The organism is Lachnospiraceae bacterium KGMB03038, from assembly GCA_007361935.1.
Classification (GTDB): domain Bacteria; phylum Bacillota; class Clostridia; order Lachnospirales; family Lachnospiraceae; genus Massilistercora.
The window spans coordinates 2,869,137-2,984,479 of sequence record CP041667.1; the positions used below are offsets into that span (position 1 = coordinate 2,869,137).

Annotated in this window: 110 protein-coding genes and 4 pseudogenes (2 of these 114 cut by a window edge); 16 read left to right on the plus strand and 98 right to left on the minus strand. The window is 46.3% G+C overall.

Translation table 11 applies throughout. The annotated features are described in order from the left end of the window. The 16 genes from FND36_14155 to FND36_14230 all read right to left on the minus strand — a co-directional run. Positions 1-840, minus strand: the 5' portion of a protein-coding gene (locus FND36_14155) for an IS30 family transposase (GenBank protein ID QDW75079.1). It extends 450 nt beyond the left edge of the window; only the first 840 of its 1,290 coding nucleotides appear in the window; its start codon is at positions 838-840; its stop codon lies beyond the left edge, outside the window. Between the two features lie 202 nt (positions 841-1,042). After that, positions 1,043-1,396 (minus strand): molecular chaperone Hsp90, encoded by a 354-nt coding sequence (locus FND36_14160; GenBank protein ID QDW75080.1) that lies wholly within the window; start codon positions 1,394-1,396, stop codon positions 1,043-1,045. A gap of 57 nt (positions 1,397-1,453) precedes the next feature. Further along, positions 1,454-2,134: a flavodoxin gene (locus tag FND36_14165; GenBank protein QDW75081.1), complete on the minus strand. Its 681-nt coding sequence runs from the start codon at positions 2,132-2,134 to the stop codon at positions 1,454-1,456. 6 nt (positions 2,135-2,140) lie between these two features. Further along, positions 2,141-2,767 carry a DUF4405 domain-containing protein gene (locus FND36_14170; GenBank protein QDW75082.1) on the minus strand — a complete coding sequence of 209 codons (627 nt, stop codon included), beginning with the start codon at positions 2,765-2,767 and terminating at the stop codon, positions 2,141-2,143. A gap of 1 nt (position 2,768) precedes the next feature. Then, positions 2,769-3,701, minus strand: a complete 933-nt coding sequence (locus FND36_14175) for a hypothetical protein (protein QDW75083.1) — start codon at positions 3,699-3,701, stop codon at positions 2,769-2,771. A gap of 1 nt (position 3,702) precedes the next feature. Further along, positions 3,703-4,476 (minus strand): lysophospholipase, encoded by a 774-nt coding sequence (locus tag FND36_14180; protein QDW75084.1) that lies wholly within the window; start codon positions 4,474-4,476, stop codon positions 3,703-3,705. Positions 4,477-4,485: 9 nt separating this feature from the next. Continuing rightward, a complete protein-coding gene (locus FND36_14185; GenBank protein QDW75085.1) occupies positions 4,486-5,064 on the minus strand; it encodes a hypothetical protein in 579 nt (192 codons plus the stop codon). A 31-nt stretch (positions 5,065-5,095) separates the two neighbouring features. Continuing rightward, complete coding sequence (locus tag FND36_14190) at positions 5,096-6,241, minus strand: iron-containing alcohol dehydrogenase (protein ID QDW75086.1); 1,146 nt, start codon at positions 6,239-6,241, stop codon at positions 5,096-5,098. A gap of 195 nt (positions 6,242-6,436) precedes the next feature. Continuing rightward, positions 6,437-7,468 carry an FAD:protein FMN transferase gene (locus FND36_14195; GenBank protein QDW75087.1) on the minus strand — a complete coding sequence of 344 codons (1,032 nt, stop codon included), beginning with the start codon at positions 7,466-7,468 and terminating at the stop codon, positions 6,437-6,439. A gap of 20 nt (positions 7,469-7,488) precedes the next feature. Next, positions 7,489-8,193, minus strand: a complete 705-nt coding sequence (locus FND36_14200; protein ID QDW75088.1) for a DUF4405 domain-containing protein — start codon at positions 8,191-8,193, stop codon at positions 7,489-7,491. 19 nt (positions 8,194-8,212) lie between these two features. Further along, positions 8,213-8,935 (minus strand): flavodoxin, encoded by a 723-nt coding sequence (locus FND36_14205; GenBank protein ID QDW75089.1) that lies wholly within the window; start codon positions 8,933-8,935, stop codon positions 8,213-8,215. A 164-nt stretch (positions 8,936-9,099) separates the two neighbouring features. Continuing rightward, positions 9,100-10,200 (minus strand): (4Fe-4S)-binding protein, encoded by a 1,101-nt coding sequence (locus FND36_14210; protein ID QDW75090.1) that lies wholly within the window; start codon positions 10,198-10,200, stop codon positions 9,100-9,102. Between the two features lie 19 nt (positions 10,201-10,219). Continuing rightward, entirely contained in the window at positions 10,220-11,401 is a 1,182-nt protein-coding gene (locus FND36_14215) for an iron-containing alcohol dehydrogenase (GenBank protein QDW75091.1), read from the minus strand. A gap of 444 nt (positions 11,402-11,845) precedes the next feature. Continuing rightward, positions 11,846-13,135 (minus strand): IS30 family transposase, encoded by a 1,290-nt coding sequence (locus FND36_14220; GenBank protein ID QDW75092.1) that lies wholly within the window; start codon positions 13,133-13,135, stop codon positions 11,846-11,848. A 139-nt stretch (positions 13,136-13,274) separates the two neighbouring features. After that, positions 13,275-13,379, minus strand: a complete 105-nt coding sequence (locus FND36_14225) for a LysR family transcriptional regulator (GenBank protein QDW75093.1) — start codon at positions 13,377-13,379, stop codon at positions 13,275-13,277. Positions 13,380-13,398: 19 nt separating this feature from the next. Beyond that, positions 13,399-14,772, minus strand: a complete 1,374-nt coding sequence (locus FND36_14230; GenBank protein QDW75644.1) for an MATE family efflux transporter — start codon at positions 14,770-14,772, stop codon at positions 13,399-13,401. 266 nt (positions 14,773-15,038) lie between these two features. Between FND36_14230 and FND36_14235 the strand changes: the two genes are divergently transcribed. After that, positions 15,039-15,437 carry a MerR family transcriptional regulator gene (locus tag FND36_14235; protein QDW75094.1) on the plus strand — a complete coding sequence of 133 codons (399 nt, stop codon included), beginning with the start codon at positions 15,039-15,041 and terminating at the stop codon, positions 15,435-15,437. On the opposite strand, the gene FND36_14240 is transcribed toward FND36_14235, so the two are convergent. From FND36_14240 to FND36_14270, 7 genes and pseudogenes are all read right to left on the minus strand, one after another. After that, positions 15,429-16,295, minus strand: coding sequence for an EamA family transporter (locus FND36_14240; protein ID QDW75095.1), 867 nt, complete (start codon positions 16,293-16,295; stop codon positions 15,429-15,431). The genes FND36_14235 and FND36_14240 overlap by 9 nt on opposite strands. 34 nt (positions 16,296-16,329) lie before the next feature. Continuing rightward, entirely contained in the window at positions 16,330-17,037 is a 708-nt protein-coding gene (locus FND36_14245; GenBank protein ID QDW75096.1) for a response regulator transcription factor, read from the minus strand. A gap of 2 nt (positions 17,038-17,039) precedes the next feature. Continuing rightward, positions 17,040-18,455: a HAMP domain-containing histidine kinase gene (locus FND36_14250; protein QDW75097.1), complete on the minus strand. Its 1,416-nt coding sequence runs from the start codon at positions 18,453-18,455 to the stop codon at positions 17,040-17,042. Further along, positions 18,446-19,468 carry a glycosyltransferase family 4 protein gene (locus FND36_14255; GenBank protein QDW75098.1) on the minus strand — a complete coding sequence of 341 codons (1,023 nt, stop codon included), beginning with the start codon at positions 19,466-19,468 and terminating at the stop codon, positions 18,446-18,448. Before FND36_14255 ends, FND36_14250 begins: the two co-directional genes overlap by 10 nt. Positions 19,469-19,529: 61 nt before the next feature. Continuing rightward, on the minus strand, positions 19,530-20,600 hold the full coding sequence (locus FND36_14260; GenBank protein ID QDW75099.1) for a glycosyltransferase: 1,071 nt from the start codon (positions 20,598-20,600) through the stop codon (positions 19,530-19,532). 202 nt (positions 20,601-20,802) lie between these two features. Further along, complete coding sequence (locus FND36_14265; GenBank protein ID QDW75645.1) at positions 20,803-20,991, minus strand: hypothetical protein; 189 nt, start codon at positions 20,989-20,991, stop codon at positions 20,803-20,805. A gap of 99 nt (positions 20,992-21,090) precedes the next feature. Next, positions 21,091-22,122: pseudogene (locus FND36_14270) on the minus strand (helix-turn-helix transcriptional regulator). A 575-nt stretch (positions 22,123-22,697) separates the two neighbouring features. Between FND36_14270 and FND36_14275 the strand changes: the two are divergent. Beyond that, complete coding sequence (locus FND36_14275; GenBank protein ID QDW75100.1) at positions 22,698-23,843, plus strand: AI-2E family transporter; 1,146 nt, start codon at positions 22,698-22,700, stop codon at positions 23,841-23,843. Here the strand turns inward: FND36_14275 and FND36_14280 are convergent. The 12 genes from FND36_14280 to FND36_14335 form a co-directional block, all read right to left on the minus strand. Continuing rightward, complete coding sequence (locus tag FND36_14280) at positions 23,840-24,511, minus strand: GPP34 family phosphoprotein (GenBank protein QDW75101.1); 672 nt, start codon at positions 24,509-24,511, stop codon at positions 23,840-23,842. The genes FND36_14275 and FND36_14280 overlap by 4 nt on opposite strands. Before the next feature lie 82 nt (positions 24,512-24,593). Further along, entirely contained in the window at positions 24,594-25,541 is a 948-nt protein-coding gene (locus tag FND36_14285) for a HAMP domain-containing histidine kinase (protein QDW75102.1), read from the minus strand. Between the two features lie 34 nt (positions 25,542-25,575). Further along, positions 25,576-26,340: an ABC transporter permease gene (locus FND36_14290; protein ID QDW75103.1), complete on the minus strand. Its 765-nt coding sequence runs from the start codon at positions 26,338-26,340 to the stop codon at positions 25,576-25,578. A gap of 1 nt (position 26,341) precedes the next feature. Then, positions 26,342-27,256 carry an ABC transporter ATP-binding protein gene (locus tag FND36_14295; GenBank protein QDW75104.1) on the minus strand — a complete coding sequence of 305 codons (915 nt, stop codon included), beginning with the start codon at positions 27,254-27,256 and terminating at the stop codon, positions 26,342-26,344. Between the two features lie 171 nt (positions 27,257-27,427). Further along, positions 27,428-28,111, minus strand: coding sequence for a response regulator transcription factor (locus FND36_14300; protein QDW75105.1), 684 nt, complete (start codon positions 28,109-28,111; stop codon positions 27,428-27,430). A 74-nt stretch (positions 28,112-28,185) separates the two neighbouring features. Then, entirely contained in the window at positions 28,186-28,572 is a 387-nt protein-coding gene (locus tag FND36_14305; protein QDW75106.1) for a (deoxy)nucleoside triphosphate pyrophosphohydrolase, read from the minus strand. 16 nt (positions 28,573-28,588) lie between these two features. After that, positions 28,589-31,525 carry a DUF3427 domain-containing protein gene (locus FND36_14310; protein QDW75107.1) on the minus strand — a complete coding sequence of 979 codons (2,937 nt, stop codon included), beginning with the start codon at positions 31,523-31,525 and terminating at the stop codon, positions 28,589-28,591. A 93-nt stretch (positions 31,526-31,618) separates the two neighbouring features. Continuing rightward, a complete protein-coding gene (locus FND36_14315; protein ID QDW75108.1) occupies positions 31,619-33,022 on the minus strand; it encodes an ATP-binding protein in 1,404 nt (467 codons plus the stop codon). A gap of 157 nt (positions 33,023-33,179) precedes the next feature. Continuing rightward, positions 33,180-33,557, minus strand: a complete 378-nt coding sequence (locus FND36_14320; protein ID QDW75646.1) for an SdpI family protein — start codon at positions 33,555-33,557, stop codon at positions 33,180-33,182. Positions 33,558-33,625: 68 nt separating this feature from the next. After that, positions 33,626-34,111 (minus strand): GNAT family N-acetyltransferase, encoded by a 486-nt coding sequence (locus tag FND36_14325; protein ID QDW75109.1) that lies wholly within the window; start codon positions 34,109-34,111, stop codon positions 33,626-33,628. Beyond that, on the minus strand, positions 34,080-34,763 hold the full coding sequence (locus FND36_14330) for a hypothetical protein (protein QDW75110.1): 684 nt from the start codon (positions 34,761-34,763) through the stop codon (positions 34,080-34,082). Before FND36_14330 ends, FND36_14325 begins: the two co-directional genes overlap by 32 nt. A gap of 16 nt (positions 34,764-34,779) precedes the next feature. After that, the gene (locus FND36_14335) at positions 34,780-35,328 is read right to left on the minus strand and encodes a GNAT family N-acetyltransferase (protein ID QDW75111.1); all 549 of its coding nucleotides are present in this window, start codon (positions 35,326-35,328) and stop codon (positions 34,780-34,782) included. Positions 35,329-35,482: 154 nt separating this feature from the next. Here FND36_14335 and FND36_14340 point away from each other — a divergent pair, with 154 nt between their 5' ends. Both FND36_14340 and FND36_14345 read left to right on the plus strand, forming a co-directional pair. Beyond that, a complete protein-coding gene (locus tag FND36_14340) occupies positions 35,483-36,877 on the plus strand; it encodes an MATE family efflux transporter (GenBank protein QDW75112.1) in 1,395 nt (464 codons plus the stop codon). A 167-nt stretch (positions 36,878-37,044) separates the two neighbouring features. Further along, a complete protein-coding gene (locus tag FND36_14345) occupies positions 37,045-37,902 on the plus strand; it encodes an epoxyqueuosine reductase (GenBank protein ID QDW75113.1) in 858 nt (285 codons plus the stop codon). Here FND36_14345 and FND36_14350 read toward each other — a convergent pair. Both FND36_14350 and FND36_14355 read right to left on the minus strand, forming a co-directional pair. Further along, positions 37,889-38,095: pseudogene (locus tag FND36_14350) on the minus strand (hypothetical protein). The gene FND36_14345 and the pseudogene FND36_14350 overlap by 14 nt on opposite strands. A gap of 47 nt (positions 38,096-38,142) precedes the next feature. After that, positions 38,143-38,559 carry a DUF2992 family protein gene (locus FND36_14355; protein ID QDW75114.1) on the minus strand — a complete coding sequence of 139 codons (417 nt, stop codon included), beginning with the start codon at positions 38,557-38,559 and terminating at the stop codon, positions 38,143-38,145. Positions 38,560-38,808: 249 nt separating this feature from the next. Here FND36_14355 and FND36_14360 point away from each other — a divergent pair, with 249 nt between their 5' ends. The 4 genes and pseudogenes from FND36_14360 to FND36_14375 all read left to right on the plus strand — a co-directional run bounded on the left by FND36_14360 (position 38,809) and on the right by FND36_14375 (position 42,140). Continuing rightward, on the plus strand, positions 38,809-39,573 hold the full coding sequence (locus FND36_14360; GenBank protein QDW75115.1) for a nucleoside phosphorylase: 765 nt from the start codon (positions 38,809-38,811) through the stop codon (positions 39,571-39,573). Between the two features lie 484 nt (positions 39,574-40,057). Next, a pseudogene (locus tag FND36_14365) lies at positions 40,058-40,224 on the plus strand (hypothetical protein). A 156-nt stretch (positions 40,225-40,380) separates the two neighbouring features. Continuing rightward, a complete protein-coding gene (locus tag FND36_14370; GenBank protein QDW75116.1) occupies positions 40,381-41,100 on the plus strand; it encodes a caspase family protein in 720 nt (239 codons plus the stop codon). Positions 41,101-41,489: 389 nt separating this feature from the next. Next, a complete protein-coding gene (locus FND36_14375; GenBank protein ID QDW75117.1) occupies positions 41,490-42,140 on the plus strand; it encodes a hypothetical protein in 651 nt (216 codons plus the stop codon). 78 nt (positions 42,141-42,218) lie between these two features. Here FND36_14375 and guaA read toward each other — a convergent pair whose 3' ends face one another. The 5 genes from guaA to FND36_14400 form a co-directional block, all read right to left on the minus strand. Next, the gene (gene guaA, locus FND36_14380; GenBank protein ID QDW75118.1) at positions 42,219-43,766 is read right to left on the minus strand and encodes a glutamine-hydrolyzing GMP synthase; all 1,548 of its coding nucleotides are present in this window, start codon (positions 43,764-43,766) and stop codon (positions 42,219-42,221) included. 202 nt (positions 43,767-43,968) lie between these two features. Further along, the gene (locus FND36_14385) at positions 43,969-45,333 is read right to left on the minus strand and encodes an MATE family efflux transporter (protein ID QDW75119.1); all 1,365 of its coding nucleotides are present in this window, start codon (positions 45,331-45,333) and stop codon (positions 43,969-43,971) included. Between the two features lie 212 nt (positions 45,334-45,545). Further along, positions 45,546-45,800: a sporulation transcriptional regulator SpoIIID gene (spoIIID, locus tag FND36_14390; protein ID QDW75120.1), complete on the minus strand. Its 255-nt coding sequence runs from the start codon at positions 45,798-45,800 to the stop codon at positions 45,546-45,548. Positions 45,801-45,894: 94 nt separating this feature from the next. Beyond that, positions 45,895-46,596, minus strand: coding sequence for an RloB domain-containing protein (locus FND36_14395; protein QDW75121.1), 702 nt, complete (start codon positions 46,594-46,596; stop codon positions 45,895-45,897). Beyond that, a complete protein-coding gene (locus FND36_14400) occupies positions 46,589-47,815 on the minus strand; it encodes an AAA family ATPase (GenBank protein QDW75122.1) in 1,227 nt (408 codons plus the stop codon). Before FND36_14400 ends, FND36_14395 begins: the two co-directional genes overlap by 8 nt. 284 nt (positions 47,816-48,099) lie before the next feature. Here FND36_14400 and FND36_14405 point away from each other — a divergent pair. The 3 genes and pseudogenes from FND36_14405 (at position 48,100) to FND36_14415 (ending at position 51,209) form a co-directional block, all read left to right on the plus strand. After that, a pseudogene (locus FND36_14405) lies at positions 48,100-48,222 on the plus strand (restriction endonuclease subunit S). 386 nt (positions 48,223-48,608) lie between these two features. Then, on the plus strand, positions 48,609-49,856 hold the full coding sequence (locus tag FND36_14410) for an IS256 family transposase (GenBank protein QDW75123.1): 1,248 nt from the start codon (positions 48,609-48,611) through the stop codon (positions 49,854-49,856). 156 nt (positions 49,857-50,012) lie between these two features. Continuing rightward, complete coding sequence (locus FND36_14415) at positions 50,013-51,209, plus strand: IS256 family transposase (GenBank protein ID QDW75124.1); 1,197 nt, start codon at positions 50,013-50,015, stop codon at positions 51,207-51,209. 210 nt (positions 51,210-51,419) lie between these two features. Here FND36_14415 and FND36_14420 read toward each other — a convergent pair whose 3' ends face one another. Genes FND36_14420 through hsdR form a run of 3 tightly spaced genes read right to left on the minus strand, consistent with a single transcriptional unit; the run spans position 51,420 to position 57,711 of the window. Then, positions 51,420-53,027 carry a restriction endonuclease subunit S gene (locus FND36_14420; GenBank protein QDW75125.1) on the minus strand — a complete coding sequence of 536 codons (1,608 nt, stop codon included), beginning with the start codon at positions 53,025-53,027 and terminating at the stop codon, positions 51,420-51,422. Further along, entirely contained in the window at positions 53,027-54,454 is a 1,428-nt protein-coding gene (locus tag FND36_14425) for an N-6 DNA methylase (GenBank protein ID QDW75126.1), read from the minus strand. The genes FND36_14420 and FND36_14425 overlap by 1 nt, the downstream gene beginning before the upstream one ends. Beyond that, a complete protein-coding gene (gene hsdR / locus FND36_14430) occupies positions 54,451-57,711 on the minus strand; it encodes a type I restriction-modification system endonuclease (protein QDW75127.1) in 3,261 nt (1,086 codons plus the stop codon). The genes FND36_14425 and hsdR overlap by 4 nt, the downstream gene beginning before the upstream one ends. Before the next feature lie 255 nt (positions 57,712-57,966). Here hsdR and FND36_14435 point away from each other — a divergent pair, with 255 nt between their 5' ends. Beyond that, positions 57,967-58,521, plus strand: a complete 555-nt coding sequence (locus FND36_14435) for a TetR/AcrR family transcriptional regulator (GenBank protein QDW75128.1) — start codon at positions 57,967-57,969, stop codon at positions 58,519-58,521. Positions 58,522-58,537: 16 nt separating this feature from the next. Further along, positions 58,538-59,335 carry a class I SAM-dependent methyltransferase gene (locus FND36_14440; protein ID QDW75129.1) on the plus strand — a complete coding sequence of 266 codons (798 nt, stop codon included), beginning with the start codon at positions 58,538-58,540 and terminating at the stop codon, positions 59,333-59,335. A 23-nt stretch (positions 59,336-59,358) separates the two neighbouring features. Here FND36_14440 and FND36_14445 read toward each other — a convergent pair whose 3' ends face one another. The 30 genes from FND36_14445 to malQ form a co-directional block, all read right to left on the minus strand. Further along, positions 59,359-60,576 (minus strand): hypothetical protein, encoded by a 1,218-nt coding sequence (locus FND36_14445; protein QDW75130.1) that lies wholly within the window; start codon positions 60,574-60,576, stop codon positions 59,359-59,361. A gap of 13 nt (positions 60,577-60,589) precedes the next feature. Further along, a complete protein-coding gene (locus FND36_14450; GenBank protein ID QDW75131.1) occupies positions 60,590-61,171 on the minus strand; it encodes an ATP-dependent Clp protease proteolytic subunit in 582 nt (193 codons plus the stop codon). A gap of 31 nt (positions 61,172-61,202) precedes the next feature. Then, a complete protein-coding gene (locus FND36_14455; GenBank protein ID QDW75132.1) occupies positions 61,203-61,619 on the minus strand; it encodes a hypothetical protein in 417 nt (138 codons plus the stop codon). 1 nt (position 61,620) lies between these two features. Beyond that, positions 61,621-61,962, minus strand: coding sequence for a hypothetical protein (locus tag FND36_14460; protein ID QDW75133.1), 342 nt, complete (start codon positions 61,960-61,962; stop codon positions 61,621-61,623). 401 nt (positions 61,963-62,363) lie between these two features. After that, on the minus strand, positions 62,364-62,912 hold the full coding sequence (locus FND36_14465) for a putative ABC transporter permease (protein QDW75134.1): 549 nt from the start codon (positions 62,910-62,912) through the stop codon (positions 62,364-62,366). A gap of 81 nt (positions 62,913-62,993) precedes the next feature. Next, complete coding sequence (gene proC, locus FND36_14470) at positions 62,994-63,866, minus strand: pyrroline-5-carboxylate reductase (GenBank protein QDW75135.1); 873 nt, start codon at positions 63,864-63,866, stop codon at positions 62,994-62,996. Continuing rightward, positions 63,841-64,377: a prolyl-tRNA synthetase associated domain-containing protein gene (locus tag FND36_14475; protein QDW75647.1), complete on the minus strand. Its 537-nt coding sequence runs from the start codon at positions 64,375-64,377 to the stop codon at positions 63,841-63,843. Before FND36_14475 ends, proC begins: the two co-directional genes overlap by 26 nt. Before the next feature lie 155 nt (positions 64,378-64,532). After that, positions 64,533-64,802, minus strand: coding sequence for a 4-oxalocrotonate tautomerase family enzyme (locus FND36_14480; protein ID QDW75136.1), 270 nt, complete (start codon positions 64,800-64,802; stop codon positions 64,533-64,535). A 15-nt stretch (positions 64,803-64,817) separates the two neighbouring features. Then, positions 64,818-65,438 carry a hypothetical protein gene (locus FND36_14485; GenBank protein QDW75137.1) on the minus strand — a complete coding sequence of 207 codons (621 nt, stop codon included), beginning with the start codon at positions 65,436-65,438 and terminating at the stop codon, positions 64,818-64,820. Between the two features lie 34 nt (positions 65,439-65,472). After that, the gene (locus FND36_14490; protein QDW75138.1) at positions 65,473-66,456 is read right to left on the minus strand and encodes a choloylglycine hydrolase family protein; all 984 of its coding nucleotides are present in this window, start codon (positions 66,454-66,456) and stop codon (positions 65,473-65,475) included. A gap of 136 nt (positions 66,457-66,592) precedes the next feature. Continuing rightward, complete coding sequence (locus FND36_14495; GenBank protein QDW75139.1) at positions 66,593-68,692, minus strand: sodium-translocating pyrophosphatase; 2,100 nt, start codon at positions 68,690-68,692, stop codon at positions 66,593-66,595. A 124-nt stretch (positions 68,693-68,816) separates the two neighbouring features. Continuing rightward, a complete protein-coding gene (locus FND36_14500) occupies positions 68,817-69,506 on the minus strand; it encodes a D-lyxose/D-mannose family sugar isomerase (protein ID QDW75140.1) in 690 nt (229 codons plus the stop codon). Between the two features lie 21 nt (positions 69,507-69,527). Further along, a complete protein-coding gene (locus tag FND36_14505; GenBank protein QDW75141.1) occupies positions 69,528-70,181 on the minus strand; it encodes a GntR family transcriptional regulator in 654 nt (217 codons plus the stop codon). Positions 70,182-70,263: 82 nt separating this feature from the next. Continuing rightward, positions 70,264-71,538 carry a transcriptional regulator gene (locus FND36_14510; protein ID QDW75142.1) on the minus strand — a complete coding sequence of 425 codons (1,275 nt, stop codon included), beginning with the start codon at positions 71,536-71,538 and terminating at the stop codon, positions 70,264-70,266. Next, positions 71,519-72,145, minus strand: coding sequence for a class II aldolase/adducin family protein (locus tag FND36_14515; GenBank protein QDW75143.1), 627 nt, complete (start codon positions 72,143-72,145; stop codon positions 71,519-71,521). Before FND36_14515 ends, FND36_14510 begins: the two co-directional genes overlap by 20 nt. Beyond that, positions 72,132-73,358: a hypothetical protein gene (locus FND36_14520; GenBank protein ID QDW75144.1), complete on the minus strand. Its 1,227-nt coding sequence runs from the start codon at positions 73,356-73,358 to the stop codon at positions 72,132-72,134. Before FND36_14520 ends, FND36_14515 begins: the two co-directional genes overlap by 14 nt. 30 nt (positions 73,359-73,388) lie before the next feature. Then, entirely contained in the window at positions 73,389-74,390 is a 1,002-nt protein-coding gene (locus FND36_14525; GenBank protein ID QDW75145.1) for a zinc-binding dehydrogenase, read from the minus strand. Beyond that, a complete protein-coding gene (locus FND36_14530) occupies positions 74,391-77,501 on the minus strand; it encodes an alpha-mannosidase (protein QDW75146.1) in 3,111 nt (1,036 codons plus the stop codon). It abuts the gene before it with no gap. A gap of 24 nt (positions 77,502-77,525) precedes the next feature. Continuing rightward, a complete protein-coding gene (locus tag FND36_14535; GenBank protein QDW75147.1) occupies positions 77,526-78,368 on the minus strand; it encodes a carbohydrate ABC transporter permease in 843 nt (280 codons plus the stop codon). Between the two features lie 9 nt (positions 78,369-78,377). Beyond that, on the minus strand, positions 78,378-79,289 hold the full coding sequence (locus FND36_14540) for a sugar ABC transporter permease (GenBank protein QDW75148.1): 912 nt from the start codon (positions 79,287-79,289) through the stop codon (positions 78,378-78,380). A 44-nt stretch (positions 79,290-79,333) separates the two neighbouring features. Then, the gene (locus FND36_14545; protein ID QDW75149.1) at positions 79,334-80,629 is read right to left on the minus strand and encodes a carbohydrate ABC transporter substrate-binding protein; all 1,296 of its coding nucleotides are present in this window, start codon (positions 80,627-80,629) and stop codon (positions 79,334-79,336) included. A 24-nt stretch (positions 80,630-80,653) separates the two neighbouring features. Then, positions 80,654-81,412, minus strand: coding sequence for an N-acyl homoserine lactonase family protein (locus FND36_14550; protein QDW75150.1), 759 nt, complete (start codon positions 81,410-81,412; stop codon positions 80,654-80,656). A 12-nt stretch (positions 81,413-81,424) separates the two neighbouring features. Then, positions 81,425-82,357, minus strand: coding sequence for a sugar phosphate isomerase/epimerase (locus tag FND36_14555; protein QDW75151.1), 933 nt, complete (start codon positions 82,355-82,357; stop codon positions 81,425-81,427). Between the two features lie 12 nt (positions 82,358-82,369). Beyond that, positions 82,370-83,182, minus strand: coding sequence for a sugar phosphate isomerase/epimerase (locus FND36_14560; protein QDW75152.1), 813 nt, complete (start codon positions 83,180-83,182; stop codon positions 82,370-82,372). Positions 83,183-83,360: 178 nt separating this feature from the next. Beyond that, positions 83,361-85,097 (minus strand): DNA/RNA nuclease SfsA, encoded by a 1,737-nt coding sequence (gene sfsA / locus FND36_14565; GenBank protein QDW75153.1) that lies wholly within the window; start codon positions 85,095-85,097, stop codon positions 83,361-83,363. A gap of 116 nt (positions 85,098-85,213) precedes the next feature. Further along, on the minus strand, positions 85,214-85,897 hold the full coding sequence (locus tag FND36_14570) for a GTP pyrophosphokinase family protein (protein ID QDW75154.1): 684 nt from the start codon (positions 85,895-85,897) through the stop codon (positions 85,214-85,216). Positions 85,898-86,174: 277 nt separating this feature from the next. After that, positions 86,175-86,699: a cob(I)yrinic acid a,c-diamide adenosyltransferase gene (locus FND36_14575; GenBank protein ID QDW75155.1), complete on the minus strand. Its 525-nt coding sequence runs from the start codon at positions 86,697-86,699 to the stop codon at positions 86,175-86,177. Positions 86,700-86,847: 148 nt separating this feature from the next. Beyond that, positions 86,848-87,912 carry a PTS sugar transporter subunit IIC gene (locus FND36_14580; GenBank protein ID QDW75156.1) on the minus strand — a complete coding sequence of 355 codons (1,065 nt, stop codon included), beginning with the start codon at positions 87,910-87,912 and terminating at the stop codon, positions 86,848-86,850. A gap of 123 nt (positions 87,913-88,035) precedes the next feature. Next, positions 88,036-89,664: an alpha-glucosidase gene (locus tag FND36_14585; protein ID QDW75648.1), complete on the minus strand. Its 1,629-nt coding sequence runs from the start codon at positions 89,662-89,664 to the stop codon at positions 88,036-88,038. 106 nt (positions 89,665-89,770) lie between these two features. Further along, positions 89,771-91,246: a 4-alpha-glucanotransferase gene (gene malQ, locus FND36_14590; protein ID QDW75157.1), complete on the minus strand. Its 1,476-nt coding sequence runs from the start codon at positions 91,244-91,246 to the stop codon at positions 89,771-89,773. A 381-nt stretch (positions 91,247-91,627) separates the two neighbouring features. On the opposite strand from malQ, the gene FND36_14595 reads away from it, so the two are divergent. Then, entirely contained in the window at positions 91,628-91,891 is a 264-nt protein-coding gene (locus tag FND36_14595; GenBank protein ID QDW75158.1) for a hypothetical protein, read from the plus strand. A gap of 33 nt (positions 91,892-91,924) precedes the next feature. Continuing rightward, the gene (locus tag FND36_14600; protein QDW75159.1) at positions 91,925-92,212 is read left to right on the plus strand and encodes a GNAT family acetyltransferase; all 288 of its coding nucleotides are present in this window, start codon (positions 91,925-91,927) and stop codon (positions 92,210-92,212) included. Between the two features lie 18 nt (positions 92,213-92,230). Here FND36_14600 and spoVAE read toward each other — a convergent pair whose 3' ends face one another. From spoVAE to FND36_14660, 12 genes are all read right to left on the minus strand, one after another. Next, the gene (spoVAE, locus tag FND36_14605; protein ID QDW75160.1) at positions 92,231-92,587 is read right to left on the minus strand and encodes a stage V sporulation protein AE; all 357 of its coding nucleotides are present in this window, start codon (positions 92,585-92,587) and stop codon (positions 92,231-92,233) included. 84 nt (positions 92,588-92,671) lie between these two features. Beyond that, positions 92,672-93,703, minus strand: a complete 1,032-nt coding sequence (locus tag FND36_14610; protein ID QDW75161.1) for a stage V sporulation protein AD — start codon at positions 93,701-93,703, stop codon at positions 92,672-92,674. A gap of 22 nt (positions 93,704-93,725) precedes the next feature. Next, positions 93,726-94,106 carry a SpoVA/SpoVAEb family sporulation membrane protein gene (locus FND36_14615; GenBank protein QDW75649.1) on the minus strand — a complete coding sequence of 127 codons (381 nt, stop codon included), beginning with the start codon at positions 94,104-94,106 and terminating at the stop codon, positions 93,726-93,728. 177 nt (positions 94,107-94,283) lie between these two features. Beyond that, on the minus strand, positions 94,284-94,706 hold the full coding sequence (locus FND36_14620) for a stage V sporulation protein AB (GenBank protein QDW75650.1): 423 nt from the start codon (positions 94,704-94,706) through the stop codon (positions 94,284-94,286). After that, the gene (locus tag FND36_14625; protein QDW75162.1) at positions 94,660-95,346 is read right to left on the minus strand and encodes a stage V sporulation protein AA; all 687 of its coding nucleotides are present in this window, start codon (positions 95,344-95,346) and stop codon (positions 94,660-94,662) included. The genes FND36_14620 and FND36_14625 overlap by 47 nt, the downstream gene beginning before the upstream one ends. A 237-nt stretch (positions 95,347-95,583) precedes the next feature. Continuing rightward, complete coding sequence (locus tag FND36_14630; protein QDW75163.1) at positions 95,584-96,297, minus strand: SigB/SigF/SigG family RNA polymerase sigma factor; 714 nt, start codon at positions 96,295-96,297, stop codon at positions 95,584-95,586. Then, the gene (locus FND36_14635; GenBank protein ID QDW75164.1) at positions 96,276-96,731 is read right to left on the minus strand and encodes an anti-sigma F factor; all 456 of its coding nucleotides are present in this window, start codon (positions 96,729-96,731) and stop codon (positions 96,276-96,278) included. The genes FND36_14630 and FND36_14635 overlap by 22 nt, the downstream gene beginning before the upstream one ends. Next, on the minus strand, positions 96,732-97,043 hold the full coding sequence (gene spoIIAA / locus FND36_14640) for an anti-sigma F factor antagonist (protein ID QDW75651.1): 312 nt from the start codon (positions 97,041-97,043) through the stop codon (positions 96,732-96,734). 104 nt (positions 97,044-97,147) lie between these two features. Beyond that, positions 97,148-98,566 (minus strand): tetratricopeptide repeat protein, encoded by a 1,419-nt coding sequence (locus FND36_14645; protein ID QDW75165.1) that lies wholly within the window; start codon positions 98,564-98,566, stop codon positions 97,148-97,150. A gap of 144 nt (positions 98,567-98,710) precedes the next feature. Beyond that, complete coding sequence (locus FND36_14650; protein ID QDW75166.1) at positions 98,711-100,036, minus strand: bifunctional folylpolyglutamate synthase/dihydrofolate synthase; 1,326 nt, start codon at positions 100,034-100,036, stop codon at positions 98,711-98,713. After that, the gene (locus FND36_14655) at positions 100,033-102,240 is read right to left on the minus strand and encodes an LTA synthase family protein (GenBank protein ID QDW75167.1); all 2,208 of its coding nucleotides are present in this window, start codon (positions 102,238-102,240) and stop codon (positions 100,033-100,035) included. The genes FND36_14650 and FND36_14655 overlap by 4 nt, the downstream gene beginning before the upstream one ends. Positions 102,241-102,255: 15 nt before the next feature. Next, a complete protein-coding gene (locus FND36_14660; protein QDW75168.1) occupies positions 102,256-104,913 on the minus strand; it encodes a valine--tRNA ligase in 2,658 nt (885 codons plus the stop codon). A gap of 494 nt (positions 104,914-105,407) precedes the next feature. On the opposite strand from FND36_14660, the gene FND36_14665 reads away from it, so the two are divergent. After that, positions 105,408-105,878 (plus strand): MazG family protein, encoded by a 471-nt coding sequence (locus FND36_14665; protein QDW75169.1) that lies wholly within the window; start codon positions 105,408-105,410, stop codon positions 105,876-105,878. A gap of 11 nt (positions 105,879-105,889) precedes the next feature. Here FND36_14665 and FND36_14670 read toward each other — a convergent pair whose 3' ends face one another. The 11 genes from FND36_14670 to FND36_14720 all read right to left on the minus strand — a co-directional run. Then, the gene (locus tag FND36_14670) at positions 105,890-106,252 is read right to left on the minus strand and encodes a hypothetical protein (GenBank protein QDW75170.1); all 363 of its coding nucleotides are present in this window, start codon (positions 106,250-106,252) and stop codon (positions 105,890-105,892) included. Positions 106,253-106,398: 146 nt separating this feature from the next. Beyond that, positions 106,399-107,295 carry a ribokinase gene (locus tag FND36_14675; GenBank protein QDW75171.1) on the minus strand — a complete coding sequence of 299 codons (897 nt, stop codon included), beginning with the start codon at positions 107,293-107,295 and terminating at the stop codon, positions 106,399-106,401. Positions 107,296-107,310: 15 nt separating this feature from the next. Next, entirely contained in the window at positions 107,311-108,372 is a 1,062-nt protein-coding gene (locus tag FND36_14680; protein QDW75172.1) for a LacI family transcriptional regulator, read from the minus strand. Positions 108,373-108,480: 108 nt separating this feature from the next. After that, positions 108,481-109,611: a M20 family metallopeptidase gene (locus FND36_14685; protein ID QDW75173.1), complete on the minus strand. Its 1,131-nt coding sequence runs from the start codon at positions 109,609-109,611 to the stop codon at positions 108,481-108,483. A gap of 24 nt (positions 109,612-109,635) precedes the next feature. Beyond that, a complete protein-coding gene (locus FND36_14690) occupies positions 109,636-110,379 on the minus strand; it encodes a cytoplasmic protein (protein QDW75174.1) in 744 nt (247 codons plus the stop codon). A 33-nt stretch (positions 110,380-110,412) separates the two neighbouring features. Next, positions 110,413-111,711, minus strand: coding sequence for an amidohydrolase family protein (locus FND36_14695; protein ID QDW75175.1), 1,299 nt, complete (start codon positions 111,709-111,711; stop codon positions 110,413-110,415). After that, positions 111,696-112,982, minus strand: coding sequence for an ArgE/DapE family deacylase (locus FND36_14700; protein ID QDW75176.1), 1,287 nt, complete (start codon positions 112,980-112,982; stop codon positions 111,696-111,698). Before FND36_14700 ends, FND36_14695 begins: the two co-directional genes overlap by 16 nt. A gap of 11 nt (positions 112,983-112,993) precedes the next feature. Continuing rightward, positions 112,994-113,626 carry a hypothetical protein gene (locus FND36_14705; GenBank protein QDW75177.1) on the minus strand — a complete coding sequence of 211 codons (633 nt, stop codon included), beginning with the start codon at positions 113,624-113,626 and terminating at the stop codon, positions 112,994-112,996. Then, the gene (locus FND36_14710) at positions 113,623-114,429 is read right to left on the minus strand and encodes an energy-coupling factor ABC transporter ATP-binding protein (protein ID QDW75652.1); all 807 of its coding nucleotides are present in this window, start codon (positions 114,427-114,429) and stop codon (positions 113,623-113,625) included. Before FND36_14710 ends, FND36_14705 begins: the two co-directional genes overlap by 4 nt. After that, positions 114,426-115,277 (minus strand): ABC transporter ATP-binding protein, encoded by an 852-nt coding sequence (locus tag FND36_14715; GenBank protein ID QDW75178.1) that lies wholly within the window; start codon positions 115,275-115,277, stop codon positions 114,426-114,428. Before FND36_14715 ends, FND36_14710 begins: the two co-directional genes overlap by 4 nt. Beyond that, positions 115,265-115,343, minus strand: partial view of an energy-coupling factor transporter transmembrane protein EcfT gene (locus FND36_14720; GenBank protein ID QDW75179.1) — the final stretch only. The gene runs 716 nt beyond the window's last position; 79 of the gene's 795 nt are visible here — the last part of the coding sequence; its start codon lies off the right edge, out of view; its stop codon occupies positions 115,265-115,267. Before FND36_14720 ends, FND36_14715 begins: the two co-directional genes overlap by 13 nt.

Below are 115,343 nucleotides of genomic sequence, written 5' to 3' on the forward strand. Positions count from 1 at the left end.
GTTGCGCTCTCTCAGGAACATGAGCTGTACGTCACAGTTGGTAAACAAGATTGTCAGCAGTGTCTGGCCGCCTTTGTGTATGACCACACTGTCCATCTGGCTGACTATGGCATCTGGATTCTGGCGCATATATTCCTCGTATTCCTCATAACTGCGTCCGATATGGCATTTCCGGTCTACCCGGAGAACCGGACCGCTCTTTTTCCGTTCCGGTCTGCGCAGTTTCCTTCTCAGGTCTATATTTCTGGCATCCAAAAGGCCTGCATCAATATAGGAATAGATCGTCCGTTCCGATACGGGCAGTTCATCTCTGTGACGTTCACAGATAACCGGGAGTGACTGCCCCTTTTTTAACAGCGGTGTGATCGTATCATTGATCCGGTTTAACTCCTGCTCTGTAAGAGAGATTCCTTTACGGGATTCAGAGAGCATCTGTTCATACTGCTGCTGAGCATGCTTGGCGTCATAGAGCATCCTGCGCAGACGGCAGCGAAGCCGGTGGTCACAGGCATTACAGACAAACGGCGACTTTTCGTAATCTGTACAGAACTCTTCCTGATAATCAGGGCATCCTTCCTGACATCGTCCACATGCTGTCTGGCACTGTTTCTTCCCACGAAAGCATCCCTGACGGCAGTTTGGGATTCTGGTACAGGTACAATGGTGGATACAGTTATTGCCCCCTGACGTTTTGACCAGCCTGCGGTGTGCTTTGATCTCTCTGCCGACAGTAGACCGATCCTTTCCAATGTTTTTGGCGATCTGTGCGACCTTCAATCCCTGCTGCAGACCTGACTGGATGGCGAGCCTGTCGTCATATGTAAGGTGTTTATTACTCATGGTTACCTCCAATCCGAAGACAGGACAAGGATAGTATACTGGAAAAAAGGCAAAAAGAAACCATGAAGTTACAACTGCAACTCCATGGCTCATATGCCTTGTAATTCTAACCGCAACAACCTATGTTGCAATTAATTTTTCAATTAACCTACAGGTTTCCCCATACAGCGGTCTTGGATTCATTTTGGGAACTGCCTTTTTCTTACAGCAGTTCTTCCTTCTTCGCAAGGATTGCTTCTACTGCGGCGCAGGCTGGGCAGTCACAATATTTTGCCCCTTCTGTCTTGATCTGTCTGGCATGTTCCGCCACGCCCGGCGCCTTATCGCCAAACACTTTCGCTCCCGCCTCAGATTCCGCAAAAGCGATCAGACCGTCTACCGTTACAATATCTTCTTCCAGCTCCGCAAAATACTTCTTGGTCTCTTCCTCTTCCCGGTCGGTTCCCACCGCGTCAAGCCAGGCCTTTGCCGCGTCTTTGGCTTCCTGGGAACAACTGGGCGCCTGGATCAGTTCTTTGCTCTTCTCTGCAACGTACTCTACTGCTTCTCTGCTCATGGCAAACACCCCACTTTTTGTAAATCTGCCATTATTCTAGCACAACCCCGCCTATTTTTACAACTCCAATCCATCCACCCAGTCTGCCACTTCTCCCGCCGCATCCGGTACGGCGTTGCGGGAGATGGACAGCCCGTCTTCGATCACTGCGGCATCTGGCTGCATCTGCCCAATGGTCTCTATAGTTCCTGAGAATCCGCTTCCTCCGTGAGTGGTAAAGGGAATGATCGTCTTGCCGCTAAGGTTATATTCTTCCAGGAAGGTGTAGAGCGGCATCGGCAGATCTGCGTTCCAGTTTGGGTATCCCAGGAAAATGGTGTCATAGCTGTCCAGATTCTCGATCTGAGAGGCCAGCGCCGGCCGGACCTCTTCTGTCATCTCATTGTACGCAAAGTCCAGAAGCTCATCATGGGTTCCGGGATATTCCTGTTCAGTCTCAATGGCAAATAGATCTCCTCCTGTCTGCTGTTGGATCAGATGGGCCACATACTCATTATTTCCCATTACCTGACCATCCACAGACACCCGGCTTGCGCCAGCCACCGTGTCCGTGCCGTCTGTCTCCGGCACAGAAAAGTAGGCGATCAAAATATTGTCTCCTCCCGCAGGCGTGCCGGCCGTATCCTCAGTGTCTTCCAGGGACACAGACGGGCCGGATTCCTCCTGGCCCGCGCAGGCGGTGAGTGTAAAAATTACTGCCGCACACAGAAGCAGCGCGGTTATTTTTCTTTTTTTCATTCTCTTTCATCTCCTTTTTATTGAAATTTGTTTCTTGAGGAAATCTCCCGCTGCCGCCCCAATTCCCATAAAAAGGGTCATCACTGCGACATTGGCGGCAAACAGCAAAACTCCCGGATAGGACCAGTACATGCCCGTATCCCGCAGGACCAGCCGGGAAGGCATATCCAGCGCGATAAATGCCAAGATTCCAAGGATTGCCGTCACGATCCCTTCCACGAGCATAAGAGGCTTCCTTTTCTCTGGCAGAGAAATGTGCAGCCCTCCATGGATGGAGATCAGGATCGTTCCCCAGCTTCCCGCGGCCACATGCAGGGGACGAATCAGATAAGCTTCCCTCATTCCCCACAGGGGCGCAAACAAACGCTGGGATATATAGATTCCTGTCCCCATAGCCGCCAGCATACAAAAAAGCGTCAGTATATTTACGGTAAGCAGGACTTTCCGGCAGCCGGAATATCTTCCTTTGAAAAGGCTGGCGTACCATTTCCGGTTTATCACATTGTGAACAAGAAACAGCAATAGCAGCAGGACTCCCGCCAGCTCATGAAATAGATTTCCAGTGGCCTGATAGGACATGGTCAGGATCATCAGGACTGCCATTATCATGTCGATCTTCTTTCGTGTATTCATCTTACAACTCCGCGATCCAGCGCTGGATCTCCTTCTTAGGCGTTACCAATTTCCCAAATTCCTGTGCACTGAACTGTATCATCTTTCCTTTTTCTACTACAGCTCCCGGAAGCTCCTCTTCTATATCTTTTAGTCCATGTCCCGGCCATCCCGCATGAGTCTGGAAGGGGATCACCCTTTTCCCTGACAGATCATTTTCCCGCAGGAACGAAAGGACTGCCGGGGCCATGGTATACCACCAAGTAGGGGTTCCCAGGATGATGGTGCCATAGGCGTCCAGGGATACCCCCAGAGGCTTGAGCTTGGGCGTATATCCTTCGTTTACTTCCGCCTTCCCCTGTTCCACACGGATAGATCCGGAAGGACAGACCTGTTCACAAAGTCCGCAGCCTACGCAGCCTTTCCCCACGGTGATCAGATGCTGCCACAGATCTGCCGGAAGTTTTGACTGGTTTTCCAAGAACTGCTGGTGAGCCGCCCGGTCGGTATCGGTCACCTCTGAGATCTTATGGACTCTTCCTTCGATTTCTTTCTTGATCACTTCCAGATGGTCATCCACCTTCTTATCGATGGCCCTCTGCTCATTCATATCAAAACTAGGTAGCCAGTTGTCCACCATCATTAAAACATTGATATAATCTGGCTGGATCCCGCATTTCCGGCACAGCTTCCAGGCCAGTTCCGCCGCCCCGCCATGCCGGTTTCCATAGGTCAGCACCATATAGAAATAATCGGTCTCAAAAGAAGCCTTTGCCAAGAAGTCCTGTACCATCTGGGGAACCTCATGGCCATATACCGGACAGACTATCCCAATCCTGTCCGCCTGGAACTCTAAGTGCTCCTTGTCAATAATCTGGGGGATACTGATTCTCTCTTCCTCCAGATATTTTGCCGCATACAGGCTGTTGCCCGTAGCGGTGAAATAAAAAATCATTTTAATTTCCTCCTTTTTTATGTTCTTCTAAATATGTCAGGATCGATTCCACCGCCTGCTCTTCTTCCTCGCCGTAGAATCCATGCCCAGCCCCGGATATGACTTCTAATTCCGCGCTTTGGTATGCCTTCAGCGCCTGTTCTGAAGAAGAAAGAGGAACTATGCTGTCTTGGTCGCCGTGGAGCAGCAGCACATCTTTTTCATAACGGCTGATCTCTCCATAAATATCATAGCCGATCAAGGGTTCGAAATAGGCCCGCCCCACTTCCATCCAGAGAAAATACATTATGTCCGGGATCTCTCTTTTGCTGGAGAACATCTCACCTGCCTGGTCAGCCAGGATAAACGCCGGATACAGGAGGATCATCCCACGGATCTCTTCTTCATGATCCGCGCCGGTAATGGCAGATACGGCTCCCCCCTGACTGGTCCCCATCAGAAATAACTGCTCCCGATCCACATAATCCAGTCCCTGGATCATGCGTATCACTGCTTCCAGGTCTTCCCGCTCCGTAAATAAGGACATTTCCAGCGTAGAGCCATCGCTCCGGCTTCCCGGTGAACCTCCGCAGAAATCAAAACAGTAAACCACATAGCCTCTCTGGGCCAGGGCCTGGGCGTAAGGAATTCCCACCTGATAGTTTCCTCCAAAGCCATGGGAGAAGATCACCGCCGGCAACGGTCCGTCGGCGCCTTCTGGGATATAGATGACCCCGTAGATCCGGTGATCTCCCCGCCTGGCATACAGCTCCTGGCTTTTGTATTCATAGGTCATCTCATCTCTTCACTCGCCAAATCCATTTTCCGTCAGATAGGCGCTGATCGCCTCTGTATCTTCCTCATCCACAAACAGACCATCATGGACCGTTCCATTTCCCGCGCATCCTCTGACAAATTCCATGGAATTATCAAACTGTTCCGTGTCCATAGAAGCAGACTGGGTAAACGGATATACATCGATGCCTGTCAGATCATAATTCTCAAGGAATGTCCCTATGATCATCGGCGCGGTATGCCACCAGATCGGATAGCCGATAAAAAGGGTATCATAACCCTCCAGGGACTCTGGCAGGTTCTGGATCTCTGGCCTTGCGTTGCTGTCCCGCTCTTCCAGGGCCACATCTCCACATTCGCTGTAATCTTCCGGATAAGGAGTCACCGGCTGGATCTCAAACAGATCCCCTCCTGTCTGCTCCTGGATAGAGGAAGCCATCTGGGCGGTATTCCCTGACCAGGAAAAATAAGCGATCAGTACATTCCCGCTTTCCGTCTGCGTTTCCGCGCTGTTCTGGGTCTGGCCGCAGGCAGTCAGCGCGGCGGCCAGCGCAATCGTTAAAAGGATACTGATGATCTTTCTTTTCATAGCATTTGTCTCCTTTCTAACCTTTTCCCTCCTACTTACATTCCATCAGGATCTCATAGATCTCATCCCGGCTCAATTCACGAGGGCCACATTTGATGATATTGCAGGTATCCGCCACTTTGCGCAGGATATCCGGCGTGATTTCTGCCTTGGATCTCAACTGGCCAAGACGGGTTGGAAGGCCGCATTCTTGGATAAATGAGGCCAAAGCCTCAATTCCTTCTTCCGCTGTTTCTTCCTGAAATACTTCCCTGGCAAAACGGGTGAATTTCTCCCTCGCGTCTTCCAGAATGTGCCGGTAGTATACCGGGTGGATCACAGCCAGTCCCTGTCCATGGTTGCAGTCCGTATACGCTCCAAGCTGATGCTCGATCTGATGCGCCTGGAAGTCTGTCAGGCGCCCCGCTTTTAAGATGCCGTTTTCCGCCATTGCGGAATCCCACATCAGATTGCTCCTTGCCTGCATATCATTGACATCCGCCAGCAGACGGCGCATGTTGACTACCGTATTGCGCATAACCGCCAGGGCCACTTCATCCGATACATTGTCCTGGTCTGACTGTCCAAGATAGGTTTCCATAGCGTGGCTCAGCGTATCAAAGGCTCCGGAAAGCACCTGGTTTCTTGGAACAGAAGCCGTGTAAGCGGGATCCAGGATGGCAAATTCCGCGCCCTTTCCAACAATCAGTCCTTTCCAATTTAAGTCTTCGCAGGTGATGACCGCGCCGGCGTTCATCTCCGCCCCGGTTCCGGAAGCAGTCACCACAGCTCCCATAGGAATCCCGTCTGTAGGGAACTGATAGGAGGTATATTCCATTTCCCGGATATCCTGATCCAGTTTTGCCTGGGCGGAAATGACTTTACAGCAGTCGATCACGCTTCCGCCGCCTGCGGCCAGGATAAAATCTACCTTCTTCTCCTTGGCCAGCGCCGCTCCCTCCTGGACTTTCGCGTAAGTTGGATTGGGCATGATGCCTGGGAAATCGACCACTTCTTTTCCCGCTTCTTCCAGGATTCCTCTTAACTCGTCATAGATGCCGTTGGCTTTCAGAGAGTTCCCTCCATAGGCCAGCATGACTGTCTTCCCAGCCTTGGCCAGTTCCGCTCCCAGCGCTTTCTTTGCGGCTCCTTCTCCAAAATAAACTTTTGTGGGGTAAGTAAATGTAAATGCATCCATAGTAAAATCCTCCTGTCTGGTTGATGTTTGTTCTTCTTTCTCTTTACGCTGTGATTGTATCAACCGGTTGTAACAACCGGTCAAGAGGATTTTGAAAAATTTTTATTTTTTGTAACTGATTCAGTCCGGCGTATCGCGCAAAAAAACTGCAGGCGCCTGCCTGCAGTCTGCTGTCACGATCGTCATCAGCTCTCCCTATGCCTCCACGATATGAAGCTCCATATTCTCAAAAGAACTGCCCAGTGTAAACCGGTCTTCCAGCCCTTCCGTCACATACACTTCTCCTTCCTTGGTAATGGCGATCATCTCAAAATCCTGGTGCTCCCGCCAGTATTCTTCCGCTTCTTCCAATCCTTTCACAAACATGGACGTAGAAAGGGCATCGGCCACCTTTCCCTCCTCTGTCACGATCGTCATGGAAACCAATCCATTGTCCACCGGATATCCGGTCGCCGGATCAATGATATGGCAGTACTCCCTGCCATCTTCCCCTACGAAATACCGTTCGTAGCTTCCTGATGTGACCACCGCGCAGTCGGAGACCGTCAGCATTCCCACTTGTCCATCGCCAAAGGGATTGCGGATGCCAAGACGCCAATCTCCGCCGCCAGGTCTGGACCCGATCGCCTGGATATTGCCGCCCAAGTCTAAGAGCGCGGATGTGATCCCCTGCTCTTCCAGCATTTCTGCCGCCACGTCTCCCGCATAGCCTTTGCCTACGGCTCCCAGATCCAGTTCCATCCCTTCTGGAAGCAGGATCTCCTGTCCATTCAGCTCTACGTTTTCATAGCCCACATGCTCCAGCAGTGCCTGAAGTTCTTCCGGCTCTGGAATCCGATTTTCATCTGTGGTAAATCCCCAGGCTTCCAGCACCGGATAGATGGTCGGGTCCAAAGCCCCTTCCGTCTTCTTAGCCATATCCAGGGCAAACTCTACAACCTTCGCGGTATCGCCGCTTAATTCCACCGGATTTCCGCCGCTGTGGTTGACCTGATAAATCTCGCTTTCCGTATCTGTCACAGACCATTCGCTCTCCAGTGTTTGGATCTCTTCCCGCACATCTCCTAAGGCCTTTTCTCCGCCTTCTCCGTAGGCCGTCAGCGTCATATAGGTATCCATGGCAAAGAAACTCACCTGGGACTGCTCCGCCTCCTGCCCCGCTGACGCGCACGCCGTCAGAGAACCAAGTGTCAGTATTATGATAAGGCTTCTGATCATCCTCTTCATCTGCTGCTCCTTTGATCTTGTTATTTCTTTCCGGCGCCAGTCCTTCCTCCGAGGCTTTGGATCTTCTGGAGACCCCGCGCCAGATAGCAGGCGATCTGCGCCCACAGGCACATTATAGCAAGATATTCTATCAGGAACAACCATAGAGGCTGTGATCCATCAAAAAACACGAACAAACTGCGCAGAAACAGATAGGAAACAATATCGTGCTTCAGGAATCCATAGAGTCCATAGATCCCTGCCGCGGCTCCGATCGCTCGAAGCCCCCATCTTTTGGCCGGAGAAGTTCCCTTTTGCCCCGCCCTGTTTCTTATCACTCCCAGAACCATACCCCAGTGCAGGCCGATATGGACGCTCATCAAAAGGAAGCCCCAGTAAGCCGACAGCATATGGAGGATCCTGGCAGTCCCTGAATGTCCCTGCACGTTAAGGAATACAAAAACATCTCTGGACAGAAGAACCCCGCTTACCATCAATCCCAGCATACACAGCAATACCAGGAAATTCACCGCCGTCTGCAAGATTCGGGCCGGCATATATTTGCCTCGGAACAAGTTCCGGTACCACCTCCAATTCAGCCCATGATGGATCAGGAATAGAAGGAACATCCCGGCTCCCATCCACTCATGGACCGTATTCCCCACCAGCATATATGCCATCTGGAAGAGAAGGCATACCGTCATGACTAGATCGATCAGCATTTTCCATTTCAACACTGGTTTCATCTAAATTCCTCCCTGCTTTTTAATACCCAAGGCTGTCCAGCCAGTCTTCCACTTCTCCCTGGGCCTCTGCCGCTTCTGAGGCTCCAAGGGCAATCCCTTCCTCTACCTGGGCATCCGGCTGTAAGCTCTCAATCTCTTCCACGGTTCCTGAGAAGCCGCTGCCGCCGGAGGTCACGAAGGGAATCACCGTCTTTCCGGACAGATCATAGGTCTCCAGGAAGGTATAGACCGCCATCGGCATATCTCCCCACCAGTTAGGATATCCCAGGAAAATGGTGTCATAACCGTCCAAACCTTCCAGCTGAGACGCAAGCTGAGGTCTTTCATCCGAACGTTGCTCTTCCTGTCCCTGGTCTACCGTATCGTCATAGTTGTCCGGGTAGGGTTCCGTGGTCTGGATAGAAAAAAGATCCGCGCCCAGCGCATCGCTGATCATGTGGGCGACCAGACCTGTATTTCCTGTTGTCTCGCCATTGTAGCTCTGGATGCTGGCGCTGGAAGATGCGTCCACGTCCTCCGGCAGATCCGCATTCTCTCCATAGGTAAAGTAAGCTACCAGGACAGAAGCGTCCGTGTTTCCTTCTGCTTGGGAGGCAGTTTCATCCTCTCCCTCTGTATCTTCCGGCGCCGCCTCTTCCTGCTGGGAGTTCTCTGCCGGGGCTTCCTCTTCTGCGCTTCCGCAGCCATTGATCGAAAATATCAGAATTCCTACAAGTAATATACTGACAAGTCTTCGCTTCATGTTTGTGTTCCTCCTTTTTGGTCCGCTTTCTCACAAAACAATATATAAAGTAAGTGCAGTCACAGGACCTTCCTGCTCTGCACCTACATTATAAGCGAGCCTTTGCTCCCGCGTCTAATACTTGGTTTTCATACAGAACCATGCCCAAAGAGTATGGTTTTCCATCATTCCTGCCCGGCAAAATAATCGCTGATCTCCCGCATCCGCTCTCCCTGGGCCACGTGGAAGGGACAGCGGCGGTCACAGTGTCCGCACTGGATACACTGATCCGCTTTCTTCTCCAGCTTCCGGTAATGATCCCGTGCCAGAGCGTCCCCTGCCTTCGCCAGATCGTAATATTTATTGATCAGGCCTACATTCAGGCCTTTTGGACAGGGCGCGCAGTGGTTGCAGTAGACACAGACTCCTTCCGCATCCTGGGGCGCGAAACTTCCGATCACAGAATAGTCTTTTTCCTCCTGGGAAGCCTGGCAGAAGCCCGGGATCCTCTTCAGATCTTTCTTGCCCCGGATTCCTGGAAGCACCGTCAGCACTCCCGGCTTATCCAGAGCGTATTGGATGCACTGGTACTCTGTCAGCGCTTTTCCGAAAGGGGATGTCCGCCCGTCTAAAAGCTGTCCGCCGCCGAAGGCTTTCATGACGGAGATGCCCACGCCTTCTCTCTCGCACCGGCGGTACAGTTCCATCCGGCCGTCAATGCTCCCGATGCCGTAAGTCCCTTTCTGATAGTCATAGGCCGGGTTCACGGAGAACATCATCATATCCAGGATTCCCATATCCAGTACCTGCTGCGCGATCTTAGGCGTATGGGTAGACAGTCCCACATGGCGGACCGCTCCCTCCTCTTTCAGTCTGAGGATCGTGTCGATGACACCGCTTTTCTCCACCTGTTTCAAATCCGATGTTTCATCGATACAGTGGAGGAATCCAAAATCAATATAATCTGTCTGCAAGGCTTTAAGCTGCCAGTCGATGGACCGCCGGATCTTCTCCGGGCTGGTGGTCCACCCATAGGTACCAGAAGCGTAATCCGCTCCAAAATGGATCTGAAAATACACCTGGTCCCGAACATTTGCAAGCGCTCTTCCGTAGGCAGGGAATGGTTTGGCTTCCGCGGAGGCCATGTCAAAATAGTTGATCCCTTCTTCCACTGCCAGCGCGATCGTCTCTTCAATCTCTTTCTCACTGGCCTCCTGGATGGAACTGGTCCCCAGTCCCAGGATGCTGATCTTCTCCCCGCCATGGGGAAGTGTCCGATACTGCATGTCTCTCTTCCTCCTGTAATTAACGATAAGATTTCTGATAGATCAGGGCTGTGTCTTCCACACTCAGTTCTACCCGGTCTGCCGCGTACAGGCCTCCCATGGTATCTTTGGCTTTCTGGGCCATTTCCTGGAACTCTTCCGGTTTCAGTCCGTAATCAGACATCTTCAGATCGTCTACGCCGCAGGCTTTCTGAAGATCCGCAAGGGCATGGACGAAATCCATGGGTTCTTCCGCATCCTCTTTCCCAAGGGCTTTCGCCATCTGGATAAACCGGTCGTCACAGGCGTGCTTCTCAATAAAGTATTTATAATATTCCAGGCTGATCATGATCAGTCCCGCCCCATGGGGCAGTTCCGGGTGCATGGCGGACATAGCGTGTTCCATGGAATGTTCGCTGCTGCACGCGCCGAGCTCCATCACATGGCCGGACAAGGTATTGGCAAATGCCACGTGCTCTCTTGCCTCCAGGTCCTGGCCATCTTTCACAGCCCTGGCCAGATATTTTCCAATATTCTCAATGGTTGTCAGGGCAAACATATCGCTCATCAGATTGGCCGGACTGGTGATGTAGGCCTCTGTACTGTGGAATAAGGCGTCAAATCCCTGATAGGCTGTGAATTTAGGCGGAACGGTGGTCATCAGCTCCGGATCCACCACTGCCAGTACCGGATGGCTGGCATCCGCGCCGCCAAGGCCGATCTTCTCATCATATTTTTCATTGTTGACCACGCCCCAGGCGTCCACTTCTGATCCCGTGCCTGCCGTTGTAGTGACAGCCACTACCGGAAGCGGCGTCTCTGTATACGGCTTGCAGCCGCCGTGGCCTCCAAACGCGTAGTCCCACACATCTCCTGGATTTGTGGCCATGATGGCGATGATCTTAGAGGCGTCCATGACACTTCCGCCGCCTAACGCGACGATAAAGTCGCATCGACTTTCCTTTACAAAAGCCGCGCCTTCCATCACCGTACTGGCCAGAGGATTGGCCTGGATCTTATCGAAGAGCACCGTCTCAATACCGGCGCTATGAAGCTGTTCTTCCGTCCGTTCAAGAGATCCGTTGGCGCGGGTGGATTTCCCATTGGAGATCACCACCGCCGCTTTTTTGCCAAGGTTCAAAGTCTTTATATTTTCTCCCAATTCATTCAAACGGCCTGGGCCAAATAATACTCTTGTGGGCTGATAAAAATTGTAACTCATAAAAGTGCCTCCTTCTTGAATCTGTTTCTTCTATAAACCATGATGCCTGCGGATTGTGACCTGCTGCCCCTGGCATCATTTATTATAATTTTGCTCAGATTTCCTGTCCAATACTTCCTTTTCACGTCTGACCATACCTAAAAAGCATGGTTCATGCCAGCTGCTCTTTCACATGGTTAATTGAAATCCTTACTGCAACATTGAAGTTGTAACTGCACATTGAAAACTTTATGAAGTTGTAACTGCATAATATCATGAGTAACTGCAACAGTTTTAAGCTGTTTTTCTGGCTTTGGATTGCCTTTTTCCGATTTTCCTTGTAAAATTTCTTAAAGGAAGGCATGACAAAACACAGACTGCATTTTTTACTTTTCGCAGAAGTTGTAAATGCACCCTGTTTGTGTTTCCTTTTTTATCGTGTCCTGTCTTCTCTTAAATTCCGGTTTACTTCTTAAATAAAGCCGGTGTAAGGGTTATGGAATCGGATGGGATCTTTTCAAGGCCCAGGAGGTTCGCAGTCTCCTGGCCGTAGATCTTGATAAAAAGATCTATAGGAGCCTGTCCGTTCCACTTTTTTCGGGGATAGGAATTGATGTGGTTCATCATTTCCCTGATTTCTTCTTCCGTATATTCATCCTTTGCATGATTTTTAGGTATGATATAACGGATCAATTCATGGTTCCGTTCACAGTTGCTCTTCTGATTTGTATTCATCGGGTTACAATAGAATACGCGGCACTGGATCTCTCCGGTCTCCATATCTGCTTCGATTTTTTCGGGATCGCTGAATTCGCTTCCCCGATCGGTAATAATAACCTGAAAAAGCATCCGGAATTTCTCATCTCCAAGTGCTTTCCGCAGCCGGCAGAATATTTCTGTTACTGATCCCGCTGTGTTGCGCTCTCTCAGGAACATGAGCTGTACGTCACAGTTGGTAAACAAGATTGTCAGCAGTGTCTGGCCGCCTTTGTGTATGACCACACTGTCCATCTGGCTGACTATGGCATCTGGATTCTGGCGCATATATTCCTCGTATTCCTCATAACTGCGTCCGATATGGCATTTCCGGTCTACCCGGAGAACCGGACCGCTCTTTTTCCGTTCCGGTCTGCGCAGTTTCCTTCTCAGGTCTATATTTCTGGCATCCAAAAGGCCTGCATCAATATAGGAATAGATCGTCCGTTCCGATACGGGCAGTTCATCTCTGTGACGTTCACAGATAACCGGGAGTGACTGCCCCTTTTTTAACAGCGGTGTGATCGTATCATTGATCCGGTTTAACTCCTGCTCTGTAAGAGAGATTCCTTTACGGGATTCAGAGAGCATCTGTTCATACTGCTGCTGAGCATGCTTGGCGTCATAGAGCATCCTGCGCAGACGGCAGCGAAGCCGGTGGTCACAGGCATTACAGACAAACGGCGACTTTTCGTAATCTGTACAGAACTCTTCCTGATAATCAGGGCATCCTTCCTGACATCGTCCACATGCTGTCTGGCACTGTTTCTTCCCACGAAAGCATCCCTGACGGCAGTTTGGGATTCTGGTACAGGTACAATGGTGGATACAGTTATTGCCCCCTGACGTTTTGACCAGCCTGCGGTGTGCTTTGATCTCTCTGCCGACAGTAGACCGATCCTTTCCAATGTTTTTGGCGATCTGTGCGACCTTCAATCCCTGCTGCAGACCTGACTGGATGGCGAGCCTGTCGTCATATGTAAGGTGTTTATTACTCATGGTTACCTCCAATCCGAAGACAGGACAAGGATAGTATACTGGAAAAAAGGCAAAAAGAAACCATGAAGTTACAACTGCAACTCCATGGCTCATATGCCTTGTAATTCTAACCGCAACAACCTATGTTGCAATTAATTTTTCAATTAACCTGCTCTTTCACATAAGCGATGAACTTCTCCGCCGCCTTTGTAATACTTTCCTCCCTGACCACCGTTAAAAAATAACGCAGCACCCGTATTTCCATGATAACCTCCTTTTTTCTTCTATATCACTTGGAACCGTTTCCACTTCCCTGTTCGGAACCGCAGCCAGAAGCAGGATGCCCGCAGCATCCAATCCATGCACATGGTCAGCGCCACTCCGATCACTCCAAGATCCAGCCATATTCCTAAGACGATGGAGAACAGTACCCGGCATCCCATGGTGGAACCGATGCTGACATACATGGTAAACTTCACATCCCCTGCCGCCCGCAGCCCGTTTGAGAGGGCGCCGGACAGCGGATAGAACAAGGCGTTGAACAGATTGTGCAGCAGCACCAGTTCCACCACCAGGCGCGCCGCCTCCGCTGACAGCGCATACCCCTTAAGCACCAGAGGCGTGACCGCCAGAATCAAAGCGTTCCACAAGATGGAGGCCAGGAACGTGATCCGCAGCAGCTTCTTCATATAGTATTCCGCCGCGCTGGTATCACCCGCTCCCATACACTGGCCAATCACCGTAACGAAGGCAAGTCCCAGGGCGGTCCCCATCAGCGCCGCCACAGACCAGAAGCTCTGCGCCACGCCATTGGCCGCAATCTGCACCGTGCCAAACAAAGCCGTGATACTGCTTAAAGCTACCTTGACCAACTGGAACAGTCCGTTCTCGATGCCGTTTGGGACCGCAATCCCAAGGATCCTTTTGATCATCCGGCCATCCCAGCGCAGCAGATTCTTCCATTCTAGGCAAACTGTATTTTTCTTCTGGAAACACAGCACTGCCATCACCATAGCGGAAAATGTCCGCGCGATCAAAGACGGATAAGCCACTCCCGCCACTCCCGCGTGGAGCACAAACACGCCGATCGCATTACCTGCGATATTTACCCCATTAGCCGCCAAAGAAATATGCATGGTAGTCCGGGTCTTACCCATACTGCGGTATACGGCCGCCCCCGCATTGTAAACAGCGATAGCCGGATAGGAATAGGCGGAGATCCGCAGATATGTGACACAAGCCTCCATCACATCCCGATCCACTTCCCCAAAGAGAAGCCTTAGAAGCTGTCTATTGAAAACCAGCGAAAAAATCATAGCCCCTATGGAAAAGAGGGCCGCAATAGTGACTAACTGCCCCGCGGACAGATTTCCATTCTTCCGATTCCCGCTTCCGATGTACTGGCTGACCACCACCGCGCCTCCTGCCGCCAATGCGGAAAATAAAAAGAGAAATACCGTATTGAACATATTGACCAGAGAGACGCCGGAGACTGCCGCCTCTCCCGCGTAGCTTACCATAAAAGTATCCGCCACTCCCACCAGCACTTCCAGAAGCTGTTCCAGAAAGAGCGGCAGGAGCAGCACCTGTAAAGCTTTATTAGAAAAAATCTTCTGCTCTTCCCTGATCTCCTGCCGAGGCTCTATCAGTCTGCTTATCATCGAATCCATTTGTTTTCCACCTCAAAATGACCTATTTCCCCTCAAGTATAAGTCTTTCTTTTCAGATTCTCCAATGCTTAGTTTTCATTCAGACTCATGCCTCTTGAGCATAGCCTCACAGTTTTCGCGCAATAAGAGGAATATCGGGAAGCACAGTTCTTGTATTTATGATTGTTTTGCTGTACAATATGATTGTTTCAACCGATTGTTTCTATCGGTTAAGAATACAGAACATAATGAAATCTGAAAAGGAGGCGCCTTTAATGACCTATACCATGATGCAGGCCTGCAAAGAGACGGATATGACCTACCAGGCCTTGAAATATTACTGCAACGAAGGATTAGTCCCCAACGTGAAGCGGGACAAGAATAACCGGAGGATCTTTGACGAACGGGATATCAAATGGATCAAAGATCTGGTCTGCTTAAAGAAATGCGGTATGAGCATCCAGGAGATGAAGGAATATCTGGCCCTCTGTCTGGAGGGATCTTCCACCATCACCCAGAGAAAAGAAATGCTGGCCAAAAAGCGGGAAGCTCTCCTGGCCTCCATAGACGAATTGAAGGGATGTGTCGATTATATTGACTGGAAACAGGAATTCTATGACGATGTCCTCTCCGGGAAGCGTCCCTATATCAGCAACCTGATTCTTTCAAAGTAAGGCCATCGCCACAGTTCCGGCAGTCAGGAGCAAAAGCCCCGCTCCTTCTTTCTTCCCCAGCGTCTCGCCGAATACAAAGTAAGAAAATACCACTGTGACCAGCACGCTCAGCTTGTCAATGGGAGCCACGATGCTTGCCGGTCCTTCCTGCAGCGCCCGGTAGTAGCACAGCCAGGAGGCGCCCGTAGCCAGCCCGGAAGCACAGATGAAAGCCCCCTCTCTTGGCGGGATCTGCCGGATCTGGCTGCCCTTTCCCTGGATTCCTACCATCATCCAAGCCATGACCAGTACCACGCAGGTACGGATGGCTGTTCCCAGATTGGACTCCACCCCGGTGATGCCGATCTTCCCAAGGATAGCCGTCAGGCTGGCAAAAAAGGCGGAACCAGCCGCATAAAGGAACCAGCCTCTTTTCCCCCTTTCCTTCTGTTCCCGCACATCCTTCTTCTCGATCATCATCAGGATTCCCACAGCGATCAAAACCACTGCCCCCAATTTGGGCAGAGAAATACCTTCCCCAAGAAAGAGCAAGGCCAGCAGGATGGTCAAAACGGTACTGGATTTATCAATGGGAACCACCTTATTGATCTCTCCGGTCTGCAAAGCCTTAAAATAGCACAGCCAGGAAGCTCCTGTGGCCAGCCCCGACAGGATCAGAAACAGCAGGGTGTTCCCCTTGATCTCCCGGATCTGTCCCCAGGAACCTGCCGCAAATACCATCACCCAGGAAAAGATCAGGATCACCGCCGTCCGCACTGCCGTCGCCACGGTAGAGTCCGTTTTCTGGATGCCGCATTTTGCCAGAATGGAAGTCACACCGGCGAAAAAAGCGGATCCTATGGCGTAGAAAAGCCACATTTTCTCATTCCTTCTTTCTCTTTTCTTCTTTCATCTAAAGATTCAGACGGTATCCTACGCCCCAAACAGTCTCCAGAATCTTAGGATTGCGGGCATCGTCTTCAATCTTCTCCCTCAGACGGTTGATATGGACCGACACGGTAGCGGCATCGGAAATATAATCAAAACCCCAGATTTTCTCAAACAACGCTTCTTTAGAAAACACAATATTAGGATTCTCGGCCAGAAAAGAGAGCAGTTCAAATTCCCGGTTTGGGAGCCTCAATTCCCTATCTCCTTTCCACACCTTCCGGGTAAGCGGCTCCACTACTACATCCTGGATCTGGATGCGTTCTTTGCCTCTTCCGGTCCCCAATTCTTCCCCTCGCTTCGCCGTCAGTCTCGCGTATCGCTTTAAATGAGCGCGGACCCTTGCCACAAGCTGAGAAGGATCAAAGGGCTTTGTAATATAGTCATCGGCTCCAAGACCCACCCCGCGGATCACATCCACGCCTTCTGCTCTTGCCGTTACCATCAGAATCGGAATATCAATCTCATCCCGGATTCTTCGGCAGATATCGTACCCGTCAAGCCCGGGGAGCATAAGATCCAGAAGAATCAAGTCGTATTCAGCCTCTTTCAGTTTGGGGATCACCTGATCCCCTCTCTCTATAATCTCCGTCTCATACCCATTGCTTTCCAGATAGTCTTTCTCCAGCCAGGCAATTTTATCATCATCTTCTACGATCAAGATCTTAGCCATCCCTACACCTCCTTTGGAAAGATCAGCCGGATCTTCAGCCCCTGGTCGTTCTCCGCTTCAATTCTTCCTTGATGCCGCTCCATGATATAAGAAGCCACATAGAGACCCACACCGCTGCCTTGTTCACTTCTGGACTCATCACACCGATAAAATCTCTCAAAAATCCGCGGCAGTTTTTCTTCCGGTACTCCGCTTCCATTATCCTTCCATTCCAGGACTACGGAATCCTCACTTTCAAAAACATGAATCTCTATCTCTACCGGACAGGTCCCCGCATATTTCATACTGTTCTCCAGCAGATTATCAAAAATCCGCGGAATCTGTTCCACATCCATCAAAATCTCCGGCAGCGTCTCCTGATCCTTCCGGAAAGTCATTCTGCCTTTTCCCGGTTCCAGCGCTTCCTCCTTTTTGGCCGTATAAGCGGCGGTAAATTCCGCCAGATCCACCCTGACCATATGAAATGGCATCTGGCCGCTTTCCATCCGGGAGAAATCAAAGAGCTTCTGCAGCAGCACATTCATTTCCTCTGTAGATTCATAAGCGGTCCTCAGATACAGTTCCTGCTTTTTGGGCGTATCCGCCACATGATCCAGGACCCCCTTGATATAACCTCGGATAGAAGTCAAAGGAGTACGCAGATCATGCGAGATCCCGGTTACCATATCCGTCCTTGCCCTCTCATATTTCTCCCGCTGTTTCTGATCTTCCAGAATCGTATGCTGCATGGCATTAAAGGTCTGGCAGACGTGCTCAAACTCTTCTTCGCCCTCATAGACGATCTCTTCCTGGAGATTCCCGTTTTTGATCCGCTCCGCCCCGGACACTAACAATTCCACCGGTTCCATGACTCTCCTGTTCATCTTCCGGGTAAAAAAGGAAGCCAGGATCAAAAGGATCACGATAGCGCTGATCCCTGCCAGGAAAACGCCTCCTAAAAAGAGATAAAAGGAACTGTTCAAAGAAGATGTAAGCCAATTCTCTTCCGGGAAATGAACTGCCACCAGATATCCTCTTCCCCCAGACAGTTCCTTTCCAACAATCGTCATCTTTTCAAATGAGAAGATGTTCGTCTCATTTCCGCTGATCTGCTCTTGATGGAAGAATTCCGCCAGGTCCGCCATCCGGTCGCTGTCGTCCCCGGAACGTACTTTCCCTTCTTGGATCACCGCCGACTGATATCCCCATTTTCCCACTTCTTTTTGAAGATCTTGGGCACGATCCATCTCCTCTTGATCCACAATCCGCGCCACTTCTCCCACATGACTTTCCAGCCTTGTCTGGCTGATGGAGTGCAGCTGGCTTTCCACAGAATCCTCGAATAAAATCAACACCAGAAGCAGAATCAACATCAAGGAAACCAAAGCCGAACATAAGATCAGCATATTGGAACGGAACATCCGCTTTTTCAGAGACATGCCTTTTTCTCCTTTCTTCCCAGCTTCTCAAGCTGATAGACCCCATCCAGGAACATTCCCGCCTGATAGATGCTGTGTTCCCAGGCCAAACGTCTTCCCCTTTCCCTAAGCTCGGACGTGTCTTCTGCAAAAACCTGATCCAGCCGCCTCCGAAACCCCTCCGCGGAATTGGCTTTATATACCTGAACGCCGTCTTCCAGCCAGCCATCATAGACCGGAATGTCTCTCACTAATACCGGTACGCCGCTGGCAAGGGCTTCCAATACCACGATTCCTTCCGTTTCCTCATAGCTTAGAAAGGCGAAGGCATCTGCTCCGCAGTATGCCTCCTTCAATTCATAAGCCTCTACATAGCCCGCAAAAATCACGTTTCCTGGCCGGCCCTTGACCGTCTTTTTTACCTTCCGGGGAAGCGCCAGGCGAAAGTCTCCGCCAAACCAGACAAACTGTGTTTCCGGCATCCGACGGGCCAGTTCCAGGAAATCAAAGATCCCTTTTCTCTCAATCAAATGCCCCGCCGAGATGACAACTTTTTTGTCTGCCGGTATATGATATCGTCTGCGGAAGCGCTCCCCCGCCTCCTTATCCGGCTGAAAAAACTGGATGTCCACCCCGTTGGTAACCGCGTAGATTGGCTTTTTGATCCCGTATTCTAAAAGCAGTCTTCTAGAATACTCCGTAGGCGTTACGATCACATCCCCCATCTCATAGCAGTGACAGATCCATTTCTTAAATAAAGGCGCCAAAACGTCCGATCCAATGAAGGAATGTTTAAAATCCTCCATAGTGGAATGACCGTAATAAACCACCTGTTTCCCCTGCTTTCTTGCAGCGCGGGCCGCCAGGACCGCATCTGGGAAGACCGTATTGATATGTACTACCGTAGCCTCTTTCCAATAATTTGTCAATGGGGCGCCTGTCTCAACCAGCATTTTTTCCTGGTGCAGGATCGCGCTCCCCACACCGCTTTTTCTGACCACTGAAAGGCCTCCCTTATAGATGTAGATTTTCATTCCATTCCTCCTATTCTTCTGGGAAACGCAAATACCGCTTTCTCAACTGATTCCGTGCCTCTCATATGCACTCCCCTCCCTTTTTGAAATTTACAGACTCCCCTTGCTTTCTCCGGAAAATCCATCTTTTCTGCACCAGCCAGCTAAACAAGAACAAGACTAGTTCCGTTAAGATCTTAGCGGGATATACCGGAATCCGGAAGAATACCAGAAAGCTTTCCAGCACCAGACTGTTTAAGGCCAAGACCGCCGCGGCTAAGAGCAGATAATCTGACGCCGTCCTTAAGCTTTTGCGTTCATGAAAAACAAATCTGCAGTTCATCCCGTAGTTATAGACCGCGCTGAGAACTCTGGCCGCAATGTTAGCGGCCGGAATCTTCCAGGGCGCTTCCGGCAGAAAAATCGTAAACAACGCAAACAGCAGATAATCAATCCCAAAACTGGAAAGAGAAACGGCAGAAAATCGGAAGAGCTGCCGGTAGATCCTGATCGAATCTCTGATCCTCCGGAAATGAGAACAGCTATTTTCTTTATCGTGGTAGATGGTCTGGATGGGAACCTCTATAATCTCTATCCCACGCCTTGCGCAGGCGGTCAGCACTCCCATCTCGTACTCGTATCTGTTTCCTTCCGCTTCCAGCATAAATTCCAGCATCTGGAAAGAAAACGCCCGCAGCCCTGTCTGGGTATCTGAAAGCGCCACTCCTGTCAACAAGTGGAAAACTCCCCTTGTGATCCGGTTCCCTGCCCGCGACTTCCAGGGCACTTTCCGGTCAATGGTCCTGCTGCCTAAGACCAGGGCTTTGGGGTGGCTGCTGGCCTTTAGAAGCAGTTTCTCCATATCATCCGGCAGATGCTGCCCGTCCGCGTCCATAATGCCGATCACGCTGCATTGGCGAAGTTCCTCCTTGATATATCTCAGGGCGGTCTTAATGGCCGCCCCCTTTCCTCTGTTTTCTTCGTGATGCAGTACGATACAAGTTTCGCTCAGTTCCCAGAAAAGCTGGCTGTAAGCCTCGTCGCTCCCATCGTCCACCAGGATCACCAGATTCTCCAGCTCCAAGTTCCTTTCTACGATCTCTTTTAACTTCCCGTCCGGGTTCAGCGCCGGAATGATCACTGCTTTGTCCATAACCGCCCTTCTTTCTGTTTTGATCTGGGTACTACTTTAGAGCAGAAATCTAACAGAACCAATTAGATTTTTTAAACATTTTCTAAACAAAATTTTCATGCATAAAAAAAGGATGGCCCGCGCCATCCTTTTCCGATAAAATATCCTATTTTGTCAGTTCTTCAAATACAGCTGCCACATACTCCGCAATGGCGCAGTCCTCCTACATCTGTTTCCTTACGATCCGGTAATCATCTCCATTCCGGTAATAGGGGCATTGATAATGAGAGTCTGAGATCAGCCGGATATACTCATCCTCGTCCATGTTGATATCACAGACATATTCCTCATAATCATCGTCATAAACATAATACGTGCAGCTAGTACAACTGTGCGCCGTTTCTTTCTTCATCGTCTCTCCCCCGGTTTCGTCTTTATTATCAAGAATTTCCATCCTGGAACGCAGTTCCTGATTGCCTTATTATAGCTTTTTATCTGAAAATCTTCCAGACTATTTCACCAATTCCCTCCATCTCTTGTTCTCTTTCAGGAATCCGCAGGCCGCATCATCCCGGAAAGACTGCTTCAGATCTTCTTTCAGCCGGGCTGTAAATTCCGGTCTCCTTTCTTTGAAATCCATATGTTCATAGAGAAATGATTCCCGAAAACTGCCGATCTCTTCCACACAGGACAGCATTTCTTCCATAATCGCGACGGCGGTCTCTTCGTCCTGCTCCATCACCGCCAGATCCAGTCCGGAAGAAATCTCATAATACCGGCCCATCTCAAAACACCGGGCCGCCTCGGAAAGCTTCTTCACCAATTTTCTCGCTCTCTCCAAGTCCTTTTCCTCCAGCGCCAGTTGATAGAGGCCGGAAAGGGCCGCCTCTGTCATCTGAGCGTAAGAGAATAACAGCTCTTCGTAGGTTTTCGCCGCCTCTTCCATCCTGTCCGTTCTCCGGTATACCTCCGCCTGCTTCCGTTTCCGCTCCGGGTTCTCCTTAGAAAAATAGTCCAGATATCTTTGCGCTTCCTCGTATTCTTCCCGTCTCATACAAAGAGAAAACATGGCGTCCGCCGCCCCGCGTCTCGCTTCCTCATCGCCGCTTCGGAAAGCCTCCTGATAACATTGTGTGATCAGGACGTCCTGCTCCTTTGTCTCCGGGCACTTCTCTAAAATCCGCCTGGCATCCAGCAGCACTCCGATCTGCCAGTGCAGCCGTCCGCTGCCCGGATACTCTTTCAGCCACGCTTTCGCCTGCTCCACCCCTTCTTCATAGCTTCACTCCTGGAAGATCCGGTCTAATTCCTGGATGATATGACAGACCTCTTCCGCCGTCAGTTCCTTCTGAAAAGACAGCAAAGTGTCCAGCGTAATGCCGAGAAGCCGGGCAATAGGCGCCAGCAGCGCAATGTCCGGGAGAGAATTCCCATTCTCCCACTTATTGACCGCCGGGGCCGTCACGCCCAGACGGACGGCCATTTCCTCCTGCGTCAGATTCTTCTCTTTCCGGTATTTCCGTATGACTTCTCCAATCTCCATTTGTTCAGCCTCCTTTTGCTTTCTTTGCATCGGCCTCTGCTTATTCTTATCATAACGGACCAGATGGGAAACCACAACTGAGCAGATCTTAAATATGGTTCAAAAAAATTAACCGCCGGTTAATCTCCTTTTGTAACTTTGTTACAGAACCCTATGCCGGAATCCCGTATACTCTAAACCATCAGCAAAACATTTTCTAATAACAAAAAGGAGGTCTCGCTTATGTTATTTCAATTAGACGAACGTTTATCCCAATACATGAAGGAACACCGGCAGAAAGATATCCTGATCACCCCGCAGATGTGCAATACCTGAGGCGGCCCCGTTCTTGATATATCAGCAAGGTTTGTTGATCCGGATGAAGCCGCTTCCCTGAAGGAAGCAAATTTTCACAGTTTCCCTCACAGTTTCGGTTCTGTCTTTATCCGCCGGATCCCCTTAAGCGCGGAAGACACGGTCACCCTTAGTTTATCCCGCTTTTTCAAGCGGATCACCGTAAACGGAATCTATTCTGTATAAAAAACTATATGGATTCCTCCCAAACTGTGGTATGATGGAAACATCAAAACCGTCAAATGGGAGGAATCCTTATGAATAAAAAACGAATTGCAATGATCGTGATCGTCATAGCCTTACTGGCGCTTTTTCTGAAATACAGTGATTCGATCTTTGGAACATTCACAAATCTTACCGGTATTGTCCGTCCGCTGCTGATCGGATGTGTCTTCGCTTATGTCCTGAATATCCTGGTCACCAGAATCGAGCGGCTTCCTTTTTTTGCCGCTCCCAGCGCCCCTCTTTACCGGGTGCGGCGCCCAATCAGCATCCTTTGCTCTATCGGGCTGATCCTCGCGGCCATTACCCTGATCATCCAGATTGTGATCCCGCAGCTTGCGGACGCCATCGGCGTATTGGTCAAAGAAATCCCATCGGCTATCTCTCAGCTGATCACCTGGATCTCTTCCCGCAGCAAAGATTGGCCGCAGCTTGAGAAATTCCTGGAATCCTTAAATGTAGACTGGCCCCAGCTGCTTCAGCGCGCCGCCTCACACTTGACCAGCGGGCTGAGCAATATTTTCTCATCTACCGTATATATCCTGGGCACTATTGGATCTATGATCGTAACTTTGGTTGTGGCGCTGATCTTCTCTATCTACATATTGTCTGGACGAGAACGGCTCTTCCGTCAATTTCAGACGGTAGCGGAAACCTATTTGAAAAAGAAATGGTACGACCGGCTGGCGCTGGTGATCTCTACGGCCCATGATACCTTTACCCGCTTTATCATCGGCCAGTGTACGGAGGCCGTGATCCTTGGCGCCCTTTGCACCATCGGCATGTCAATCTTCCGCTTTCCCTACGCAAGCATGATCGGCACCCTGATCGGGGCCACTGCCCTGCTTCCTGTTGTAGGCGCTTACCTGGGCGCGTTTATCGGAGCCTTCATGATCTTTACTGTAAATCCTATCCAGGCGCTTGGATTCCTTGTATTCATCGTAGTTTTACAGCAGATCGAAGGCAATCTGATCTATCCAAGAGTGGTAGGCTCTTCTGTAGGACTGCCCGGTATCTGGGTATTGACTGCCGTCACCATTGGCGGCGGCTTAAGCGGTGTTGCGGGCATGCTGCTGGCTGTCCCTGTCACAGCCACGTTATATAAGCTGCTCCAAAGAGATGTACGCAGGCGCAGGGCTTTGACAGAAACAGGGGCGCAGGATTAATTGGAGACCGTGACCAGGCAGGCCATTGCCACAGCGGAAATGTCGTTTATATAATTGAGCATGGAAGCCATCTGCTTCTTCTGGGGATCCTTCTGGATCTCCTTTTTCATCGCTTTTAGTGTCGCCTTTACCTCTTCGCCTTCGTATTTGGAAAAATACTGATACAAATTCTTCGTCTCCTGTAAAAGGAAGACCAAGGCCGTATCATGAGCGGACATTTCCCGTGTCTGTGTTACCGCTTCCTTGATGGCACCGATCAAATCATCTTTATACTTTTTATCCGGGGTATAGGTGGTCTTTTTTCCAAAGAATCCAGCCTTTTCTTCTGACGCTACCCCTTGTGCCGTCAACGCCTTCCCCATCTTATCTATCAATTCTCGCATCCTTGTGCCTGTCGAGATCAAATAATCGCTCATCAACCGGTTGGTGGCGCGTGGTTTTTCTTCCAAATATGTGTATAAAGGTCTCAAGTATTCCAGCTCCTCTGGAAGTTCTTTACGTATGCTGATCTTTTTCTTTTCCAGTGTGATCACTTCTCCTAGCAGTAGGTCCATTACTCCCGCCGCCATCAATCCCGCATTGGATTCATTCCTTCGCAGCGGCGGAAGGTTCCCTCTCTCGTCCACCGCTAGTAGATAGTATTCTTGTATCAAAGATGTTCTGTCCATGGTTACTCCTCCTTTTCCTCCTGCTTTAAATCTAAGGGCATTATAGCATACCCCCCCCCCGGTTTTTCCAGGGGTTTTGCGGCTACCGCAGGAGTTCCAGACAAAAGCAAACCCTTCGGCTCTCTTCTCCCTGGACCGCTTCCGCTTCTGGAAGCATTTTCGCTGTCAGTTTTCCGCCCAGCTCTTCCGCCAGGGCTTTGGCGATGGTCAGTCCAAGTCCTGTTCCGCCCCGGCCGCGGGATGTGTCCCGCATATAGAACCGGTCAAACAGCCGCGGCAGATCCTCTTCCCTTAAGCTGTGGGTATCATTGACAAACAGGATTGCCACACGGCCCTTTTTTTCTTCCATCGCTATCCGAAACAGCGTATCTCCATAGCGCTGTACATTCTGGAACAAGTTGAGGCAGATCCGCTCCAGCGCCCCTGCCTCTCCGATCGCCCAGACTGGATGTTCCGGCAGCTCGATCTGAATCCTCAGACCCGCTTCTTCTATCGGCTGGTAATTTTCCGCGAAAAATTCCCGCAGAAATCTTGCCACATCCAGTTTCTCTGTCACCACTAAGTAATCTTTGGCGTAAATCCTGGAGAAATCGTAGAATTGATCTGCCAGTTTCCTCATAGCTTCCGCCTTCCGCTTCACAATCTCTATCGTCTCCGCCGCTTCCGTGTCTCTGCCCTCACAGGGCGCGTTTGACTGCTGGTACAGCTTAAGGTATCCCAGGATCACCGTCAATGGCGTGCGCAGGTCATGGCTGATATTTTCAATCTGCTTCTGGAAATCTCGTTCCCTTCTCTCGTAACGCTGGCGCTCCTGCTGTATCCCTTCCAGCAGCCGGTTCAACGAACACAGTAATTTTCGTAAACAGGGATCTGGCACCGGAAGATGGAACTTCTGATTCTGAGTCAGGTCCTGCTGTACCCAGTCCAAATCTCTCCCTATAGCTTTGAGCGCAGATACCAAGGTCAGATATCGAAAGGCAAAATAGCCTCCAGTCACGATAGATATGCAAAGTAATACAAGATACAGCATGAACGTTCCTCCCAGTCATTTTTTGCAAATTCCTTTATAGGTCTCTTTTCTTTAGAAGCTTCATTCCTAAAATTCCAAAAACAGCCGTTCCCGCCAGGCCGGAGATCAGACAGCGGGCCGCTCCTTCTGCTGTGTCCCAGGCCGTGAGACATTCCCGTGTGTTGACGTTCGCTCCATTTGTAATGTCAAAAAAGTTGGCCGGCATCCACAATGCAAGATCATAGACCATATCAAAGCGAAACCCCAGATACATCAGCAGTTTAGGTACGAAGATCCAGACAGAAAGCCAGACCAGGATACTCGTTCCGCTTTTGTCAAAAAACTCCAGAAACAAAACGCCGGAGACCAGGCCTGCTGCCGCGATCAGATAGACCATTGGGATCTCCATGAGCAGGTCGCTAAGCTGGACCGGTCCTTCTTTGGGAAGCAGCATTTCCGCGCCGAGGATCCAGACAGCCACCACAACAACCATCACAACCGTGGCCGCCAGAAGAGCCACCACACATTGTCCCGCAAAAATCTTTGTTCTTGGAACTCCTGCCGCTACGGTATTCTTCAGATTGCCATTTCTTCTTCCGCCTTCATAGAGGAAAATCACCACCATACCTCCCATGAATCCAAAAAGCATCGGGCTGGACACCAGATTCGAATAAGAAAAAGACGTATTCCTGTATGGACCTCCAAAAAAGTACAGGAGCACTTGCAGAAGAACTGCCAGGGACGCCAGGATCCCGGCGGTCAGATACATCTCTTTTGTATGGGTTACACGGTAAATCTCACTTTTTATATAATTCAGCATGTTACACACCCCGTTTCTTTAATTCCATATAATATTCTTCCAGAGAAGACTGAATGGTCTTCATCTGTGTGATGTAAATCTGATGCTCCAGCGCCAGACGACTATAGAGCTCCATATCTTCTCCCGGATCCTCAATACAGATGCTGTGATCCGGAAGAATCTGATACCGTTTATCCGGAAAGGCGCGTTCAAATACCGCCGCGTACTTTTCTATATCCGAAAGGGTAATCTCCACCCGATCCACACATTTTTCACGCAGACTCTGAGCGCTGATCTCTTCCAGCAGGGCGCCTCTGTTTAAGAATCCATAGACATCCGCCGTCTGTTCCAGCTCAGATAAAATATGGCTGGAAATCAGGATCGTAATATTTTTCTCCCTGTTCAGCTGGTGAAGGATATTGCGAAATTCTATGATGCCGCTTGGATCAAGGCCATTGATTGGTTCATCCAACACCAATACCTGGGGCGCCCCAAGCATAGCGATCGCCAGGCCAAGACGCTGCTTCTGTCCCATAGAGAGATGGGCGCATTTATTCCGCCGCTTCCCAGATAATCCGGTCAACTCCAGCGCCTCGCCCACTCTGGCGCGCTCCGGGATTCCTTTTTGGATGGCGTAATAGGTCAGCGTCTGCTCCACCGTCATATTGGGAAAAAAGCCCGGCTGTTCAATCATAAATCCCATGTTCCCGCGACATTCGTCCAGAGCCTTCGTTTCAAACTCTCCCAGCAGTCGAATCTCTCCTTCAGTGGGAAAACTCTGTCCCGCCAGTAATTTCAACAGCGTGCTCTTCCCTGCCCCATTGTCCCCTACCAGCCCATAGATACATCCGTTTCTCACATGCAGATCCACATGCTCCAATGCCGTAAAGGTTCCGTATCGCTTAGTCAGTTGTTTTGTCTCAATGACAGATGCCATCTTGTCTTCCTCCAATCCCGCGTCCGCACAATCAAAGGCAGATGCGAAAAATACGTCTGTCAATAAGCAAGTATCTTTCCTATTGACAAACGTATTTTATCCTTTCTCCTTTTAAGAAGTCATAAAGAACTTTTAAAGACCCCATAAAGTTCCAAGAATATTTTTAAGCTTTCACTGGAGCTTAAATCCAATCCCATATACGGTCTGGATATATTCATTCTCCGGATCTACCGCTTTCAGTTTCCTGCGCAGATTACTGACATGGACGTTGACCGTATTATTTTCCCCATAATATCCGCCGTGCCATACCAGTTCATAGAGATTTTCCCGGGAATATACCTTATCTGGATTCTGCATCAGCAGGAACAGAATATCATATTCATGAGCCGTCAGTGACAGTTCCTCTCCGCCTGCCACAGCCCGGCGGGCCTCTGGAAACAGGACCAGATTCTTATGGGACAGACTTCTCGGAATCTGGGGATTCTTTCCAGCCCTCCGCAGGGCCGCCTGCACTCTGGCAAGAACCTCCTCTGGCTCGAAAGGCTTTGTGATATAATCGTCAGCCCCGATCTTTAGCAGCGTCACTTTGTCTGACAGACTGTTCTTCGCTGACAGCACCAGGACGGGAACGTCATACTGAAACTGCTCCCTTATTTTCTCCAGTAGTTCTTCCCCGGACATGCCGGGCAGCATAAGATCCAGCAGGATAAGGTCCGGCACGCTTTTCTCCAGCAAAAGTTCTGCTTCTGTGCCGGAAAATGCCTGACAGGTCCTGTAGCCCGCCTCCTGTAGTATCTTCACCAGCAGGCCGCTGATGTCTGGCTCGTCTTCGATGATCATAATATAAGACTGCATGTTGGTGTCCTTTCTGTGTGGGCTGAATTTGATCAATGATGGTTGTCAGAGACATCCCCATTTTCTGATAAATGCTACAGATGTCTTCTGATTTTTTCAATCAATCCCTGATCTGCCGGAAGCCAATCCACATCATCTAAGGTTTCTGCTGTAAGCCATCTTGCGGCTTCATGTTCTTTCAAGATCAGATCGCCGGATTTGACGGTACAGAAAAAACAATCCATGGAGAGATGAAAGTCTGGATAGTCGTATTCTACAGTATCCAGAAGATTTCCCACTTCAATTTCCGTATCTAGTTCTTCCAGAATTTCTCGCCTTAATGCTTCTTTGGAACTTTCACCTGGCTCTACTTTTCCTCCGGGGAACTCCCATCCGTCTTTGAATTCTCCATAACCACGTTGCGTGGCGAAAACTTGATTCTTATGTACGATAATCGCAGCGACAACTTTTATAGTTTTCATAAATTTACTTCCTCCATTAGTTATTTACAATGTATTCATAAATATCCTCTCGAACGGACGTCTCTAATTCCCAGACAATTTCTACCGCTGTTTTATCTGTATTTGCCATTACAAACTCTTTTGCCTCTCCTGTAGCATACATTTTCCCAAGATAATAGAATTCTTTCGATATCTTATCATCCTTGTTTTTACGGACAAACAATTCCACATCAATTCCACGTTCCTTAGCATGAAGAAAATTCTGTACATCTTCAGAAGCAATGGTCCGACTTTGTTTTGATATGGCAATCAGGCGACTAGGACTTTCAAAATGATCCTCGTATTTAATTGTATCCTGGATGTTCTCTGCCTTGTCATAATTAATAAATACCGGAAATGTTTTTGTCTTCCTATCATATTTGTATCCGCCAATGTTTAATGGCACTTCGTTATGTTCCCAATTTAAAAGGCGGCAAATATCCTCATATGTATATTTTTGATACAATACGAAATTAGTATCTTGATACCGATAACTATAGTTTACCTTATACCTTGAAATGCCAAATTCGATTAGCTCTTTTAAAATTGCTGTAAACTGTGGATTTTGAAGCATTTTCCCAAATCCATCAGCAATTTCATAATCTCCATCTGTTCCTTTTTTTAAGAATATACAATTTGCATAGGTTTTCTTCCCGGAACCAGAAGGAAATTCGTTGGTCATTACATTTACCACATTTTTGATAGATTTCTCCTGTAAGCCAATTCCATAATTTTCTAATAGATCCTTTTTCCATAACCCAAAAAAGCTCGATCTATAACGAAGAATTCGTTCCAGTAATGCAAGTTCATGGATTCGTTTTCCACTTGCCAGCTTTTTCGATATAAACTCAATGACCTGTTCTTCTTCTTTTGAAAGTCTGATAGTATATTCTTTCTCATACTTTACAAGAAATTTGTAATACGAACCAAGACTTCCGTTATCAAAAATCCGCAGGACGTCCATCTCTCCATATTTATCAAAATCTTTCAAGGCAGGTATTCGTCCCAACTTATTTTTTAAATTCTTATAATTTTCTTTAATTAATTTAATGTCGCTAAAGTTTGCTGTATCGATCGCAGAAAAAATACGTTTTCTTGAAATCTCATCAAAATGGATGGTGGAAGAACCTGGTATAATTCGTTCTCCTTCCAACACATAACGCCTAATGTTATCCTTGTTATAACTTCGGTCTCCTGACAGCGCAATGGGAATCATAAAATTATTTTTGTAGTTCCCGATAAAATCAAGAATCACTACATATTCTTTTGTATCTGCTTTACGCAATCCTCTCCCCAACTGCTGCACGAATACAATTGGTGATTCTGTCGGTCTTAGCATAATCACCTGATTGATTTCCGGAATATCTACCCCTTCATTAAAGATATCCACTGTAAAAATATAATCTAATTTCCGCTCCCCTTCATCCAAGACAAGTCGTTCTATTGCCTGTTCCCGTTGGTTTTGACCGTCCTCTCCTGTAAGTGATAGAGTTTTATAACCTCTTTCGTTAAATTTCTCACTTAACGCAACTGCTTCTTTTTTGGAGCTACAGAAAACTAAACCCTTGGGGCTTTTTCCGCAATATCCATAATATTTAATCTGACTGATTACATAATTTACCCGTTCATCTGAGGTCAGCCGATTAAAGTCTTTCAATCCTGTTTCTTCATCAACAGGCTCTCCATCAAACTCTAAATCCGTAATTCCAAAATAGTGAAATGGACACAATAAATCTTCCTCCAACGCCTGTTGAAGTCGAATCTCGTAAGCAATATTATGGTCGAAAGCGGCATATACATCAAAATCATCTGTACGCTCTGGAGAGGCCGTCATTCCCAACCAAAACCGCGGCGTAAAATACTTCATAATATTCTGATAACTTGAAGCGCCTGTGCGATGCGCTTCATCTATAATAATCGTATGAAACTCATCTGGACGAAAAGAGTGAAGGATTTCTGACTTCGCCATCATCTGCATTGTCGAAAATAAGTAATCCACCTGAAAATCTTTCGAGTTTCCCGAAAGTAATCCAAACGTTCTAGTATCTCCAAATACCTTTTTATAACTTTTTATCGCTTGCTTTGCAATCTGTTCTCTATGCACCAAAAACAACACTTTTTTCACTCTATTTTCCCGCAAGGCAAATGCAGAAGCATAAGTCTTTCCTGTTCCAGTGGCCGAGATTAAAAGTGCCTTTGATTCTCCTGCCTCTTGAATCTTACGTAAATTAGAAATAAACCCTAACTGCATAGAATTAGGTTCCAAGCGATATTGCTCGATTGAAGGAATCTGTGCACTTTTTGCAATTTTATGTTGTTTTTGAATCACACTATAATTTAGCGAATATTCTTCGATAAAATCCTGATAATCTTCCGCATATTTAGAATCCCATAATCCAGAGAATTCTACCATGAGTTCTTCTGCATATTCTCCTTGATCTGTAGAAACGACTTTTGTGTTCCACTCTCGATTCCTTGTCAATGCATTTAATGTAAGATTAGAGCTCCCCACAATAATGCGATAAACTTCTTCATTTTTGAATATATAACCTTTCGTATGAAAATCTTCCTGGGCCGGTCCTGTCCGAAACATTTTCAAGGTAATATTACTTAACTCTGCCAGTTTTCTTAAGGCCATTGGCTGTGTAAAATTCTGATAATCTGTTGTAAGAATTTTCCCTGGGATATGCCTTCTTTCTAATTCCTTTAAGGTCTGAAGAAGAGGCGTCACTCCTCCCATAGTAATAAATGCGACACTGATAGAGAATTCTTTGCACGCTAACAGCTCATTCTCCAAAGATGAGAGCACTTTACGCCCTTCTCTGTAATTGTTAGAAATAAACTGCGGTCTGTAAGCTAAATTTGATGGATTCCGGCCATCAATAAACGCTGTTGTCAAACCAGAAGTAAGTCTGGAAATTTGAATATTTTCCATAATAAACCTTCTCCTTTACAATTAATACTCTAAATTAGTAATGGGATTATATCCTATGCCTCTTTAAAGACGATCCCTAAACTTCGAGGATTGTTACTCCGAAATCATGAATCGTAAAATGTCTTCATATGTCACCAATGCAACGTTCCCGCTCCTGCTTGCCGCCTCAATACAACCTTTCGTGAATCCGCTCTTTGCAAATAGGTACAACTGTGTATTTTCGTAATGAAACAGCTGACTCCTTTTCACCAATGTTTCCAAAGCTCCTACATCTACTTTCTCATTTGTCCATTTGCACTCGCCAAACAAAGCCGTGTTCTTGTCCTGTTCTCCCATAATATCAATCTCTGCTTGTTTCTTTTCCGTCGGATCAGTTCCCCACCAACGGCCAAGCCCTGTAAATTCAACCGAAGATTTACCCTTTAATAACAATTTCCAAAGATACTGTCTGCAGATCTCCTCAAATACTTTTCCCATATAATCAGACAGACATGGTTCAATTCGATTATATACCAGGTCAGCCGCTCCCCTTGCAATAACCGAACTATTTGCCGGTACAAAACGATACCAAAACCGGAACATATTATCATCAATCGCATAAATAGACTTTCTGGAAGCCTTTTCCCCATAAGGCGTCTCTTTTTGGACAAGTCCAAGTGCAATCAGATTTTTCAGATAAGTGGCACAGACACTGGTATCTTCTCCGACTTTTGTTGATATTTCCGCCATACGGGAAGCACCGTTTGCAATCGCCGTAATAATCGCATTGTATAGTGCCGGTTCACGCACTTCCTGCTTCAACAGATTCTCTGGTTCTTCAAATAATGACGAGGTAGGGTTTAGAAACGTATTTTTTATGTTATCCGAAATACTGAGCTTATCGTTCATTTGTAATAAGTACTGCGGTGTACCGCCTGCAATTCCATAAATCAGCGCTTTCTCTTCATCAGAGAAATTTTTAAAATAGCGGCAGGTATCTGCAAAATCGAAAGGTAATATTTTCATCTGCGCGGTCCGTCTGCCATATAACGGGGCCTTATATGCCAATACATGGTCTTCCATATAAGACATAGAAGATCCGCAAAGTATCAGCATCAATTTAGATGTATCTTTATATTTATCTATCAAAAGCTGCAGCGTAGACGCAAGGCTCTTGGACGTTCTGGCAACATAAGGATACTCGTCGATTACAAGAATCAGACGTTTTTTTTCAGCTAATTGAAACACATATTCCAGCGCCGCCTGAAATGACAAAAATACCGTATCTGCTTGAATTCCCAAGCCACACTCCACAATATTTTTACTGAAGTTTTCCAAATTCTGCTTTGCGTTGCTTTCAATCCCCATAAAATAGATTGCTGTTTTATCACTGATAAACTGATTGATAAGCGCTGTTTTCCCTACACGACGACGGCCATAAATCACAGCAAACTCGAATTTATCTGACATATATAATTTATTCAACACGGACATTTCTCGCTCTCTGCCAATAAACATCTTTCAGCCTCCAATAGATAGTTTCATATTAACTATAATATATCACCGCGTCGCATTTTAGTCAATTACGATTTACCAAATCTAAAATAACGAAATTCCCTGTGCAATCCAATCAAAATCACACAGGGAATTCATAACAGAGCCTTTCTCTATCCTTCTACCTTCTCCTCCCATTCTTATCAAATGTCCGCCTCAGCGCCATCTCCGTTGGAATGATCGATCCCACCAAAGATACCATCTGCACTCCACAGATGATCCCTCCTACCGTTCCTACCACGTCGTCATTTTCCCCTAGCACAAACAGCATTGGGATAACCGAGAACGGCAGTAAGATCAGCCCTGAGATCCGCCAGATCCTTCCGCAGTATTTATGCGCAAATTCCCAGGTATCCTGATTTTTCATGGACATTTTGGTCCGATAGCCAAATACCATATTAATATCACCTGGTATGCTTTTCAAAAAGCATTGGCCGAAACCGATCATCGTGGCCGGAATCAAAAGATCCATGATCAGCATAAAAATCCAAAATCCCATCCCCGTCAATCTTTCCGCCTCCCATCCATATATCGGCCCGCACTTCTATACCGACACCGATCTCTCACCTATCTCTGCTCTGCCAGATCCTTCAATGTCTGTCCTGTGATCCGGTATGTGGTCCATTCATCCATAGGCTCTGCCCCAAGAGAGCGGTAGAAATCAATGCTGGATTTATTCCAGTCCAGACACCACCACTCCAGACGCCCGCAGCCTCTCTCCACAGCGATGGCCGCAAGCTTTTTCAAAATCGCCTTGCCATAACCCTTGCCCCGGAATTGAGGCAGAACGTATAAATCTTCCAGATAGAGTCCCGCTCTTCCAAGGAATGTAGAAAAGTTGTGGAAGAATAGAGCAAACCCTATCTCCTGGCCATCCTCCATGCCAAAGATCACTTCCGCCTTCTGCTTATCGAAAATCCACTCTTCTAACAATTCCTCTGTAGCCACTACTTCCTGTTCCATTTTCTCGTATTTCGCCAGTTCTTTGATAAATTTCAGAATCAGCCCTGTGTCTTTTCGCTCAGCATAGCGGATTGTAAACTCCTGCTCCATTTTTATTCCTCCATTCTATCTCCTGTTTCATCAAATACACTTCTACCGCCTTTGAATATGGATAACCCTGGGTCTTATGAAATTCCAGGTAAGACTTATCCTGTTCATAGATCTCCCCGATCGTTCTTCCCGCGTATTTCCCCTTTGGAAAGCAGATCTGCCCCAGTTCAGCAATCGTCTTCTGCCAGTAGATTTCTTCATACAGACGTTCTTCCCCTTCCAGACATTCCGCATTCAGCCTCTGGAACCACTGGGCGAATTCTGCCCTTGTCATCTTCCACGTCTGCTCCCTGGTAATTCCATTTTCATCCATATCCTGGACTTCGATCACAAGAACTTCGTTTCCTGCCGCAGTGTCCTTTTTGGCGTAATTTATCAGATAAAGCGTTGCCCGGAAATCATTTCTGGCCCGCCACAATGCCAGGAACTTTCTCTTATTCTTATCCCAATACCGATTGGGATGGCTGGTATGGGGCGTTACTTTTTGCTTCTCTTCACACAGCAGATATTCAAAAATAATATAGCCGTACTGCGGATGCTTCTGAAGCCGCTCAAAATTGATGGCCGCAGTCGGCATATCCCCCAGCATCTCCTTGGAAAATTCAAAACCACACTCATCATAATGTCCCAGCTTTTTACTGTCCTTTGCCATCTCTTTTTCCCTTTCTTTAGTCTTTTAACTCGCACCGCATCTCATACCACTGTTCGCCGCCCCAGCTTGATCCCGATATCCCACAATTCTGGAACCCCATTTTTTCGTACATTTTCACCTTTTCTTCCAAACAGGTCAGGATCAAAGTCTTTCTTCCTTTTTTCGCCTCCCGCTGCTGATACTGGAACATCAATTCAGACGCCAGCCCCTGACGGCGGTACTGCGGCAGCACGTCCAAGCCAAGAAGCATGATATTTTCCCCTGTCGGATCATAGAGTTTTGCGTCCTGGAAAAACGCGTCTCTCAGCCGCTCCTCGTTGGTTGCCAGGCCGTTTAAAAATCCGGCGATCCTTCCATTTTCCTTGTCCACTGCCACCAGGAATAACTCCGGCGCTGTGTTTACGCGCTCCTTCATCATCGCCGCGGAACAAGCTTCATTGGGCGGAAAACAGATCCTCTCGATCTCCGCCGCCTGATCCGCCTCATGGGGAAGAATATTTCGGAATTCGCAGCGCTCTTTAAGTTCTTTATTCAACATCTGGTCTTCCAGTTTCTCGTTATACATGACAGTGCCTCCAGTTTTGCTCTTTTCTTTATAGACTTATTTTACACTTCTTTCCAGCAGTTGCAAATTAAAAAATCCAAAAACAGTATTTACAAGAATCCTTTTCTGTTATATAATCTGCCCTTGGATTTTGTGTTCAGAAGGGATTCTATTTATGAAAACAGTTCAGCATGATATGACGGCAGGAAGCCCGATGAAGATTATCCTTAGCTTCACTCTGCCGATCTTTATAGGAAATGTATTTCAACAGTTTTACAATATGGCGGATGCGGTGATCGTAGGGAAATTTGTAGGGACAAAAGCCCTTGCGGCAGTCGGAAGTACGGGGACCATCATGTTCTTGATCTATGGATTTGTCGTGGGGATGACGGCAGGATTTACCGTATTGACCGCACAGAAATTCGGCGCCGGCGATATGCCTGCCATGCGAAGGACTGTTGCTGGCGCCTCCATTCTATCTCTGATCGTGGGATTGATCCTGACCGCGGCGTTCATGCTCCTGATGAAGCCCTGGCTTCATCTGATGAATACGCCCTCCGATATTTTTGCGGATGCTTATGCCTATATTATGATCATCAGCGGCGGTATTCTTGCTCAAATGCTGTATAACCTGCTGGCCAGCATCCTGCGCGCACTGGGCAACAGTAAAGTCCCCTTATATTTTCTGATCCTGTCAGCCCTGCTCAACATCGTGCTGGATCTTGTCTTCATCATCGCGTTTCATATGGGCGCCGCCGGGGCTGCCGTTGCTACCGTTATCTCCCAGGGAGTATCTGGCGCGCTCTGTTTTGTTTACATTGTAAAAAAGGTTCCGGCATTAAAAATGTCAAAAGAAGACTGGCATCCATCGGGGTTCCTCCTAAAAATGCAGATCAAAATCGGCATTCCAATGGCACTGCAGTATTCCATCACCGCCATCGGGACCATGATGGTACAGACTTCCCTGAATATCCTGGGTTCTACCCTTGTAGCCGCGTTTACGGCCGCAGGCAAGATCGAACAGATCGTGACACAGGCATACCTGGCCTTGGGAACAACCATCGCCACATTTGCGGCCCAGAACATGGGCGCCGGCAATATCCGCCGCATCCGGCAGGGATTTAAAGCCTCTACCCTGATCGGGATCATTTACTCTTTTCTTGCGGCCGCCCTTGTTATGACAGTCGGAAAATATATGACCTACCTGTTTGTATCTGAAAATGTGGAACAGATCATGAATTCCGTAGATATCTATCTGAAATGTGTAGGCATGTTCTTTATTCCTCTGGTGATCGTAAATGTCTACCGTAACGGCATCCAGGGACTGGGCTATGGCCTGCTTCCTATGATGGCCGGCGCAGCGGAACTGGTGGGACGAGGCGCCGCCGCGGTGATCGCCGCCGGACAAAAGAGCTATCTGGGCGTATGCCTGGCAAGTCCCGCCGCATGGGTATTGGCAGCAGTGCTTTTGATCGTCATGTATTATTATGTGATAAAAGTGGATCTGAGGAAGATATTTCCGGAGGGGGATGGGGAGATTGCCATCCGTCAGCAGGTCCCTCAAGCATAAGGGATTTACTTTATAGAGCCCGCTCAAGATTAAACCAGTCCTGGTTTTCTGTTGAGGGGGCTTTCTTCATACATAGGAATCTTTCACCGAAGAATCAAGATATGATATAATTATAGGAAAATCCAACGTATCTCATTCTTAGAATCCTTGATAGGGGTGAAACTGATATGCCTATAACAGAAAACGAAATGGTAAAAGAATTGGAACAAAAAATCAAGTCTGGCAGCTGGAATAAAGTTGCCCCGGAAGATGCGATATGCGAGGACCTGGTAGGAATGCGCCTGTATGATGAGCCGCTCTGGGACTTTGGCGACGCTCTTGACCCCTTATTTGAGACCTGGAAGAGACCTGAGGTTATACACCCAGAAGCAATGCTCCCAAGAGACTGGCTTGCTGAAGCCAAAACTGTCATCTCCTATTTTTTCCCATTTACGGAACAGATCAGACACGCCAACGCCGAAGACATGGCCCGCACATCCGATGCGTGGCTTCACGGCCGCATTGAAGGACAGGAAATGATCTCCTCCGTGGGCCGCGAATTGTGCCATATTCTTGAAAAAGCGGGTTATAAGGCTGTTTGTCCCTCTCTGGATCCCCGGTTTCGAATGTTGGCTGACTATACCTCCAACTGGTCTGAACGCCATGCGGCTTATATATGCGGATTAGGGACTTTTGGCCTTTCAAAAGGACTGATCACCAGCAAGGGCATTGCGGGGCGCTTTGGAAGCGTCATTACTTCCTGCGCCTTCCCAATCACAAAACGCCCCTATGAAGGGCTTACCGATTACTGCATTATGTGCGGAAAGTGCCAGCGCAACTGTCCGGCCCATGCAATCGACAAAACCAAAGGCTGCCTGGCTGGGAAAGATCACGCGCTCTGTTCCGCGTATATCAAAGAGAATACCAGACCGCCGCATGGTCCACACAAGAAAGTACGCTATGGCTGTGGGAAATGCCAGGTGGATGTCCCCTGCGCTGCCGGGATCCCAAAGAGGAGAGGGATATCGGGTTCTATACTGGTTTGATCAAATGCTGTTCAAAAAAGTTTCAAACGTATTTGTGGCTCCGCTATGTTCAACGATTTTCCCAGCTATGACTTTATCAATATCAATCCCTGTAATTTTCAGGACTTTTCATCAGCCGCATGTTGACGAATCATTTTCATAGTATAATCAGGATACGTTTTTTCAAAACAATCAGATGCTGCTTCATCCCTTCATAAACAACTTTTGACTGCTTGGTCTATTAAGAAAAGTGGGGCAGAATTACCTGCCCCTATGCTTCTCCTTCTTTTTCTGCTGTTTCAGTTCAAACTTTCGCTCTTTTTCTGCTTCCCGGTTTTCCCGGTTCACAGTCCTGCGCTCCGTTTTTGACTGCTCCTGCTGTAATTTCAAAGCCTGCTGTGATTTTGTGCCGATCCCGTGATTTTGCATCTGTTTGCGCACTTCTCGCTGTACTCGTTTCGGATTACGGCTGGCTTCTTTTACATCAGCTGCCACAGCCGGACTAAATCTCAGACGATCGTAGTGTTTCAGAACAAACCCATATACCTCATAGTCTCTTGGCTCCGCCCCAAAGGTTACCTTACATACAGATAACTTCCCCTCCGATATCCATTCAAAAACGCCTATCCAGAAAGGGTCCTCGAAAAATACTGTCAATCTGCCCGATACTTTGTCCATGACAATTCCTCCTTAAATAATTGTAATGAACAAAGAACGGACGACCCTAAGGAGGGAGGGTTACTTACACCCAAAGGTGCGGCCGGGCTACCTACCGGCTCTGTAAGAGATCGCCTCTTACGTTGCGTTTTTATCTTTGCTCCTTAATTCTATCACATCCACAACTGGTTATCTACAAGAATTATTTGATTATTTTAGGCAGACATAATAGAATACAGATATCTATAATCTAAGGGAGGGGATGATCTATTGAATACCGTATTTCAGAGAACAGAAATCACAGAACCAGCTTTATTCAGCCCATCTGATACAACCAAAAAAATCGATGATTTTCCAGAAATATGTGTTTCCACATTTTCGGAAAATATCATTCAAAAATTTTCTTCTATGAGCAATACTAAAAAGATTGCAGAACTCTATACCGCCAACGGCAGTCTGCCCGTATACAAAACACGATACAAAGATACCGATATTGCTTTTTACATGTCCAGAGTGGGCGCCCCGGCATGTGTTGCGGGCTTTGAAGAAATCATTGCTATGGGCGCAGAAAAGTTTGTGCTGTTCGGCTCCTGCGGTGTCTTGGACGATGAAAAGGTAAAAGACCGCTTCATTATCCCGGTTTCCGCCGTTCGTGATGAAGGTACCAGCTATCACTATACAGCGCCATCGCCGGAGATCGAAGCAGATCTACATTCTATCCAAATTTTAGAAAAAGTCCTGAAAACCTGCGGATACCCTTACATAAAAGGCAAGACATGGACTTCTGATGCCATTTACAGGGAAACACTCCCACTGATCCAGGAGCGCAGGCAGGCGGGCTGTCTTGCAGCAGAAATGGAGTGTGCGGCTATGCTGGCAGCCGCAAAATACCGCCATATTCCATTTATCCAATTCCTATATGGGGCGGATAACCTTAGTTCTGAAACATGGGAGATCCGGGATCTGGCTCTGTATGGACTTACTAATGCGGAAAAATATATGGTTCTTGCTTTTGAGTGCGGTCTTGCTTTGTAATTGCTTTTAAGTCGATGATGCAAAAAGCCCGGAAATGCTGGGGTTATGGCATTTCCGGGGTTCTGTCTGTTGCTCGCATACAAAATCTTATTGCTATACTTCTTTGTATGGGATGTATGGTTCTATCTGGTTTTACATGTATTCCACTGCCTCAGGTCCACAGACTGTACTGAACGATGTTATCAATTTGTTATCATGTTTGTGTTGTCACTCAAAAACTCTTGTAATATCCTGATATCGGTGATCACACGGTAAATCTCTAAATACTCGTTGCTTTCTGCTAATACCATCCATATTTTCTGTTCCTATCGTCGCAGATAAAAGCTGGGGCAAAACCGTCGTACTATTACAAATTTTCATTACTAAATATTCACCACGCTCTCCAACTACATTATTTGCGCTACTACCTTTACACCATCTTAATTCTTTTATAACCATACTATAATACATCTGATTTTTAAGCAATGCACAGAGCTTAGTACTGATGACGATTGTTATAATCGGTATCTACTTAGGCCTTAGGCGTGAATTTTCCATACTTATCGGCTTTCTGGTAATTGTGCTCATTACGATAAGTCTGGTATAAATGCCGGCGGCGCAAAAGATATGCTACTGGAACTGTTCAACCGTATTATCAGTGCTTACCCTTAAAATACACCATTATTTATATTGAGAAAGAGTTCTTATCTTGATAGTATAATACATAAGCGATTATCAAATCTTTATCTTATAAAAGAGGAGAAATTAAAATGGCAGAAATTAAAGCATTGCTAGTAGGAGTAAGTGACTATTCAGCGGTCGTGGTAGATAATTTACCTTTTTTGCATTAATGATATACAAGAGGTATCAAATGCATTAATTACAGGGCTAAATGCTGACAGTTCTAACATTATTATATGCGGTGATACTAAAGGAAAAGTATCTGCAAATGACTTCTTAATCTCTTTACAAAAAGCGGTTTCAATTATAGAGAAGGACGACACTTTTATTTTTTACTTTTCCGGACATGGAGGGAACTCCTCTGTTCAACATAGATTGTTATTAAGCGATGGTTATGCCAATACTCAAAATATAATAGATGAATTAAGCTCAGTCCAAGCTCAAAATAAAATTATAATTTTAGATAGTTGTATGTCTGGAAATTTTTCTATAACGCATACTTCAGATTTTCCAAAATCTATGTCTTTAGAAGATTTTGTTAGTAAAGGATATGTTGTACTTTCATCATGCAACGATAAACAATATTCTTATGGACATCCTCAAAAACCTATGAGTTTATTTACAATATGGAATAAAAACAACCCATCTTATCACCAAAACCCTATTTTTAGATCTGATCTAGGGGGGACCATCTTTTTTTCGGTACAGAATTATGTTCCATATCAGATAAAATCTTTTTATGAAGAAAGTGATAAATACATCATTTATTCAGTGGATCCTATACATAACGGAATTGCAAAAAGATACGTTGTCGAAATCATTTTAAAAGAACTTTTTACGAAATATCCCAAATCAATTATGAAATAGTTGATAAATTAAAATTTTTAGATATATACAAAACTCAAAGATCAGAATATCGCTGGAAAGGGAAGGCTACGAATATTATCTTTTGCTATTTTGGACGAGATGAAGAAGATTTATTAGATGGAAATTATATATGCCATACAACATGGGTGAATAAAACACAAGATAAGGCACATTGGTATAGGCTATATGATAATTGTGAAATGATCAATGATATTCACTTTAAATTCCATCCATATAATAATAGCTTTAAACTGTTACGCTGAAAAATACAGGAACAAAAGAAGAATTATACGTGGAACAAATGAGAATTGTTAAAGGACTAGTTACTTTAAGATAAAAAGTTATTTCTTTATATAATATTAATTATTTTCCAGAAGGGGTTATTACAAATGAAAGAACAAGTATTTATTAAAAAAAATATCTTTACTAGCGTAATGTTTGGAGCTGTTTTTCTTTTTGTTCTTTTTGAAAGTATCTTTTATAGACATAATCTATCAGGAATTGCTTTTCTAATATCCATACCGATTTTTATATTGTCTCTAATAAAAATCATTATTGATATATCAGAAGATATAAATGATAAAATCACCTCATTTTTAAACAATGTTGAAAATTATCCAACATACTATGATGATTTTTCATGGGAATATCTGGAACAAATAAGAGGATGTAATGATACTACTTTTAAAGACACAATTGAAAACATTATATCTGATAAACCCAATTTGAGTCATTTGAAAGATGCTTTATTTAATTACTATCACTCAAGAAAATACAGAAGAACTATACGTTCTTGCAGAAGATTCTTTTTATACATATATTATGCCTTACTTATGATAGTACTTCTACTTCTGTTACTACATGCAGAATTATACCATCTTCTTAGCAATAGTCCGTTCTTTTCATCTATAAATATGGATTTATTTACCTTATGGTCTTTAATAATCCTACTCTTTGAAATAATGATGAAAAATATAGTAGAAGATATTATATCAGTTATTATTCAAAAATTCATCGGAATTAACCTTGAATATTATTAAAATATTGTCATTTGATTGTCACTAGACATAGAAAGAGCCAAGAAAGCTCGTAAATAGGCATTTCTTGGCTCATATATTTTACTCAAACTCTATCGTCCCCGGCGGCTTACTGGTCAGATCATACATGACCCGATTAACCCCCTTGACCTCATTAATGATCCGGCTCATCACCTTATTCAGCACCTCAAACGGGATCTCCGCCGCCTCAGCGGTCATAAAGTCGATGGTCTTCACCGCCCGCAGTGCCACTGCATAGTCATAAGTCCGCTCATCACCCATAACGCCTACGCTTCTCATATTTGTTAAAGCGGCAAAATACTGGTTGATATCCTGATCCAGTCCGGCCTTAGCGATTTCTTCCCGGTAAATCGCGTCCGCATCCTGGACGATCTTTACCTTTTCTTCCGTCACCTCGCCGATGATACGGATACCAAGTCCCGGTCCTGGGAATGGCTGACGGAATACCAGCTCTTTCGGGATTCCCAGCTCCAGTCCGGCCTTACGCACCTCGTCTTTAAAAAGATCTCTTAATGGCTCAATGATCTCTTTGAAATCTACAAAGTCAGGAAGTCCGCCCACGTTATGGTGGGATTTAATCACAGCAGACTCACCGCCCAGACCGCTTTCCACCACATCCGGATAAATCGTTCCCTGAGCAAGGAAGTCTACAGCGCCGATCTTCTTTGCCTCTTCCTCGAATACACGGATAAATTCTTCCCCTATGATCTTCCGCTTCTGTTCTGGCTCTGTTACGCCTGCCAGTTTCTTATAATATCTCTCCTGCGCATTTACGCGGATGAAATTCAGGTCGAAATCACCTTCCGGCCCGAAGACGGATTCCACCTCGTCTCCCTCATTTTTACGCAGAAGTCCATGGTCTACAAATACGCATGTCAACTGTTTTCCAATCGCTCTGGAAAGCAGGCCCGCGGCGACAGAAGAATCCACACCGCCGGACAGCGCCAGCAGCACTTTGCCATCTCCTACTTTCTCACGGATCTGTTTGATAGACTCTTCTACAAAGGAATCCATCTTCCAATCACCGGAACAGCCGCAGACTTTCTTTACGAAATTATCGATCATCTTCGTTCCTTCCGCCGTGTGCAGCACCTCTGGATGGAACTGGATCGCATACAGTCCCGCCTCCGCGTTTTCCGCCGCGGCCACCGGGCAGTCTGCCGTATGGGCTGTGATCTCAAATCCAGGCGCGATCTTGGAAATATAATCAAAATGGCTCATCCAGCAGATCGTCTTTTCAGACACATCGGCAAAGACTTTGGAAGCCGTTTTATCGATCAGCACTTCCGTCTTTCCGTATTCTCTTACCTTCGCCCGCTCTACGGTTCCTCCCAGCACATGCATCATCAACTGGGCGCCGTAACACAGCCCCAATACAGGGATTCCCAACTCGAACAGTTCCCTGGAGTATGTGGGCGAATCTTCCAGATAACAGCTATTTGGTCCGCCTGTCAGAATGATCCCCTTAGGGTTCATTCCCTTGATGGTCTCAAGATCCGTCTTGTAAGAATAGATCTCACAGTATACATTGCTTTCCCGGACGCGTCTTGCGACCAGCTGGTTATACTGACCCCCAAAATCTAGGACAATGACTAACTCTCTCTTCAACTTATGTTCCTCCTTATCTGCCAGATTCTTTCCTGACAGGTTTTTCTTTAACAGGTTTTTGCATTTCTTTCCCGTCTTTGCGACGTCTTAGCTTCATTATAAAGTAGCCGCCCCCTATTTACAATCACCATTTCTCTTTTCCCGAAAAATACCGTTGAAAATAATTCACACCGTCTCTCTCAAGAACATCCTTCTCGAATTCCTAGGAAATTGCCTGATGTTTCCATTTTTCGCTGTAATACCGGAAGATAAAGCAGCCTCCCCGCACCAGCCAGTCGATGACCATAGCCACCCACACGCCAAAGACTCCCAGTCCCATATATTTTCCCAAAATGTAACTGAAAATGATGCGGAAGATCCACATAGACACAACGGAAATAATCATGCACATCTTTGCGTCTCCGGACGCCCGAAAGGTAGCCGGCAGGGTAAAAGACATCGGCCAAAACAAGATACAGCAGATCGCGTAAAACACAATGATCTGCCGGGTCGTCTGTGCAGTCAGGTCCGAAAGATTATATGCCTTTAAGATCACCGGAAGCAGCGCCACTATAACCGCGTTCGCTATCACCATACTGATATGGGTAATGATCAGCAGTTTTTTTGTATAGTATTTTACCTGTTCATAGTCTCCCGCTCCCACACACCGGGCAATGACGGTCGTCACCGCAAGGGCGATAGCCATTCCTGGCAGCACCTGGAACGAAGCCAGTACATTAGACACTGCGTTTGCCGCGATCGCATAAGTCCCAAATGTGGACACCAAACTGAGCACAATAATCTTTCCAAGCTGGAACATGCTGTTCTCCAAACCATTTGGCACGCCAATGCTCAAAATCTTCCGGATCAGAGACCAGTCGGGACGATACCGTAATTTTGCCTCGATAAAAATGTCTCTTCTCTTATCACAAAGCAGAATGATGATCAGCACAGCCGCTACGATCCTGGACACTAACGTTGGGATTGCCACTCCCTCCGTCCCCCGGTGGAATCCATAGATCAAAATCGCGTTTCCGCTCACGTTGACCACATTCATGACAATCGAAACCCGCATGGAAATCTTCGAATTTCCCATGGTACGGAAAATAGCCGCGCCTCCGTTGTAGAGGGCGATAAAAGGGATGGATGCCGTCACGATCAGCAAATATGTATTGGCATGTCCCATAACATCCGGCTCGATTTGGCCAAACACCCCGTGAAGGATCCAGTCCTTGAACACATAGATCAGTATCGTTACCGCCGCCGCGCAGATCGTGATAAACCAGATCAGCTGCGTGGCAGATCTGCACGCTCCTTCTTTCCGTTTCTGCCCCAGATACTGACCGGATACTACTGCCCCTCCAGTAGCCAGCGCCGCAAACAGGTTGATCAGCAGCACCATGATATTATCTACCAAAGATACGCCGGATACAGCCGCCTCGCCCACACTGGCTACCATGATGCTGTCGGCCATTCCCACCAGAACAGCCAGAAATTGTTCTACGATCAGCGGCAGGATCAGTACCCGAAGATCCCGGTTGCTGAACAGATACTGGCTCCTGTCTTTTTTCTCCGCTATCGCTGTCATATTTACAAGTCGCCTTCTTTCGTAACAAACTTCACGTTTGTAATAAATTTCCCAATCAAGTATACTTGTTTTTCCTCGCAAAGTATAGATAAACCTGAAAAATATTTCTTTTCCATTAAATGATTTCTCTTGACATATCTGCCATCATACCGGCTGCGGCGGGAAACCAAGAACCGTTTGTTCCAGATCTTCCACCGCAAAATATGTATCCTTTACGCCTGCTGATGCCGGTATTTTTCTCTGGTGGCAAGACCGCCCCGGATATGGCGCTCAGATTTATTTACATCCAGCACTTTACGAACTTCTGAAGCCAGGCCTGGATTGATCTGCCGGAGGCGCTCGGTTACATCCTTATGTATGGTACTCTTACTTACCCCGAATTTTTTCGCCGTCTGCCTCACCGTCGCCTTGTGTTCAATGATATAACTGGCAATCTCTACCGCCCGCTCTTCAATATAATCTTTCAAGAAAAATCCCCCTGCAAACATTGTTTTTACAATCTATGCAGGGGAATTCCAAGTCATACCTCCCATATTTCATCCCTGGTCACATTCACCAGATCTACTCCACTATTTGCTTTTGAATTTTCTCCGGCAAATACTTTGCCAGTTCCTCTACCAACTCGTATACCTTCGTCCCTGGTGCAATCTCTGCCGGAGTTTTCCCCTCTCCATTCTTTATAATTCTCTTCGCATATCGTATTGCCAGCTTCGGATTCCCTTTCATCAACAGAATTTCAAAAATATCTTTCATATTCTTTTGATATTTCCCAAGACCTAGCGTTGTAAACTTATCATTTAGAAACTGGATATATTCTATTCGGTGGTTATTGGACGTATAGTAGGCAAAATGAAGTAAGAACCAAAATTCAATACATTCATTACTCCACGCAGTATGATACTGTAAATCCGGATTTTCCTTATTTAGCTGTTCTGCACGGTGTACGACGCCATTGAAATCTCCGGCCGGAAAACTATCTTTATCATAAACGCACCATATCTGCCCTCTTTTGATTTTATGCTTTTTTACATATCGTTCGGCCATCCCAATCACTCGCATGGTTTCCGCCTGGCATGGTTCTATTTCAATCAGCACCATGTCCCGATAGACAGGGTTGTCCTCGATTAATTTCTTAAACCCTTCAAAGTATCGGGGTTCTGTCTGCTGACCTTCACAGAAGATATAGTAACGGTATTCTTTCATTTCCATGTATTCTTGGCGGCGTTTTTTCTTCCATGCGTCCATTCCAGCTTTCTTAGGCATTGACACTCCCCCAATCTATGATTTTTCTGAGGTATGGATCAGCGCCGTATTTCCCTTCCAAATACTGCTTGTCAAACTTTGCATCCTTACGGACAGATTCCCCTTTGCTGTTCTTAAATTCAACCAAAGAATACAGCTTGGAATTCTGGCTGTTCCCTTTAGCCACAAACCAGATTTCGTCTCTGCGGAACACTTCACTGTTCATGGTTGACAGATCATGCGATGTAAAGATCAACTGAGCGCCTTTACGATTCGCTTCCATGTCGTTATATAGCATAATAATGTAGCGCAGTAAGACGGGATGAATTTTTGCATCCAATTCATCAATTACTAAAGTTGTTCCATCAATCAAACTTTCTGCAATAAATGGAAGCAATCCAAATAATTTTTTTGTACCGCTGGACTCGTCTGACAGATTCAGTTCTGTTTCATATCCATCTACTTCATGTTTTGTAAAAACTTCTATGTGATCATGTTCCATTTCTTCCACACGAAAATCCAGAATATCCAGATCCATTTCCTGAATCATTTTCAAAACCAGATCTTTTACATCTTCCGAATTTGCAATCGCCATACGCAGTTCCTGCACTGGATTTCCATAATTCATAAAACTAATTCCAAATTCAAACCAATCCAGCACATCATTTACGACTTCATTTTTTCGATAAGTGATTCCAAGATAGGAAAGTAACGGAAGCGTATCCGACAATTCATCACTTATTTTTAACTTCGCAAAAACACCTTTCAAAATGATTCCCTTATCATCTCTCTCAAAAAGTGCTGATCTTCTTCCGGTGTCTAACTTTACACGCTCCAGACGTTCATATAAAACCAGATCGCGCTTTACACTTAATATATATCGATATTCAGCCAGCTTCGTTCTGAAAAACACTTCAAATTCCGTAGGTTCTTCTTTTTTCTCTTCTGAAAAAGCAAACGGCTCAATGACCAGTTTTTTTCGAGGAATGACACGTTCCTCATTATCACTGGTTGCATATAATGGTCGAAGTACCTTTAATGACAAACTATGCAGAGCTTCAAGAACATTTGATTTTCCGCCGCCATTCGGTCCATAAATAGCGGACACCGGCAAATATAACTCACCATCTTTATCCTTGATAATCCGATCTTCATGTTCAGAAATGGCGGCAGCCTGCATATCAAACGTTGCCTCATCTCGTATGCTCTTAAAATTTCTAACTGTAAATTGACACAACATAGTAGTCACCTCCAAATCCCTCTCTATCTATATTATCTATTATATCTCTTATCCCCATTTTGTAAACAATATTTGAGATAAAATCTCATATTTTTATTTGTAATTATCAAAAAATGAAGATCCTACATATACTTTACATAGAATCTCCATCATTACTTTCTGTTTCTTTTGCGACCTGATCCGCTGCAGTCTAAATCGCTCTTTAAACCCGTTCTGAATTAGCAGCTATTAAAATTTTATTAAATAATCGGTGGTTACTGCCACTGAGTTTGGATTATGAAATCTATAATTTACATTATGAGAAGTTTCAAGATGGAACGGTGAAATGTATTGAAGATGAAATACCGTTTGAGGTACCGGAGGGGTGGATGTGGAGTCGTTTGACATCAATATGCAGTCTTATTTCAGACATCGACCATAAGATGCCAAAAGCAGTTGATGATGGGGTTTTATTCTTGTCGGCAAAAGATTTGTTGAATAATGGAACTATCAATTACACCGATGATGTGAAAATGATAAGTGAGGAAGATTTTTTGCGTTTGTCTAGGAAGGCACTTCCTCAAAAGAATGATATAATTTACTCTCGTATTGGGGCTTGTTTGGGAAAGGCTCGTGTGGTTACAAAGGATATTCGTTTTATAGTTTCATATTCTTGTTGCACAATTAGGCCAGTAATCATCGACTCTACTTTTTTGGCATCAATTCTTGATGGTAATTTTGTGGGAGTATCCCAAAGTTTGTGTAAACCTTCAAACTGATGTAAGATAGACTTACCAGTTTGGAGGTTTATTTTATGGCAAGGAAAAAGGATACCCCACAAAAAGCAGCCCTTCGAGAAATGATGGGCAACTACATGAAAGAAAACAATGTTAAAGTCAAAGATGGGACAGATGTTAACTCTATCATGCGGGACATGATGTCCATCATTCTGGAAGGTGTTCTGGACCAGGAGATGGACGAGGACTTAGGTTATTCTAAGTATGATTATCGTAACAAGGAAACGGATAATTCCAGAAATGGACATTCTCAGAAAACAATGCATACCAGCTATGGAGACATGGAAATCGACATCCCCAGGGACAGGAAAGGCGAGTTTGAACCGCAGATTGTCAAGAAATACCAGAATACTGTCACTCAGGACATGGAGGAAAAGATCATCTCTATGTATGCCAAAGGAATGACCACGAATGATATTGAAAGCCATATGCGTGAACTATACGACATCGAAATCTCTGACAGCACCATCAGCCGAATCACTGATAAGATCCTTCCCATTGTGAAAGAATGGCAGGAAAGGCCATTGGAAGAGATTTATGCCGTGGTTTTCATGGACGCCATCCATTACCATGTGCGCAATGAAGGCCGGATTGTAAAACGTGCGGTTTATATCGCCATTGGGATTGACATGGAAGGACATAAAGACGTGCTTGGCATGTATGTGGGCCAAAACGAAAGCGCGAAATTCTGGCTTTCCATTTTGAACGGGCTAAGGAACCGCGGGGTAGAAGATATCCTGATTGCATGTGTGGATGGGCTGACAGGATTTCCTCAGGCAATTGAGGCGGTATTTCCCCAGACAGAAATCCAGCAATGCATCATTCATCAGATTCGGAATACAACGAAGTTCGTTTCCTATAAGGAACTCAAGCCCCTGATGGCTGATCTGAAACGTGTATATGCGGCTCCAACAGAAGAAATCGCATTAGCAGAGCTGGACAGCTTTGATGACAAATGGAGCGGAAAATACCCGAAAATAGCGAAATCCTGGAAAGATAACTGGGTGAATCTTTCGACTTATTTTAAGTACCCGGAAGCGGTCCGCTGTCTGATCTATACTACCAATGCAATTGAGGGATTTAATCGCCAGCTCCGGAAAGTCACAAAATCCAAGACAGTGTTTCCTTCCGATGAGAGCCTTTTAAAAATGCTGTATTTGGCCATGATGGATATCACGAAAAAATGGACAGGCCACCGACAGGATTGGGGACAGATCCATTCGCAGCTGGAGATATTTTTTGAAGAACGATTATCTGGATTATAAGCCGTTTCTGTGGTCAAGCAGGGCTGGCCAAGCCAGCTCTGCTGATAACGTATAATTAATTTCGCAAAATCAATTTCATAAAAATAGACATGGTCTATAGCCGTTTGGTAAAATCAAGTCACCACAACTAAATCTATCAAAGGAGGCTATAGAACCATGTCTGATAAGATTATACAGCTAAATGAGGACTTAATAAAGCATGATTTAAAGGATCTTGTCCGTAACAGTGTCGAAGAAACATTAAACGCCCTGCTCGATAAGGAAGCCGACGAATTAGTCAACGCTGAAAAGTATGAGCGCTCCTCTGACCGCCAGGGATATCGTTCCGGCCATTATAAGCGAAATCTCCACACTACCGCAGGGGAAGTCGAACTGAAGGTTCCTAAACTGAAAGGGGTTCCTTTCGAGACAGCCATTATCGAAAGATATCGTCGCAGAGAATCTTCCGTGGAAGAAGCTCTTATTGAGATGTATCTGGCCGGTGTTTCTGTCCGACGCGTGGAAGATATCACCGAAGCCTTATGGGGAACGAAAGTATCCCCTGGAACCATCAGTAACCTGAATAAAAAGGCTTATGAGCATATTGAAACCTGGCGTACCCGTCCGCTTTCCGGGAACTATCCTTATGTTTACGTAGATGGTGTTTACCTGAAACGTAGCTGGGGCGGCGAGATCCAGAACGTTTCTGTTCTCGTTGCCATTGGCGTCAGTCAGGATGGCTGCCGGGAAATCCTTGGTGCTGCGGAAGGGATGAAAGAGGATCGTGAAAGCTGGCGTTCTTTCTTCGTATGGTTGAAAGAACGCGGGCTTACTGGTGTACGTTTGATCATCGGCGATAAGAATCTCGGTATGCTTGAAACCATTCCGGAAGTCTTTCCGGATGCCAGATATCAGCGCTGTACGGTTCATTTTTACAGAAATATATTTTCTGTTACCCCCCGTAACAAGATGAAAACGGTAGCGCTTATGCTCAAGGCGATCCATGCGCAGGAAAGCAAGGAAGCCGCCCGTGAAAAAGCAATCCAGGTAGCGGAGAAACTCCGTGCCATGAAGCTTGCTAAAGCTGCCAAGAAGGTAGAGGACGGGATTGAAGAAACCTTGACCTATATGGATTTTCCTACGCAGCATTGGACCCGGATCCGAACCAATAACGCTATTGAGCGCCTCAACCGTGAGATTAAACGGCGTACAAAAGCGATCGGTGCTTTTCCTGACGGGCAGAGTGCCTTGATGCTCGTATGTGCCAGACTGCGTCACGTAGCAGCAACCAGTTGGGGAGCCAGACGCTATATGAATATGGATCATCTTTTCAAAACAGAAGAGGATCTGCTGTCTGATATCATAGCCGGCTGACTACCGGCTGCTAAACGGCTAGGTTTTGATTTTGCGAAAAACTATTGACACTATCGCTCTGCTTGACATGTCTGGAAACTGCATTATAATACAAGCAGGGGCAGGACCTCAAAAAATCGGCTCTGCCCAAAGTAACTAATAACATATCTTATATCAGTTTTTTTAGTTTACACAAAACTTGAAACGGTCTCGAAAATGTAGAAAAGGCCCTCAACTAAGGCTCTTTTCTATCATTTCAACAAAGGCAAATGCAGTAGTAATAGCATTTTTAATCCGTTGTTGCTCAGAGGCTGGTGGAATTGGAACCAGTATTTCTTTCAACGTTATTGGTTTTAGCTCTTTTTGATTTGTGGAACCTTCACCTTTTTTCTCAAGCACACTTTGGTTTGCTTTCATAAATATATACAGATAAAATGTTTGTATGCTGCGAAATCCACGAATAATGGTTACATGCGAATCCGGCACTATCGGTAAACCGAGACTGTTGTCAGTCGTTCTGTAGTATCCAACACGCCCTAAAGTACCTGTGCCAGTAGAGTTGACTACCACATCACCATCATGCATATATTCTTCATTCGGGTATTTGTCTAATATGCTTTCATCCAGATACAATGCTAGCCCGGTATCGATGCCATTATATTTTGTATTACATTTTTGTGCAAAAACAAGCGTATTACTTTTCGTGGTATATTTTGGCGATTTTCCACGACGAATTTCCTTAATACAGCAATTCTTCAGCCGCAACCATTCCCATGAGTCAGGAATATCATATGGTATTTCTTCGTCAATACAACACACATCTTCTCCAATCTTCTCATAATAAGAGTTATCCTCACCTTTAAAGATAACAGACTCCTTCTTATTACGCTTGATTTTGCCCTGTTTGATGAGCTCTTCTTTTTCTTGTCGTATACGTTTCAGAAGAACAGAAGCTGGTTCATCGTTAGGATCCTGAGGTACAAGTTTACCACGGATAGCAAGATCAAGAATTTTTGCTTTCGCTTTTGCTACATATTCTACCAATTCTACTTTGCTATCTTCGATAGGAGAAATAATATGTTCTGCTTTACAAATAGCCATTATTATTTTAGCCATTTCTTGTAAAGGAGGGATCGGAAGCAATACCTTTTGAAATTCGTTAAAATTTATATTTTCTACAGTTGTACCTGACTTAGTATATTTTAGAAGTAACTGTGCCTCCATGCCCTTTAGACATACATAAATGTATTCTGTAAGTTGTGGCATATAGAGAACAATGGCCTTTAGATCCTGATTGATTGTTGCTCGTTCTTTGAGAATAGATACTGGCAATGTATGTCTTAGGATTCCACTACGTGTAACGAGTAATAATGTATCTGGTTGGTACATCTGCATTTGTTCTACGCCCAATGCGCTCAATCGTAACTGTGAAGAAGTTATATATTTGCTTTTCATGTCTTTGGATGTTACCCAAAGAATCTCTCCATCCCAAAATTCTCGATGAGATGTTGAAGGCGTTTTCCCTCCGGAAAAGGCAGCAAGATTGGATAAGCGATCCCATGCCCACCCTTCCGGCACCTCAAACGGTATCTCATCTTCAATACATTTCACTGTTCCGTCCAAGAACTTCTCATAATGTAAATTATCCTCACCCTTAAAGATAATTGTGTCCTTCTTGATATCCTTTGCCTTTAGTTTTCCTTCTTCAACCATTTTCTTTTTTTCTTGTCGGATTCGTTCCAGAAGTACAGAAGCCGGCTCATCATTCGGATCCTGCGGCACCAGTTTGCCACGAATCGCAAGGTCAAGTATTTTTTGTCTCAGTGCTTTTGTATCCATTATTCCTCTACCTCACCTATCAATTCTTCCAACTGTGCCACTGCCTTAGCAATATTGGATGATTTTTCTTTTATCATCTCTAATAACTCTGCAAGGGTATAATCATCTGCAGTGCTTTCTGTTTTAATCCATGTAATATCCAGACTTGTCTTATCTCTTGCGAGGATTTCTTCATAAGTAAATTTCCGCCATCTTCCATTCGGATTCTCTTCGCTGTATGTTTCTGTTCTGGAAGAAATATCACCGTCTGCATAGCACTTTACAAACTCTTCAAAATGCTCCTCTTTCAACGGGTTCGTCTTTCCAAACGAAGGCATATCTGAACGAAGATCATAAATCCATGTTTCTTTTGTATTTCCGGAGTCCGTCTTTCCTCTTGTAAAAAACAAAACATTTGTCTTAACACCCTGCGCATAAAAAATTCCGGTTGGCAACCGCAGAATTGTATGTAGATTACATTTTTCCATTAAATCCCGCCGGATTTTTTCTCCATCACCATCAGCAAATAATACATTATCTGGAAGTACAACAGCAGCACGGGCAGTTCCGGTAGTTTTCAAACTGCGATAAATATGCTGTAAGAAATTTAACTGCTTATTACTGGTCGGATATGTAAAGTCATCGCGAGTTGCACGTTCTCCTCCCCTTTTCGTGCCAAAAGGGGGATTCGTCAGTACGACATCATATCCTTTCATTTGCTTTCCATAATTTGACAGCGTATCCCCAAGATAAATCGGGCCACTTATATCATGAAGCATGGCATTCATCAATGCTAACCGGTGTGTATCATGTACTAATTCACAACCTGAAAAAGCCTGTGTACGTTGAAACTCCTGCTCGTCCACAGACAAATCAAATAAATTATCGGTGTGTTCTTTTACATATCGATCTGCCGCAATCATAAATCCGAATGTTCCACACGCGGGATCATTGCAGTGCTCTCCCGCTTGTGGCGCAATCAAGCGTGTCATTATATTTATCAAAACGCGAGGGGTAAAATACTGACCTGCTCCAGATTTTTTCTCATTTGCATTCTTTTCAAGTAATCCTTCGTATAAATTCCCCAGCCCTTCTTCTTTCGCCGTGTACCAATCAAATTGATCAATGGTAACGATGATTTTCTCTAAATTTTTAGGCTCGTCTATATTTGTCTGCGCCCCTTGATAAATCTCTCGTACACGTCCAGTACTTTCTCCAAGCTTCTCCAATAGTTCCTTATAGAATTTTTTCAATTCAATCCCTTGTTTACCAACTAATTTATCCCAACGATACTCTTCGGGAATTACTTCCTCACTGTCGGTCTCTTTGCACATTTTCAAGAACAGAATATATGTAAGCTCTGTCACATACTGATGATAAGTAATTCCATCATCCCGTAGCACATTACATAATCCCCATAATTTAGCCACTATCTCCTGATTATTCACGCAATACTTCCTCCGTCTTCATATAAATATTCATTGAGCTCACCAATGATGTCGCGGAGTTTCCCTCCAAAGCGACGATCAATAATTGTAAAGCCTCCGGCATTTCTAAATGCCCCGACTTCAAAAATTTTTTCATCTAAGACACTTTCGTCTAACAAAACCTTTTCGATTCTTTTTAGCCATTCAAGTTGATTCTTATTAAACTCATGATTTAGCTTAAGTTTTGCAAAAGCATTTTTTACCCTTGTTTCATGACTTACTAATACAGATCCAATTGCCTGCTGGCGGATAAACGCAATAATATCTGCCGCGATATCTTGATTTGTCATAGCATTCCACGCAGAATTTAATTGCTTAACTGTAAAATTATGTCTTTCAAGTTCTAATCGAAGACTTTTTAAATCGGCACGAGTTAATTCAGCCGGTTTGGTACATACCGTTTTCAAAGCGGCAATTTCATTAAAATTACTCCGAATAAACTGTTTGAAAGCCTCTATATAATCCTCCGGCTTCTGCCCTTCTCCATATCCTCGTCTATGGCTGACAACTTCATCTGGATGTTGGTCTACAATCCTTCCCGGCCTTCGATTCCCATTATCTCTATCCAGTATTTCAAATGCATCTTTTCGCCATAAAATACTTTCCTTGGCATCCTGAGCAGTATTTTCACGTAGTTCATTTCCAAATTCTTCCGGCGTTTTCCCTCCGGTCAAATGTTGAAACTGCTCCAAACCCTTTACGCTTATATTTCTTTGTTTTCTCCGGAGTTTCGCCACTATCATTTCAATTTGATAAGAAATTTCATCCGGTGATTCTAAAATCTCCACACCATGTATCAAATCCGCAAATGTCGTATTCGGATTCACCACAACCGGTTTCATTTTACTAACATCCTGCAGTGTTTCGTACACTCCTACAGGATCGTATATTTCAAAATGTGTCTTGTCAATTTTCGGGCATAATCTAGTCGCACGCCCCAGCATTTGCTCAAATAAAATTCTCGACTTAATACGGCGCATAAATACCAGATTAGTAATTTCAGGTACGTCAATCCCCGTCGTAAGCAAATCAACCGTAACTACGATTTTGGGATTCTGCTCGTTCTTAAATTTTCTAATAGCCTCTCTGATTTTCTTCTTATTTCCTCCGGCAATACTTCCTGTAATCTTTTTTACAACTTCTTTAGATACATTGCCTTCGATATAAATATCCTGCAATATTTTTACAATCATATCAGCATGATCATCATCTACTGCATATATTAACGTTTTGCCCTCTCCATCCGGATCCAAATCCCAGGCAATTTCATTGAATACAGCGCGATTAAAGTTTTCTGTAATGACTTTCCGATTAAACGAATCAATCTCAAACTTCATATCATCTTCTAATTCATCACTGTTCAGAATTTCTCCTGATATCGGATCATAAATTGCCAAGCTTTCCCCTTTTTTATATTGAATGCCCTCGTTGCGGAGCTTTGTCCGAATATCATGCGGCGCATCATGATCGACCAAATATCCGTCAATCACAGCCTCGCGATACGAATAATCAAACACCGGTTTCCCAAATATTTCCGTTGTATGCAACGCTGGCGTTGCTGTAAGTGCAATCTTAACCGCATCGAAGTATTCAATAACTGTTCTATATTTACTGACATAATCATCCTGATCCCGATAAAGCAACTCTGCCTCACTCATTTCTTTGTCGAGAATATATCCGCGATGCGCTTCATCTACTATTATCAAATCATAATCTGTAACAGACAGTACCTGTTCACTTTCATTATAAAGAAGGCGTTTTACAAGGCTTTGAACAGTTGCAACATGTATCTTCGTTTCCCGGTCAATTTCTTTTTCGTCCAACCCTTTGATATTATAAATAGAATCCAAGGTCATTAGTTCTTCTATTTTTACTTCCTTAAATACATCTGTTGCCTGATCACCAAGTGCTGTTCTGTCCACCAAAAAAAGGACATGCTTAAAACGCTCACTTTTAATAAACCGATAAATCATACCAAGAATTGTTCTGGTCTTTCCCGTTCCTGTTGCCATAGAAAGCAAAACTGTCTGCTTTCCATTGATAACTTCCTGCTCTGCCGCTTCAATCGCTCTAATCTGATATTCTCGCAGATTCAATCCATCCGGATCACGGAGCAGATCATATGGGGTATTATTCAAAACGGTATTTGCTGTTGGAATGTCTTTTTCTAATAATTCTAATATCCCCTGTGGGCTTATCCAGCCATGTAGTGCCTTATCTGGCATATTGGGCTGTCTTACATCCCGAAACCATATTCCTGATTTTGTTTCAAGCTGTTTCAGATATTTTCTTCCATTCGTTGCAAATAAAAATGGAACTCTATATTTCCCCCAATTAGAAATTGCATACTGGTAGTGCTCTAATCGAATCATTTGCGCATAATCTGCACATTGATCTGACAACACCGACGGAACATCTACCGCTGCTTTCTTCACTTCTATTACACCAACCATTTTTTCGCCAGCAAAAAGCATATAATCTACATAGCCTGTGTTTCCGACCGAAGAACCCGTAGGCCATTCCGCAATTGCTATATTTCTGCCCTTCTGAGGACGAGTGCCTTTCGAATAGCGTAAATGGTTTGTATCTGCTTCCCATCCAACACGCTGTAATTGTTCGTCAATAAGCATCCGCGTCTGTGCTTCTGAAAGTTCCATCCCTTCAGACGCTACTTCTGATTTTTCGACACGCTGTTTCACAGAAGTTCCAGAAACATTTGTCCGTGCCGCTGTCACCTGTTTTGTCAATTCAGCAATTTTTTTCTCTTGTTCTTCAATCAGTGCCGCATAATCGATTTCATCTTCCTTAACAGGCATAACAAATCCTTGCGGTTCATAATTCCAATCTCCGTAAACCTCCATGAACCATACGGCAAGGTTATATGCTAATGACAACAAGGTTTTTGCTGTATCTTCGGAATCAGTATAATTATGTACTGCATCATTACGTTTTTTACGAAGTGCATATAAAACATCATCTATCTTTTTCGGTATCAATTTTTCTCGCTTTAATAAACGAATACGATTTGCGTGAGTATTATCATAATTCGGTTCAGCAATATGTTCAAATGCAAATATTTCAAGAATCAGGCGTTCACTAAACATTCCCAGCTTATAAATACACGCATTCGGATCTGAATACAAATAATGCTCGGCAGTTGCTCCCACTTGAGCAAGGGCTGGCCAATACTTATTTAAAAAATCAAAATTTGATTTCATACGCCTTCTCCTTTGCATGATATTCTGATAATTCTGTATTATCAGAAGTTATTATATATAATATATCAAATCCTCCCATCTCTTTCAATTATTATGCCTTTAAAATACCATCCTGGAACAAATAGAAAACCAATTTTACCTACTCTTAGTCATACCTGTTATGACTGTCTCAAAAACAATTCTTGACTTCTCGCTCTTATTATGCAACAATCGTTATGCAACACTTGTAATTTATTATCAGCAAAGGATTCTATCATGCCTCCAAAACAAAAAACAACAAAAGATATGATTTTAAACACCGTCTTAGAGATCACAAGAGAAACCGGATTTGAGGCGGTAAACGCAAGAAGTATCGCCAGCCGGTTAAAATGTTCGACCCGCCCTATTTTTACTTGCTATGAAAATATGGAAGACTTAAAAAAATCCTTCCTTTACTTTGCGTTTCAGTTCTATGAAGGGTATGCGGCCGATTATCACGCCTCCAGAACAGACGTCCCTTATTTAGCCCTTCCTCTTTCCTATGTAGACTTTGCCAGGGAGGAAACCCATCTATTCAAACTTCTGTTTATGACTGACATGGATCTCTATATGGAAGAAACAAAAGATTTCTATAAAGAAATCGGGAACGAAGAAAAGGCCAAAACTTTTTCAGATCAGATTGGTATGGGATTGGAGCAGGGCAGACGTATTTTCCTGGATCTGTTTCTTTACAGCCATGGCATAGCCGTTTTGACAGCCACTGGGAAACTAGCGTTAGACACAGATACTGTCCAGGTCATGCTCCAAAATTTATTAGACTCCCTTCACTAGGAAAGGTATATGCAAAATGGAAACGAATTCTTATCTGATTGATTTTTATAATACTTATGACGAGGACAGCCGGCTTACTTCCAGACACGGAAGCGTTGAATTTCTCACCACCATGCGCTATATACAGAAATACCTGGAAACAGACAGCCGTATACTTGAAATCGGCGCCGGTACAGGAAGGTATTCTCACGCCCTGGCGCGCCAGGGATATCTTGTTGATGCCGTGGAATTGATCCAACATAACATAGATATTTTTCAAAAAAATAGTTCCCCGGAAGAAAAAATCTCCATTATCCAGGGAAACGCTTTGGATCTATCTGCTTTTTCTGATGACCAATATGATATTACATTATTATTAGGCCCTCTTTATCATCTTTATAGCAAGGGGGATAAGCGGCAGGCGATCCGGGAAGCGATTCGGGTCACCAAACCAGGCGGCGTTGTTTTCGCTGCATACGTTATCTCCGATGGGTGTCTGCTGGATGAAGGTTTCCACCGCGGAAATATCAATGTCGCTGAATATATAGGACAGGGGCTTCTCGATTCCGCAACATTCGCCGCCACATCCAAGCCAAAGGATTTATTTGAGCTTGTCCGCAAAGAAGATATTGATGATCTTATGTCTGTCTTCCCTGTAACCAGACTCCACTATATCGCGGCCGATGGCTGTTCCCTTTTTATGCGTGAGGCGATCGACCAAATGGATCCTGAGACTTTTCAGCTCTATTTAAACTACCATTTCGCCACCTGTGAACGGGAAGATCTCTCCGGCGTTACAAGCCACGCGCTGGACATTTTTAAGAAGGGATGGTGATTCCCAGCCATCCCTTCTTTTTTCTATATGGAACAATCATATTTCTCCACTTTGCAGGGCTTCTGCCCTCTGGTAAAGAGATATGCGTCTGTTACAGGCATTTCCAGGATTGTATTCGCCGTTTTGTTTGCCTTCACAGCAATATATTTTGCCGTCTCCACATCCTGCCCGCCCAGATACAGGCAGTTATCGCAGTTATTGATGATGGTCTGCCCTTTCTCCAGACCGTACATGCCGTAAAGCTGGGTAATGCTCTGTAAGATGATGCTGACATAGATCTCTCTTGACCGGATGACGGATATGATCTTGTCAAAATCTGGTATGGTCGTGTTGGAAGCAAAGTCGTCCAGGATGATCCGCACCGGCACCTTCAGGCGGTGATCCGCATAATCTTTGTCCGCGCTTCTGCAAAGTATGTGAAACGCCTGCGTATAGATCATGTTCAGGAATTTATCCTGGGAACGGTCCATATCACTGATGTTCAGGAACAAGGCGATCTTTTTTCTTCCCATCTTCGCGAAGTCCACCTGGTGAGGATTGAGGGCAAACGCCTTCGCCCCTTCAGTCGTAAAGATATTCAGCTTTTCTCCCAGCATAAGTTCAATACAGCCTTGTGTTGTCTGGGCTCTGCTGCCATTTTTAAATAAATTCCACTTTCTGACGGCAACACTGTCCGGGTATACTTCTTCCCACTCCGCAAGCATACGGGCAAATACTTGATTGCTCAGAAATCCCGCCAGCCTCGCCACGCTTCCCATATGGTGTTCTTCCCTGGGAAGGGCTTCCAAAACGTAGGCGATCAGCGCTTCCATCTCCAGCCAGGCCGCATAATCCCAATAGGGATCTTTATAACACTCCGCCGGAGCGGCGGCCTGTGCCACCGTCATAATGTCCTGCTCATTATAACGGTCTGTGTTCTCATCATACCGGATGGCCGACAGCACATTATAGCCCATAGGGGAATTCTTCATATCGGTGAAATCCATCAGCCACACCTCATAGCCGGCCTCTTCCAGGATCGGTCTGAACTCCTGGTGGAGCGAATTCTTTGTGTCCGCCACGATGATACTGTCGCTGGCGCACCTAAGATTCGGCCTTACATAGCCTCTGGTCTTCCCGGCGCCGCTCACGCCGATGATCAAATCATTATTGTTAATGCCCGTCACCCAGGTATTATTATTCATGGTCTTGTTTTTTGCCAGAATTCTATAGGTATCTCTCTGTTCCGGTTTCTGGGTCATGATTTTACACCTCCTATAATCGTGTGATGATCTTATCCGCAAGCCCAAACGCGATTGCGTCTTCCGCGTAGAAATAAGTGTCCTTCGCTGTCCGCTCCAGCACTTCTTCCACCGTGCGGTGGGTATGTTCGGATAAAATCCCGGCAATGATCTGTCTTGTATTCATCAGGTCTTTCACCTGGGCATCCAAGTAGGTGGCGCTTCCCCGGATCCCGCCCCCCGCGATCAGGGGATCATGGATCATCACACGGGAGTGGGCAAGCATTTCTCTCTGATCTCCCGCCGCGAACAGGACCGCCCCCATACTCGCCGCAAGTCCTACGCACACCGTACGGATCGGACATCGGACCGCCTTCATCACATCATAGAGTGCCAAGCCGCTGGAGACTTCCCCTCCGGGGCTGTTGATGTAGATCGTGATCTCTTCATCCGGGTCTATCCGTTCCAGATAGCGGAGCTGGAGGATAAGGGAGTTTACAGAATCCTCATTAATGGCTCCCACACACTCTACCTCCCTGTGCAGCAGCATCTCATCCTGGATGGCATGGGCAATGTATCCATTGCTGGTTTCTTTAATGATCATCGGTGTCGTCATGTTTTAACACTCCTCTCTTTACAGATTTCTTTTAATCAAAGGGCAATTCGTCTTCGAAGGGAAGGCTGCTTCCGTCTCTCCTCATCCTCCATCTTTCCTGCTTCTTCTGATATATCCGGGCAAATGGCAGGATCAGGCAGTTATACACCTGATAGCACCAATCTTCCTCGTCTTCCATACTCAAAATATGATCGAAGAAACTGCATACAGGTACGTTATTTTTATAATATGACAAAGATTCCAGACTCTTCAGTTCTTCTGCCAGAGCCGGTTCTTCCAGGATTTTCTGTATAGCGGCCGCATACTCCTGAAGCCCTATGACCTGCGGACCGTTTCGCAGACAATATTGACGCCATGTCTCTTTGCCGTCAGGCTGTCTCGAAATTTGGGACTGCATCCGCCGGATTCTTTCCTCCAGGGGGATTTTCTTAATCTCTTTTCTCTCCATCTTAAAATTCCTCCTCCCATCTTACAGGAACTAAGTAAGCCAACGCTTCCTTCAGCTTTTCATCTGGAAGCTCTCCCTTTGCCGCTCCTGGCCATTTTTCATTGATCATCTGGCACACTTCCCCAAAAGTAGTGTAGCGCGCCTGGAAATCATCCATCCCCAGATTCTTGATCAGCCTTTCTTCCTTCCTAGAATCTAGGTCCGGCAGGCAGATTCTTATATAGTCCTCCAGATACATGTCACACAAGGTTTCCAGGATATGGGCCGTCCAGTTAACGTCGCCGATCTGGCCGCGCTTCGCGGCGGCAATTCTTTTCTCTAATCCGTTTTTTACCAATGTCATAAGTACCTCCTCTCTGCTTAGACAACACAAGCTGGAAATAAGTTTTACTGCAAAAAGAAAAAACCATTCATATATCAATTTGCAAGGCTTGATTTAGGACAGACTCCTAGCAGGAATCATCCTGCCTCATCCTTTTGGATTCCTCATGGGGGAATCCTTCATTTCATCATCCTTACAAACTCATATATAAATGGTTTTATATTATTATATTTTCCCTATTTAATTGTCAGGGTCGAAACCCTGTTCTTATAGTAACAGACAGTTTTCCCATTGTCAACCTGCGATTATGATTTTTCCAGCCTCAGTAAAAAACCAGCCGCGCGTAAATCGCGCGGCTGGTTTGTATCATGTCTTCCGAAAAATTCTGGAACTGCTCCTATCGCCTCTCTGCCGGTCCTCCGCTATTTTATTACATAGGCGATCACATCTGCCAGGAACAGCACTGCCAGAATTCCGGTCACAATGTTAAAGGTCTTTTTGGACATCTTTTCTGTCAGCTTCACGAACAACGGCTGAAGCACATATAGAAAGACCATCCCGCCAATCCCAAACCGGATACTTGGGTTCAGCGCAATCCGCCCTTGGAAATTAAAGGCAAATCTCCGGTAATCCCACATCCATTCTCCAGTCGTAAATTCCATGATATAGCTTCCGATCAATTCCACAACGGTGGTGATCACTACGATCCCTATAAAAACCAGAACCGGAGTAATATTGACCTTCCCCAGACATATCCGCTTTCTCTGCAAGTTCCCTAGGGAAAAAAGCAAGATCAGCGCTCCCACTCCATAGATGATGCAGTATGGGCCAAATAAAGCGCCTCGATTGGAAAATCCCCATCTGTACACTGCAACTTCCAGGAAAACTTCGTAAATCCATCCAATTACGGAATAGAGTATAAAATAGAAAAAATATGCCCGCAGTTTCTCTCTAAATGTATTCTCTCTCATCACTTCTTCCTTTTCTTTCGTTTTTTCTCGTTCTCACGCTTCCGGCATATGGGTGACAGCCGCCATGGCCGTTCCTCATGCTTACTCTTTCTTGGCTCTGGCTACCGTGTCTGCCACACTCTCCATAATCGCCCCGTACATTCCGGTTCGGTTCATAGCGTAGACCGCCTCAATAGTGACCCCGCCAGGGGAGGTCATCCGGTCCAGCACTTCCAGGGGATGGTCTCCCGCCTTCTCCACCTGGAGCGCCGTTCCCATCAGATTAGACAGGCACAGCTTCCTTGCTTCCTTTCTGGAAAATCCAGCTCTCACTCCGGCATCGATCATCGCGTTAAGGAATTCCAGTATGAAAGCAGGCCCCGCGCTGCTGTAAGCGGTGAACACATCAAACATCTCTTCCCTTACTTCCAGTACTTGTCCGATCGCCTCCAATACCTGCCGCAGAAGATCCAGATCTTGTTCTGTCACCGTCTGGCTTTTGCAAAACGCGCTGTATCCGTATCCTGTTTCTGTCAGCGTATTTGGCATAACGCTGACAATCTTCTTATCTTCCCCCAGCAGCGCCTGATAGTCCCGGATGCCTGATCCCGCGCAGATAGAAGCGAACACGGTACTCTCTTTCATCATCGGCTTTAACCTTTGACACACTTCGCTGACGCCCGCCTCACTGACCGCCAGGATCAGAAGGTCTCTGTCCCTTACCGCCTCTTCCAACTTACCGCTGCCGCTGACTCCATAGGTCTGCGCCAGATATTCCGCCCGTTCTTTCGTCCGGTTATAGACGGTGATCTCTTCCGCTTGAACGTTCCGCTTCCAAGCATCCCCTTGATCATGCCTTCCGCCATACTTCCGCCGCCAATGAATCCAATGTTTCTGCCCATGTCCCGCTCCTCCTCTTCCATCTTCGTTTCTATCATCAATTATGGATCTATAATTCCACAATCTTCGCTTTATGGTAAATCCGCGGAAGAAATTTGTTCAAAAGATCCTGGGTCTTTATCTTTAAATGGGTCTGATTCGTCCCGGAATTGCAGCCAAACCACTCTTCTTTTGCCACTTCCTTGTCCACGATCAATTGAACATACTCATCCTCATCATTCAAAAGTCCCATAACAGAAGCAGAACCAGGTTTACAGCCCAAGTATTCCTCCATTTTATTTTCCGGGGCAAACGATAATTTGGACACACCGATTTTCTTTCCCAGCGCCCCTGTATCCAGCTGTTTATCCGCCGGCAGCACTACCAAAAAGAAACTCGTCTTTTTCTGATTACAAAGAAAGATGCTCTTCCGGATCTCCGTTCCCAGCGCTTTATCGATTTCCTTACACTCTTCCATCGTCTCCACTATGTCATTTTCTACACGCTCATAGGGAATATGCAGTTTTTCGAGCAGCGCAAAAGTTTTATCCTCTGTCGGGTTTTTCCCCTTCTTAGGGGCTGTTGTATAGATCTGGCTGATATAGATCATAGCTCCTCCTTTTTTGAAACTTCTCCAAGCGGCCTTTCTCGCTTTCCACTCTCTTGCTTTCCTCTATTTGCGCAAAACAGTGTCAGAGCAGCCGCCCCAACACTGTTTTGCCTTCCTGTTTCCTTCTGGTCCGATACCGCCGACAGATTGTCCTAGCGGACAAACTCAGAGGTCAGGATCAATTCTTCCGGTTTCAGATCCTTTTTCACAGCGTCCTCAAATCCTTCCGGACCGATCTCCTCAAAAGAAACTGAGATATCCTTCGTTCCCCAGCAGCCGGATTCCTCCGCCAGGCACTCCTGCAGTTTGTGGGCCAGATTTTCTTTCATCTCCTGGCTTCTTCCCGGATATAATTTTACGCTGATATGTGGCATATGTTTTCCCTCCCATGCTTTTGATGATTCCTGTTCTAACATTAACATCTGAGATTCTGTCTGTCAATATATCATGCCCCTTTCCTCTGCCGCCGCAAGCCAGGCCTCTGCCATGATCTTCGCTCCTTCTTCCGTCAGATGGGTGCCGTCTGTGGTAATGGCGTCATATCCCCTTTCTTCTGCCGCCTGGTTCAATTGGTCGTGCATGGGAAGGAACGCCGCCCCCAATTCCCCGGCGATCTCCCGCTCGATCATTTCCACCTCACGGATTGCGGGAATCCAGTTAGCATATTCCAGCGGATGGGGAAAGATAAACGGCCCCAGGCACAGGATCTTGGCTTTTGTCTCTTCCTGTATCCTTCCCAGCAGTTTCCGGTAGTTCTGGGCAAATTCCTGTTCTTCCAGCGTTTTCCCTGTATTCTTATACACCGCTGTGTCATTGCAGCCGATCTGGACACTGACCAGATCTGGGTCAAACCGCTTGCAGTCATACTCAAACAGCCGGAGAAGCCCGGACACCGTAAATCCGTCATGACCGGAATTGCGCACAAAGTCGTCTCGTCCCATCTCCCGCAGCTTCTTTCCGATCAGCGCCACATATCCGCTGCCCAGTCCCGCTCCGTCCACGTTCATTTTGTGAAAAGCGTCCGTGATACTGTCTCCCAAAAACACAATCTTCTTCAAGGTCTTTGCTTCTCCTTTCTTTCACCGGGCAGTCTCATCGGTTATGATAGCGGATTTCCTCATGTTTTTCCAGTTCATACACCGCCAAGTCTTGTCCGTCCAAGTCTTCCGCCCTCATATCTACCGCCTGGATCCTAGCGTTCTCATAGGTTTTGTAATAATATACACCGGTCCTTACATTCACGCAGCAGGAGTAAGTCGTAATATCATATTTGCCGGAATCTGTCACCACCGCTCCCCGCACCATACTCACATTATCTAAAATGTGAAAGAACTGGGATAGATTTGCTGTTTCTTCTTTGTCGCTGGCAGAATTCCATTTTAAGAAGGCCGCCTTCACAAACCGGGAAGCTGGAGAAGCATCTCCTGGAAGCCCCATAGCTCCCATTCCCTCGCCATATGTTTCCAGCTCCACTCCCTGGCAGAACCTGTTTGCGGGCGGATTTGGGGTCAGATTCAGATAGTTTCTCAGATTCATCTGATGGTAGGGAAACGGCGGATTGTTGGTCAGTACCCCTAAGGGATTCTCATAGATCTGGATTCCTTCTTTCACTGCTTCCACCACGATACAGCGCTCCCGATCCGCGATCATCCAGTGCAGCGGCGCGGGCGGCATCTGTTCCGCAAAGGAAATATCCCTGATATTCGCTTTTTTCAGCAATCCCGCGGCTTCTTCTACATTCTCACAGCTTCCCAGCAGCCAGGGGATCAGCTCAAAGCTTGCCGCATTGTGTTTCCCCTCTTCCTTCTCGCTGTTATAATAAGCGTTTCCCGGAAAATTCAGTCCCGCCATGCCAAGCCCTTTCTCATTGACCGCCTCTGCGTATAAGGGGTATCCCTTTGCCACAGCGGCCATCCCGATCATGGCGAAATGGGTCTTTAAAGGCGCTTCCATTTCCCGCCAGCAAAAAGGATAATTTCTGGGTGTAACCACCACCTTTTCTCCAAAAGAATCTTCCAGATCCAAATTTCTTCCAAAATAAAAATCGCCGTTTTCATATGTGATGCAGGTACACATACAGCTTCCCTCCTTTTTCCTCCGTCTCTTTCCAAGGCGGTTTCCTTTATTTTTCCCCAATCCGGATCCCCATATGAAAAAACCTGCGAAGCCGTCCTGGTAAACAGCCCCGCAGGAATTCGTTCTTCCACATTTTTTAGAAAATATGATAGTTCACTACCAGCGCCGCGAATACGATGGATACCATGGACAGCAGCTTGATCAGGATGTTGATAGAAGGCCCGGAAGTATCCTTAAATGGATCTCCTACGGTATCTCCTACCACTGCCGCCTTGTGGGAATCGCTTCCCTTTCCTCCGTACGCGCCGCCTTCGATGTATTTCTTGGCGTTATCCCAGGCGCCACCGGAATTTGCCATAAAGATAGCCATCAAGAAACCGGTTGCCGTAGATCCGGTCAGCAGGCCGATCACACCGTTGTAGCCCAGGATCAAACCCGTCACCACCGGGGTGATGATCGCCAGCAGGGTCGGCAGGATCATTTCATGAAGACTTGCCTTGGTACAGATGTCTACACAAGTCTCATAATCCGCATCCGCCTCGCCTTCCATCAGGCCTTTGATCTCCTTGAACTGCCGGCGCACTTCCACAACAATACTCTGGGCCGCCCGGCCTACCGATTCCATAGTAAGCGCCGCAAATACAAATGGCAGACAAGCGCCGATAAAGATTCCTACCAGCACTGTCGGATTCATCACACTCATATCAAGGCTCACACTGGAACCTCCTACTTCCTCTACCTTCTCAACATAAGAAGCAATCAGGGCCAGCGCCGTCAAAGCCGCGGAACCAATGGCGAATCCTTTTCCGGTAGCCGCGGTCGTATTTCCAAGAGAATCCAAGGCATCGGTACGTTTCCGGACTTCCGCCTCCAGGCCGGCCATCTCGGCGATACCGCCCGCATTGTCCGCGATCGGTCCATAAGCGTCCGTAGCCAGTGTGATACCCAGTGTAGACAACATTCCAACCGCCGCCAGCGCGATTCCATAAAGTCCTCTGGTTGTCTCGATAAATCCGCCGGAGAAGGCATATGCCGCCATAACACAGACCGCTATGATAATGATCGGAACTGCCGTAGACAACATTCCAAGTCCCAGACCTCCGATGATCAGCGTCGCGGAACCAGTCTCTGATTTCGCCGCCAGCTTCTGGGTTGGCTTATATGTATCAGAAGTAAAATATTCGGTAAAGAATCCGATCAGCACTCCCGCAAGCAGTCCCCCCAGGATCGCGAAATAGAATCCAATGAAATCTTTGCCCAGGACAAACCATACGATCGGGAACGAGATCACAGCAATGATCAAAGCGCTGGTATTGGTTCCCCGGCGAAGGGCCTTCAGCAGTGTCATCTGATCGGTGCTCTCGCCTGTCTTTACCAGCATGGAACCAAGGATTGAAGCCAGCACGCCGATTGCCGCCAGGATCATGGGGATCACCACCGCATTGACACGGTCTACCGACTCAATCTTATTAAACGCGATCACACCCAGAGAGCAGGCAGACAGGATCGAACCAACATAAGACTCATAAAGGTCCGCTCCCATTCCGGCCACATCGCCTACGTTGTCTCCTACGTTGTCCGCGATGACCGCCGGATTTCTTGGGTCATCTTCCGGGATTCCAGCTTCAACCTTTCCTACCAGATCCGCTCCTACATCCGCCGCTTTCGTATAGATACCGCCTCCTACACGGGCAAACAGCGCCATAGAAGAAGCGCCCATTCCAAAGGTCAGCATGGTGCTGGTAATGTCTTCCAGCGGAAGCTTAAATACCAGACGCAGCAGCAGATACCAGATAGAAATATCCAGAAGTCCAAGCCCCACTACGGTAAAGCCCATAACAGAACCTGCGGAAAAAGCCACCCTCAGCCCTTTGTTCAGACTGTTCTGGCAGGCCGCCGCGGTTCTGGCGTTGGCTCTCGTAGCAATCTGCATCCCCACAAAACCGGAAAGCCCTGAGAAGAAACCGCCCGTTACAAAGGCAAAGGGCACAAACCAAGTCAGAAGCCCAAATGCCGCCATTGCCGCCAGGATCACAAACATTACCGCAAAGAAGCCGATCAGGATCTTATACTGACGCCGCAGATACGCCATCGCTCCATTGTGGATCGAAGCAGATATCTTTTTCATGCGGTCGCTTCCCTGCGGAAAGCTAAGAACCTTTTTCGCTCTGCTGAACGCAAATAAAAGCGCGATCACAGAGCCGCACAATGTAAGTAGTGCTAATTGATTATCCATTTCACTCTCTCCCTCCCATTCCTGGAAATGAAATTTTCTCTGTCTGGCAATATTGTAACACTTTCAATCAAGTTTTGGTATCCCTTTTTGCTCCGCTCTCTTCTCTCCCGGCTTTCTTAGCGTTCTATTTGCCTCCCCCGGCTTCCGGATATTCAAAGCACAGCAGCCGGTAAGGCGCCTCGTCTTCCTCGATCGCCGGGAATCTTCCCACCTCTTCGTAGAAACGGTTGTCTGTATGATCGTCATTACATTTGGACACCTCGCCGATCAAAACATCTCCAGTGCCTGGAACCACGTCAAAATCATGGTACAGGTAAGGCGGAATGGTAATGCTCTCTCCCGGACGCAGCTCCACTCCGGTTCCGGCTTTGACCGTGTAGCGACGGCCATCGGAATGGACCTCCACCTCTGTGTCCGCCAGTTCCTCTTTTTCACCGGCGTTATACAGATGCAGGATCATCGTGCCTCCGCCCCGGTTGATGATATCCTCTGTCTTACTCCAGTGAAAATGCATGGGAGAATGCTGGCCCTCCTTTAACATGATCAATTTTTCCGCATAGGTCTTGCCGTTTTCTCCGCCGTCCGGGCTCCCATTGCGCAAAGTGACCAGGGCAAAACCGATCTTCTTCCAGTCTCCGCTTCCATAATCGGTAATATCCCAGCCCAGCATATGTTCACGGATTTCGTCATATTCATGCCCTTTGCCGCTCCAATCCCTGGGCGTCCATTTGGTAAATGGCGGAAGGGCAAAACCGGTCTTGGCCGCAAAGGACTCCATCTCCCGGATGATACTGTTGATTTCTGAGCGTTTCATAAAATTTATAAGCCTCCTTAATCACAAAAATTGATGGGCACTTGGAAGAAGCGTCATCTTCGAATTATAAATGTGTTTTTTTAACGCCTCGACTGACTTTTCCGGATCCCCCTCCTCAATCGCCTGCAAAATATCCAAATGTTCATTCAACATTTCTTCAGCATTTCTCATTTGGAGACAGGCCATCCGGTATCGAGCGTTTTGCTCATAGATTCCTCTCATCACCGACTCCAAAGTTCTATTTCCTATCGGTTTTAGCAATTCCAAATGAAACTCCATATCTGTCTCAAGATACTTTTTCAAATCAAACACATTCTCTTTTGCCTCTTCTTTTCTGGCAATAAATAATTCCCGGTAATCATTGAGGCTTTCTTTCGGAACTCTTAATGCGGTCACCTCAAACACTGTCGGTTCAATGATCTCTCGCATCTGAAAATTTTCAAGCACTTCTTCAATTGAAATTTCAGAAACATAGATTCCCTTTCTTGGAATGATCGTAATCATCTTCTCTTTCTGAAGCAAAAGCAAAGCTTCCCGAACCGGAGTGATACTTTTAAAGTTAAGTTCTTTGGTCAGTTCTTTCTGATCAATCTCCTCTCCAAACTCCAGCTCGCCATATACGATTTTTTCCCGTATGATACGATATGCTTTTTCTGACAATGTTTCCTTTTTCATCTTTGCTTTCCCTTCTATAAAAATCACTTCGTCCGACGGTTCCCCGGACTGCGCCTTACATCTAAAATAATTATACCAAATTTTACCAGGCTTTTCCCCATTTTTTTATGGCTGCAGACAACTCTTCACATTCTTTTGCCTTTTCTTCCAATGGAATTCCCTCCACCGCACATTCAATCGCCTGACGCATTGCACATGCACCTGCCCTGCACCCCATCGGATGTCCTTGTATTGCTCCGCCTGCTGCAAGAATAATATCTGTCCCCAATTCTGAAATATATTTCTCCACAATATTCGGCTGCACTCCGCCTCCGATTACCGGTATACTTTTCTTTAATTGATAAAAGGGCAGTGTCAGATTCAGGTAGGTCTGTATATATCTAAGATATGTAAGTGGATATCCCCCGTAAGGTGTATTCATCATCACCAAATCAGCACCACATAATCTTGTAAGTTTACCCAGCGCCAAGGAAGAAACCATCCCCCCAGTTTTTCCTTCCGCCATCATCCCGATTCCTGCACAATGTACTAGGATTGGAAGATTTATACATTTCCTTAATGCAGCCAGATTTCCATACCCGGCCATAACAAAATTGATCATTATCCCATCTGCGCCGCATTCCTGAGCTCTTTTCGCTCCTTCTAAAATATTTTCATCTCTGCCAGTGATATTGACAAAATATAATGTACGACTTCCGCTCTCTTCATAGGCTGCCTCCGCAGCCCTTCTATACTCTTTGATCCTCTGTTCCATAGAAGAGTAAGAAGGGTTTCCCATCAGTTCATCATCTTTAATAATATCCGCCCCTCCAGCAGCCGCTTGATAAAATATTTTCGCCCCTTCTTTCGGCGCCAGTCCCGTACAGGGCTTGATCATATTTAACAGGAGCGGTCTCTTTTTTGCCTCCCGCCTTTTCCGAAGATCCCCGATTGTCCACATCGGCCCCTCAAACCTGTCCATATACTCCTTCGGGAAAATAATGTCCAGCAGCTTTACCTGCGCAGATGTAGAGGCATCATTTCCCAGCAAACAAGTAAGGAGCATTGGGATGCTGCCGGCGGAATGGACCACTGGATAAGCAATCTCAATAATATAGCTTTTTGCCGGACTTTCTTCCCGCTGTTCCAGCTCGCAGGGCGGCGCTTCATAAATATTCACTACCTTCCCTACATATTTCTCCTGAAACTCTTCCGTCATTCCCGGAACTTCTGTCCATGTTCCAATGGTTTGCCCAACAGCTAGTTTCTCCGCTATTTTAAGCACATTTTCCTTCCACGGGAGCTCCATGTGGTAGACTGCGATGAGATAGTTCTTTTGTGCAGCCTCTTCCTGCGTACTATACAGCTGCCTCTTCATCCCAACTCTCCTTTCCTGCACCACGGCACATTTCTTTTAAAATGGCTATCTGCGCCGTTTCTTCTACCAATTCGGCCGTTCTCACCGCCTCTTCCATGCTCTCACCCAGCGCTACGATCCCATGATTTCTCAAGATAAATACCCTGTCAATCATACCAGCTTCCATCATCCGCTTAAGTTCTGGAAGATCTTCCTTCCTCACAACTGGTGAATCCACATTCCAAACTGGAATATCTCCTGTCATCTTTAACCGAGACTGCCAGGTTTCCCGCCGCAGGCAGGTGTGCTCCTCTGACCAGGCAATCGCACAGGGAGCATGCACATGCACGATCGCTTGGATCTCTTTCCTATTTTTATAGACTGCCCCATGCAAAAGGCTTTCTTTACTCGGTTCTGATGTTCCCATTTGTTTATGCCCGTCAAAATCGGCAAGGACAAAATCTTTACTTCCCGCCTCTCGAAAGGCTGCTCCTCGCGCCTTTATCAGCATCTGATTTTCCCCGGTCCGAATACTTACATTTCCGCCATTTGTTTTTTGCAGTCCGCTTATATATGCCTGATGGCAAACCTCTATCAGCTGTTCTATGGATCTATCATACCGTTCCATATTTTCTCTCCTCCCGTTCCAGTAAACCTGTTATTTCTTCTACACAGACAGCTGCAAAAGCTTCATCATTGATGTGCATAGGAACAGATCTGACAAAGACTCTCCCATCCCTGTAAGTATTTACCGCCCTGACAAATCCCCGATCCGATTCAGGTTCAAACAAGGGGGCACCTTCTTTATTTTTCTGGCTGTATCCCTTTTCTGGAATAAGAATTTCTGTCGGGCCTAAAAATTCATTTGCATTTTTAACAATCAATTTTCCCAATGCATACATTTCTTCATAATTTGCTTTTACATGCGTATGTATCTTATTATGTTCTACCAGCTTTCTGCCCCGGTACTTCTTCGGTACATTTTCTATTCCATTAAAAAGAATCAAGTCTGCACATCCCGGAATAATCAATGTGGGAATCTCTGTTCGCTTCATTGCCTCATATCTCTCTGCCGAGGCTGGCATCATCCCTCCTGCCAGATAGTCCATAACATCATGAGGGGTCAAATCGATCACCCCGCATAGCTTCCCTTCTTCCGCCAGCTTCTCCATAGCCATCGCTCCTATTCCATTGCAATGGAAGATTACGACCTCATATCCCAGGTGGCTTAACATTTCTTGTATATAATTTCCGCATTTCGTTGTGACGCCTCCCATAGTCATACCGATCAATCTGGAGTCTGTTTCTATCTGTTCTTTTTTTCTGACCATTCCGCAAATAGCAGATGCCGCATTTTGCATCACATGTTTCAAAATTCTATTGCTACCCGCCACGTCCACTACAGAGTGCATGATCATCATATCTGACATCCCAACCAGCGGCCCAAATGTAGTATTCCCGTTGGCAACTGCTGACAAGACTAATTTGGGGAATCCAAAAGGAAGTTTCTGCAGCGCTCCTGCCGATATCAAGGTCCCCTGAACCCCTCCTATGCCCAACGCCCCGTCAATCTGCGCCTTTCTATACATGGCTTTCAGTTCCTGCTCCACCATCTTAGTCATGGCGCAAAGCGCCTGATTTTTACTCATCTCATTCAACGCTTCTTCACTCATCCCCGCCCTTTGCAGCATCTCTTTCCGAAGCGTATTTTTATCTTCTCTTGTTCTTAAACTACAATCCAGGACGAGAACTCTACACCCTTCTTCTTCTATGTAGCCTTTTAGTATTTCGCTTTCAGTAAATTTTGTGTCCAGCGTTGCCAGAATCAAGATCGTTTTCATCTCTGTGTCTCCTTGCGTTTTTCGCTAAATTTATGGAAATAGATGTATTTTTATCCCTTCCGATGGATGTTCAAAAGCGTAACTCCCTTTTTCTAAAGGAAGTTCTGTCACAATCTTCTCGTAGGAGATCTGTCCCCTTTCCATTAACTTTAAGGCTTCTTCAAAATCCGACTTAGTATGACACTGCGTACCATAAATACTTAACTCCTGTGTCACAACTTTAGTAAAATCAATTTCTGCCACCGCATTTCCCAATGCGACAAAGACAATCTCTGATCCAGGATGTACCAGTTCAAAAACCTTTTCCTTTCCACCCTTTTCCCCTGCCGCATCGAACACTACATCTGCCATCATCTGGCCGGTTATGTCTGCTAGCTCTTCCGCCAGATCCTGTTTTCTGGGGTTGATCGTTCTGTCTGCGCCTAGCTCCCGTGCCACTTCCAACCGTCCTTCATCTATATCGCTGACAATTATTGTTTTAGCCAACTCTCTCACTGCACAAAGAATCAAAAGGCCAATCGCGCCTGCCCCTTTGATCAAGACTGTATCATAACTGGATCGGCGCAGCCTTTTTACGGCATGGACTGCTGTCGCCGCCGGTTCTGCCAGTGCACCATATTTCACCGGTAGTTTTGACGGAACCCGAATCACATTCTCCTTTGGCACTATAACCCATTCTGCAAATGCTCCTGGAAGCTCTCCCCCAATAAGACGTACATTCTCACATAAATTTGTCCTTCCTTCCCTGCATCTTGGACAGTTCCCACAGCTAATCAATGGCTGGACAGTCACCGAATCCCCTAATTTTACCTCTTCGCAGTCTCCCCCACACATTTCCACAATTCCAGAAAATTCATGACCGATCACTCCCGGAAGGGACCATGCCGATTCCATTCCCCGATATACATGCATATCTGTCCCGCAGATTCCACAGGCTTCTACCTTAATTAACACTTCTCCCTTTCCAGGAACCGGCTTTGGGACCTCTCCAAACTGAATAGTTCTGTCTTTTTGCATAATTAATGCTCTCATCTATTTCCCTCCTCTCACTTCAACTGTTATAATTTCATAAGGCCGGCAGGACAGCCAAAATCGATTTTCATCCCTGGCTGCCTGAAACTTTTCTTCCTCCAAAAGATTACAACGGATAACCTGATCAATCTTTTTATGGTAAACAAATTCTGCTTTCCCTCTCGTGTTTCCATACTCGTATGCCCTCAGGATAGTTCCTTTTCCATCTTCCGCTTGTTTGACCGTTTCAATGATCACATTTCCGGACTTTACACTGCACAGAGATTTTTCGATCTGTTTCCCTTTTCCCTCGATCTCATAAACCTCCAGTGGATTACTTAAAAGGTAGGCTTTCCTTAAAAGTTCTCCTTTGTCTAAAACTTCATGAGGACATATCACAACTGTAAACTCCTGTGTCCCCCGGTCTGCATTCGGATCCGGAAAATCTGCGCTTTTTGATACCGCTAAACTGATTTCTTTTTCGTGGATACTGATTCCATACTTATTATCACAAAGGATAGATACTCCATAATCCCCTTCGGACAGATCCGCCCATTTATGCATACATGTTTCAAATTTCGCTTTTTCCCATGAGGTATTGCTGTGAATACTTCTTGTTACACTTCCAAATTGTGTACCATATTCTGCGGCTGTGCCATGAATCTCTACCGGACAGGCCAAACGCAGATGCTGCCTGTTCTCTCTATATTCCAGTCGTGTATCCAGCCGTATATCTTTAGCGCCTGTCTCAATACTGATCTTTTGAACGATAGTGCTTCTTCCAATCTTCTTTCTCATATAACAGCCCGCCTGCAGTCCATTAATCTGGAAGATTTCCGCAGATTCCAGATTTGCTTGTCTAAAGCCTTTCTTTCTGTAATCTTCATCTAAATCCCAGGCATCCCAATCTGCTGGGCGGTCTTCAAATAGCTGCCATTGAAAAAATTTCTTGCCAGACGTTAGGATTTCCCGGTCTTTTTCTTTATCCCAGAGTCTGATCACATCACCGTTCTTGTCGATCTCTATCTGCAGCTTTTCATTTCCTAAAATAATCCTGTTATCTGCTCCTTTTTCTGCATATATTTCTTGAGTCTGGGCAGAGGAAGGATTTCTTTTGGCTTCTATACTCACTGCTTGATAACCGTAAGGCGGAATTTTTTCTACTTTTATAAAGGTTCTTCCGTGTTGTTGGTAAGATTCGCAAAGTTTCTGTCCAACCCTTATCTGCTGGCCCTCTCCTACTGGAAAAGGCAGTTCTACAATTCCCGTCTGCCAGAAAGAAGTTCCATTTATGATCAACGCTTGCGCCTCTTTCGAGGCATTCTGCGCCAGTGCTTTTACCGCCTGGCTGGTAATTTCATCGCAGCCCTCAAGAATCTCCACATGGTCCCTTCTTGCATCCTTATAAACTTCGCCAATGGATGATCCCGGAAGAATATCATGAAACTGATTTAAACATAATTTCTCCCACATTTTCTGAAATTCTTTTGATGGATAACAGTACTCACTTTCCTCTGAAGCAAAAGCCGCCAAAAATTCAGCCTGATGAAGAGCAACTTCACACAGTCGATTGTTTTTTTTCGTCTCGGCCTGGCTTGTGTAGGTTCCCCGATGGAGTTCAAAATATAATTCTCCGCACCAAACTGGAAGCTCTTCCCGTTTCTCTTCCATCTTTTGGAAAAACTCTTGAAATGTTGAAAACTGAACTTTCGGAATCCCAGGAAAATCAAATTGTTCCATCAGTTCTCCCCTGACCACCATTTCTTCTGTTGGACCGCCTCCACCATCTCCCATCCCATATGCCAGCAAAAGTTCTTGACAGAGGCCCTTTTCTTCCTGCGTTTCAAAAGTATCCAGTACTTCTTCCGGTGTCAGATCCGCGCTGTAAGTTCCGCCCCACCAGCCTGGTTTTGCAGTGCTGACGATATAGGCAAGAACACGGTTTCCATCAATTCCTTCCCACTGGAAATATTCGGATGGCATTTTATTATATTGATTCCAGCTTAACTTTGCTGTTGCAAAATACTGATATCCGGCTTCCTTCATAAGTTGGGGCAGCTGTCCGCAGAATCCGAAAGTATCTGGAAGCCAGACTACTGGACTTCCCTTTGTTTTAAACATTTTCTGCATATAAGAAGAAAACAGAAGGAACTGCCGGGCCAGCGATTCCCCGCTCGGAAGGTTACAATCGGGTTCCACCCACATACCGCCAAGGATCTCCCATCTTCCTTCCTTAACTGCCTTCTGGACCTTTGGGAACAACTCCAGATCTTTTTCCATCCATTGGTACAACTGTGCTTGTGTTTGGGAATACCGGAATTCTCTATGCCGTTCCAACAATCCCAGCACATTTAAGAAAGTTCTTTTCCCTTTTTTTCTAGCCTGATTTGTTCTCCAAAGCCATGCCAGATCTAAATGCCCGTGACCACACGCGGCTACGGTGTATGGATGATACTCCTGCACTTTGTCCAGCTCTTTTTTCAGCCCTTCCATTGCCTCCTCCGCTGTTTTTTCAAAGTTTTCTCCCAGCGGCTCATAGAAATCCAACTTTTGAAGACAATTTTCCAACTGCCGAAATATCAGCTCATTTTCCGTCTTTTCAGCAATCTCCAGGCAAACCCGGCTCAAAACATACAAACGATAGATCCGGTCATTTCTATAACAGACTCCGACTCTTCCTGTTTCGTATCTCTCTTCTTTGATACCTGTCCACCCTTCCAGGCAGATTTCATGGGGCTTCCCATCCAAATATTCTTCCAACAGAAACACATAAGGATGATTCGGATCGATCCCAGCGGCCGCTTTTCCATCGATCGAGACTATCGCTTCCGGTCCGTATAGAAAGGCCAGCGCTTCTAAGGATCTGCTGTTTCCTAACTCAAGGAAGAGTAATGCTGTATACCCCTCTTTCTTTTCTGCCTGAAAGTCCCCTCTTATATGAAAATTCTTTCTAGCTCCTGTAAGAAGGCTATTTTCTTTGATCCTCAACGTTTCTGAGCCATCCCAATCCTTTTGGCTGTCATTCCAAATTTCTCCCGACAATTCTTCTATTGGAAAATACTCTTTATAGCAGTATTCACCAAGTAATTGAATATCTCTTTTTATTTTCGTATTTCTCAGTTTTCGGTCCATTACTGCCCTCCACCTTCACGGTATCTATCCTTTCACAGCTCCATCTACAAGACCTCTCATAATGTGTTTCGAGAAGATCAGATACAGCAGAACCAACGGCACCATGGCCATAGACAGCGCAGATAAAAGCGCATTCCAATCGTTGGAAAATTGCCCTAGGAATTTCTGTGCTCCCATTGTTACTGTACAGACTTCTTCTGCAGGTGCAATGATCAGGGGCCACCAAATATCATTCCAAATAGGTGCGACAGAAAATGCCGCAACCGAAGCGATGGCTGGTTTAATATAATTCAAAGTCATCAGATAGATTTTCCACTCACTGGCTCCATCAATTCTGGCCGCTTCTTTCAAAGAAACCGGAATCTGCCGAAAGAACTGTGTCAGGATAAAGATTGCCAATGGCAGGCCAGCCACTGTATAGATCAGAATTAATCCTGTCAAGGTATTTGTCAAATGGAGATTGACCATAATTTCCAAAATTCCAACGGACCCCAGCCTGATTGGAACAATGATACCGATCAGGAAATATACAAATAAGAAATTACTGATCTTGACTTTATATTCTGCAATTGCATACGCTGCCATAGTTCCAAAAAAAAGGATCAAAAACAGTGCTCCCAGCATAATGATCAGACTGTTTTTATAGTAAAGAGTAAAATTGGATCTTTCCAATACCGTTTCATATCCGATTAAACTAAACGTATCTGAATTTGGAATGCTATAGGGGTTACTGAAAATTGCAGTTCTTTCTTTGAATGAATTTATAACAATTACTAAAATTGGGAAAAGCGCTAATATACTAAAACTGATCAAAACAGCATGTTTTCCCACAGATCCGATATAATTCCATTTCTTTTCTTTCATCATGCACACTTCCTATTCCAATCTCTTATTTGCCTGTCTGCTCCATAACTGGTAAATAACAACGCCACCCATTAATATAAATAAAATAATGCAGGCAATCGCCGCTCCCATGGGTGCATTTGGCTGTTGAAGCTCATGTCCATAAAAGGTTCTGAAGAAAAATGACATCATTGTATCTGTCGAAAAATTAGGTCCTGCCAATGGTCCTTTTATTGCGTAAATCAAGTCAAATGCATTAAAGTTAAAAATGTAAGTCATTAAGGAAACTGTAGCAACCATGGGCATTGTCATAGGAAGCTTGATTCTAAAGAAGGTTCCTATCCCACTGCAGCCATCTACCGCAGAGGCTTCGATCAGTTCTCCAGGGATCTGTATCAGCGTGGAATAATATAGTAGGATAGGCACACCTAGATTCTGCCATGCTGAAATCAAAGCCATTGTATTTAATGCAGTAGATTCCTGCCCAAGCCATGGGGCAAATGCTCCTTCCAACCCAAATAAGCTCAAGAAATCTTCCGCGATACCCCAAGTCGGATTCAGCAGCATCTGCCACACAAAGGCTACCATAACAAGGGAGAGAACTACCGGAAGATATAAAATCGTCCGGTAGACATGCGTTCCCTTTGTCTTCGCCGACAGAAGCGCCGCAATGAGTAAAGCCACTGGATTCTGGATCAGCATATTGATTAAGAAAAATTTAAAACTATTCCCCAAAGCTCTCAAAAGCTGTTCTCTCCATCCAGGATCTGTAAGCAAGTCAATATAATTTGAAAATCCCGCAAAAATCAATTCTCTAGAATCATTTAATACATATAGACTCTGCTTCATTGAAGTAAAAATCGGGTAAATCATAAATAGTGTATATAAAACAAAAGCGGGTAAAACAAACAGTACGATACATTTTCGTTTTTTCTTTAATTTCATGGCTTTCTCCTATCTCGGTGTTCTGCCGGCAGCAATCTTAAATCCTATTCCTCGATCGGAGTATACGAGGATTCCAATCCCTTCTGCATTTCTTCCGCAACTTCCTGAGGTGTCATTTCTCCCGCAAACATCAGTCCAGTCATACGTATAATCTCTGCATCTGTATTAAATTCGCCTCTGGATAAATATTGATAGGCAATTCGCGGTGTGCTTTCTGCTTCTTCTGTCCAAGAGAACATTTCTAACGCAAGAGGATCCTCCAACTCTACTTCATGTTTGGAAAGTGTGAAAAATCCGGGGATTTCCTGATTCCATAATTTCGCGAATTCTTCTGTAGTTGTCCATTTCAAAAATTCGATTGCTTCGTCCCGATGTTCACTGGCATCATTTAGTGCAAGTCCCATATCAGGATGATTGCAGACATACCTGGAAGCTCCCTCTTCCGGCACAGGAACCTGGAAAGCTCCCATTTCAAAAGAGCCGTCAGACATATTATTAAAGACAGATACATCCCAGGATCCTGCCGGGAAGATCAACGCCTGCTGAGAAATAAAGAGATTCTGCATATCCGCATATGAAATTCCTTCATATCCATCTGGCAGATATGGTTTCCAGGCATCCAGGAATTCCCACGCCTCTATAAATTCAGGATCTGTGAATTTTTTTGTTCCATGAATCAATCCCTGGCGTCCTTCTTCACCTTTCACGAAATTCGGCGCCACCAAACTAAATCCGTATACAGAATTCACATAATCATCTCCGGTTCCAAAAGCAATCGGAATATAGTCTGTACCCTTGATCTCTTCACAAAGCTTCAGGAATTCATCCGTTGTTTCTGGAACTTCCAGTCCCAGCTCTTCAAAAGCCGTTTTATTGTAAATAAATCCGTGTGTGCATGCTGCCAATGGCACTCCAAAGATGTCTCCTTCATCTGTACTCCATGCACTGATCGCAAACTCTTCATACAAATCTTCATTAATATTCAACCCTTCAATATCATTAAGTTTTGCCAGATAACCTTCCTGATAAAGACTGGTCCGGTAATCATAAGGCTCCACCATGATAATATCTCCAGCAGTTCCTGCTTTCAGTTTTGTTGTCAACGTGGTACCGTATTCTGTATTCACTACACCATTAAAAGTAATGTCTACATTGGGATGCTCTTCTTCATACACTGGCAGAATCTTATCCTCCCAAACTGTCAGATCATCCGCTCTCCAACTTTCAATAATAAGTTCGACCTTTTCGCCGCTCTGTCCTTCCTCTGTGTCCTGGCCACAGCCGGCTAACATCGATAATACCATGATTCCAATTAAACAAACCGATATAACTTTTTTCATGATTTCCTCCTTCCAGGATATTTGCTATGGTAAAATTTCCGTCCCCAAATGATAGGGATCATGCGTCATGACAACAAAATCTGCCCGCTCTTTTACTAATTCAATACTGCTCCATATCTCCAGAATATTACAGAAACGGCCAGGCGGAGTAAAAGGCCAGCCATGTTCCTTATCTTCCTCCAGATTTTCCCGCAGAAACATAAGATCTCCTACAATCATATAATTTCCTTTTTCCGTATTTACGGAAACTGCGGAATGTCCTGGAGAATGCCCTGGCGTCGGAATTACGTAAATACCTTCTGCAATTTCTGTCTCTCCTTCCGTTAGTGTAAATTTTCTGCCCGCAAACGGCGGCGTAAGTCCAGTAGCCTTTGGATACTCATAGGAAGCCCAATAAAACGGGATTGGATTTAAAGCAAATTCATATTCCTTTCTGCTTACGATCAATTCTGCCTCTTTAAATTGTTCCAAATTAAAACAGTGATCCCAATGGAGATGAGTGAAAATAATCTTTTCGATCTCTGAAGTCTTAATCCCCATTTTGTGAAGTTGTTCGTGGATAGCCTGCCCGTTCTCTTGTCTGCCGTCATGATGATATTTCACTGAATGTTCTGTATCACTCATACCTGTGTCTACCAGGAATTTGTGACCGCCTCCCTCGATCAAAAAAGCAAATACAGGCATCTCCAATATCTTTCCAGTACCCTTGCGGAAGGTTGCGTAATTTCCTTTATCTAAATACTGGTAACCTGTTAAAATAGGCTTGATCGTATATGTCGTCATAATATGTCCCCTTTATTTGTCTAATGTTAAATTTTCTTCTTCAAATACCCGTTCCATATATTCTTTGGCAAGTTTATATTCTCTTTTCAAAATTTCTGGCTGGCTGTTAGGATCCCTATGGAAACCAGGGAAACCAGCCGCGCCGGGAACATCTTCTAATTCCAAAGAAATCGCTCCATTATATCCGATCTCAGAGAGCGCTCTTACCGTTGCGTTCCAATCAATCTTGCCCTTTCCCGGTCTCCAATGAGCATTGCTCTGCGCATCATTATCTGAAAAGTGCGCATGGAAAATACTTTTATTTACCTGATATACCACTACCTGCGCCATTTCCCCCATTGGGAACAAATGACTGGGATCAAGATTTAAACCGATATAGCGGTTATCCACTCTATCTAAAATGCGAAGCATTGAGTCGGCATTTTTCATAATTCGATGCGGATGAGGCTCTAAAGCCAGACGGACATCATATTCTTTACATACATCTGCCATATTGTTCAGAACTTCTATAAAATCCTCATAGTTCTTCTTAAAATCCGCTCCTTTAGGAATATCGACTGTCCAGGTCTGGCTTACTGGTCTTGTCTGCTCAAATGGAAATTCCAACTCAAATGGACAGGATGTACAAGTCGTCAAAAGATCTACGCCTAATTCCTTTGCTACTTCCACACTGGCGCGAAACTCATCCACACAGTTCTTCCGATCCTGCTCATAGATACTTGCCTGCCCTGATGGAAGGCAGAACAGATTCGTCAGTGTAAGCCCTCTATCAGCAATCAGTTTTCTTAGTTCCTTATTTGTCTTGGAGGTATAGTATTCTTTTCGGAACTCATTATTCCAAATCGTCAGCTCTACACCTTTAAATCCCAAATCCGCAATGCTGTTGATCGCCTCGTGATACGGCGGAGCCCAGCTAAAAACCCATGATGATGCACCTAAGAACATTTTGATTTCCTCCTATTTCTTCTCTACAAATTTTTTTGCGCTTTCAAAAGCTCTCTCATGAATGTCTTCAGAAGATTGTTCCCAATATTCTGGCCTGAACACCTCTACCGAACAATATCCGCAATATCCAATCTTATCCAGAAGATTCCTGGAAAGGTTTAAATCAATACATCCTTCAAATGGATATAAACGGTTTTTGTCCTGCAATTCTTCTGCCATACCTCTTTCACTGTCATTAATATGTACAATATAAAGTTTTTCCGCAGGTATGGATAGAATTTCATTCTGCGTGATCCCAGAACGCATGTAATGGAAGGTATCCAGTACAATCCCCAGATTTGGGGGACTTCCTGCCAGATCGATCAGTCTTAGAGCTTCCGTTGGCCCAGGTACCAGTGTATGTCCTCCGATCGGCTCAATCGCAAGTCTGATCCCTTTTTCTTCTGCTTTTTTTGCATACCAGGAAAACTCTTCTGCCTGCCGTTTCAGACCTTCTTCCACGCTCATCCACGCAGGTCTGAAATCTGGGCAAATCGTTAGAAGTCTGCATTGAATCCGATCCGCCGCATCAAGGGCACTTTTAAACTCTTCCCTTAGTTTTTCTGTATCTCGAAAAGCTGATACCAAAAACGGACATACACCTACAGGAATAATCCCACATCTTTCCATTTCCTCTGCCAGAGATTCTGCAGTATGATCTTTCAAATACGCTTTCAGCTTATCCCACCAGATTTCTACTCCGTCAAACCCGACTTTAGCCGCAAAGTGTATATCCTCTTCAAGAGAATATGGCATTGTGGTTGCTCCATTAATCGCTGTTAACAATTTTTCCTCCTTTCTGTGATATATCACAAATATATTTATATTATATTCTAACAATATCACTGCATTTTCACTTTGTCAATCATTTTTTTATTTTCCAAAAAATTGTCAAAAAAATAGCGCAAAGCGACAAGTTTAAATTGTCACTTCGCGCCACTTTCTATGCACTAATATATAAAGACTATTTCACTCCGCCAAACGGCAGATACTTCCCAAAAGCCGCCGGGATCGGATATTTCTCTTGGATTTCCTCCGGATGGATGAACAAAAATCCCTTTTCATTGGTCTTTTCCAATTCATCCACTCTCACCTCGTACCCGATCATATGCCATTCCACGTGGCTGAAAATGTGCTTCGCCTCCGGCAGTTTCTTGATCCTGACCGGCATAAGGCCAATCTCCTTGCTGTACTCTGTCACTTCTTTCCTGGACATATGCCCCAGATAATTAGGCAGTTCATACATGCCTGCCAGCAGTCCTTTATCCGGACGTTTGCAGATAGCAGTCTTCTCCCCGTCCCGGAATACCAGGATCGTGCGGTTCTCGTTCCGCCGGTCTTTTGCCTTGGTCTTTACCGGAAGTTCTTCAATCCTTCCCTCAATCCGGGCGCGGCACACATACGCCAGCGGACACTCTTCACATTTTGGCTGCCCGTTTGGCACGCACACAATTGCTCCCAGCTCGATCAGTCCTTGATTGAAATCGCTGGCCGCCTCAGCGGGAATCACTCGTTCCAGCTTCTCCTCCACCTGCTTTTTGGTACTCTGCTTCATAATATCGGAATCATCTCCGGTCAGCCGCATGATCACCCGCAGCACATTGCCGTCCACCGCCGGTTTCGGAATCCCGTAGGCAAACGAACAGATGGCTCCTGCCGTATAGTTGCCGATTCCTTTCAGAGAGCGGATGCCTTCATAGGTAACCGGAAACTCTCCACCGCAATCTGCCATCACCTGCTGGGCGGCTTTCTGCATGTTCCGCACCCGGTTATAGTAGCCAAGCCCTTCCCATAATTTTAGCAACTGGTCTTCCGGCGCCTCCGCCAGATCCTTGACGGTAGGAAGCGCGGAAAGGAATCTTTGGTAATAAGGCTTTACCGCTTCTACTCTTGTCTGCTGGAGCATGATCTCCGATACCCACACATGATAGGGAGAAGGCTGGTTTCGCCAGGGCAGATCCCGGTGATGTTCCCGGTACCATTCTACCAGCGGCCCCCGGATTTCGTAGAGTTCCGGATCTTCTAAGACCACCGGCACAGGATCCGCCGCTTCGATCCGGTCCGGCTCCACCTGGCAGTCATAGGCCAGGATTTTTACTCCTGCCGCGGCCGCTTTTTTCAAGGCTTCTCCAAATTGGGGATGGGTATTTATATTTGGGGTAAAATATCGTACGTCTTTCATCTGGATCACAAAAAATACGTACGCTTCATATCCATTTTGTATTGCCTGGATCAGTTCTTCCAGATGCTTCACCGCCCGTTCACTGGGCGCATCCGGGAAGCGCGCCGCCCCGTTGTCCTCCAGTGTCACACCTTTTACCTCGATCAGCGCCTTCTTTCCATCCGCCTCTACATACAGATCAAACCTGGAATTTCCATAGGTATATTCCGGCCGGATCCTTGTGATATTCTCGAATAAATGTCCTTTCTCCAGCCACTCCCGGACCACTTGATTGGGAATCTGGGAGTCCATGTTGATCAGACGGTTTTGCTTTTGTACCGCGATCAGATCCCATTTCGTCTTTCTCTCAGGGTTCTGTCCATCCTGGACATAAACTGCGGCTCCTGGAATCAGAAGTTCCCGGCATCGGCCTGTGTTTTTCACATGAACTGTTTCTTCCCTGTCATCAAGCTCCACATGGGCGATAAAACGATTGGGACGGTCTATAAACCTGCCTTCTTGGATCTTGTCATATTTCATCTTCCTGTCCTTCCTGTTTTCTTCCTTCTTGGTTCTTTTCCTCTTTAGCGCCGGCTAAAACAAAGGGCCTGAGATACACCCAGGCCCTGCCGTACGTATAGAACTCTGTTCGGCTTTTATTTTTCTTCTTTCTTGTCTTTTCCGGCTATCTGCTTTTCCTGCTTTTCCAGGAAATCCTGGATCGCTTCGTTCAGAGAAAGCATTTTTTCATCCAAAGTTGATACCATTTCCGCACATTCCCGCAGTTCCCGGCTGATATATTCTGGAGCGTTTCCCTCAAATTTATAATAAATTTTATGCTCCAGACTGGCCCAGAAGTCCATAGCAATCGTACGGATCTGTATTTCTACCTTCGTGTCCACCACGCTATCTGAAAGAAAGATTGGCACGGATACCAGCATATGATAGCTCTTATACCCGCTTTCCTTCGGGTTCTTGATATAATCTTTGATCGACAGGACCTTAAGATCACTTTGGTTGCCGATCATTTCCGCCAGTCGATAGATATCTGAGGTAAAAGAACAGATCAGCCGGACGCCCGCTATGTCGTTGACATATTTCACCATGTTTTCTATTGAAGTTTCATATCCGTACCTTCTCAACTTCTTGACGATACTTTCAGGGGTCTTCACCCTTGTCTTGATGTGTTCGATGGGGTTGTACTGATGGACATGCTGAAATTCATCATTCAAGATCTCCAGCTTGGTCCCCACTTCCTTTAACGCTGAAGTATAGAGAAACATGATCGTCTTCCAGCTGTCCACATCCTCATAATTCTTAATCGCATTCTGCAAGCACATCACTCCTCTCAAAAAGCCGAAGAGTTTATTCCGTATTGCTTAATAGTATACCATATAAGAAACAGAATTGTCTTGAATTTCATAGTAATTTAAGATTTAAACGTAACTATTCAGCCTTACAGCTCGGATTCGCAGCTGCCGCTGCTTTTCCGCCACTATCGTGGCTAAATCCTCGCTTATGGCTAAACGCCATATGTCTGACTGATAAAAAACAGCCCCTTGCAAGTAAACTTGCCGTGCTGTTTTTTTCAGTCAGCCGCATGGCTGAATAGTTACTTTAAAACTCAATCCCCTCTCTTGCCGTTGTCCCATGGTCATAAGGGTGTTTCACCTTGACCATCTCTGTCGCATAATCCGCAAGCTCCAACATCCGGTCCGATACTTCGTGTCCGGTCATAATGATCTCCAGTCCTCTTGGCTTATGTTGGAGAAAACTCATTAGTTTATCTTCATTCAGCAGGTTTAATTTTACCGCGCAGAGTATTTCATCCAAAAAAAGCACATCAAAAGGACTGCAGAACTTTACGATCTCATCCAGCGCCTTGGTGTTATAATGCTTTAGCTCTGCCTTTTCTTCCCCGTTCATCTGATTATAAAACTTTACCCGGTCCCGGCCGGGAAGGCAGGTAATATTAGGCACCTGTTCCAGAATCTTCCGCTCTCCGGAACTATTATTTTTTAAAAACTGGAAGACCAGCACTTTAAGATCTCTTCCAGCCGCCCGAATGACCTGGCCTACAGCCGCCGTTGTCTTTCCTTTTCCATTTCCGTAATAGATGTGTATCTTGCCGGTGCCTGTCATGGTTATTCCCCGCTTTCTCCTGTTGTTTTCCGCAGATCCGCGTCAGAAAAGTGGATTGCCTGCCTCTATTTCCTTTGCAGCCTTCCACATAAAAACTGCTGGTATAATAAAAATCATTGTTTTTATTATACCAGCAGTTTCTTATCAATTACAACTCTAGTTTCATGTCTCCAAATTGGATCCAGCCCTTTTTCCTCATAAACTCGGATACTGCCAGCGTCACCGCCGCCGGAAGGAGGATCTGGATCACAAGGATCTTCACCAGCACGGCCATAGCCGGCTCTGTCTGGATCATGGTCTGCCATGTCATGATCTGGCCTACCAGCCCGGCTGTTCCCATTCCCGATCCAGTCGCGTTGCTGGTCATGTGGAGCACCATTGTGCCAACAGGTCCAAGCACCGCGCTGGAAATGATCGCCGGAAGCCAGATCACTGGTTTTTTCACAATATTGGGAACCTGCAGCATGGATGTCCCGATCCCTTGGGCCAGCAGGCCGCCAATCTTATTTTCCCGGTAGCTGGCCACCGCAAATCCTACCATGTTGCAGCAGCAGCCCACGGTTGCCGCTCCCGCCGCAAGACCCGACAGATTTAAAATGATACCCAGGGCCGCGGAACTGATCGGCAGGGTCAGGATCATTCCCATCAGTACAGAAACCACGATCCCCATCAGAAATGGCTGCTGTTCTGTTCCCCAGTTGATCAGGGATCCAAGCCAATTCATAAAGCCAGAGATCGGCGGTCCTACCAGCAGGCCAATTGCCGATCCTGTCCCGATGGCCACCAGAGGCGTCACCAAAATATCCACCTTGGTCCGCCCGGATACCAAATGTCCAAAGAAGATCCCTACATATGCCGCGATAAACGCCCCTAACGGCTCTCCCGGTCCGGCATAGATCATCGAACCTTCTACCAGTACAGTCCCGGCCAGCAGATTACTGGCAAATGCGCCCACCATCCCGGCCGTGGCCGCGGAAATCACCACTAAAGGAGATTCTTTGAATTTATATGCCACCGCGGCGCCGATCCCGGCGCCCGTCAGAGAAGCGGCCACCTTTCCGATCACAAAGACAAAATCTCCTGCGGTTCCCCCTATCAAAGTTCCAATCTGCTGGATGATCGTCCCGATGATCAAGGTCGCGAAAAGCCCCTGAGCCATGGCGCTCAATCCCTCAATAAAGATTCTGTCCAGCATCTTCTTCAGTTTTTCCATGTTCTTTCTCCTTCACTTTGCAATAACTATGTCAAACATTGTAACGACATGTGTCTTGTCACCAGACAAGTTTATCATGTTATTTATATGAAATCAAGAAAAAGAACATTTGCTTTTATCTTTCTATTTTTCTATCCACACCATCATTGCCTCGTAAGGGCGCAGAATACCGCCTGCCGGCAGCGACTCATAATTGTGGATCAAAATCTGCTCTTCCCGGCAATCTTCCAGGAGTTCACAGGAAGCCGGCTCTCCTGTAAAGTTCGCCAGCATCCGCATCGTTTTGCCGTCCGCGTTTCTTTCATAAGCGAAAATCGCCGGATCATTTTCCAGCAGAAGCTGAAAATCCCCGTTCACAAAAATATCCTGTTCTTTCCTAAGGCGGATCAGTTTCTGGTAATAGTGATAAACAGAATCCGGATCTTCCATCTCTTTCTTTACATTGATCTCGGTATAATTAGGATTTACTTCTATCCAGGGCGTTCCCGCGGTAAATCCAGCGTTCTTTTCCTCATCCCACTGCATCGGCGTCCGGGCGTTATCCCTTCCCTTTGCGTAAATGGATTTCATGATCTCCGATTCCGAATATCCTTTCTCCATCCGCTCTTTATACATATTCAGCGTCTCAATGTCCCGGTAGTGGCTGATATCCGCAAATCGCACATTTGTCATGCCAAGCTCCTCTCCCTGGTAAATGTAAGGCGTTCCCTTCATACCATGGAGCACTGTGGCCAGCATTTTCGCGGACTCCACGCGGTATTTCCCGTCATCTCCCCAGCGGGAGACGATCCTTGGCAGATCGTGGTTATCCCAGAACAGACTGTTCCAGCCCTTGTCCATCAGTTCCGTCTGCCATTTTGCCAGGTTCCGTTTCAATTCCACAAAAGGCAGCGGCGCCAGGTCCCATTTTTCTTTTCCTTCTTCCTGATCCAGTAAAATATGCTCAAACTGGAACACCATCGAAAATTCACTTCCATCTGGATTACTGTACAGCTTGGCCCGCTCCACATCAGCGCCCCAGGCCTCCCCTACCGTGATCAGATCTCCCTTTTGGAAAGTCTCTTTACTCAGTTCCCGCAGAAATTCATGGAGCCGCGGTCCATTGTTGGTGATCCCCTGATCCGGTTCCTTGGCAATCTGGTCGATCACATCCAGCCGGAACCCGCCTACGCCTTTTTCCATCCACCACAGGATCATATCATAGATCTCCCGGCGCACCTTGGGGTTCTCCCAGTTCAGATCCGGCTGTTTCACAGAAAACTGGTGGAAATAATACTGGCCGATTTCCGGCACCCACTCCCAGGCCGGGCCGCCAAATACAGATTTCATCTCATTAGGAAGAACGCCTTCCTTCCCATCTCTCCACACATAATAATCATGATAAGGATTGTCCTTGCTTTTCTTTGCCTCCTGGAACCAGCGGTGCTCGTCAGAAGAATGATTCAGTACCAGATCCATCACAATACGGATATTCCGCTTCCCAGCTTCCTGGATCAGCCGCTCCATATCTTCCAGATTTCCAAACATGGGATCAATATCCTGGTAATCGGAAATGTCATATCCATTATCATCCTGTGGCGACCGGTAGACCGGCGAAAGCCAAACCGCATCGATACCTAAATCCGCCAGATAATCCAATCGGCTGGTGATCCCCGGAATATCTCCGATCCCATCCCCGTTGCTGTCCTGGAAACTCCTGGGGTAAACCTGATAAACCACCGCTTTCTGCCACCATTTTTCCTGCTTCTTCATCATCTGTGTATCCTCCTTTTTCAGTTGGGGCCGGGGGATTTTTAAAAAGCCCCCGGCCCCAATTAAAAATGCCCTGTCCCTTTTTGATATTCAACAGTTTCTCACTCTATCGCTCCTGCATCTGATGATGGTATTCTTCAAGAGCTTTTTTCATCCTCGCCATGTCCGGCATCCGCCACTCCCAGTTTGGTGAGCCTACCGTCCCCGGTGTATTGATATGTCCTTCCCGGCCAAGTCCCAGAATGTCAGCCATAGGCACAACCGCATATTCTGCCCGGCTCTTCCAAGTATACCCAAGGAGCCGGTCTTTTATGCTGCCCTGGCCAAAGCCCTTGCGTTTCAGGAAACGGCGCAATTTGCGCTTTGCTGCCGTTGTCAGTCCCTGATACCATTCCATCAGCGTGTCATTGTCATGCGTTCCTGTATAAATGATCATGTTTTCTACATCATGGAACTCATCGTAAGCGTATTTTCCGTCCGTTTTCAAAGAGAAAATTAGAATTTTCATCCCCTTCAGATGATAATGCTCCTTCAGTGTCAGTACCTCTGGCCGCAGATCTCCCAGGTCTTCTGCTACCAGGCTGACTCCCGGAATTTTCTCCAAAAGGGTGTCTATCACTTCATATCCAGGCGCTTCCACCCACTCGCCCTCAATTGCGGTAGGGCAGGACGCCGGAATCTTCCAGTACGTGTCAAATGCCCGGAAATGGTCGATCCGGATAATATCAAAAAGCTTTTGATTATAACCAATCCGCTCTACCCAAAATTGGTATCCGTTCTTCTTCATATAGTCCCAATCGTAAATGGGATTGCCCCACCGCTGTCCGGTGGCGCTGAAATAGTCTGGCGGCACTCCCGCGATAAACACGGCTCTTCCGTCCCGATCCAAAAGGAAATTCTTCTTTCCCGCCCACACGTCCACAGAGTCAATTCCCACATAGAACGGCACATCCCCCATAATTCGGATTCCCTGTTCACTGGCCTTTTCTTTTACCCGCATCCACTGGCGGAAAAATTCATACTGGAGGAACATCTGATATTTGGCTTCCGCCTCCTCTGCTTTTGAAAGAACTCTTCTTTCTTCCGGCCAGTTTTTATCTTCTTCCTTCCACTCGTTCCAGCATTTTCCCTCATTGGTCTGCTTCAGGGCCTGGAACACGCCGTACTCTCTTACCCAAGATTGAGCGGAAAATTTTTGATAGTCTTCTGCCATTTTCAAATCATTCTGAAGTACGGACTCAAAATTTTCAAAGGCTTCCCGCAAGTACGGCTCCTTGAACGCCCGTACTTCCTCGTAACGCACCCGCCGCTCTTGTTCTAAAAACGCTTCCGGCCGTTTATCTAACAGTCTTTCCTCACAAAGCGGCTCTAAACTGATATAGATTTCATCCCCCGCACAGGAGGAATAGGGCTGATAAGGCGAGTTTCCGTAGCCCACTGGGTTCAGCGGCAGTATTTGCCAGATTTTCACGCCGTTCCTGCCAAGAAGTTCGATGAATTCATACGCCTGCCTGCCCAGCTCTCCCACGCCGGTCCGGGAGGGGAGGGCAAAGACGGGCATCAGGATGCCTGATTCTCTCATGGTTTACCCCTTTCAATAACTCTATTTATGGTTTTATTTTATCCGATTGTGGAAGCTTTTTCAATTCACGTTTGTGACCTTCAACTATACTAAATTGACATTTTATGTGCTTGGGATTTCACTTTTACGAAATCGACATTTTATCCTATGGAAATACCATATATCCTTGATTCAGACTAAGGTGGGCCTTCAACCTATGTGGAGATATAAATTTAGAAAATATATACCAGTCGCTTTGCTCCAGCCATAGTACGTTATCCATTCAGGGTCTTGTCCTTCCGGGGTTTTCTTGTCCAAGTATTTATAATCGCCAAATCCTTCTGGACATCCCGCCCAAAAAGATTTATATTGATACTATCCGATTATTACGAGGTGATGACTATGTTCCGTTTATGGGGAAAAGAATGGAAGAGCAACCATCTGGTGCGGGACACCGTAATCTGCGACAAGACCGATGATACCAGAACCCACAAGATCTTTCACGCCCTGGAAGAAATCTGCTACGAATTCGATCTAAGCAAGCCTATCTGGCTGGATTCCACCATAGAAGAATTCAAGCGCCACAGCAAAGCCCGATTCTATCAAGATAATTTCGTAGACTCCATTGACTTTGATTATCTGGAAATTGAGGTTATCGAAGAATAGAAATGCCAAAATTCTGGAAAGGAGACGGTTCCTATGATTTCTATCCCTGGTCTTTCCATAAAATATCTGAAGCGGCAGCCTTACAGCGGCTCACACCGCGGAATGAGATTCCGCCTGCATGTTCCCAAAGACAGCGAAACGATGGATGTTTGCATCTATGCGGAACCCTGGTGTTTCGATGCCGCTCCAGAGGAAGAAAAGACGCTTCGGGAATTTCCATTTACCCAGGAGGGTCTGGATGAGGCAGTCCAGTGGCTGAACCATTCCTACGAAGAAAATATCGAATACTGGAAAAAGCGAGACAAAAACAAAATGAAATAATTCCCCATTTTGCTTTTACTATTTTTTCATCTTTGGATCGAAAATCAAAGAAGCCAGATAGCCAAAAATCAGCGCCGCCGAAATCCCGGCGGCGCTTGCTTTAAATCCGCCGAGAAAAATCCCTATCAGTCCTTCCTTGTCCACCGCTTCCCGGACACCATTCCACAGAAGATTCCCAAAACCGATCAACGGCACACTGGCGCCAGCCCCAGCGAATTCCTGAAAGGGCTGGTATATCTGCAGCGCGCCTAAAACCGCGCCGCTGCATACCAGCAGCACCATGATCCGGCCCGGCATAAGCTTAGTCCGGTCCAGCAGAATCTGTACCAGTGCGCAAATCAATCCTCCGATCAAAAAAGCCTTGAGATAGTCCATATTGTCCCTCCTTTTCAGTTGGGGCCGGGGGATTTTTAAAAATCCCCCGGCCCAAATTAAAAATGCCCTGTCCCTTTTTCGCTTTCAACAATGTTCCAGCACGATTCCATGGGCGATTCCCGGCACGCTGGCTCCTTCATTGAAACTTACCGTAGACATCAACGCTCCTGTCGGCACGAACAGAACTCTCTTCCATTCGCCGCTTTCCAGTTTGGGCAGGATATATGCGGACAGCGTTGCCGCGGCGCAGCCGCAGCCGCTTCCCCCAGCGTGGGTATCTTGTTTTTGCTGATCATAAATGATCATCCCGCAGTCCATATGATTTTTCTTAATATCCCATTCTTTCCCCCGCATAAGATCAAACAAGATACTCTGTCCCACATATCCAAGATCCCCCGTAATGATCCGGTTATAATCTTCCGGCATCCGCCCAAAATCTTCCAGATTCTGAATGATGGTATCGCAGGCCGCCGGCGCCATACAGGCCCCCATATTCTGGGCATCTTTCAATCCGTAATCCACGATCTTTCCCACTGTGACCCCTGTGATCTTCACGTGGCTTTCCCGTTTTCCTACAAGAAACGCGCCGCTTCCCGTTACGGTCCACTGGGCAGACAAGGGTCTCTGACTCGCGTAATTTAAAGGAAAACGGAATTCCTTTTCCGCGCTTCCAAAGTGGCTTGACGTCACTGCCATGACCGTCTCCCCATATCCAGCCGCCACACTCATAGAAGCCAGAGCAAGCGCTTCTCCGGATGTCGAACAGGCGCCGTACAATCCAAACAGCGGGATCTGAAACTTTTCGACTCCAAGGGAGGTAGCAGTTCCTTGCCTGAGCAGATCGCCTCCAAACAGGAACCGGATTTCTTCCTGCTTCATCCCAGCTTTCCCAAGAGCAAGCACACAAGCCTGCCGCTGCATGGTGCTTTCCGCCGCTTCCCAGGTATCTTCCCCAAACATAGGTTCATGGCATACGGCGTCAAAAAATTTCCCCAGCGGGCCATCTCCTTCCTTCTGCCCTACAACAGACGCGCTGCTGATCATATAAGGAGCCTGCGAAAAGGAAATGCTCTGCCTGCCCAGAATCGGACTTCCCTTCAAATTGTCCTCGCCCATGTTGTCCACCTCCCTAATTTTTCTACAGTATTCCAATACTTTTTAAAATCCAATAACCAAGGCCCAGAAGCCAGCTCGTAAAGACTCCATATAAAATCACCGGCCCGGCGATCGTGAAAATCTTGCAGCCAATCCCCATAACCTGACCTTCCTTCTGATACTCGATGGCCGGAGCCGCCACGGAATTCGCAAATCCCGTGATCGGCACCAGCGCTCCCGCGCCGCCCCATTTCGCTAGTTTTGGGTAAATTCCAAAACCGGTAAATATCACGCTCAAAAGGATCAATATGATTGAAGCCCAGCTTCCGCAGACATCCTGTTCCATTCCCCTAGCCTTACAAAAATTCAAGATCCCTTGTCCGTTCACACAGATCAGGCCGCCAGTTATAAAGGCCCTGGCCATATTAACCGGCAGACTATGGACCGGCGTCTTATGCTTTACGTAATTCTTATATGCTTCCTGCTGCCTCTGTTTATCCACAACAACCTCCTATTTATCCACATTTTCCATGAATTATCAATTTGGGACAGGGCTTTTTCAATCCGGGCCGGGGGATTTTTAAAAATACCCCGGCCCCACCTACCAGCGCTGCCAAAAGAACAGCAATGCCCCTATCCCTTTCCCCAGCGCGATCCCCAGGATGATAAGCGCAATTCCTCGCGTCAGTTTTGCTCTGCGGGCAAATATGGGAAATACGTTCAGAATTTCTGCCAGCGCCATAGCCCAGCAGCCGGTAAATATACCGGCGAACAGTCCAAAGACTGGCGCAAGCCACGCTCCATACGAGATACTAAGATGGTAAACGAAAAAGATGTTCCCAGTTATCCCTCCTAAAGCTACGCTGGTCTCGTAGAGCAGTATATGTTCCCCCGTATGGGTCCGGTCGGCAAAATCTGAAATCACACCCAGTTCGACGATAAAGGAAAAGAGTCCTCCCGCCGCTACAATACCCGCGCTAAGCCCGACGACTGCCAGAAGGATCTGTTCTGCCCATGTCCCCATCCACATCCAGCTCTGTCCCCTTTCTGGAATAGTTTTCGATCAGCGTAGTCTGGATATCATTCTCATAAAGCCTCATTTCCACTTCCATCGGTGTCGGATCCGCTGAAAACCGTTTCTTGCCAAAATGATTGAAGAAAACTAAGATTCCTATGATCAGGCCGAGGCAGTAGCTAAACTCCAGAATCGTAAAACCATCGCTGGTCGTTCCGGTCACCAGCTTATATATCTGGCCGAACAGCTTCGTCACATCCACATCATTGTTAAACGCCATAATCGAAAATGCCGCTCCCGCAAAGCTGATCATCGTTACGGCCCCTACTTTGACCACATGGAGTATCCCGCCTGTATCCTTTTGTTTCTCGTATGTCACGATAAAATCTGGTTCACCCATATTCTGTATCTCGGCCTCCGGAAACACAGAATGAATACCAGCCACCACTTTCAAGATCGATACTGCCGCGCGGTTTTGCCGCTGATCCTGGCTTTTGGGGAACTGCAGAAGCGGAATCTTCTTGATCCTGGCCAGCATCGGAGCCTCGGTACATTCAATCTGGAGAACATCGCCCAGCGTCACTTTCGGAAAGGATACTTCTACATTTCTGTCCGCCTTTACATAAACAGTCGCGCTCCCTTTTCCCATATCCTAATTCCCGCCATTCTCCGTCTCCACTTTCACCAGCGTGCCTTCGCTGATTTCCGCCTCCCCGCTTACGTCCGCGAAATAATAGATCAGCCCCAGAAGAACGGCGGCCGCCACAACGCAGACCAGGCATACCCTTAGTTTCTTTCTTGCTTCATCCATACTGCCCACAGTCCTTTCTGTTTTGTTTTATTTAGTATGGATCAATTTCGCGGGAAATATACATAGGTATGCCTGTTAGATTTTCTCACGCATTTGTTTTAAAATCTTCTTCTCAAGCCGGGACACCTGCACCTGGGAAATTCCCAGTTCTTCTCCCACCTGGGACTGTGTCCTGTCGGCGAAATATCTTAGATAGATCAGTTTCCGTTCTTCCTGGCCGAGGGCGGACAGCAACTGATTCAAAAGCATGCGGTCCAAAACCTTATCTTCCCCTCCCTCCCCCTGAGGGAGTTTATCCATTAAACGGATCTCCTGCCCATCCTTTTGAAAAATAGGCCGATGAAGAGATTCCACTTCTCCCCCCGCATCCAGAGCCATGGTCAGTTCTTCCCTCTCCACCCCCAATTCCCGCGCGATCTCTGTTACCGTCGGTTCTCTTCCCCAGTCCTCCCGCAGCCGTTCCCGGCATACGCTGGCCTTTCCGGCTAATTCTTTCAGAGATCGGCTGACTTTGATCATCCCATCGTCTCTTAAAAATCGTTTGATCTCGCCAGATATCATAGGTACCGCGTAGGTGGAGAATTTCACCTCATATTTCAGATCAAATTTGTCAATTGCTTTCAAAAGTCCGATATTCCCGATTTGGAACAGGTCTTCCGCCTCTACGCCCCGGTTTCGGAACCTTTTGACGATACACCAGACCAGTCCTTCATTTTCTTCTACCAGACGTGCTCTCGCTTCTTCATCCCCTTCGTGAGACTTTCTGATCAAAGCGATTGTGTGGTCCATAGTTTCCGTCCTTTTCCAATGGTCTTTTTCATTTTAACGATAGTTCCTTTTCCAGGACTTGAAAGTACTTCCAGACTATCCATAAAAGCTTCCATAAAAGAGAACCCCATACCGGAACGGTCTAATTCTGGTTTTGTCGTAAACAATGGCTCCATAGCCTGCGCGACATCTTCAATTCCCCTGCCCTTATCCTCAATTTCCAAATACAGGGTTTTCCCCTCTGTCCGACAGCGGATATAAATATTATGTACCTCATTCTCATATCCGTGGATGATCGCGTTGGTCACCGCTTCCGATACCGCTGTTTTCACATCTGAAACTTCCTCTACCGTAGGATTCAAAGAAGTCATAAACGCCGCAACCGTTACGCGCGCAAAAGACTCGTTGGACGAACGGCTGTCAAAGATCAATTCCATTTCATTGGTATTTTCCATTTACTTCTCCTCCTCATAGATCTGAATAATTTTAGTTACTCCCGACATGGTCAATATCTTCCTCATTCTTTCATTGGTATGCACAGCGCATACTTCCCCTCCCAGCATATAGATTCTCTTATACCTTCCCATGATCACCCCTATCCCCGAGCTATCCATAAAATTGGTCTGCGCAAAATCAAAGATAACATACCGGATATGGTTTCTCTCGATCAAATGATCGGATTCTTTGCGGATCTCTTCCGCATTGTGGTGATCCAGTTCATGTGGAAGAAAAATCGTCAGACAGTTTTCCTGTACCTGGTACTGCATAGTCTTCCCCCTTTTATTGATTTTCATACACCTTGGCTCTTTTTTCCTGCGGTAAATAAAAAGAAAAGGATATGCAGGTTTTTGCATATCCTTTTCTTTCGTACCTAATTTTCTTCACTATCTGTACTTCCGGAAGCGTTATCTTCTGAATCTCCGTCTCCGTTTGACGCTGCGCCTTGGGAATCACTGCTTCCCGAATTCTGCGCGTCCAGCGCCTCCTGGGCCGATGCGGCAGCTTCGGTATCTGGATAATCCTCCAAAATCTTTTGATACCAAGTATTCGCTTGGTCCTGATCGCCATTTCCTTCATAGGCCTGAGCCAAAAGCAGCATTGCCTGCCCATCCTGGTATCCCGCATCCATCTGCATCACCTGTTCCAGATTAGAAATGGCGCTTTCATAGTTCGCCACATTAACATTCTCCTGAGAGGTATTGAACAGCTTTTCGCACATTCTTGGATACAGAGAGTCCCGTACCTCTTCGTACCGGTCTCTCCCTAATGTTCCGAGAGAATCCGCGTTAATCTTCAGCATCTCCTCCAGCATAGCGTTATCACTCATATCATTGGCGTTAAAATGCTGATAAACATTGATAACCGCCTCATAGCTCTCTTGCGTGGACTCAGCGGTTGCCTGGGCATCCTGGCTGGCCTCACTGGTAGAGCGGTATTCTTCTAATTCTTTCTGCAAAGCGCTGATCTGGGCCTCCTGGGTGGCAATCTGGTCGCTGAACTGAGCTGTTTGTTCATTGGTGTCTCTCTGCCTGGAAGAATTCACAGCAGGCATGATCAGAAACCACATAACCGCTACGCCCACAACCAGCCCGATCAGAATATTGATGATCGTGTGAAGTCCTGTGTTCTCTTTAAATCCAGATGCCACAGGCTGGATGATCGTCTCATTTCCAATGCTGTACGTAACTGTCTGCTGCTCCTCTTTTCCCTTCTCCTTTTCCTTGATCCTTACCGTCCGGGATTTCCGGATCTGGTTGAGCTCATGCATATATTTTAATGTGATCTCATCGGTAGTATCCAGTTTGTGAGCAGTCCTTAACATACTTCTGGCATTGCCGTACTGCTCTGTCTGAATATATAGGAGAGCCAGCAGCTGATAGGCTTTCACATACGCGGGGTGGGCCGACACCACTTTTTTCAGCTGGATGATCGCCAAGTCTTCCCCGTTCTGCCGGGCATATTCCAAGCTCTGGTTAAATTTCTTCACCGCCTGATCGATGGCCTCCAGCTCTCCAGGGACCTCCTGCACCTTGCTGATATAATAGTTCGCAATATTATCATGGGACTGAAAATTCTTACTTAAGATCCACTCCACCAGGCCCTCGATCACATCCCCGCGCCCGTAATAGACCAGCCCCAGCAGATTCCTGGCCGCAATATTCGCCTGGTTATACTGGAGACTCTTCCGAAGGGATTTGATCGCCCCGGACAGATCCCGGATATTGGCCTTTTTCAATCCGTCATTGTACCAATAGTTTGACTGGTACACAAGTTTCATCGTATAATCCATAAATGACCGATTCCTTTTTATTTTGTCTGCTCTATCATTTCCCGCAGAATATCTGTCATGTCTGTCAGGTCCTCCTGATAGACCGCATTCTCAATATCTTCCACTTCCAGACTAGGCTGGAATTTCTTTAATTCTTCCTCAAAATCAAGCATAAGATCTGCCTCCTGCCAATTCTTTTTTCACCTCGCCGGCCAGATAAAGAGATCCCACACAGTAGACCTCCCCTTCCTCCCTGAGGGAAAAAGCCGCCTCCAAAGCCTCCGTCGGCGTGTCTCGCCAGAGGACTTGCTCCTTTGTATACTTCTTAAACAGCCGTCCCAGTTCTTCTGCCGGCACCGCTCTTTCATCATCAAATCCGGCAGCTATATAAGCCTTTGCGCGAAACTTTCCGCAGAGACATTGGATCATTTCCTCATATTTTTTGTCTGAGGCCGCCCCAAACACCACCACCGGCCGTTCGTTCTCTGCCAGGTCAGGATACAAAAGCTCCACGCTCTGGATGAACCCTTCGATCGCTCCCGGATTGTGGGCGCCGTCCACAGTCAAATGAGGCGCCGCCTGTTCCATGCGTCCTTCCCACCTTACAGAGGCCACTGCCTCCACCCAGCGCTCCATATGGGTCTTTTGATCCGCAAGCAGACACTCTGCGGCCTGCAGAGCGATCTCCGTATTTGTTACTTGGTAAATCCCACAAAGGGGGACGTGCCAGGTAACATCTCTATCATACGCATTCCGTCTTAAAAATGCAATATTGTTTCTATGAACTTCCAGGATTTCGAACGCATTTTTCGAGATTTCTCTACACGGCGCTCCCAGTTTTCCTGCTCTCTCCCGGATCACCGCCGCCGCTGTCTCATTGCTGCCATCGAAGATCACCGGTACTCCCGGCTTTATGATTCCCGCTTTCTCTCCAGCGATCTCTTCTATCGTCTCGCCCAGGATATCGGTATGGTCCAGACTGATAGACGTTATAACCGTCAAGGCCGGCTGCTTTGGCGCGTTGGTCGCATCCAGCCTGCCTCCAAGTCCAGTCTCTAAAATGATATACTCTGTGCCAGCCAGAGCAAATGCTGTCATACCCATTCCAAACAGGAACTCGAAATAGGAAGGATGCTCCATTCCGTCACGCTCCATGCTTTCCGCCGCCTCCAAAGCTCTGCGAAACACCCGATAAAAGGTATCGTCACTGACAGGGCATCTGTTGACCTGGATCCTTTCATTGATCGAGATCAGATGGGGCGATGTGAAGAATCCGCAGGTCTTTTCCTCCGCCTCGAGAACCGCCTGCAGGCATGCGCACACAGAGCCTTTTCCATTGGTCCCCGCCACATGGACAATTCTTTGATCCAGTCCCGGATCTCCAAGCCTTCTCAAGAATTCTCCGGTATGCACAAGGGAATGTTTCCTGGTAAATCTTGGAAGGCGTTCAATATAATCTACCGCCTCCCGATAGCTTCTTGGATGCATCATTCTTCTTCCTCACCTGTCTGCTCTACCCAGGATTTTGTCTTATCTGTCCCGGTTCCTTCCATTACTGTCAGGGTCCCATTCTGATAAATATATTCATTAGACTTCCTAAATAGAGTATCACTGGATCCGTATTGACAAGTATAGATCACATCCCCGTCTTTTAACTCTGTAGAGGGCAGGTCGATCCTGGTATTGTTCAGAAAGTCTTTCTCCTGTTCTTCTCCATTGACATAAACTCTGGTGTAAGCGGTAAAGTTCTCGCCATACAGACTGTACCCCTCTTCCAGATGGGGCACGATATCGGTCAGCGTCACATCCCGGACGCCCATCACCATATGCCCTTCTGTAATAGGCGGCTCCCCGTCATAGACATATTGCTCCCCATACAAGATATCATACTGCAGCACCTCCAGATCCGCCAGATAGTTCTTGGTCTGCCGGCGCTCCTGATGATAATTGAACACAGTTCCGGAGTGGATGCCCAGCCGGTCAAATACATCCGCCATAATCTGATAGGATGGGATATTCCGGTCTTCTTTCTCAAGACCAATATTGTCCCAGATCACATAGTTGGTATTGTATAGGTAGCGGCTCTTTAAATCCTCCGCTTTCAATCCCATCGTAGGAAGATGATCTCCATAGAATACTACCACCGTAGGTTCGCCGCGTTCTTCAATAGCCTTGATCAGATTCCCGGCAAACTGATCCATTTCATAGACCTGGTTTACATAGTATTCCCATTTATTTTTCAGAGCTTCATCCTCAATGCCCTCCACCGTGATCTCTGGATTCTCGATCTTTTTCTCTTCCGGATAATCTCCGTGTCCCTGCACACTGATGGTAAAAACGAAATCTTTTTGCTCGGTAGAGTCCATAGCGTCCAGGATATGGTCAACCAGGATATCATCTTTGGCCCAGCCGTTCTCCGTCAACTGAAGGATATTCATAAATTCCTTGCTGGTAAAACTGTCAAAGCCCATATTATTAAATACCCTGGCTCTGCTGTAGAAATTACCGCCGTTATTATGCAGGGCATGGGTTCCAAGCCCAAGAGAGCTAAGTGCGGTCGCCGCGCTTTCGCAAGGTGTTTCTTTTAAGATCGTCTTATAAGGATACTCGCCCGGTCCAAAATACCGCAGATTCATTCCGGTCAGCACCTCAAACTCTGTATTCGCTGTTCCCGCTCCCACAGAAGGTACTTTGAAATATCCTGATGAATACTCTTCAAACATTTTATGCAGATTCGGACACGCATCCTTCGATGTGGTAAAAAACTCCGCCTCGTCTACATCAAAAAAGGATTCTAACTGTACGAAAAGAATGTTGGGCAGTTCCTCCGCGGACTGCTCCGATTCATTCTTCGTGATCTCTCCGTTATTGCTGATCTGAGCAATCGTCTCCTCACTATAATCGTTGGGTTCACTGATCCCGGTATTGAACAAGCTGGCCATAAAACAATAGGGGAGGCCGTAATCCTCATAGGCAAAAGCAATATTTCCAAAATAGGTGGACACTACTCGGTTCTCCACTGCCGCATTGGCCGCGATACTGTAAACAAACGCCCAGAATCCAATTCCCGCGACAGCCAGGACCCGATGCATTTTCCCCGTGTACTGGCCGCCCCGTCTCCACATAGAGATCACCCAGATCACCACCGCAACAATCCCCACAATGAGAACTACCACTTCAAAGCCGTTAAAATAGTTGTTGATCAGACTAAGCCCTTCTGTAGCCGCCTTCAAATCCTGAGCGTTAAACGGCGTCACGCGCTTGAGCAGCATATATCCATTCGCCACTCCAAGAATCAGCCAGAGCACGCTGACAATGATCCTGGCAAAAACTCTCCGCCGAAACAGATAAACTACTGAGAAAGTCACAAAGATCATAAACGCGTTATACAAAAACACTACCGGCGTCTCTGTCATATAATTCCACGCTTCAAACACAGAATGTCGGGAGATAGCCTCGATAGCAAAATTGATCACGCAGGCAAGCAGCGCGTGGAACAAGAGGGACAGACGGTTCATGATCTTCCACACCGGCTGCATTTTCTTCGCGAAAGCGCTGTTTCTTCTCTCCTCCAGGATTCTTATACGTCTTTCTTTTCTCGCCTTCCAATAGGCTTTGATATCCTCTTTTTTCAGATTCCTTAATTTCTGGATCTTTCCTTTGATATCCGGCTTCTTGAAATGGATTTTTTTCATCGGTCAACTAACCCCTTACGAACGTTTTGCTTTTAAACCTTCCAGTCTTTCTGTCACCTGGTCTATCATCTGTCTATAAGTTTCTAATTTGTCCCGTTCTTCCTGGACTTTTGCCTCCGGCGCCTTACTTACAAATTTCTCATTGCTTAGCATCCCTTCGGCCCGGCTGATCTCTTTGGTCAGACGCGCTTCCTCTTTCGTCAGGCGCTCGATCTCCTGATCGAAATCGATCAGTTCCTCTAAAGGCAGGCAAACGGTCGCATCCGGCACAACAATAGACACCGCGTCCTCCGCGATTCCCGCCTTGTCATTCTGAATGATGAGATCATTGAGAGCCGCCATATTCTGGGCGGATCCACGCAGAGATTCCAGCCCCCGGCACAGCGCCTCATCCTCGCATACCACGTAGGCGGTAGCTTTCCTGGAGTTTGGCACATTCATCTCGGCCCTGACATTCCGGATTCCCCGGATGATCTCTTTATAGTGGTCTGCCACATTCTCCGCTTCCGGGAAATTCCAAGCCTCATCATAAACAGGCCACTGGGACATCATCAGCGATTCTTCTTCCGGGATCAGCTTGCTGTAGATTTCCTCCGAAACGAATGGCATATACGGATGCAGGAGTTTCAGCGCTTTCTTTAAAACCTCTCGCAAAGTCCACATCGCGTCATTGGCGCTCTGGGGATCTTCTTCCCCGTGATAGATGCGGTATTTCGCCATCTCGATATACCAGTCGCAGAATTCATCCCAGATAAAATCGTAAATCTTAGCCAAGGCGATGCCCAGCTCAAATTTATCCATATTCTCGGTCACATCTTTGACTACATTATTGCAGCGGGACATGATCCAGCAATCCTCCGGATACTTCTTCACGTCTTCTGGCTCCGCGATCTCTTTGTCTCCCAGGTTCATCAGGATAAACCGGGACGCGTTCCACACCTTGTTGGCAAAGTTACGGCTGGCTTCTACTCTCTCGTTGTAGAAACGCATATCATTTCCAGGCGCGTTTCCTGTTACCAAGGTCATACGCAGCGCATCTGCTCCGTATTGATCGATGATCTCCAGCGGGTCGATTCCATTTCCCAGAGACTTGCTCATCTTCCGGCCCTGGGAATCTCTTACCAGACCATGGATAAACACGGTATGGAATGGTGATTTTCCAGTCTGTTCATAACCGGAGAATACCATACGGATGACCCAGAAGAAAATAATATCATATCCTGTTACCAGCACGTCTGTAGGATAGAAGTAATCCAGATCCTCTGTCTTATCGGGCCATCCCAGTGTAGAAAATGGCCACAGGGCGGAACTGAACCAGGTATCCAAAGTATCTTCGTCCTGGGTAAAATGGGTACCGCCGCATTTCGGACATTTCTCCGGCGTTCCCCTGGACACTACGATCTCGCCGCATTCGTCGCAGTAATAAGCCGGAATCCGGTGTCCCCACCAAATCTGCCGAGAAATGCACCAATCCCTGATATTTTCCAGCCAATGCAGATAAATCTTGTCAAACCGTTCCGGCACGAATTTCAGGTCCCCATTTTTTACAGCCTGGATCGCCGGTTTAGCCAGCTCCTCCATACGTACAAACCACTGCTGTTTTACCAGCGGTTCTACCGTAGTATGGCAGCGGTCGTGGGTTCCTACATTATGAGAATGAGGCACTACCTTTACCAGATAGCCCTGCTCTTCCAAGTCTTTTACCATGACCTTGCGGGCCTCATAACGGTCCATTCCCGCGTACTTGCCGCCGTTCTCATTGATGGTGGCGTCATCGTTCATCACATTGATCTCCGGCAGGCCGTGCCGTTTTCCAACCTCAAAGTCGTTGGGGTCGTGGGCCGGCGTGATCTTCACCGCTCCGGTTCCAAATTCTTTATCCACATAAGAGTCAGCTACGATCGGAATCTCCCGCCCTACCAGCGGCAGGATCGCCTTCTTCCCTACAATGTCTTTGTATCTTTCATCATCTGGATGCACCGCGATCGCCGTATCGCCCAGCATAGTCTCCGGACGGGTGGTGGCGATCTCCAGATAATCGTCGCTTCCTACGATGGGATACTTGATATGCCAGAAATGTCCTTCCTGCTCTTCATGCTCTACTTCCGCATCTGAAAGAGAGGTCTTGCAGACCGGACACCAGTTGATGATCCTGGACCCGCGGTAGATGTAGCCTTTCTCATAAAGTTCGATAAACACTTCCTCTACCGCTTTTGAACAGCCTTCATCCATAGTAAAACGTTCCCGCTCCCAGTCACAGGATACGCCCAGCTTCTTTAACTGTCCTTCGATCGTTCCCGCATATTCCTCTTTCCACTGCCAGGTGCGCTCTAGGAACTTCTCCCGTCCCAGCTCTTTCTTGTCAATGCCCTCTTCCTTTAACTGGTTGGTCACTTTTACTTCTGTAGAAATGGCCGCATGATCGGTTCCCGGAACCCACAGCGTATTATATCCCTGCATCCTTTTATATCGAATGATGATATCCTGCAATGTATTGTCCAGGGCATGTCCCATATGCAGCTTCCCTGTGATATTCGGGGGCGGCATTACTGTAGTAAACGGTTTTCTGCTGCGGTCTACTTCCGCGTGAAAATATTCATTCTCACACCACTTCTCATACAGCTTTGGCTCAATCTCTTTGGGATTGTAAGTTTTCTCCAGGTTCTGACTCATAGTTTCCTCCTCATTCTCGCATTTCACACTTTTTTCACATTTCTGAAAGAAAAAGCCCTTTACGATTACGTAAAGGGCGATTCATTTCGCGGTACCACCTTCATTATATAGAAGAAACTCTCCTATATATCTCCTCTTGTTCTTTAACGGGAACGAATCCGGGACCTCCTACTTCTCCCAGACCTCTCTGGTCGGTTCAGCGATCCGGCTCAAAAGCTACCTTCCGCATTTCATTTCCTTTGGCCCCTCTCAGCCTGTGGGCAGCCTTCTCTGTCAGAATGACGCCTGCGTACTCCTCTTTTTCATCGCCTTTTGCACATAAACTATTGAATATGATAGCCAGCGGGGGGAAATTTGTCAAGGTTATTAATAGAAATTTAAGGATAGCTGTTGATTTTACTGGCCTGGGAATTGATTTACTTATCTTTTGCTTCTATAATGCTCTCTAGAGGACAAACAAAGAAGCAGATACAACTAAAGAAAGGGGTTAGAGCATGACAAAATTTGAAGAATTCGAAGCAATCATCGCACGCCTGCGCTCCCCAGAGGGCTGCCCCTGGGACCGGGAACAGACTCATACCAGCCTAAAGAAAGGCTGTATCGAAGAAGCCTCGGAAGTAATCTGCGGCATCAACATCTTAGATAAAACCGGAGATTCGGAAAACCTAAAAGAAGAATTAGGGGATCTTCTGCTCCAGATCGTCATGCACGCCCAGATTGCCAAGGAAGAGGGCCTCTTCACCATGGATGACGTGATCCAGACCGTCACCGACAAGATGATCCGCCGTCATCCCCATGTATTTGGAACCGTTGAAGTTTCCGGCTCCAAAGAAGTGCTGGAAAACTGGGCAGACATTAAGAAACAGGAGAAAGAAGGCAAAGAATGGATGGAAACCTATCTGCCGGAAGCCTTTGATGAGGCAGAGGGATTGATCGAGGCCGCAAGGAAAGGGAAGGGGTTTTAACCCTTCCTTTCTCATGTCTCCATAAACGCCTCCATCAGGCTTCCAAACTTATAATACTCCACTACTCGTTTTAAGCCTTCCAGGATCTTTTCTTGAGAATAATCGTGAGCTTCCAGAAATGCCTCCGGCTTCCCGCTTAATTTGTCATAGAACAGCAGCGCTCTCCCGAAATGGGTCTGGTTCTCTGGTTCCAACCCTTTCGTCAAGAGGCACTCCGCCTCATTGATGTTGCCTGCTTCCAGCATCGAAAATAAATCCGTCCCTTTTTCCTCCTCTGGAAACACCATTTCCTCTTTGTCAATGTCTTGATTTAATACCAACAAAATAAGGATCCTTGCCAGCTCATGAGCCAGTCCCATCATACTCTTGTTCATCTTTTTCCCTTCTCCTTTGTCTCATTCTTTCTGATACTTCTTAGACTGTTGAAGTTGGGAAAAAGTTTTAAGAATTTAAAAAATTTTTCAAAATATTTGTAAGATCCAAAAGGGACAGGGCATTTTTAATTGGGGCCGGGGGATTTTTAAAAATCCCCCGGCCCCAATTGATCATCTACCTCTTCTTTTGTCGGAACCGACACGGATGCGCCTTTCCTGGACACTGCGATAGAAGAAGCTTTCGCCGCCCGCCTTAAGGCTTCTTCTCCGGTTGCCCCTTCTATGGCCGCCGCTAGGAAAAATCCGGTGAAGGTGTCTCCTGCCGCGGTTGTATCTACTGCCTGCACGGGAAAGCTTTCCTGGAAAACTTTGGTTTTTCCATCGCTGTAATATGCCCCCTTTGCGCCTACAGTCAGTACGACTTCTGCTTCTGGGAAGCGTTCATTCATTTTCGCTAAAATTGCAGTAAACTCCTTCTCTCCAGTAATCTGTTCACCTTCTACCTCGTTAAGGAAGAACAAATCTACTTTGCTCAAATCGCACTCTCCAATATGCTCATCAAAGGGAGATGGATTCAATACGACTTTCATCCCTTTTTCTTTTCCCTTTTTGATCAGAACATCAATCCGGTTGATCTCGTTTTGCAGGAGTAAGATATCTTCTTTCTCAAAATGAGCCAGCACTTCCTCAATATATTCTTCCGTGTTCTGCCGATTAGCTCCCGAAAAGAGCAGGATGCTGTTCTGCCCCTCATTCGACACCTGGATGATTGCATTTCCCGTCCTCACTGTACTCTCCCGGATCAAGGAAACATCTGCGCCAGCCTCTTGGCAAAGATCCTTCAAAAACCTGCCGTCTTCCCCGATCAAGCCGGCATGGAAGACCTTTGCTCCCGCCTTCGCCAGCGCAATAGACTGATTCAATCCTTTTCCCCCTGGGAAAATCTCCAGTGTCTGGGAAGTGATCGTCTCACCTGGTTTTGCAATGTGCTCTACCCGGTATGTATAATCAATGTTGAGTGAGCCAAAATTTAGAACTCTCACGTTTTCTCTTCCTTTCTATATTTCCTCTCCTATTGTCTCCTTTTCACCTTCGCTTTTCCCCTCACTGCATACCGCAGTGCTTTCCCGCCGGATCAATTCCGGCTGGAAGGTGATACATTTGTGGGACACCGTTTTGCTCTCCACCTCTTCTACCAACTGTTTAGCCGCTTCCTGCCCCATATCGTAGATTGGCTGACGTACCGTAGTCAACGGTACATCCAAAAGCTCCGAGAAGAAAATATCGTCATATCCTACCAGAGAAATATCTTCCGGCACACGAAGCCCTTTCTTCCGAAGCTGACTGTAGGCTCCATAAGCTGCCATATCATTAAATGCAAAGATTGAGGAAACCTTCTTTTCCAAAAGACAGTCTACAGCCTCCACACCACTTTGGCGGCCGTACCAGCCTTCGTAGATTAGTTCTTTTTGAAATGGTACTCCATATTCCTCCAGTGCTTTCTGATATCCCTGCAGACGCTCCAGGGAATCTTCCAGACGGAACGGCCCGGCAACACATCCAATCCTCCGGTGTCCCAGCTCCAGCAAATGTTTGGTTGCCAAATAACCGCCCTGCCGATGGTCTACGATTACCGAGCAGCATTCCGCCTCCACAAGGAAACGGTCGATCATTACAAAAGGAATTCTCAGCCTTTTCATCAGATCAATGCTCTCTCTGGCGCTATTTTGATCTGTATCCTGGGCCATACAAAATAAGATCCCGTCTACCCCTTTATCCGCCAGAACCTGGATATAAGACAGATCCCTTTCATGCTTATCATTGGTATTACACAAGATCAGATTCCATCCTTTTCGTCGGCACTCATCCTCCACACCCTTGGCCAGATTGGCAAAAAACACATTACTGACATCAGAAATGATCAGACCAATCGTCTCTGTCCTCTTTTTTACAAGCCCCACAGCCAATTGATTGGGATGGTAATTCAATTCCCTTGCCGCATTCATAATGGTCTCCCTGGTCGTACTTGGGATTTTCTTCGCCTTATTGTTCAGGACCAGGGAAATGGTTGTCACAGAAAACCCCGTATAATTTGCTATATCCTTGATCGTTGTCCTCAAAATATCTCAACCTCATCCGTCTGATTTCTATATCCTTCTATTCCGTCGGTCCCTGTCTTGTCCTGGATATTCTGTGAGTTTATTATAGCGTATATTTCCTTTTTTTGGTTAAAATAGTCGGCTTAAAATCCTGATATACCGCAAATATTTTTCAATCTCTACGTACTCGTTGGGTTTATGCGCCATTTCATCCTGCCCTGGTCCCAGGAGAATGACTGGGACCTCTGCCTGATCCCTTATCAGAATCGATGCATCAGTAAAAAAATGGATACCGGTATGTTCTACGCTTCCCGCCTCATACCGAATCGCCCGTTCAATGCGTTTCACCCATCCATTTCCCGGATCAGTCTCTATGGCTTTACGGTTATTTTCTAAGCGAAGTTCCATCCTAAGCTGTTCTCTGCTTTTTTCAATCAAAGATGCCCGGATCTCTTGAGTCCACTTAAGCACTGTTTCTGCCCCGATCCCAGGAACTGTGCGGATATCCATACGGATTTCCGCTTCATCTGGCGTCATATTTGGAGCAATCCCTCCCAAGATCCCTGTGATCTGGATTGTAGGCCTGCCCAATAGTTCATGCTCATAGTCCGCAAGCCTTTTTTTCAATTCCTGAAAAAGAGCGATCCCATACTCCACAGCATTGATCCCCTGCTGCGGATATGCGCCATGGCTGGTCTTCCCGTGAATCAATGCTTTGAGCCAGATACAGCCTTTTTGGGCTATCCCAATCCGGCCCCCGGTGGGCTCCCCGATCAGCAGAAGGGAAACATCCTCCATCAAATACTCTTTCAGGATCTGCTCTGCTCCCAGCCCGCCTTTTTCTTCATCACAAGTAGCAAAAAAATAAATCGTCTGCCGCGGCACATGGCCCTTTTTCTTCATCTGTCCCAAAGCATAGACCATCGCCGCAAGGCCGCTTTTCATATCACTTGCGCCTCTGGCGTAGATACAGCCATGTTTCTTCGAGGGCTGGTCCGGCTGGGTATTCCATTCAGACAATTTCCCATAGGGCACCGTGTCCAGATGCCCGTTCCAGACCACTTTCTCACTTGTCTTTCCCTCTAGTACAGCCACCACATTGGCATGTTTTTTATCAATCTCCTGAACTACTGCATTCACACCACAGTCTTTCAGATAATCTGCCAGAAACCAGGCCAGCTTTCCTTCGTTATCTACACCATTGACACTAGGGATACTCAACACCTGATTTAAGAATTCTTCTTCGCTGTACTGTTTCATCTCATTTTCCATCCTATCTGCCGCTTATCTTGTCAGCCAGTCCATAATTCCTTGCCATACTTTGTCATATTCGTCCCACTGGCAGAATTCCATTGGTGCCCAATGAGGAGCGCAGTCAGATGTAAATACAGCGCTTTTTCCTTTGCCATATTCTCCAAAAGCGATGAATGGGTCTTCTCCAACCGTAACCGCCAACTCCGCCTCTGGTTTCAAGATGGTTTTATTATATCCCAATACTTCCGGCCATTCTGACTGAATTTCCTTCAATGCCTCATGCTCTTTAACTGTCACTGGACGGATACCCTCGCAGCGCTCCATTCTGTCATCCACTGTCAAAACCTCTACCGGCAGGACTTCCTGTACCGCCGTATCATGCCATTTTCCTTTTGCATCCACACCGGAGAAGGTCAGATACCCGCCTATCATCAAGAGACTTCCCCCATCCAGCACATAGTCCCGGATCAGATTTGCCCGGTTCGGCCGCTTCTCGCTCCTAGTAAATGTAGCGGAGGGAAGCAGAAGCGTATTTGCTCCAATGTCTGACAGAATCACACAATCATAGTCTTTCAGTTCCTCCATTGTAAATGGAAACTTTTCAATCGCTTCATGATTTGGTAAAAACGTCACTTCATAGCCGCCTTTTTCCAGCGCTTCAACAAGCCATTTCTCTCCGGTCTCATAAACCGACGTATAAAAACTATCAAATCCTTTCACATGGGTGGTATAGCTCACCCATGATTCTCCTGCAAGTAATACTTTCTTCATAATCCTTTATCCACCTTTCTTCACGATTCATTTCAATTATGACTGGTAGAGAGGCAACCCTCCCACTCCCATTTCCTGATGTGTTCCAAACCGGCTCACCCAGTATCCTGCATGTCCTGAACCGCGCAGGCAACGGTTTTCAAAAGCCGTAAGATGCCCATTGGTCACTACATAGGTGGCCTGCTTATCATCCACATCTACCACTGTAAGGTTAGCATAGGAACCTGGGGACAGATTCCCATAACGTTTCCATTCCTGACAGCCAGTCCGTATAGCCAGCAACTTGGCCGGATTGGCAGTCATCGTCGCCACTGCGCTCTGACGGTCCAGCACTTGATCCTGGATCAGTTCCAGAATACAGGGAATATTATCTCTGGTATCTCCAAATCCTTTCATTGTAGACTGATTCTGTCCATCAGATACCAGAATCTTAATTTCTCTATCGGCCACCGCTTGCAGCGCAATCTCCTGTGCTTTCCTGTCGATCTGCAGTCCTTCTCTGCTGCCTCTGCCTCTGCGGAGCATGGTGGTTACAAATTCCCCTGTAATATGATCTTGTCTGCACAGATCTATCACTTTTTTCATAGCTTTTACCGGATCTCCATGGGTTCCGCAGCCTACTGCACTGGCATGCCCCAAATGAACAGCTCTCCCATCCGCCAGATCACAGATTCTTTCCGTATGGCGAATGTCCTGTGTATGAGACATAAATACCAGGCCGGCCTCTTCTGTAATCTGAAACAACTGCCGTATCTTCTCATCCGGAAGAAGGAAATGCCCCATATGTTCTTTAATTCCCACCGCATAGGGAGCCGTTTCATTGGTAATCCAGTTCCGGCTTAGCTTCTGATCCTTTCGTTCTTTGGAAAGCTCTCCTTTGAAGAGTTGGATCAGTTCTTCTGTATCCAGCATCGTTCCAAGTACATTGGCTCCTCCAATATAGGCTCCCAAGTTGATGGGAAGCCCTCTGTCAACCTCAGCCCCTAAAAGAGCTGGCGTCATAAATGTGTTTCCAGCCCCCGGTGTCAGCCCCATCGTTACACCATCCTCCACGGCCCCCCAGGCCGTCCGGGTATCAAACTCATAGAGGTCGCTGATATGCAGATGCATATCGATCAAGCCTGGCCATACTTCCAGTCCCCGGCAGTCAATCACCCGGTCCTCTGGCAGACAGCTGGCTTCTAGTACTACATCCTGAATCTGGTCTTTCTCAATGACCACATCCCGTATCTCCTCCAAACGGCTGGCGGGATCTATCACCAACCCTCCTTTTAAGATTAAACGCCCTTTCCTTTCGTGGGCTTTTAGTATCCCATAGTCTAATGTTCCGTACATGCGTCTGCCCACTCCAAAATTAGATTGGCATAAATCTTAATTGCATCCAGATACTGTTCTACCGTCACATATTCATTGACCGCATGACACTGTTCCAGAGACCCAGGCCCATACTGCAGAGTCGGGCATTTCACGATATTGTACCAGGTACGGGAATCACAGCCAGCCGGAGATCCTACAATCTTCACATCCCTTCCCACCGCATTTTTATATGCCGTTTTGAAGGAATCTACGAAAGGATGTGTCAAATCCATTTCGAATGGATTTCCCGTCTGGTAGATGCTGATCTTCGGCTTATGCTCGGACAGCCATTCGTCTCCCTCACAGCGCTTCAGAATCGCATTCGTATATTCTTCCACCACCTGCTCATGGCTCATCAATCTTGGCAGATAATGAACACAAGTCTTAAAGCAGCAGTAATCCGGTATCGTAGAACCAGCTTCTCCACCGTAAATCACGCCCACATTACTGGACGGAGGCGGAAGAAGCGGATGTTTATACTTTAACAGCCAGCGATGCTCCAGCTCGTCAATTGCTTCCATCAGCTTATACGCCTTCTCAATTGCGTTAACCCCTGCAAGTTTTAATCCTGAGTGTACTGCGATCCCTTCTACCTCTACCTGAAAGAATACCCATCCCATATGGGCCGCGATCAATTCGTAATTGGTTGGCTCACATACTACCACCGCATCAGCCTTCACGCCGCTCATAGCTGCGCAGAGAGATCCGTTTCCGCCTCCCTCTTCATCGCATACAGAAGCATATTTGACTGTAACCGGAAGCTCGATGCCTGCGTCCTTCAGCAGTGCGGTAGCCATAACAGATGCCATCAGCCCTGCTTTCATATCTGCCACGCCAAGTCCTGTAATCCGATTCTCGATCACTTGGGGATTTAGCGGCGGAATAACCCAGTGCTCTTCATTTTCTGCCGGCATATGGTCAATATGCCCATTGAATAAAATAGATTTCTCCTGTTTCCCCTGGAAGGTTGCATACACATTATAGCGGTTCTCATAATTATGTCCCGTATTTCCCTCCCGGTAAAGCTCTTTACACTTTAAGATACTCTCTTCTTTTAAGGGATCTTTCTCTACTTTATCCGCTCCCAGTTCCTGAAACAGTTCTGCCATATAATCCTGACCGGCCGCTTCCAACCCGCCTTCAATCCCGTGGCCAATATCATGGGTATCGATACTGACTAATTTCAGCAGACAATCAATATATTTCTGCTTATTGGCTTCCAGCGCTTCTTGAATTCTCTTGTCTTCCATGATGTCCTCCTTTATTTCTGTTCTATATCTCTCGATAATTCTTCTATCTTTTTTGCCACTGCCTCCGCCAGCTTTGCATGCTCCTCAGCCGGGAGATGGATGCCATCATAATCCCCAGCCTTTACAAATTTTCCCGTTTCCAGGAATGTCCATCCCATTTCATCTGCCATTTTCCGCAAATATCCCGGAAGCCGTCTGCTTTTTTCTTCTGCGTATCTTCCAAATTCGTCCCGAAATGGACTCTTTTCTAATTCTCGGATCGGCGCCGGTGACAAAATCAGGATCTTGGCTCCTTTCTCCTGAAACACTTTGGCTACCGCTTTCACATTTTCTGCAATATCGGCCGGTTCTGAGGTATATTCGTCCTTACAGTCATTGGTCCCCAACATCACCGCAGCTACAGAGAGAGGGGCATTTACCTCAGCACATACCCGGGCTTCCAGATATCCATTGACAAATGCTTCCGTTGCGCTCTCATGCCGGGTAGTACGCCCGCATAGTCCGTTTTCAACAACCTGAAAATCTGCTCCAAGTTTATCCTGAAGAATGCCCGGCCACCTTTGTTTCCAAGGGATTCTTCCGTCCGTCTTCGGTTCGTATCCCCAGGTATTCGAATCTCCGTAACATAAAACCGTCTTCATCATTTTCTGCTTTCCCAGCGTTCTACAAAGTCCGCCGCATTTAAAATATCACTCCCCAGCCCCAGCTCTTCTGCAATAGCTCCAATCTCGGTTCGTTTGATCTTACTTTCCTTTAATATTTCATCCTGACTGAAGATTTCTTGTGCCGTGCCGTCTGCGATAATATGTTTATTCGCCATAGCTACTACTCTCTTGAAATTATCGGCCGCGAATTCCATGTCGTGAGTAATCGTAATCACACCAATTTCTTTTTCTTCCAAAATGTTCAAAAGGTCTGAAAGGATCTTGATTCCTTTCAAATCCTGCCCAGCGGTAGGCTCGTCCAGGATAATATACTGTGGTTCCGTTGCTAAAATCGCTGCAATCGTAACAAATTTCCGGATAACATAAGGAATCTCGAAGGGATTTTTGTCCAGAAATCGTTCGATTTTCATGATTCCAGCCGCTTCCTCTACCTTTCTTTTGATCTCTTTTTCAGAACATTTATAATATTTAGGCATATAAGCAATCTCTGCATAAACGGACTGATTAAAGATTTGATCGTCTGGATTTTGAAATACATATCCCACGTGTCGGGCAATCTGAGCTGTGGTATAGTCTTTCGTATTCTTGCCGTCTACCAGCACATCTCCTTTGGTGGGTTTATGCAGACCATTCATCATTTTTACCGCCGTTGTTTTCCCTGCGCCATTCTGTCCTACGATTGCCACCCGCTCTCCTCGTTTTACCGTCAGGTTTAAATCTTCATTGGCGAGAAATCCGTTGGGGTACTCAAAATATGCATGTTTTAACTCAATCTGATTCACTGCTGCTCCATCCTTTCCCTCAATAATCTCACACATTCTTCCTTCGTCACCGGAATATGCGGTAATGTGATCCCATGCTTCTCCAGCTCTTTACTAAGAAAGACCGCTTGTGGAAGCATCGCTCCTTTTTCCAGGAGAGAAAAATCACTTAAGACCTCCTCTGCCGGCCCTTTTGCCTGAATCGTTCCATCTCCGATCACGATTACTTCATCAGCATATTCCGCCAGAAGATCCACTTTATGCTCTACCAGGACAATGGTCTTGCCTTCTTCTTTCAACATTCGTATGATCTCAAAAATTCCCTCTGTTCCTGCCGGATCCAACTGTGAAGTTGGCTCGTCTATCACAAAGATATCCATATCCATAGCAATAATTGAGGCAAAAGCTACTTTCTGCCGCTGGCCTCCAGAAAGCCGGTTCGGATCATTCTCAAGCAAATGCTCAATCTTTAAAAGTTCTGCAATCTCAACGACTCTCCGGATCATTTTTTCTTTCGGCACACCTAGATTTTCCAGACCTAGCGCAATTTCCTCAAAAACAGTTTTACGCACGCCGCTGATCTGGGTGAAAGGATTCTGGAAAATATATCCCATCTTTGTAGAAAGAACGTTCTCATCAATACTGCGGATATCTTCTCCTTCTACTAGCGCCTCGCCTTCCAGCTTCCCTTGATAGAAATGAGGAACCAACCCACGGAGAAGATTACAGAACGTAGTCTTTCCTCCCGCGTTCTCTCCGATCACCCCGTAGAATTTCCCTCTCTCCAGCGTACAATTTACACTTTTCAGCGCCGGCTCTTTCGCCAGAGGGTAGGTATATGTAACATTTTTTAATTCTATAAGATGCATAACACAATCCTCCCTACGATCAATGCGGCAAACGCAAGATCAAATAAAATCACAACCGCTTTCTCT

Bases quoted from the DNA above. Each gene is read 5' to 3' on its own strand.
- FND36_14160 (QDW75080.1), bottom strand. From the start codon at position 1,396: ATGAGCAGAGAAGCAGTAGAGTACGTTGCAGAGAAGAGCAAAGAACTG.
- FND36_14165 (QDW75081.1), bottom strand. From the start codon at position 2,134: ATGAAAAAAAGAAAAATAACCGCGCTGCTTCTGTGTGCGGCAGTAATT.
- FND36_14170 (QDW75082.1), bottom strand. From the start codon at position 2,767: ATGAATACACGAAAGAAGATCGACATGATAATGGCAGTCCTGATGATC.
- FND36_14175 (QDW75083.1), bottom strand. From the start codon at position 3,701: ATGATTTTTTATTTCACCGCTACGGGCAACAGCCTGTATGCGGCAAAA.
- FND36_14180 (QDW75084.1), bottom strand. From the start codon at position 4,476: ATGACCTATGAATACAAAAGCCAGGAGCTGTATGCCAGGCGGGGAGAT.
- FND36_14185 (QDW75085.1), bottom strand. From the start codon at position 5,064: ATGAAAAGAAAGATCATCAGTATCCTTTTAACGATTGCGCTGGCCGCC.
- FND36_14190 (QDW75086.1), bottom strand. From the start codon at position 6,241: ATGGATGCATTTACATTTACTTACCCCACAAAAGTTTATTTTGGAGAA.
- FND36_14195 (QDW75087.1), bottom strand. From the start codon at position 7,468: ATGAAGAGGATGATCAGAAGCCTTATCATAATACTGACACTTGGTTCT.
- FND36_14200 (QDW75088.1), bottom strand. From the start codon at position 8,193: ATGAAACCAGTGTTGAAATGGAAAATGCTGATCGATCTAGTCATGACG.
- FND36_14205 (QDW75089.1), bottom strand. From the start codon at position 8,935: ATGAAGCGAAGACTTGTCAGTATATTACTTGTAGGAATTCTGATATTT.
- FND36_14210 (QDW75090.1), bottom strand. From the start codon at position 10,200: ATGCAGTATCGGACACTTCCCCATGGCGGGGAGAAGATCAGCATCCTG.
- FND36_14215 (QDW75091.1), bottom strand. From the start codon at position 11,401: ATGAGTTACAATTTTTATCAGCCCACAAGAGTATTATTTGGCCCAGGC.
- FND36_14220 (QDW75092.1), bottom strand. From the start codon at position 13,135: ATGAGTAATAAACACCTTACATATGACGACAGGCTCGCCATCCAGTCA.
- FND36_14225 (QDW75093.1), bottom strand. From the start codon at position 13,379: ATGGAAATACGGGTGCTGCGTTATTTTTTAACGGTGGTCAGGGAGGAA.
- FND36_14235 (QDW75094.1), top strand. From the start codon at position 15,039: ATGACCTATACCATGATGCAGGCCTGCAAAGAGACGGATATGACCTAC.
- FND36_14240 (QDW75095.1), bottom strand. From the start codon at position 16,295: ATGTGGCTTTTCTACGCCATAGGATCCGCTTTTTTCGCCGGTGTGACT.
- FND36_14245 (QDW75096.1), bottom strand. From the start codon at position 17,037: ATGGCTAAGATCTTGATCGTAGAAGATGATGATAAAATTGCCTGGCTG.
- FND36_14250 (QDW75097.1), bottom strand. From the start codon at position 18,455: ATGTCTCTGAAAAAGCGGATGTTCCGTTCCAATATGCTGATCTTATGT.
- FND36_14255 (QDW75098.1), bottom strand. From the start codon at position 19,468: ATGAAAATCTACATCTATAAGGGAGGCCTTTCAGTGGTCAGAAAAAGC.
- FND36_14260 (QDW75099.1), bottom strand. From the start codon at position 20,600: ATGGACAAAGCAGTGATCATTCCGGCGCTGAACCCGGACGGGAAGTTA.
- FND36_14265 (QDW75645.1), bottom strand. From the start codon at position 20,991: ATGAAGAAAGAAACGGCGCACAGTTGTACTAGCTGCACGTATTATGTT.
- FND36_14275 (QDW75100.1), top strand. From the start codon at position 22,698: ATGGGAGGAATCCTTATGAATAAAAAACGAATTGCAATGATCGTGATC.
- FND36_14280 (QDW75101.1), bottom strand. From the start codon at position 24,511: ATGGACAGAACATCTTTGATACAAGAATACTATCTACTAGCGGTGGAC.
- FND36_14285 (QDW75102.1), bottom strand. From the start codon at position 25,541: ATGCTGTATCTTGTATTACTTTGCATATCTATCGTGACTGGAGGCTAT.
- FND36_14290 (QDW75103.1), bottom strand. From the start codon at position 26,340: ATGCTGAATTATATAAAAAGTGAGATTTACCGTGTAACCCATACAAAA.
- FND36_14295 (QDW75104.1), bottom strand. From the start codon at position 27,256: ATGGCATCTGTCATTGAGACAAAACAACTGACTAAGCGATACGGAACC.
- FND36_14300 (QDW75105.1), bottom strand. From the start codon at position 28,111: ATGCAGTCTTATATTATGATCATCGAAGACGAGCCAGACATCAGCGGC.
- FND36_14305 (QDW75106.1), bottom strand. From the start codon at position 28,572: ATGAAAACTATAAAAGTTGTCGCTGCGATTATCGTACATAAGAATCAA.
- FND36_14310 (QDW75107.1), bottom strand. From the start codon at position 31,525: ATGGAAAATATTCAAATTTCCAGACTTACTTCTGGTTTGACAACAGCG.
- FND36_14315 (QDW75108.1), bottom strand. From the start codon at position 33,022: ATGTTTATTGGCAGAGAGCGAGAAATGTCCGTGTTGAATAAATTATAT.
- FND36_14320 (QDW75646.1), bottom strand. From the start codon at position 33,557: ATGGGATTTTGGATTTTTATGCTGATCATGGATCTTTTGATTCCGGCC.
- FND36_14325 (QDW75109.1), bottom strand. From the start codon at position 34,111: ATGGAGCAGGAGTTTACAATCCGCTATGCTGAGCGAAAAGACACAGGG.
- FND36_14330 (QDW75110.1), bottom strand. From the start codon at position 34,763: ATGGCAAAGGACAGTAAAAAGCTGGGACATTATGATGAGTGTGGTTTT.
- FND36_14335 (QDW75111.1), bottom strand. From the start codon at position 35,328: ATGTATAACGAGAAACTGGAAGACCAGATGTTGAATAAAGAACTTAAA.
- FND36_14340 (QDW75112.1), top strand. From the start codon at position 35,483: ATGAAAACAGTTCAGCATGATATGACGGCAGGAAGCCCGATGAAGATT.
- FND36_14345 (QDW75113.1), top strand. From the start codon at position 37,045: ATGCCTATAACAGAAAACGAAATGGTAAAAGAATTGGAACAAAAAATC.
- FND36_14355 (QDW75114.1), bottom strand. From the start codon at position 38,559: ATGGACAAAGTATCGGGCAGATTGACAGTATTTTTCGAGGACCCTTTC.
- FND36_14375 (QDW75117.1), top strand. From the start codon at position 41,490: ATGAAAGAACAAGTATTTATTAAAAAAAATATCTTTACTAGCGTAATG.
- FND36_14385 (QDW75119.1), bottom strand. From the start codon at position 45,333: ATGACAGCGATAGCGGAGAAAAAAGACAGGAGCCAGTATCTGTTCAGC.
- FND36_14395 (QDW75121.1), bottom strand. From the start codon at position 46,596: ATGCCTAAGAAAGCTGGAATGGACGCATGGAAGAAAAAACGCCGCCAA.
- FND36_14400 (QDW75122.1), bottom strand. From the start codon at position 47,815: ATGTTGTGTCAATTTACAGTTAGAAATTTTAAGAGCATACGAGATGAG.
- FND36_14410 (QDW75123.1), top strand. From the start codon at position 48,609: ATGGCAAGGAAAAAGGATACCCCACAAAAAGCAGCCCTTCGAGAAATG.
- FND36_14415 (QDW75124.1), top strand. From the start codon at position 50,013: ATGTCTGATAAGATTATACAGCTAAATGAGGACTTAATAAAGCATGAT.
- FND36_14420 (QDW75125.1), bottom strand. From the start codon at position 53,027: ATGGATACAAAAGCACTGAGACAAAAAATACTTGACCTTGCGATTCGT.
- hsdR (QDW75127.1), bottom strand. From the start codon at position 57,711: ATGAAATCAAATTTTGATTTTTTAAATAAGTATTGGCCAGCCCTTGCT.
- FND36_14435 (QDW75128.1), top strand. From the start codon at position 57,967: ATGCCTCCAAAACAAAAAACAACAAAAGATATGATTTTAAACACCGTC.
- FND36_14440 (QDW75129.1), top strand. From the start codon at position 58,538: ATGGAAACGAATTCTTATCTGATTGATTTTTATAATACTTATGACGAG.
- FND36_14445 (QDW75130.1), bottom strand. From the start codon at position 60,576: ATGACCCAGAAACCGGAACAGAGAGATACCTATAGAATTCTGGCAAAA.
- FND36_14450 (QDW75131.1), bottom strand. From the start codon at position 61,171: ATGACGACACCGATGATCATTAAAGAAACCAGCAATGGATACATTGCC.
- FND36_14455 (QDW75132.1), bottom strand. From the start codon at position 61,619: ATGGAGAGAAAAGAGATTAAGAAAATCCCCCTGGAGGAAAGAATCCGG.
- FND36_14460 (QDW75133.1), bottom strand. From the start codon at position 61,962: ATGACATTGGTAAAAAACGGATTAGAGAAAAGAATTGCCGCCGCGAAG.
- FND36_14465 (QDW75134.1), bottom strand. From the start codon at position 62,912: ATGAGAGAGAATACATTTAGAGAGAAACTGCGGGCATATTTTTTCTAT.
- FND36_14480 (QDW75136.1), bottom strand. From the start codon at position 64,802: ATGTTAATGTTAGAACAGGAATCATCAAAAGCATGGGAGGGAAAACAT.
- FND36_14490 (QDW75138.1), bottom strand. From the start codon at position 66,456: ATGTGTACCTGCATCACATATGAAAACGGCGATTTTTATTTTGGAAGA.
- FND36_14495 (QDW75139.1), bottom strand. From the start codon at position 68,692: ATGGATAATCAATTAGCACTACTTACATTGTGCGGCTCTGTGATCGCG.
- FND36_14500 (QDW75140.1), bottom strand. From the start codon at position 69,506: ATGAAACGCTCAGAAATCAACAGTATCATCCGGGAGATGGAGTCCTTT.
- FND36_14505 (QDW75141.1), bottom strand. From the start codon at position 70,181: ATGAAAAAGGAAACATTGTCAGAAAAAGCATATCGTATCATACGGGAA.
- FND36_14510 (QDW75142.1), bottom strand. From the start codon at position 71,538: ATGAAGAGGCAGCTGTATAGTACGCAGGAAGAGGCTGCACAAAAGAAC.
- FND36_14515 (QDW75143.1), bottom strand. From the start codon at position 72,145: ATGGAACGGTATGATAGATCCATAGAACAGCTGATAGAGGTTTGCCAT.
- FND36_14520 (QDW75144.1), bottom strand. From the start codon at position 73,358: ATGAAAACGATCTTGATTCTGGCAACGCTGGACACAAAATTTACTGAA.
- FND36_14525 (QDW75145.1), bottom strand. From the start codon at position 74,390: ATGAGAGCATTAATTATGCAAAAAGACAGAACTATTCAGTTTGGAGAG.
- FND36_14530 (QDW75146.1), bottom strand. From the start codon at position 77,501: ATGGACCGAAAACTGAGAAATACGAAAATAAAAAGAGATATTCAATTA.
- FND36_14535 (QDW75147.1), bottom strand. From the start codon at position 78,368: ATGATGAAAGAAAAGAAATGGAATTATATCGGATCTGTGGGAAAACAT.
- FND36_14540 (QDW75148.1), bottom strand. From the start codon at position 79,289: ATGAAATTAAAGAAAAAACGAAAATGTATCGTACTGTTTGTTTTACCC.
- FND36_14545 (QDW75149.1), bottom strand. From the start codon at position 80,629: ATGAAAAAAGTTATATCGGTTTGTTTAATTGGAATCATGGTATTATCG.
- FND36_14550 (QDW75150.1), bottom strand. From the start codon at position 81,412: ATGACGACATATACGATCAAGCCTATTTTAACAGGTTACCAGTATTTA.
- FND36_14555 (QDW75151.1), bottom strand. From the start codon at position 82,357: ATGTTCTTAGGTGCATCATCATGGGTTTTTAGCTGGGCTCCGCCGTAT.
- sfsA (QDW75153.1), bottom strand. From the start codon at position 85,097: ATGAAATATGACAAGATCCAAGAAGGCAGGTTTATAGACCGTCCCAAT.
- FND36_14570 (QDW75154.1), bottom strand. From the start codon at position 85,897: ATGTGCTTGCAGAATGCGATTAAGAATTATGAGGATGTGGACAGCTGG.
- FND36_14575 (QDW75155.1), bottom strand. From the start codon at position 86,699: ATGACAGGCACCGGCAAGATACACATCTATTACGGAAATGGAAAAGGA.
- FND36_14580 (QDW75156.1), bottom strand. From the start codon at position 87,912: ATGGAAAAACTGAAGAAGATGCTGGACAGAATCTTTATTGAGGGATTG.
- FND36_14585 (QDW75648.1), bottom strand. From the start codon at position 89,664: ATGAAGAAGCAGGAAAAATGGTGGCAGAAAGCGGTGGTTTATCAGGTT.
- malQ (QDW75157.1), bottom strand. From the start codon at position 91,246: ATGAGAGAATCAGGCATCCTGATGCCCGTCTTTGCCCTCCCCTCCCGG.
- FND36_14595 (QDW75158.1), top strand. From the start codon at position 91,628: ATGTTCCGTTTATGGGGAAAAGAATGGAAGAGCAACCATCTGGTGCGG.
- FND36_14600 (QDW75159.1), top strand. From the start codon at position 91,925: ATGATTTCTATCCCTGGTCTTTCCATAAAATATCTGAAGCGGCAGCCT.
- spoVAE (QDW75160.1), bottom strand. From the start codon at position 92,587: ATGGACTATCTCAAGGCTTTTTTGATCGGAGGATTGATTTGCGCACTG.
- FND36_14610 (QDW75161.1), bottom strand. From the start codon at position 93,703: ATGGGCGAGGACAATTTGAAGGGAAGTCCGATTCTGGGCAGGCAGAGC.
- FND36_14615 (QDW75649.1), bottom strand. From the start codon at position 94,106: ATGGCCAGGGCCTTTATAACTGGCGGCCTGATCTGTGTGAACGGACAA.
- FND36_14620 (QDW75650.1), bottom strand. From the start codon at position 94,706: ATGGGGACATGGGCAGAACAGATCCTTCTGGCAGTCGTCGGGCTTAGC.
- FND36_14625 (QDW75162.1), bottom strand. From the start codon at position 95,346: ATGGGAAAAGGGAGCGCGACTGTTTATGTAAAGGCGGACAGAAATGTA.
- FND36_14630 (QDW75163.1), bottom strand. From the start codon at position 96,297: ATGGACCACACAATCGCTTTGATCAGAAAGTCTCACGAAGGGGATGAA.
- FND36_14635 (QDW75164.1), bottom strand. From the start codon at position 96,731: ATGGAAAATACCAATGAAATGGAATTGATCTTTGACAGCCGTTCGTCC.
- spoIIAA (QDW75651.1), bottom strand. From the start codon at position 97,043: ATGCAGTACCAGGTACAGGAAAACTGTCTGACGATTTTTCTTCCACAT.
- FND36_14645 (QDW75165.1), bottom strand. From the start codon at position 98,566: ATGGATTATACGATGAAACTTGTGTACCAGTCAAACTATTGGTACAAT.
- FND36_14650 (QDW75166.1), bottom strand. From the start codon at position 100,036: ATGATGCATCCAAGAAGCTATCGGGAGGCGGTAGATTATATTGAACGC.
- FND36_14655 (QDW75167.1), bottom strand. From the start codon at position 102,240: ATGAAAAAAATCCATTTCAAGAAGCCGGATATCAAAGGAAAGATCCAG.
- FND36_14660 (QDW75168.1), bottom strand. From the start codon at position 104,913: ATGAGTCAGAACCTGGAGAAAACTTACAATCCCAAAGAGATTGAGCCA.
- FND36_14665 (QDW75169.1), top strand. From the start codon at position 105,408: ATGACAAAATTTGAAGAATTCGAAGCAATCATCGCACGCCTGCGCTCC.
- FND36_14670 (QDW75170.1), bottom strand. From the start codon at position 106,252: ATGAACAAGAGTATGATGGGACTGGCTCATGAGCTGGCAAGGATCCTT.
- FND36_14685 (QDW75173.1), bottom strand. From the start codon at position 109,611: ATGAAACAGTACAGCGAAGAAGAATTCTTAAATCAGGTGTTGAGTATC.
- FND36_14695 (QDW75175.1), bottom strand. From the start codon at position 111,711: ATGTACGGAACATTAGACTATGGGATACTAAAAGCCCACGAAAGGAAA.
- FND36_14700 (QDW75176.1), bottom strand. From the start codon at position 112,982: ATGGAAGACAAGAGAATTCAAGAAGCGCTGGAAGCCAATAAGCAGAAA.
- FND36_14705 (QDW75177.1), bottom strand. From the start codon at position 113,626: ATGATGAAGACGGTTTTATGTTACGGAGATTCGAATACCTGGGGATAC.
- FND36_14715 (QDW75178.1), bottom strand. From the start codon at position 115,277: ATGCATCTTATAGAATTAAAAAATGTTACATATACCTACCCTCTGGCG.